This window comes from Vibrio sp. 10N.239.312.D08 (assembly GCF_041466145.1).
GTDB classification, from domain to species: Bacteria; Pseudomonadota; Gammaproteobacteria; order Enterobacterales; family Vibrionaceae; genus Vibrio; species Vibrio crassostreae_C.
In genome coordinates this window covers 202,557-317,199 of sequence record NZ_JBFSSD010000001.1, presented here as the reverse complement: position 1 = coordinate 317,199, position 114,643 = coordinate 202,557, and the positions used below count along the sequence as shown (strand labels likewise).

134 protein-coding genes and 1 pseudogene (2 of these 135 only partly in view) are annotated in these 114,643 nt (G+C 40.1%); 103 read left to right on the top strand and 32 right to left on the bottom strand.

Annotated features, from left to right (window positions below; all coding sequences use genetic code 11):
• The 6 genes from AB6D58_RS01700 to AB6D58_RS01675 all read left to right on the top strand — a co-directional run.
• On the top strand, positions 1–1,613 hold the 3' portion of the coding sequence (locus AB6D58_RS01700) for a hypothetical protein (RefSeq protein WP_372156362.1). 142 nt of this gene lie to the left of the window's left edge; only the last 1,613 of its 1,755 coding nucleotides appear in the window; its start codon lies off the left edge, out of view; it ends in the stop codon at positions 1,611–1,613.
• A gap of 11 nt (positions 1,614–1,624) precedes the next feature.
• Positions 1,625–2,080, top strand: coding sequence for a hypothetical protein (locus tag AB6D58_RS01695; protein ID WP_372156360.1), 456 nt, complete (start codon positions 1,625–1,627; stop codon positions 2,078–2,080).
• A gap of 373 nt (positions 2,081–2,453) precedes the next feature.
• Positions 2,454–3,023, top strand: a complete 570-nt coding sequence (locus tag AB6D58_RS01690) for a hypothetical protein (RefSeq protein WP_372156359.1) — start codon at positions 2,454–2,456, stop codon at positions 3,021–3,023.
• A 176-nt stretch (positions 3,024–3,199) separates the two neighbouring features.
• Entirely contained in the window at positions 3,200–4,465 is a 1,266-nt protein-coding gene (locus AB6D58_RS01685) for a hypothetical protein (protein ID WP_372156357.1), read from the top strand.
• On the top strand, positions 4,462–4,812 hold the full coding sequence (locus AB6D58_RS01680) for a hypothetical protein (RefSeq protein WP_372156355.1): 351 nt from the start codon (positions 4,462–4,464) through the stop codon (positions 4,810–4,812). The genes AB6D58_RS01685 and AB6D58_RS01680 overlap by 4 nt, the downstream gene beginning before the upstream one ends.
• A gap of 206 nt (positions 4,813–5,018) precedes the next feature.
• On the top strand, positions 5,019–5,495 hold the full coding sequence (locus AB6D58_RS01675) for a hypothetical protein (protein WP_372156354.1): 477 nt from the start codon (positions 5,019–5,021) through the stop codon (positions 5,493–5,495).
• Positions 5,496–5,634: 139 nt separating this feature from the next.
• Here AB6D58_RS01675 and AB6D58_RS01670 read toward each other — a convergent pair whose 3' ends face one another.
• Complete coding sequence (locus AB6D58_RS01670) at positions 5,635–5,895, bottom strand: hypothetical protein (protein WP_372156353.1); 261 nt, start codon at positions 5,893–5,895, stop codon at positions 5,635–5,637.
• A gap of 1,752 nt (positions 5,896–7,647) precedes the next feature.
• Here AB6D58_RS01670 and AB6D58_RS01665 point away from each other — a divergent pair.
• Genes AB6D58_RS01665 through AB6D58_RS01655 form a run of 3 tightly spaced genes read left to right on the top strand, consistent with a single transcriptional unit; the run spans position 7,648 to position 10,075 of the window.
• The gene (locus AB6D58_RS01665) at positions 7,648–9,045 is read left to right on the top strand and encodes a recombinase RecT (protein ID WP_372156352.1); all 1,398 of its coding nucleotides are present in this window, start codon (positions 7,648–7,650) and stop codon (positions 9,043–9,045) included.
• 1 nt (position 9,046) lies between these two features.
• The gene (locus AB6D58_RS01660) at positions 9,047–9,328 is read left to right on the top strand and encodes a hypothetical protein (protein WP_372156351.1); all 282 of its coding nucleotides are present in this window, start codon (positions 9,047–9,049) and stop codon (positions 9,326–9,328) included.
• 9 nt (positions 9,329–9,337) lie between these two features.
• Positions 9,338–10,075 carry a DNA/RNA non-specific endonuclease gene (locus tag AB6D58_RS01655; RefSeq protein WP_372156349.1) on the top strand — a complete coding sequence of 246 codons (738 nt, stop codon included), beginning with the start codon at positions 9,338–9,340 and terminating at the stop codon, positions 10,073–10,075.
• Positions 10,076–10,378: 303 nt separating this feature from the next.
• Here the strand turns inward: AB6D58_RS01655 and AB6D58_RS01650 are convergent, their stop codons facing one another.
• The 6 genes from AB6D58_RS01650 to AB6D58_RS01625 form a co-directional block, all read right to left on the bottom strand.
• Positions 10,379–11,479: a peptidoglycan DD-metalloendopeptidase family protein gene (locus AB6D58_RS01650; protein WP_372156347.1), complete on the bottom strand. Its 1,101-nt coding sequence runs from the start codon at positions 11,477–11,479 to the stop codon at positions 10,379–10,381.
• The gene (locus AB6D58_RS01645; protein WP_372156345.1) at positions 11,469–11,753 is read right to left on the bottom strand and encodes a hypothetical protein; all 285 of its coding nucleotides are present in this window, start codon (positions 11,751–11,753) and stop codon (positions 11,469–11,471) included. The genes AB6D58_RS01650 and AB6D58_RS01645 overlap by 11 nt, the downstream gene beginning before the upstream one ends.
• A 101-nt stretch (positions 11,754–11,854) precedes the next feature.
• Entirely contained in the window at positions 11,855–12,187 is a 333-nt protein-coding gene (locus tag AB6D58_RS01640) for a hypothetical protein (RefSeq protein WP_372156343.1), read from the bottom strand.
• Positions 12,188–12,390: 203 nt separating this feature from the next.
• On the bottom strand, positions 12,391–13,455 hold the full coding sequence (locus AB6D58_RS01635) for a hypothetical protein (RefSeq protein WP_372156341.1): 1,065 nt from the start codon (positions 13,453–13,455) through the stop codon (positions 12,391–12,393).
• Positions 13,452–14,246, bottom strand: coding sequence for a hypothetical protein (locus AB6D58_RS01630; protein ID WP_372156339.1), 795 nt, complete (start codon positions 14,244–14,246; stop codon positions 13,452–13,454). Before AB6D58_RS01630 ends, AB6D58_RS01635 begins: the two co-directional genes overlap by 4 nt.
• 1 nt (position 14,247) lies before the next feature.
• On the bottom strand, positions 14,248–15,327 hold the full coding sequence (locus AB6D58_RS01625) for a hypothetical protein (protein ID WP_372156337.1): 1,080 nt from the start codon (positions 15,325–15,327) through the stop codon (positions 14,248–14,250).
• 166 nt (positions 15,328–15,493) lie between these two features.
• Here AB6D58_RS01625 and AB6D58_RS01620 point away from each other — a divergent pair, with 166 nt between their 5' ends.
• Positions 15,494–16,672 (top strand): hypothetical protein, encoded by a 1,179-nt coding sequence (locus AB6D58_RS01620; RefSeq protein WP_372156335.1) that lies wholly within the window; start codon positions 15,494–15,496, stop codon positions 16,670–16,672.
• A 46-nt stretch (positions 16,673–16,718) separates the two neighbouring features.
• Here the strand turns inward: AB6D58_RS01620 and AB6D58_RS01615 are convergent, their stop codons facing one another.
• Positions 16,719–17,321 carry a hypothetical protein gene (locus tag AB6D58_RS01615; RefSeq protein ID WP_372156334.1) on the bottom strand — a complete coding sequence of 201 codons (603 nt, stop codon included), beginning with the start codon at positions 17,319–17,321 and terminating at the stop codon, positions 16,719–16,721.
• A gap of 1,974 nt (positions 17,322–19,295) precedes the next feature.
• Between AB6D58_RS01615 and AB6D58_RS01610 the strand changes: the two genes are divergently transcribed.
• The gene (locus tag AB6D58_RS01610; protein ID WP_372156332.1) at positions 19,296–20,213 is read left to right on the top strand and encodes a competence protein CoiA family protein; all 918 of its coding nucleotides are present in this window, start codon (positions 19,296–19,298) and stop codon (positions 20,211–20,213) included.
• A 1,330-nt stretch (positions 20,214–21,543) separates the two neighbouring features.
• Entirely contained in the window at positions 21,544–22,380 is an 837-nt protein-coding gene (locus AB6D58_RS01605) for a GGDEF domain-containing protein (protein WP_372156330.1), read from the top strand.
• Positions 22,381–22,419: 39 nt separating this feature from the next.
• On the opposite strand, the gene AB6D58_RS01600 is transcribed toward AB6D58_RS01605, so the two are convergent.
• The 3 genes from AB6D58_RS01600 to AB6D58_RS01590 all read right to left on the bottom strand — a co-directional run bounded on the left by AB6D58_RS01600 (position 22,420) and on the right by AB6D58_RS01590 (position 23,501).
• Positions 22,420–22,662, bottom strand: coding sequence for a hypothetical protein (locus tag AB6D58_RS01600; protein ID WP_372156329.1), 243 nt, complete (start codon positions 22,660–22,662; stop codon positions 22,420–22,422).
• 139 nt (positions 22,663–22,801) lie between these two features.
• Positions 22,802–23,104, bottom strand: coding sequence for a hypothetical protein (locus AB6D58_RS01595; RefSeq protein ID WP_372156327.1), 303 nt, complete (start codon positions 23,102–23,104; stop codon positions 22,802–22,804).
• 16 nt (positions 23,105–23,120) lie between these two features.
• The gene (locus tag AB6D58_RS01590; RefSeq protein WP_372156326.1) at positions 23,121–23,501 is read right to left on the bottom strand and encodes a hypothetical protein; all 381 of its coding nucleotides are present in this window, start codon (positions 23,499–23,501) and stop codon (positions 23,121–23,123) included.
• Positions 23,502–23,937: 436 nt separating this feature from the next.
• Between AB6D58_RS01590 and AB6D58_RS01585 the strand changes: the two genes are divergently transcribed.
• On the top strand, positions 23,938–24,411 hold the full coding sequence (locus AB6D58_RS01585) for a hypothetical protein (protein WP_372156325.1): 474 nt from the start codon (positions 23,938–23,940) through the stop codon (positions 24,409–24,411).
• Between the two features lie 85 nt (positions 24,412–24,496).
• Here AB6D58_RS01585 and AB6D58_RS01580 read toward each other — a convergent pair whose 3' ends face one another.
• Together AB6D58_RS01580 and AB6D58_RS01575 are read right to left on the bottom strand one after the other, a co-directional pair.
• Positions 24,497–24,817 (bottom strand): hypothetical protein, encoded by a 321-nt coding sequence (locus AB6D58_RS01580; RefSeq protein ID WP_372156323.1) that lies wholly within the window; start codon positions 24,815–24,817, stop codon positions 24,497–24,499.
• A 4-nt stretch (positions 24,818–24,821) separates the two neighbouring features.
• Positions 24,822–25,670 carry a hypothetical protein gene (locus tag AB6D58_RS01575; protein ID WP_372156321.1) on the bottom strand — a complete coding sequence of 283 codons (849 nt, stop codon included), beginning with the start codon at positions 25,668–25,670 and terminating at the stop codon, positions 24,822–24,824.
• Positions 25,671–25,843: 173 nt separating this feature from the next.
• Between AB6D58_RS01575 and AB6D58_RS01570 the strand changes: the two genes are divergently transcribed.
• From AB6D58_RS01570 to AB6D58_RS01525, 10 genes are all read left to right on the top strand, one after another.
• Positions 25,844–26,281, top strand: a complete 438-nt coding sequence (locus AB6D58_RS01570; RefSeq protein ID WP_372156319.1) for a hypothetical protein — start codon at positions 25,844–25,846, stop codon at positions 26,279–26,281.
• 105 nt (positions 26,282–26,386) lie between these two features.
• Complete coding sequence (locus AB6D58_RS01565; protein ID WP_372156317.1) at positions 26,387–27,328, top strand: hypothetical protein; 942 nt, start codon at positions 26,387–26,389, stop codon at positions 27,326–27,328.
• A gap of 645 nt (positions 27,329–27,973) precedes the next feature.
• Positions 27,974–28,579 carry a hypothetical protein gene (locus tag AB6D58_RS01560; protein ID WP_372156315.1) on the top strand — a complete coding sequence of 202 codons (606 nt, stop codon included), beginning with the start codon at positions 27,974–27,976 and terminating at the stop codon, positions 28,577–28,579.
• Positions 28,580–29,023: 444 nt separating this feature from the next.
• Complete coding sequence (locus AB6D58_RS01555) at positions 29,024–29,716, top strand: hypothetical protein (RefSeq protein ID WP_372156313.1); 693 nt, start codon at positions 29,024–29,026, stop codon at positions 29,714–29,716.
• 330 nt (positions 29,717–30,046) lie between these two features.
• Positions 30,047–30,691: a hypothetical protein gene (locus AB6D58_RS01550; protein ID WP_372156311.1), complete on the top strand. Its 645-nt coding sequence runs from the start codon at positions 30,047–30,049 to the stop codon at positions 30,689–30,691.
• An 84-nt stretch (positions 30,692–30,775) separates the two neighbouring features.
• Entirely contained in the window at positions 30,776–31,252 is a 477-nt protein-coding gene (locus tag AB6D58_RS01545; protein ID WP_372156309.1) for a hypothetical protein, read from the top strand.
• Positions 31,249–31,716 (top strand): hypothetical protein, encoded by a 468-nt coding sequence (locus AB6D58_RS01540; protein ID WP_372156308.1) that lies wholly within the window; start codon positions 31,249–31,251, stop codon positions 31,714–31,716. Before AB6D58_RS01545 ends, AB6D58_RS01540 begins: the two co-directional genes overlap by 4 nt.
• Positions 31,717–31,791: 75 nt before the next feature.
• The gene (locus tag AB6D58_RS01535) at positions 31,792–32,220 is read left to right on the top strand and encodes a hypothetical protein (protein ID WP_372156306.1); all 429 of its coding nucleotides are present in this window, start codon (positions 31,792–31,794) and stop codon (positions 32,218–32,220) included.
• 81 nt (positions 32,221–32,301) lie between these two features.
• On the top strand, positions 32,302–32,625 hold the full coding sequence (locus tag AB6D58_RS01530) for a hypothetical protein (protein ID WP_372156304.1): 324 nt from the start codon (positions 32,302–32,304) through the stop codon (positions 32,623–32,625).
• Between the two features lie 148 nt (positions 32,626–32,773).
• Positions 32,774–34,507 carry a hypothetical protein gene (locus tag AB6D58_RS01525; protein ID WP_372156302.1) on the top strand — a complete coding sequence of 578 codons (1,734 nt, stop codon included), beginning with the start codon at positions 32,774–32,776 and terminating at the stop codon, positions 34,505–34,507.
• A gap of 226 nt (positions 34,508–34,733) precedes the next feature.
• Here AB6D58_RS01525 and AB6D58_RS01520 read toward each other — a convergent pair whose 3' ends face one another.
• Complete coding sequence (locus AB6D58_RS01520; protein WP_372156300.1) at positions 34,734–35,216, bottom strand: hypothetical protein; 483 nt, start codon at positions 35,214–35,216, stop codon at positions 34,734–34,736.
• A gap of 195 nt (positions 35,217–35,411) precedes the next feature.
• Here AB6D58_RS01520 and AB6D58_RS01515 point away from each other — a divergent pair, with 195 nt between their 5' ends.
• From AB6D58_RS01515 to AB6D58_RS01505, 3 genes are all read left to right on the top strand, one after another.
• Positions 35,412–36,932, top strand: coding sequence for a UvrD-helicase domain-containing protein (locus AB6D58_RS01515; protein WP_372156298.1), 1,521 nt, complete (start codon positions 35,412–35,414; stop codon positions 36,930–36,932).
• 394 nt (positions 36,933–37,326) lie between these two features.
• Positions 37,327–37,743, top strand: a complete 417-nt coding sequence (locus AB6D58_RS01510) for a TraR/DksA family transcriptional regulator (RefSeq protein WP_372156296.1) — start codon at positions 37,327–37,329, stop codon at positions 37,741–37,743.
• A gap of 81 nt (positions 37,744–37,824) precedes the next feature.
• Entirely contained in the window at positions 37,825–38,304 is a 480-nt protein-coding gene (locus AB6D58_RS01505) for a DUF2726 domain-containing protein (protein ID WP_372156294.1), read from the top strand.
• A gap of 20 nt (positions 38,305–38,324) precedes the next feature.
• On the opposite strand, the gene AB6D58_RS01500 is transcribed toward AB6D58_RS01505, so the two are convergent.
• The 3 genes from AB6D58_RS01500 to AB6D58_RS01490 all read right to left on the bottom strand — a co-directional run bounded on the left by AB6D58_RS01500 (position 38,325) and on the right by AB6D58_RS01490 (position 40,000).
• Entirely contained in the window at positions 38,325–38,768 is a 444-nt protein-coding gene (locus AB6D58_RS01500; protein WP_372156293.1) for a hypothetical protein, read from the bottom strand.
• A gap of 84 nt (positions 38,769–38,852) precedes the next feature.
• The gene (locus AB6D58_RS01495; RefSeq protein ID WP_372156291.1) at positions 38,853–39,065 is read right to left on the bottom strand and encodes a hypothetical protein; all 213 of its coding nucleotides are present in this window, start codon (positions 39,063–39,065) and stop codon (positions 38,853–38,855) included.
• A complete protein-coding gene (locus tag AB6D58_RS01490) occupies positions 39,065–40,000 on the bottom strand; it encodes a S49 family peptidase (RefSeq protein WP_372156289.1) in 936 nt (311 codons plus the stop codon). The genes AB6D58_RS01495 and AB6D58_RS01490 overlap by 1 nt, the downstream gene beginning before the upstream one ends.
• A gap of 249 nt (positions 40,001–40,249) precedes the next feature.
• Here AB6D58_RS01490 and AB6D58_RS01485 point away from each other — a divergent pair, with 249 nt between their 5' ends.
• From AB6D58_RS01485 to AB6D58_RS01435, 11 genes are all read left to right on the top strand, one after another.
• Entirely contained in the window at positions 40,250–40,717 is a 468-nt protein-coding gene (locus tag AB6D58_RS01485; RefSeq protein WP_372156287.1) for a hypothetical protein, read from the top strand.
• A 186-nt stretch (positions 40,718–40,903) separates the two neighbouring features.
• Positions 40,904–41,191: an XRE family transcriptional regulator gene (locus AB6D58_RS01480; protein WP_372156285.1), complete on the top strand. Its 288-nt coding sequence runs from the start codon at positions 40,904–40,906 to the stop codon at positions 41,189–41,191.
• A 16-nt stretch (positions 41,192–41,207) separates the two neighbouring features.
• On the top strand, positions 41,208–42,734 hold the full coding sequence (locus AB6D58_RS01475; RefSeq protein WP_372156283.1) for an AAA family ATPase: 1,527 nt from the start codon (positions 41,208–41,210) through the stop codon (positions 42,732–42,734).
• An 18-nt stretch (positions 42,735–42,752) separates the two neighbouring features.
• Positions 42,753–43,154: a hypothetical protein gene (locus tag AB6D58_RS01470; RefSeq protein WP_372156281.1), complete on the top strand. Its 402-nt coding sequence runs from the start codon at positions 42,753–42,755 to the stop codon at positions 43,152–43,154.
• Entirely contained in the window at positions 43,154–43,357 is a 204-nt protein-coding gene (locus AB6D58_RS01465; RefSeq protein ID WP_372156280.1) for a hypothetical protein, read from the top strand. Before AB6D58_RS01470 ends, AB6D58_RS01465 begins: the two co-directional genes overlap by 1 nt.
• Before the next feature lie 34 nt (positions 43,358–43,391).
• The gene (locus tag AB6D58_RS01460; protein WP_372156279.1) at positions 43,392–44,324 is read left to right on the top strand and encodes a hypothetical protein; all 933 of its coding nucleotides are present in this window, start codon (positions 43,392–43,394) and stop codon (positions 44,322–44,324) included.
• A 4-nt stretch (positions 44,325–44,328) separates the two neighbouring features.
• A complete protein-coding gene (locus tag AB6D58_RS01455; protein ID WP_372156278.1) occupies positions 44,329–44,670 on the top strand; it encodes a hypothetical protein in 342 nt (113 codons plus the stop codon).
• A gap of 37 nt (positions 44,671–44,707) precedes the next feature.
• Positions 44,708–45,061 (top strand): hypothetical protein, encoded by a 354-nt coding sequence (locus AB6D58_RS01450; RefSeq protein ID WP_372156276.1) that lies wholly within the window; start codon positions 44,708–44,710, stop codon positions 45,059–45,061.
• A gap of 107 nt (positions 45,062–45,168) precedes the next feature.
• Complete coding sequence (locus AB6D58_RS01445) at positions 45,169–46,344, top strand: hypothetical protein (protein WP_372156274.1); 1,176 nt, start codon at positions 45,169–45,171, stop codon at positions 46,342–46,344.
• A gap of 2 nt (positions 46,345–46,346) precedes the next feature.
• Positions 46,347–46,799, top strand: coding sequence for a hypothetical protein (locus AB6D58_RS01440; RefSeq protein WP_372156273.1), 453 nt, complete (start codon positions 46,347–46,349; stop codon positions 46,797–46,799).
• Entirely contained in the window at positions 46,783–47,541 is a 759-nt protein-coding gene (locus AB6D58_RS01435; protein ID WP_372156272.1) for a TIGR00266 family protein, read from the top strand. The genes AB6D58_RS01440 and AB6D58_RS01435 overlap by 17 nt, the downstream gene beginning before the upstream one ends.
• 49 nt (positions 47,542–47,590) lie before the next feature.
• On the opposite strand, the gene AB6D58_RS01430 is transcribed toward AB6D58_RS01435, so the two are convergent.
• Entirely contained in the window at positions 47,591–48,163 is a 573-nt protein-coding gene (locus AB6D58_RS01430) for a hypothetical protein (RefSeq protein ID WP_372156271.1), read from the bottom strand.
• Between the two features lie 247 nt (positions 48,164–48,410).
• Between AB6D58_RS01430 and AB6D58_RS01425 the strand changes: the two genes are divergently transcribed.
• From AB6D58_RS01425 to AB6D58_RS01390, 8 genes are all read left to right on the top strand, one after another.
• Positions 48,411–48,758, top strand: a complete 348-nt coding sequence (locus AB6D58_RS01425) for a hypothetical protein (RefSeq protein WP_372156270.1) — start codon at positions 48,411–48,413, stop codon at positions 48,756–48,758.
• A gap of 552 nt (positions 48,759–49,310) precedes the next feature.
• Positions 49,311–49,622, top strand: a complete 312-nt coding sequence (locus tag AB6D58_RS01420) for a hypothetical protein (protein ID WP_372156269.1) — start codon at positions 49,311–49,313, stop codon at positions 49,620–49,622.
• A 380-nt stretch (positions 49,623–50,002) separates the two neighbouring features.
• Positions 50,003–50,314: a hypothetical protein gene (locus AB6D58_RS01415; RefSeq protein WP_372156269.1), complete on the top strand. Its 312-nt coding sequence runs from the start codon at positions 50,003–50,005 to the stop codon at positions 50,312–50,314.
• Positions 50,315–51,169: 855 nt separating this feature from the next.
• Positions 51,170–51,730, top strand: coding sequence for a hypothetical protein (locus tag AB6D58_RS01410; protein WP_372156267.1), 561 nt, complete (start codon positions 51,170–51,172; stop codon positions 51,728–51,730).
• Between the two features lie 64 nt (positions 51,731–51,794).
• A complete protein-coding gene (gene orn, locus AB6D58_RS01405; protein ID WP_372156265.1) occupies positions 51,795–52,541 on the top strand; it encodes an oligoribonuclease in 747 nt (248 codons plus the stop codon).
• 800 nt (positions 52,542–53,341) lie between these two features.
• On the top strand, positions 53,342–55,063 hold the full coding sequence (locus tag AB6D58_RS01400; RefSeq protein ID WP_372156264.1) for a hypothetical protein: 1,722 nt from the start codon (positions 53,342–53,344) through the stop codon (positions 55,061–55,063).
• Between the two features lie 75 nt (positions 55,064–55,138).
• Complete coding sequence (locus tag AB6D58_RS01395; RefSeq protein WP_372156262.1) at positions 55,139–55,780, top strand: hypothetical protein; 642 nt, start codon at positions 55,139–55,141, stop codon at positions 55,778–55,780.
• 56 nt (positions 55,781–55,836) lie between these two features.
• Positions 55,837–56,256, top strand: coding sequence for a hypothetical protein (locus AB6D58_RS01390; protein ID WP_372156261.1), 420 nt, complete (start codon positions 55,837–55,839; stop codon positions 56,254–56,256).
• Positions 56,257–56,328: 72 nt separating this feature from the next.
• On the opposite strand, the gene AB6D58_RS01385 is transcribed toward AB6D58_RS01390, so the two are convergent.
• From AB6D58_RS01385 to AB6D58_RS01370, 4 genes are all read right to left on the bottom strand, one after another.
• Positions 56,329–57,141, bottom strand: coding sequence for a hypothetical protein (locus AB6D58_RS01385; RefSeq protein ID WP_372156260.1), 813 nt, complete (start codon positions 57,139–57,141; stop codon positions 56,329–56,331).
• Between the two features lie 238 nt (positions 57,142–57,379).
• Positions 57,380–57,949 (bottom strand): hypothetical protein, encoded by a 570-nt coding sequence (locus AB6D58_RS01380; RefSeq protein ID WP_372156258.1) that lies wholly within the window; start codon positions 57,947–57,949, stop codon positions 57,380–57,382.
• A gap of 1,341 nt (positions 57,950–59,290) precedes the next feature.
• The gene (locus AB6D58_RS01375) at positions 59,291–59,917 is read right to left on the bottom strand and encodes a hypothetical protein (RefSeq protein ID WP_372156256.1); all 627 of its coding nucleotides are present in this window, start codon (positions 59,915–59,917) and stop codon (positions 59,291–59,293) included.
• A 279-nt stretch (positions 59,918–60,196) separates the two neighbouring features.
• Positions 60,197–60,469 (bottom strand): HU family DNA-binding protein, encoded by a 273-nt coding sequence (locus AB6D58_RS01370; RefSeq protein WP_372156254.1) that lies wholly within the window; start codon positions 60,467–60,469, stop codon positions 60,197–60,199.
• An 886-nt stretch (positions 60,470–61,355) separates the two neighbouring features.
• On the opposite strand from AB6D58_RS01370, the gene AB6D58_RS01365 reads away from it, so the two are divergent.
• The 8 genes from AB6D58_RS01365 (at position 61,356) to AB6D58_RS01330 (ending at position 69,083) form a co-directional block, all read left to right on the top strand.
• Entirely contained in the window at positions 61,356–62,792 is a 1,437-nt protein-coding gene (locus tag AB6D58_RS01365) for a hypothetical protein (protein ID WP_372156252.1), read from the top strand.
• An 18-nt stretch (positions 62,793–62,810) separates the two neighbouring features.
• Entirely contained in the window at positions 62,811–63,626 is an 816-nt protein-coding gene (locus AB6D58_RS01360) for a hypothetical protein (RefSeq protein WP_372156250.1), read from the top strand.
• Positions 63,627–63,769: 143 nt separating this feature from the next.
• On the top strand, positions 63,770–64,369 hold the full coding sequence (locus tag AB6D58_RS01355) for a hypothetical protein (RefSeq protein WP_372156248.1): 600 nt from the start codon (positions 63,770–63,772) through the stop codon (positions 64,367–64,369).
• Positions 64,370–64,816 (top strand): hypothetical protein, encoded by a 447-nt coding sequence (locus AB6D58_RS01350; RefSeq protein ID WP_372156247.1) that lies wholly within the window; start codon positions 64,370–64,372, stop codon positions 64,814–64,816.
• A 50-nt stretch (positions 64,817–64,866) separates the two neighbouring features.
• Positions 64,867–66,738: a hypothetical protein gene (locus AB6D58_RS01345; RefSeq protein ID WP_372156245.1), complete on the top strand. Its 1,872-nt coding sequence runs from the start codon at positions 64,867–64,869 to the stop codon at positions 66,736–66,738.
• A gap of 92 nt (positions 66,739–66,830) precedes the next feature.
• Positions 66,831–67,112, top strand: coding sequence for a hypothetical protein (locus tag AB6D58_RS01340; RefSeq protein ID WP_372156243.1), 282 nt, complete (start codon positions 66,831–66,833; stop codon positions 67,110–67,112).
• A complete protein-coding gene (locus tag AB6D58_RS01335) occupies positions 67,102–67,344 on the top strand; it encodes a hypothetical protein (protein ID WP_372156242.1) in 243 nt (80 codons plus the stop codon). Before AB6D58_RS01340 ends, AB6D58_RS01335 begins: the two co-directional genes overlap by 11 nt.
• Positions 67,345–67,406: 62 nt before the next feature.
• Positions 67,407–69,083, top strand: coding sequence for a hypothetical protein (locus AB6D58_RS01330; RefSeq protein WP_372156241.1), 1,677 nt, complete (start codon positions 67,407–67,409; stop codon positions 69,081–69,083).
• A gap of 395 nt (positions 69,084–69,478) precedes the next feature.
• Here AB6D58_RS01330 and AB6D58_RS01325 read toward each other — a convergent pair whose 3' ends face one another.
• Positions 69,479–69,838: a hypothetical protein gene (locus AB6D58_RS01325; RefSeq protein ID WP_372156240.1), complete on the bottom strand. Its 360-nt coding sequence runs from the start codon at positions 69,836–69,838 to the stop codon at positions 69,479–69,481.
• A gap of 791 nt (positions 69,839–70,629) precedes the next feature.
• Between AB6D58_RS01325 and AB6D58_RS01320 the strand changes: the two genes are divergently transcribed.
• From AB6D58_RS01320 to AB6D58_RS01075, 50 genes and pseudogenes are all read left to right on the top strand, one after another.
• On the top strand, positions 70,630–71,103 hold the full coding sequence (locus AB6D58_RS01320) for a hypothetical protein (protein ID WP_372156239.1): 474 nt from the start codon (positions 70,630–70,632) through the stop codon (positions 71,101–71,103).
• Positions 71,103–71,345, top strand: coding sequence for a hypothetical protein (locus AB6D58_RS01315; RefSeq protein WP_372156238.1), 243 nt, complete (start codon positions 71,103–71,105; stop codon positions 71,343–71,345). Before AB6D58_RS01320 ends, AB6D58_RS01315 begins: the two co-directional genes overlap by 1 nt.
• Positions 71,320–71,754 carry a hypothetical protein gene (locus AB6D58_RS01310; RefSeq protein ID WP_372156237.1) on the top strand — a complete coding sequence of 145 codons (435 nt, stop codon included), beginning with the start codon at positions 71,320–71,322 and terminating at the stop codon, positions 71,752–71,754. The genes AB6D58_RS01315 and AB6D58_RS01310 overlap by 26 nt, the downstream gene beginning before the upstream one ends.
• Positions 71,755–71,827: 73 nt before the next feature.
• Positions 71,828–72,430 (top strand): hypothetical protein, encoded by a 603-nt coding sequence (locus AB6D58_RS01305; protein WP_372156236.1) that lies wholly within the window; start codon positions 71,828–71,830, stop codon positions 72,428–72,430.
• 228 nt (positions 72,431–72,658) lie between these two features.
• Positions 72,659–73,096 (top strand): hypothetical protein, encoded by a 438-nt coding sequence (locus AB6D58_RS01300; protein ID WP_372156235.1) that lies wholly within the window; start codon positions 72,659–72,661, stop codon positions 73,094–73,096.
• 817 nt (positions 73,097–73,913) lie between these two features.
• Entirely contained in the window at positions 73,914–74,114 is a 201-nt protein-coding gene (locus tag AB6D58_RS01295; RefSeq protein ID WP_372156234.1) for a hypothetical protein, read from the top strand.
• Positions 74,115–74,186: 72 nt separating this feature from the next.
• Complete coding sequence (locus AB6D58_RS01290; protein WP_372156232.1) at positions 74,187–74,879, top strand: hypothetical protein; 693 nt, start codon at positions 74,187–74,189, stop codon at positions 74,877–74,879.
• Positions 74,880–75,163: 284 nt separating this feature from the next.
• The gene (locus AB6D58_RS01285) at positions 75,164–76,864 is read left to right on the top strand and encodes a hypothetical protein (protein WP_372156231.1); all 1,701 of its coding nucleotides are present in this window, start codon (positions 75,164–75,166) and stop codon (positions 76,862–76,864) included.
• Positions 76,865–76,927: 63 nt separating this feature from the next.
• Positions 76,928–78,244, top strand: coding sequence for a hypothetical protein (locus AB6D58_RS01280; protein WP_372156229.1), 1,317 nt, complete (start codon positions 76,928–76,930; stop codon positions 78,242–78,244).
• A gap of 88 nt (positions 78,245–78,332) precedes the next feature.
• On the top strand, positions 78,333–79,631 hold the full coding sequence (locus AB6D58_RS01275) for a hypothetical protein (RefSeq protein ID WP_372156228.1): 1,299 nt from the start codon (positions 78,333–78,335) through the stop codon (positions 79,629–79,631).
• Positions 79,632–79,743: 112 nt separating this feature from the next.
• A complete protein-coding gene (locus AB6D58_RS01270; RefSeq protein ID WP_372156227.1) occupies positions 79,744–80,256 on the top strand; it encodes a hypothetical protein in 513 nt (170 codons plus the stop codon).
• A gap of 13 nt (positions 80,257–80,269) precedes the next feature.
• A complete protein-coding gene (locus tag AB6D58_RS01265; RefSeq protein ID WP_372156226.1) occupies positions 80,270–80,713 on the top strand; it encodes a hypothetical protein in 444 nt (147 codons plus the stop codon).
• 91 nt (positions 80,714–80,804) lie between these two features.
• Entirely contained in the window at positions 80,805–81,875 is a 1,071-nt protein-coding gene (locus AB6D58_RS01260; protein WP_372156225.1) for a hypothetical protein, read from the top strand.
• A gap of 158 nt (positions 81,876–82,033) precedes the next feature.
• Positions 82,034–82,741, top strand: coding sequence for a phospholipase D family protein (locus tag AB6D58_RS01255; RefSeq protein WP_372156224.1), 708 nt, complete (start codon positions 82,034–82,036; stop codon positions 82,739–82,741).
• 151 nt (positions 82,742–82,892) lie between these two features.
• Complete coding sequence (locus AB6D58_RS01250; protein WP_372156223.1) at positions 82,893–83,396, top strand: hypothetical protein; 504 nt, start codon at positions 82,893–82,895, stop codon at positions 83,394–83,396.
• A gap of 370 nt (positions 83,397–83,766) precedes the next feature.
• The gene (locus AB6D58_RS01245) at positions 83,767–84,609 is read left to right on the top strand and encodes a hypothetical protein (RefSeq protein WP_372156222.1); all 843 of its coding nucleotides are present in this window, start codon (positions 83,767–83,769) and stop codon (positions 84,607–84,609) included.
• 79 nt (positions 84,610–84,688) lie between these two features.
• A complete protein-coding gene (locus tag AB6D58_RS01240; protein ID WP_372156221.1) occupies positions 84,689–85,549 on the top strand; it encodes a hypothetical protein in 861 nt (286 codons plus the stop codon).
• Positions 85,550–85,642: 93 nt separating this feature from the next.
• The gene (locus AB6D58_RS01235) at positions 85,643–87,619 is read left to right on the top strand and encodes a hypothetical protein (protein ID WP_372156220.1); all 1,977 of its coding nucleotides are present in this window, start codon (positions 85,643–85,645) and stop codon (positions 87,617–87,619) included.
• 384 nt (positions 87,620–88,003) lie between these two features.
• A complete protein-coding gene (locus tag AB6D58_RS01230; protein ID WP_372156219.1) occupies positions 88,004–88,246 on the top strand; it encodes a hypothetical protein in 243 nt (80 codons plus the stop codon).
• A 65-nt stretch (positions 88,247–88,311) separates the two neighbouring features.
• Entirely contained in the window at positions 88,312–89,025 is a 714-nt protein-coding gene (locus tag AB6D58_RS01225) for a hypothetical protein (RefSeq protein ID WP_372156218.1), read from the top strand.
• A 25-nt stretch (positions 89,026–89,050) separates the two neighbouring features.
• A complete protein-coding gene (locus AB6D58_RS01220; RefSeq protein WP_372156217.1) occupies positions 89,051–89,350 on the top strand; it encodes a hypothetical protein in 300 nt (99 codons plus the stop codon).
• 72 nt (positions 89,351–89,422) lie between these two features.
• Positions 89,423–89,701 (top strand): hypothetical protein, encoded by a 279-nt coding sequence (locus AB6D58_RS01215; RefSeq protein WP_372156216.1) that lies wholly within the window; start codon positions 89,423–89,425, stop codon positions 89,699–89,701.
• Between the two features lie 795 nt (positions 89,702–90,496).
• Positions 90,497–90,985 carry a hypothetical protein gene (locus AB6D58_RS01210; protein WP_372156214.1) on the top strand — a complete coding sequence of 163 codons (489 nt, stop codon included), beginning with the start codon at positions 90,497–90,499 and terminating at the stop codon, positions 90,983–90,985.
• Between the two features lie 125 nt (positions 90,986–91,110).
• Entirely contained in the window at positions 91,111–91,599 is a 489-nt protein-coding gene (locus tag AB6D58_RS01205) for a hypothetical protein (protein ID WP_372156213.1), read from the top strand.
• Between the two features lie 71 nt (positions 91,600–91,670).
• On the top strand, positions 91,671–92,561 hold the full coding sequence (locus tag AB6D58_RS01200; RefSeq protein ID WP_372156212.1) for a hypothetical protein: 891 nt from the start codon (positions 91,671–91,673) through the stop codon (positions 92,559–92,561).
• A gap of 15 nt (positions 92,562–92,576) precedes the next feature.
• Positions 92,577–93,029, top strand: coding sequence for a hypothetical protein (locus AB6D58_RS01195; RefSeq protein ID WP_372156211.1), 453 nt, complete (start codon positions 92,577–92,579; stop codon positions 93,027–93,029).
• A gap of 74 nt (positions 93,030–93,103) precedes the next feature.
• Complete coding sequence (locus AB6D58_RS01190) at positions 93,104–93,373, top strand: hypothetical protein (RefSeq protein WP_372156210.1); 270 nt, start codon at positions 93,104–93,106, stop codon at positions 93,371–93,373.
• Between the two features lie 95 nt (positions 93,374–93,468).
• Positions 93,469–93,765, top strand: coding sequence for a hypothetical protein (locus tag AB6D58_RS01185; RefSeq protein ID WP_372156209.1), 297 nt, complete (start codon positions 93,469–93,471; stop codon positions 93,763–93,765).
• Between the two features lie 386 nt (positions 93,766–94,151).
• Positions 94,152–94,805: a hypothetical protein gene (locus AB6D58_RS01180; RefSeq protein ID WP_372156208.1), complete on the top strand. Its 654-nt coding sequence runs from the start codon at positions 94,152–94,154 to the stop codon at positions 94,803–94,805.
• Positions 94,806–94,814: 9 nt separating this feature from the next.
• Positions 94,815–95,264 (top strand): hypothetical protein, encoded by a 450-nt coding sequence (locus tag AB6D58_RS01175; protein ID WP_372156207.1) that lies wholly within the window; start codon positions 94,815–94,817, stop codon positions 95,262–95,264.
• A complete protein-coding gene (locus AB6D58_RS01170; RefSeq protein ID WP_372156206.1) occupies positions 95,261–96,265 on the top strand; it encodes an Abi family protein in 1,005 nt (334 codons plus the stop codon). The genes AB6D58_RS01175 and AB6D58_RS01170 overlap by 4 nt, the downstream gene beginning before the upstream one ends.
• Positions 96,262–96,537 (top strand): annotated as a pseudogene (locus AB6D58_RS01165) (helix-turn-helix domain-containing protein); the annotation flags it as partial. The gene AB6D58_RS01170 and the pseudogene AB6D58_RS01165, both read left to right, overlap by 4 nt.
• 442 nt (positions 96,538–96,979) lie before the next feature.
• Positions 96,980–97,261 (top strand): hypothetical protein, encoded by a 282-nt coding sequence (locus AB6D58_RS01160; protein ID WP_372156205.1) that lies wholly within the window; start codon positions 96,980–96,982, stop codon positions 97,259–97,261.
• 15 nt (positions 97,262–97,276) lie between these two features.
• Positions 97,277–98,404, top strand: a complete 1,128-nt coding sequence (locus AB6D58_RS01155) for a hypothetical protein (protein WP_372156204.1) — start codon at positions 97,277–97,279, stop codon at positions 98,402–98,404.
• 20 nt (positions 98,405–98,424) lie between these two features.
• Positions 98,425–98,799, top strand: a complete 375-nt coding sequence (locus AB6D58_RS01150) for a hypothetical protein (protein ID WP_372156203.1) — start codon at positions 98,425–98,427, stop codon at positions 98,797–98,799.
• Between the two features lie 15 nt (positions 98,800–98,814).
• Entirely contained in the window at positions 98,815–99,327 is a 513-nt protein-coding gene (locus AB6D58_RS01145; RefSeq protein ID WP_372156202.1) for a hypothetical protein, read from the top strand.
• Between the two features lie 250 nt (positions 99,328–99,577).
• A complete protein-coding gene (locus AB6D58_RS01140; protein WP_372156201.1) occupies positions 99,578–100,000 on the top strand; it encodes a hypothetical protein in 423 nt (140 codons plus the stop codon).
• A 324-nt stretch (positions 100,001–100,324) separates the two neighbouring features.
• The gene (locus AB6D58_RS01135; protein ID WP_229636389.1) at positions 100,325–100,663 is read left to right on the top strand and encodes a hypothetical protein; all 339 of its coding nucleotides are present in this window, start codon (positions 100,325–100,327) and stop codon (positions 100,661–100,663) included.
• A gap of 65 nt (positions 100,664–100,728) precedes the next feature.
• Complete coding sequence (locus tag AB6D58_RS01130) at positions 100,729–101,472, top strand: hypothetical protein (RefSeq protein ID WP_372156200.1); 744 nt, start codon at positions 100,729–100,731, stop codon at positions 101,470–101,472.
• A gap of 117 nt (positions 101,473–101,589) precedes the next feature.
• Positions 101,590–101,943 (top strand): hypothetical protein, encoded by a 354-nt coding sequence (locus tag AB6D58_RS01125; protein WP_372156199.1) that lies wholly within the window; start codon positions 101,590–101,592, stop codon positions 101,941–101,943.
• A 47-nt stretch (positions 101,944–101,990) separates the two neighbouring features.
• Positions 101,991–102,824, top strand: a complete 834-nt coding sequence (locus AB6D58_RS01120) for a hypothetical protein (protein ID WP_372156198.1) — start codon at positions 101,991–101,993, stop codon at positions 102,822–102,824.
• Positions 102,825–103,227: 403 nt separating this feature from the next.
• Complete coding sequence (locus AB6D58_RS01115; protein ID WP_372156197.1) at positions 103,228–103,518, top strand: helix-turn-helix domain-containing protein; 291 nt, start codon at positions 103,228–103,230, stop codon at positions 103,516–103,518.
• 87 nt (positions 103,519–103,605) lie between these two features.
• Positions 103,606–104,448, top strand: coding sequence for a hypothetical protein (locus AB6D58_RS01110; RefSeq protein ID WP_372156196.1), 843 nt, complete (start codon positions 103,606–103,608; stop codon positions 104,446–104,448).
• Between the two features lie 3 nt (positions 104,449–104,451).
• Entirely contained in the window at positions 104,452–105,276 is an 825-nt protein-coding gene (locus AB6D58_RS01105; protein ID WP_372156195.1) for a hypothetical protein, read from the top strand.
• Positions 105,277–105,290: 14 nt separating this feature from the next.
• Entirely contained in the window at positions 105,291–105,647 is a 357-nt protein-coding gene (locus AB6D58_RS01100) for a hypothetical protein (protein WP_372156194.1), read from the top strand.
• A gap of 436 nt (positions 105,648–106,083) precedes the next feature.
• Complete coding sequence (locus AB6D58_RS01095; protein ID WP_372156193.1) at positions 106,084–107,757, top strand: hypothetical protein; 1,674 nt, start codon at positions 106,084–106,086, stop codon at positions 107,755–107,757.
• Positions 107,758–107,815: 58 nt separating this feature from the next.
• Entirely contained in the window at positions 107,816–108,145 is a 330-nt protein-coding gene (locus AB6D58_RS01090) for a hypothetical protein (RefSeq protein WP_372156192.1), read from the top strand.
• Positions 108,146–108,865: 720 nt separating this feature from the next.
• Positions 108,866–109,441: a hypothetical protein gene (locus tag AB6D58_RS01085; RefSeq protein ID WP_372156191.1), complete on the top strand. Its 576-nt coding sequence runs from the start codon at positions 108,866–108,868 to the stop codon at positions 109,439–109,441.
• Between the two features lie 81 nt (positions 109,442–109,522).
• Positions 109,523–109,933, top strand: a complete 411-nt coding sequence (locus AB6D58_RS01080; protein WP_269996435.1) for a S24 family peptidase — start codon at positions 109,523–109,525, stop codon at positions 109,931–109,933.
• Complete coding sequence (locus AB6D58_RS01075) at positions 109,933–111,210, top strand: Y-family DNA polymerase (RefSeq protein ID WP_372156190.1); 1,278 nt, start codon at positions 109,933–109,935, stop codon at positions 111,208–111,210. The genes AB6D58_RS01080 and AB6D58_RS01075 overlap by 1 nt, the downstream gene beginning before the upstream one ends.
• Before the next feature lie 688 nt (positions 111,211–111,898).
• Here the strand turns inward: AB6D58_RS01075 and AB6D58_RS01070 are convergent.
• The 9 genes from AB6D58_RS01070 to AB6D58_RS01030 all read right to left on the bottom strand — a co-directional run.
• The gene (locus tag AB6D58_RS01070) at positions 111,899–112,147 is read right to left on the bottom strand and encodes a hypothetical protein (RefSeq protein WP_372156189.1); all 249 of its coding nucleotides are present in this window, start codon (positions 112,145–112,147) and stop codon (positions 111,899–111,901) included.
• A gap of 35 nt (positions 112,148–112,182) precedes the next feature.
• The gene (locus AB6D58_RS01065; RefSeq protein ID WP_372156188.1) at positions 112,183–112,464 is read right to left on the bottom strand and encodes a hypothetical protein; all 282 of its coding nucleotides are present in this window, start codon (positions 112,462–112,464) and stop codon (positions 112,183–112,185) included.
• A 9-nt stretch (positions 112,465–112,473) separates the two neighbouring features.
• Positions 112,474–112,662, bottom strand: coding sequence for a hypothetical protein (locus AB6D58_RS01060; RefSeq protein ID WP_372156183.1), 189 nt, complete (start codon positions 112,660–112,662; stop codon positions 112,474–112,476).
• Between the two features lie 13 nt (positions 112,663–112,675).
• The gene (locus tag AB6D58_RS01055; protein WP_372156187.1) at positions 112,676–112,801 is read right to left on the bottom strand and encodes a hypothetical protein; all 126 of its coding nucleotides are present in this window, start codon (positions 112,799–112,801) and stop codon (positions 112,676–112,678) included.
• Positions 112,802–113,078: 277 nt separating this feature from the next.
• A complete protein-coding gene (locus AB6D58_RS01050) occupies positions 113,079–113,441 on the bottom strand; it encodes a hypothetical protein (protein WP_372156186.1) in 363 nt (120 codons plus the stop codon).
• An 11-nt stretch (positions 113,442–113,452) separates the two neighbouring features.
• Positions 113,453–113,707: a hypothetical protein gene (locus tag AB6D58_RS01045; protein WP_372156185.1), complete on the bottom strand. Its 255-nt coding sequence runs from the start codon at positions 113,705–113,707 to the stop codon at positions 113,453–113,455.
• 11 nt (positions 113,708–113,718) lie between these two features.
• Positions 113,719–113,907 carry a hypothetical protein gene (locus tag AB6D58_RS01040; RefSeq protein WP_372156183.1) on the bottom strand — a complete coding sequence of 63 codons (189 nt, stop codon included), beginning with the start codon at positions 113,905–113,907 and terminating at the stop codon, positions 113,719–113,721.
• Positions 113,908–113,922: 15 nt separating this feature from the next.
• Positions 113,923–114,165: a hypothetical protein gene (locus tag AB6D58_RS01035; protein ID WP_372156182.1), complete on the bottom strand. Its 243-nt coding sequence runs from the start codon at positions 114,163–114,165 to the stop codon at positions 113,923–113,925.
• Between the two features lie 317 nt (positions 114,166–114,482).
• Positions 114,483–114,643, bottom strand: partial view of a hypothetical protein gene (locus AB6D58_RS01030; protein ID WP_372156181.1) — the final stretch only. Its footprint extends 223 nt past the window's final position; the window shows 161 of its 384 coding nt (coding positions 224–384); the start codon falls outside the window, past its right edge — the gene reads right to left on this strand; the stop codon is at positions 114,483–114,485.

Here is a 114,643-nt window from a genome sequence, read left to right as displayed (position 1 = left end):
GTAACTATGAAACGTCATGCTTCTATAAGAGTGAAATGGAAAACCCGATATTGAGGGGTCTAACGCATTGGCAACAAGCAGAACCCTGTCATAAAAAGTCTGATGTAGTAAATCATTTAAATGACAGTGAGTTGTTCTCACAGAAGGTGACTTTTACTGGAGTGAGCTTTGAAAAATTTAATGAGCGTATTAACTTCAAACTTACTGACAGCATAGATGCTGAGATTGTTACTTTCGGGGTGACATTGAAACCTAAAACTCACCATGCAAGAAAGAAAAATAAAGTTCTTCGAAACCTATGTTGTTCGTACTATTTAGAGTTAGATGACATATATGATGTTGAAATAAATGTCACTATACACAATCATGATGAGGATATTCTCGCATCCAATCTGGAACTGTTAAGAGAGTCTGCTGCTTTAAATGAGCTGGTGGAACAAACTCCAGATAAATCAGGGCTTAAGTGTCATTTTAAGAAATTTACCTCGTATGTAAAAGGGCGTATTGATGACTTCAATAGCGAGGTGAGAGCATACAAACATTCATCTGAGACAAAGTATTCAGCCTTGGCTGAAAATTGGTTTGTACCATTGTATCCATACGTTGAAGATACATTGCCCAAAGCCTTTGAGGATATGAAGCCGATTTGTTTTAAAGCACGATACAATGAGAATGTAGAATGGTCACCATTCCATTCCGACAGCAATTTCAATGTTAGCGCGATGCCATCGAAGAACGCTGGTGGCAAATTACGCGGCATGCTCGAACAGTTCATACATCAAAATACTGTAGATTTCAGCATTAGAAGCCTTGTATTTGTCCCGGTGCAGAACTACGAACACCTTGAAGAGAAAGCACTACAGGTTACCGCCAATGGTAAATGCCTATTCAATATGGACCCCTTACCTTTGATCACTAAATGGAAGGGGAGCGACTTTAATGAGTATGGTTTTATAAATTCCTATGTGGACGCGTTAATTGAAATAGCCTTGCATGAGTGCAAAGGTGTTGCATTAGACGTACTCAAATCACATTTGCGTCAATTTAATCCGGTGGCCATTACAGAGAAGTACATTCGTAACCAAAAGATCCATACGACAAAGGAACTCATTAATGCAATGAGCGAAAGTACGGACGAACACCAAAATGTACTATCTAAGCATTTAAGAAGCTGCTTTCCAGAGATAGAATTGGTATTTGATGAATCTAAGCCATCAATTTACTCGTTGAAAAACACAACAATCTCAACGAACGACTTTATGGGGTCAAATACAGAGTTCTTAGTAACAATGGGTCTACAGATTCTTGCTTGTCAAAGTCAGATGAATGAAATGCACAATACTCTAAAACCTATTGTGCTACTGATAGAGACATCCGAGAAAAATAAATGCAACACAGCCTTTTCAAATATACTTAGATTGAATAGGAAGCTTGCTATATCGACTATTTATGTTCATAGTCAATTTGACGATGGAGGGAACTTAATCATCAATCGTTCTATGGAAGGAGCATCACACCATGTACTCAAAGAAGTAGCCCGAAAGGGAATCTTCTTAGAAATTGGAACTTTTATTGATAGCCGGGCTCCAAAGATGCCAGGTCTTGCTGCATAGATAACATAAAAATGAATAATACAATTAAACTTTCAAGAAACCTTGGCAATGGAAAGACAATTCAATATGAGAAGTCGTTTGCTGTGTATCCATCATCGTTCGTACAAGTACCAGAAAGTAATTACGAAAATGCGTTGAGCTATATATCTGGGATGCATAATAAATCGATATACACCGATGGTGAAGAATACACTTTCATCATACCAGAAGAAAATTCAGAACTGATTTCCCTAGTTTGTAATGAATTCCAAGGCAATGTGATTTCTACAGGTCAGTGCAAAGACCAAGAATTTGTTACAAAAGCAATAGCCGATGGCGGTATAGAAGCAAAGTTGATCAATCTAGGGAATTCTGTAATTGGTCTTGCTGGTACGGCGGACGAAATGATACAGAAAGCCAAGAACTACCCAATCGAAACACTAAAGACATGGGCAATCCTATACCGGAATGCAAGATCTGTTCATTAAAAAGCTCGCCTTTGTCTGGACTGCTATAAGAGGTACAGATACACAGAATAACGTCAGTATGTTGATAATCTGCCTTCCTGATCGTTAATGGTTGAAATGAAGTCTATAAGGTTCTTGGTTAATATGAAGAGACTCAATATCGAAATTAAGTAGTATCCTTTTATGCATCGGCTTACAATTAGCTTAAGCCGATGTTTTGGGAACCGATAAGATAATGAGAACGACATTTAGGCCTTGGTCAAGGGATGTTGCCTTATATTGCGAGGTACGACTCTAACCCATTGATAACCATTCATCAGCAAAAAAGGAGCAGGCAATCTAACTAGTTGCTTAAACCTACATTCAGTTCAATTCAGAAAGAAAGGCCGTTTACATGGATAAAGCCGTTTTTACATCACCTGCACCGACGCAATTTGCCTTGTATCTATCAGTGGTACAAATGACTTCAGAAGTGGCTAAGAGCACCAATGCAACATCGGAAGAAAGTAACTTTGACTTACTAAAGAACGCGACAGATATTCTAATGACCTCAGTTAAGCACTTAGCTGACACACATGGTCTTTACCATGAGATGAATTATGAATCAGGCACAGTCATCTATCGCTACGAGTACGAGACGGATGAAGCCGATGAATACAAAGATGACTACAATCGCTTTGTTGAGTTTCTTTCAGTAGGTTTGAAGATTGGTCTTCATGCGAAATGCTACATTGCACCAGACTGGGGCGATGACAATGTTTTACCACAAGATGCTGAATTCCTAAGCATGAAAGCAGAGTTAAATGACTATCAACTCGAAACGTTTAACCGCCACATCTCAGAACGATGGGACTTTGCGACACTAGATGAACTTCCTACATTCGATGTTGACGAAAACACTTATGAAGAACTTAAGGCTCTTTACAAGCCGATTCTTCCGATAAAAGGAACCTGGGCTAAATAAACTCAGCACCGTTAACTAGGCTAGCAATTTTGCTGGCCTTTTTTTTATCCCTATTTTCGACAAGAGTCTGAACAAAATGAATGAACATGAGCAAGATAGAAGTCTTTGACTTGAATTTGATGTAAAATTGTTCACCTACCCCTTCTTTGACATATACATCTTAAAAAGGACTTGTGATGACTCCGAGCTGGACTCTGCACGCCAAAGGAGCAGACTTAAGTACAAAACCATTACGTGAAATGCCTAATGTTTGGTGGGCAGTTCCTGAGAAACGTAACCACACCGCTACTCAAAAGAAGCTACAAGCCATCTATGAGGCAAATCATGATATAAGATGCGGCTGTAGTGGGGCCCGTATGTTTGTGCGTTATTTACAGTCGGGACGCTACACAATCGTAAATCATCCAGTGGAAGGTCGTCACAACAAGCAGTGCAAGTTCTACACGGACATAAGTGGTGAGATATCTGATAGAGAGTTTGGTGGAGACGCAGAGTTCAAGGAAATACTGACTTTTTGCTATCACGCTGATATCAGATCGACCGATTCTTCTGAACAGAACGTAATACGCAACACCTCCGATTTATCCAAACAGAAGCCGCAGCCTAAGCTCCTCAGATTGATGAACCAATTGTGCTCAGAAGCTTTCATGCACACCTATACAAAACCATTCCAGAAGCTTCCATTCAACAAGAAGAAAGGTGAGCTTAGAACTTTTGCACGCCTGAGAGAATCAGCGGCCAATATTAAGTTCGGTGCTAGCACCCTCGATCATTTCATTTATTACGGAAAGCAAGGTGAGCAATACGCTCAAAATTCCCTGCATTCTAAACAGTGGAAAGGCGCTGGTCGGAGGCATGTTTTCCTAATTGAGATGGTAGACACAATAGAAGAAAACTTCAGCGAACTCCTATTTGATGGTGAGCCAGCTTTCTATGAAAGGATCATCCGACCGGGTAGAAAAGGAACTTCTGGCCCCTATTTAGTTTTATCGTCAGTTGTTGAGGATGACGGTGATCTGTTTAGGCACACCGCTTGTGTAAAGCCTATCGTTTCAAGAGAAGTGCCTATGCTGATAGATTCAAACCATGAGCGAAACATGGCATTGGCGCTTATTTACAATATCAACGAATACTCTGACCGAAGTAAGAATGACTACTGGAGCCTCCAAAAACCCCTGATACCAAAACCAAGCAAAGACGGGGAGCAAGTTCTACCTGACTTCATCTTGACTCATAAGGTAAACGGAAAACAAGCATACCGAGAAATCATAGAGGTTATGGGTACCGACAATGAAGACTACGTAGAACGCAAGAATCGATTAATTCCTGAAATGAAAGAGAAGTTCTATTCAAAACAGCTCGTCGAAGTAAAAGCCTACATACCTGGACGATTAGAGTTATACGCCGATAAATTACGTGATTACATGATGGGGCTCCAATGACAGAACATATTGAAATAAACCTAGATAAGCCTGTAGAGGCACCAGTAGTGGATTCAAGCCTAACCGAGCTCTTAGTCGATTATTATGGCAAGTGGCCTGAGAGCGCTTTGAGTGCTACACAATCGTATGATGGTGAAGTTGTCTGGTGGCAAGTTAGCAAAGAAGAAATAGCTGCAGTAATAAGTGAACATAAACCAATCAATAACGACTTATTACCGTACATAGGGGTCGGTCATGTTGTTGATTCAGATTACCCTGAACTCGATAATTATGCTGTATGTGCGTCAGATTGGAGAGGATCTATCGTTAGTGCTGAAGAGTTCATAACGATGAAGGGAACCAGATGATTACTTATAGTATAGCTGCAGTTTGGTATGCGGCATTATTCTTATCATTGATGTTTGTTTCTCTACCTTTATTTGTCGCTGGTGGAGTAGCTGTAAGGTTAAACGCTCTTACAAAGATACTAAAATCCAATACTCATTGAGGTGATTAAGATGGTTCATAAACAAATGAATTGCCAGTGTTATGCCTTTACTAGTGGCGGTGCATTATGTTTTCAGTACGTTTACAACAAGGTGATGCAAGCATGACTTTAAAAAAATTCCTACCGCCGTACTTAATGTACATGACGACATTCCATTTACTATATTGGGCTTCAATCATTGGGTTGCACAACTTAACGATTGACTTAGAACTTGCGCGAGCTGTTTTAGGCGATGGCCTAGTTTACATGTTGATAATTTTTCTACCGATAGCAAACAGTGGCATACGTTCACTTAAGATTCTGTTGTTTTCTATGCCAGTAATACTGGTATGTGTAGGTTTAAAATATGCCATTGGTGCATCTGTCCTGGGTTATGAGCATTACAACTATAACTTTGAAAATATGAAAATGCTCAGCGAAGCAGTAGTTTCTATACTCATCCATGTAGTTTTGGCAGCTTTTGCATTTTGGGTTACAAATAGGAATGAGCCTAGATTAAGGTTCTTTAGGCAATACAAAGGAGAAGAGGTTGTAAGAACCTAATCATAAGGCGCCATTAATAAAACTATATCAATAAGAGAGAACGACTTAGGTCGCTACCTCGCGCTACCTCAAATTGGAGTCCTGAGACGCTTGGGACTTGATAGTGCAGTAGTTCACCAATCCACCTCTTTATTGTCTATTACCGGTGCTTCCGCGAAACATGTTTTCTTGATTTTGCATCGAACAACAAACTATCTACTTCTGCCATTCCAGATGTGATGAATGCAATTTCGATAAACTCTGATCCAAACATTACTCGAGTTGTTTCGACCGTTACAGGTGTAACCCGGTTAACTTTACGAAGTAAACTTGCTGGCAGTTGACGTTTTTCACTCATAAAGTTAAAGGCAAGGGGATTGCGCAAGCCATCCTCCAAAACCTCACTTAGTAACATACTCAAAACAACCTCTTTGAATCAACATTTGTAGACACAATAAATATAGAAATCAATGATACAGGTTTTCTAGTCTAAAGACTCTATATGTGATGTCGCACATAATAATTTGTGACTTGGAAGGAAAATTTAAACACATTGCTCGATCAAATAAACGGTAAAATTACGAAAAACGTAAATTTCGAACTTTATAATAAATTCTCAATAAGTAATTGTATTCTAAAAAACTTCAAGATTAGATGTTTGATGTTGCTAATGTGTTAAGTGATATTGACTATTGCTGTTCATTAAACAAGCACATGTTTGGCGGTGTAATCGTAAAAGTTTAGATACAACTAACGTTTAAGTGATAAAATCATTGAACAAGTAGAAATAAGAGAGTCATATAAGGAAGATCAGTGATAAAAAAACATTCCTATCAATTTGCCAAAACACGAGTTATGTTTGCTCTGTTTAGCACACTATACCTAATTTCGCTGCCTTTCAGTCAGGGGGGAACTTTAGTTGCAAGTTTATGTACAATAGTGTTTTCAACAGTTGCGCTATGCATTTGGTATAGATGCACGATAAACGATTTAGTAAAAGGTATCGTTGAATATTATTACACTGGTTGGCAGATCATGTTGGGATCAATAGTGAATGTCTTCAGAGATTAAACGATTCGCAAAAGTAAATAGCTAGTTGTAAATTACTCAATTAGCTATAGACCACCTCAGCATTCCCAATACTGTGTTCGTACACATTATCACTCTTCGAAAAGCAAGCATCTTCTAAGATGCCCTCAGCTAGTGACTTCAATACAGAACAGTTAAATGATGGGACGACAGAGCAAAAAGCATCTCTCAAAACTTTCTCTATGTGCAGCTTAATGAGCTTGCTCTGAATAGGAGAATTTAAATCTAACCTATTCACAACAATCGTCTGAGTGAAAGAAAGCTCACCGACGATATGCCATTTATAGCGTTCCAAAACGAACGACTCTGATTTACCAGCAGAGACCTTGATATGCTCCATTTGAGCGTCAAAACAACACATAACAAAAACATTGCCAGAATCGGTGATTAGAGAAGTGAATCGTTGGTTCAATATTATGCCCTTAAATCATGAATTAATGATAATAGATGTTCAATTGATAGCTTGTAAGGCCCTCTGAAACCTCCAAATTAGTAGAGAACGATTTCGCTATGGTGAACAGTCCTTGTCGTCGTATCAAGCTGTTTTCGACTAAACAATGAAATACACTTTAGGAGTATTTCCGAGCAAGAGGAATGAAAGTAAATTCTGCTATAAGTTAGGAACTGCTTAGATTCTTACATCAGGTATACGAGAACACTTAAAATGTGAATGTTTCACTCAAAGTGAAAAACCTTAATAGTTTTATACATGAGTAAGTAGCTTTAGCATTGAGTGGTAAAAGTACCACATCTTACCGAGATTTATAAGTTTAACGAAGGGAAAGTCTTCAATAGATCTATCTAAGTAAAAAACAATTCTCAAATACAATTATAACAAAAGTCACCCTTTTCTAAAGGGCGATATCATGGTGCTCAAAAGAAGAACAAACTCAATAGGTCACATTGAAAAGTAAACACATCATGAGAAATATTTTATAACAACAAAACAGAGACTTAAGGTGTACTTATAACTGTGAATACTGATCGTCAGTGAGAACGATAGGTCTTGGCTTTGAGATGTGTATTATTAAATCGAATTAAAAGGTAATGCATAGCACAAGCAGATTCAAAGCACGAGGTTCTTATGAGTGTTCAGGCTACACATGATAAAATAACAAACGAGCTAGAAATCTGGAAAGCTTTCTTCCCAGCTAGTGATGTTTATATCAAAACGGTACTCGATTGTGCTCGCTATTGGGATGACCATAACGAAGGGCTACGTGAACTTTTCTTCTTTATGTGTGGTGCTACTGCAGACAGCTATCGTGCCGATGGGGGGCTCAATGATCCATATGCTCCCCTAAATGCAGATTTGAACTCAGTGCGCCAGGGATTGTATTCATTAGCAAATATCCAAGGCAGCTTCGACCCATTCCTAACTACTGCTTATTTTAAAGTACGTTTTGACCGTCGAACAGGTAAGTACAACTTGAACATAGACCTAAACTACAAAGGTAAGGTTTATTTGGCAAAGCTAAATGGTTTAGTTAAAACTGTCCAGCCAGCTCTAGTCTGTGAGAAAGATGATTTTACTTACAATGGCAAAAACATGGCACCTGACCACCGGTATCCACAATTAGCGGCTTTAAATGACCGAGGTGCAGTACAAGGTGCTTACTGTGTGACCACTCGGCCATGTGGTGAGGTGATCGTTAATTTCGTGAATAAGACCGAATTAGATCAGCTAAAGAATATGGCTGAAACAACGGAAATTCACCAAATGTGGCCTGCAAAGATGCTAATGAAGTCGGCCATCAATCAGGCGGAAAAAGACTGGTATTCACAAGAGATGTCGCCGGTTAGTATGGAGAAAGAACCTTTAACAAGAATCGACAACACAAAGCAAATGCTACAACCATTTCTAAATTTGTGTAGTGACCAAGGAGACTCTTTAACCAAACTATCTAAAGTCGTAGCTTATGCCATGACTTTCTTTACTAGCGAAGAGAAGGCTCGTGAAGAGGGCGAAAATATGTTGATGCTTTTAGCAAGCACACCAGACCTTCAAAAATGTAAGCCATTCAGTATCGCAAAAGCGTTAATGGCGTCCTCTAAGTATGACGTGTCACTTTCAAAGTCAAAAGAGTACACATACATAACGATTCTCAAGGACAAGGTGCACACGGCTGAAATTGACTTGATGTACCAAGGAATGAGAGAAATAGCATTCTCTGGGATCACGAATACCTCTCAAGAGAGAGTAACAAAACTAGAAGCGGATTTAATCTACTCAAATGACCGTATCGTTTTCGAAGAAGACACAAAGATCCCACACGTAATGGTACAAGATTTCGATAATCGTGGTGCATTATTAGGTGGATTCGTTGTAGTCACACGTGGCGCCGAGTACGAAATTTTATTTGTCAATATCGAAACTATGGAGAAGGTAGCGAACTGTTCAAGAGGTAATGTAAAATCAACTTGGCCTAAACAGTACGCTCGAAAAACACTTCTCCGTCAAACATTTTCATCATGGTTGTAAAATGATTAAAAACAAAGAACAAGATAATAAGAAACTGGTTAAGTTAGTAGAGTGCATTGCAAACAATAATGACCTTGAAGAATTTTTAAAGGCTGAAGGTCTTAACCACTTCAAAAGGCACGTAATTGAAGTAGAAAAACTATTCCGTAGCGGTTTGTTTCTTAAGGTAGAGATTCCGCAAATGTTAGGGCTAGACTATGATGAGTTGATTTCTTTAAATAGCAAACTACAACAGACCAACGTTATGAGTGGGGATCTGTTACAGATAGACATCATACATTAAGGATTTGGTATGAAAAAAATTTCAACTGCTTGCATTCTTGCAGCAGCATTGTGTGCTGGTGGCTCAGTGAATGCAGAACAGGTCCCAGAGCGATACATTACAGTTAAACATGATGGTTATACGTTGGTTATGGACTGCGTTGCTCGTGCGCCACTAATGTTTCAGTTTAGGCTAGGTAAAGATGTCTGGAGTGAACCACGTTCGGACAACTTTGATTTTGACCCAAAAGTGCCGCGATATTGCCAACAAACAAGAACCAAAGGATACGGTAGTAAGAAAGGAACGATTTATCATCGCGGCCATTTAGTTGGGGCCAATGCGATGGATAATTCACGACACACAATGGAAGAGTCATTTTACATGACCAATATCGTACCCCAGGCTTCAGAATTTAATCGAGGTGCTTGGTTAGTTACAGAAGAGTATCAAGAATGTTTGAGAGAACAGTCAGACATCTTAGTTGCTGGTGGCGTTGCATTTAACGATGACACTAATGATTACTTCCTTCGTGGCCATAGCGTGAAGACCCCGGATCTTTTTTGGAAAATTATCGTAACAGGGCAGGGTGGATATTATGCTTGGATGTTCCCAAATACAGATGAAATGGTAGAATCAGAGGCAATTAAATACATGACTTCGATTGGGCAAATAGAGAGCACCATAGGTTTTAACTTAAATCTTGGGTCTTTGCGACAACTACCAACATCAAGTCTTCCGGAAAACCGTAAGAAATGTCATCTGGGGTAAACATATGAAGACTACATTAGCTAGTCTTAGAGCTGAAGTTAAAGAAAACTATCTAAAACAAGTATTCAATGATTTCATGATTTGGACTGTGTTTAGCTTCCTCGTTTATCGATCATAGCTTTTTGTTACTGGAAGGCCGGCTTATTGGATTTTGCCGCAATCAGCTTGCTTGGATCAGTATTTTGCGCAACAACGAAAAGATGGCGGCTTTATGCGGTATATAAAGCCTACAAAAAATCGTTGCGAGAAATCACATGTGGAAGCGAATAAAGGAAAAGCCTCGCACAATAGTGCGAGGTTTTTTTATGGTCTTAAAATGACTGCTGACATCAAAGCGTTGTCACTGTAGATGGATAGTAAACCATCCCAATCCACAGATGAAGTATCACGTAAAATGGAAATATCAGTGCCAGGTTCGTAACTAAACAAAGGGGCAGGATCTATGTGTCGGCCGCGATACTTAATCTCATAATGAAGGTGTGGGCCAGTGGTATAGCCTGTGTTACCCGAATAACCTATCAGATCGCCTTTTTGAACGAACTCACCTGACTTAACGGTGAATTTTGACAAGTGAGAATACGAACTCTCGAAACCAAAACCGTGTTCTAGTCGAATGAAATTACCACTACCTTTTTTGCTCTTCGAGGGCCGAACAACCTCTGCATAACCATCAGCAGGGGCGTAAAGGGCGGTCCCCGTCATGACAGGAAAATCAATGCCTTTATGGTTTTTTGAAGCACCTGGATGGTTTTTAATATTACGAGCCCCGAACCGTGAAGAAATCCTATATGGTCTATCAAATACGGTACCAAACGGGATGTGCTGTGACATAGAATGAAGAGCTGCTAGTTGTAATTTGCCTCCATTAATTCCGCGTAATAACGGTACAACCTCAGCACCTTCGAGATTAAACGCATAAGCAAAATCCCCATATTTGTCATTTAGGTATACCGCGCCAGATTTAAACTCAGCCACCCTCTGAATAAGCTCATCATTCAAATGACGTTGTGTTTCGTTGAGTTGTTGTAATTCTTCATTTTTGCCCTGAGATGCCTCTAAAGCAGCTTTAAGGCGTTGTATTTCAGCATTTTTGCTGATTAAGTCATTCTTCATCTTAGAGACAAGTTGTTGTGATTTCTCCAGTGTTGAATCTGGTACAACAAGGTCAGTAAACTGAATGGTATCAGTAGTAACCTTAACACCTTGGCTTTTATCTGCAGAACTCGTAGAAGAATCTACATTTGGCTCAACATAGTCAGAACGATGGAAGTTGTTAAAGCCATAAATCGCAATGTACGAAATCCCTAATATGCCGAAACAGTTTCGGATTTGACGTCTGAGTTTTCTTGAAGGACAGGTTAAGTAGTGAAAATCCAACGAAGCAACGGATATGTTAGGCTGCATGTGAAACTCCATCTAAACGGCTCTGCTTGTATGCTCGATTTACCAAACCAAGCAAATAGTCACGGTCAGATTTCAACTCATGCTTGTGGAAGTAAAGCCCTTTCGTTCTATACACATCAGAACAACCACTGTGGCAAACAGTCATAAGAACTTTATCGTTCAGAATAATCGCAAGTTTGCCATTAATTTCAAGCTCATAATCGCCGTTATGCGCTTGTACGAAGCTGACTCGGCCGTAAATAGCTGCTAGCTCGGTTAGAGTATCGTAAATCATATTGTCTCTTAATCTGGAAGGTCGTTCATGGGGTGAACAAACGTTATGATATCCGATCTAATGATGGGAATAAATGACGCTAACGCCATTCCCAACAAAAGTTAATTAATCGGATGCCCGATAGAACGAAGAACGTATTTAGCATTTTGCATTCGTTTTGAATTGATTGGAGAACGCGTTGCCAGTAACTTGAGCTGACCTAGAGTAAAGGTTTCGTAATCTAGGTTGTATGAATTGCTGTTTAAGGCAATACGGCTACTCTCTAAGCATTTATGATAAGTATTTCCTTCTTCTATGAGCGGAAGGCAACCAAGATCTTCTTTTGCATTGAACATTGATTTGAGTTGTTTTGGGCTCGGTAAACTAGGTGGTTCAGTATTCGCTGCTTGGGCAGGTATGATGATTAAAGTAGATAGAAGTAAAAACTTATACATTGGTACATACCTTGTATAGTTATATTGCTAGAGGTATAGTTGCTAAATCACGCAAAAGTGACTTATAGAAATACCTACCTTTACAACAATTTGAAAAGAACAATGCCATAGGAATATTTCGTTCCCACATGATTATTTATGTGCGGCATTCTAGAAACGGCTTGCTAATCTAGTCAGGATGGTAAGCCGCTTTTACATCCACTCTATAAAGATGCTAGAGCGCGAATGCCCATGTGTTTAGAGCTTTCAACTTTGATAGATTGAGAAAAATCCAGATGTACCGTCACCGACTCATCAAAATTCAACCCTTTAGCATCTACCAGCTGATAAAACTGAGCGCCATCTTTGTCTTTGTAAGCAATAAAGAATAATGAAGTTGTAGGCGATAATACGTTAGCTACATCGTCGCTGAGGTCTGTACGAGGTGCATTCGATAGTAACTTCATAAACGATTCATTGAAGGCGTCAAAAGATACAGATGAAATAGCTTTAAATTGCTCAAGCACATTCATAAAGGCTAGGGAGTCAATCATACCTTCTGAGTCATTCTCCCAGTTCTTTAAATCAGATGACATAACTTGGAGTTCTGATTCAATGAACAGTAGCTTGTTGTTGATTTCTTCAATATCACCAACCTCTAAATCAGCCTTTGCAGTAGCGCTTGCTAACTCACTGCGCAACGCATTAATTTCAGCGTCAGTGGCTTGGTCATCCATCACTCTAGAGTCTATCTGGTCTTTGATAACACCGGTGTAATTCAAATGCTCATACTGATTTTCAATTAACTCTCCACGTTCAACCTGCATAGTATCCACTTTCTTCTGGGAGTCTGCCATCTGGACAGTTAGGACCTCTTTTGCCTTGGTGTACTCTTTGTTGTATGCGCTAACAAACGATTTGTGTTCTTCTCGTAGCTCCGAACCTACAATTGAGTCGGAGGGGATTTTGAATTCAGTTGCTAGTTTCAGGTTGTTAAGATGTTTGTAATCATTATAAAGGGCGTTAGCAACCTCAATATCCTGCTCTGATAGACCATAGATAACAAATTCAGAAAAAGTGCTGAATGCAGCCTTATCGTAAACAAACTGGTGCTTAAGGTTAGAAAAGGCGGCAACCGTTGATGATTCTGAATCTGATTTAACGTAGACGGAATCTACGGGACCTGGGTCAGTAATCGCCTCATCACTAGTGTTGATTACTGAAAATACAACTGCAGCACAGGCCGCAATGCCGAACCCGGCTATCAAGTTACTCTTTTTAATCTTCATGCTACCTCGCTTGCTCGTTTTCTGTTGCCTGTATTGCTAACTCCACCATTTCGTGTGCGGCGATCACTCGAAGATTTGCTCTTTTTCGATTTCTTTTGTTGTCTTTGTTTTGGGTGAGTAAACAACCGTGAATAGATGTAGTCGTGATATTCTCCTGATGCAAGATTTATCAGCTGAACAGGCACGCCTTGGCTCATAAGCTTATCTTGAATTACTCGAATCTTTTTCTTTGAGTATTGACTAGACTGTGTACCAAGTTTGCGAGCACTCTCAACGTCGGTATCTTTAAAAGAAGAGAGATCACAAGATACTAGATATGAATCCACTTTCTTCCCTAGCTTTGAAAGAATGAAAACATGAGAAAAACCGAGCTGACAAAGCTCTCGAGTATGAGACTTTAGCTTTTGTTTTTTATCAAGAGCCTTACCCTGTTCTTTACGACAGTACGCTTTAGCTGCAGGTGAAATATTAGTATCTAGGTAGACTTTTCGAACGAACGCTAAAGCATACAGGTCACGTTCTGAAACTTTTGAATCTGAAACTGAACCATCAAGATTGAAACGACGTCTTTCTGGGTCATCTATTGCGTTAATGATAGATACGCGATACTCAGTCCTAAAAAAATAGTCATTTGTGAATTGATCGACCAATTTACGGTCGTGGCCTAGTTTGACCAAAGCATTTCGTATGTTATCGCCACAACCATGTGCTAAAGGGACTACCTTTGACGCTAGAAACGGAAACTTTATGTGTAAATCACTTAAAAGCTTCTGGGCCTGCTCATGTTCCATTTCAGAGATCTCCGAGAGTACGTTTGGAATAAGTAATGTACTCATAAAAATTTACGTGATTACTTAAGTTCTTGATGAAAGCAAACATATGTAAGGCAATCTCAAGAGGTATTAAAATCGATACATTACACACTTTCATCGTCAACGTATCAGCTTGCGCTGACAATGATAAGTCGCGACCCCGCATCGTATTTAAACCTGACTTGGCATTGTCATTTGCTATAGCGAAGTCGATTAGTTCAATCGTCGATATAGTTGTGAAAGTCATTTCAAAACGAGAGTCGCTACTCCTCAAAACCGCTTGAATCATACCGGTGTGACCTATGGTAAATTTTAACTCACGACCATCAGGTAAAACGTAAAGCGAATTATCAGGGTTGTTAATGTATTCGTGCATGTCGAGCGTAACTCGGGCATTCGGAGCAAAAAGTTTAGAGCCTACAGCAGATAAGCGATCAGAAATATTTGCATCAGAAATAATGCCGAGAACGGCGACTGGGATAACTGATTTTAGACGATCAGTAAGCTCTTTGGAAACATTATTGGTAGAAGAAATTAAATGAATATGATCTGTAACATGACATAAGAACTGCATTTCCCCTAGTTCAGTGCTGTAATAAGGTAACATTTGTAGAGCGTCAAATTGCTCATCTATACCCTTACCTTGCTCAAAACCTAGGTCGATATAGATCTGGTTGACATCGATATTGCCATTAACTTTGAACATAGGAATTAACTCACGCACGATAGATACAATCGACTTGATATAGGTAGACTTAATAAGAGTCACACCCTTTGCTCTTAAATAGGCCCTGTGACAGCAAATAAGGACAAAAGCAACGTCGTTAAGATCGATGCTGCCGAGCTCTTTTCTCGAAAGAATCTCCAATCTATTTAGTTTTGCTTGAGTAGACTCCTGTAAGGCATTACTTAGGTCAGTACGCAGCGCTAGCTCATTACTAGAGATTGATTCAACTAAGTTGCGAATTAGAGTTGTACTGGACTTCTTCGCAGAAAAACTTTTGATAAATTCTAGGAAGGGCAGGCTGAAACGAACGGATGTAGTTTTAGAGGTGTTCATAAAAATTAGTCCAATTAACGTGCGGTTTTGGTGTGTGACACACACACTTTTAAGTATAATAACATGAATGCACCCAGACAAAGCTGATCACCGCTGCACTCTACCAAACGATTGAGTTTTTTGGGGTAGAATAACTTTCGAAGTACAAACCAATTAGCGATAATACATGACTACATCAAATCAGATAACGAAACGATTCCAAGAAATTGAAGCTAACTTTAGCGTCTATCATCAATTCATTGCTGCTGGCAATAGTGATGCTGCTAAATTTACTCAGACTAAGGTTGAGAGTTTGTGTAAGGAACTACACGCTTTATTCCAGGAACAAGCAAATGAGCACGATACAGCTCTATCAAAGCTAGAAATTAGAAATATTGAGTTCTCAACAAAAGTAAATGACTTGAAAGTTGCTTTAACTAAGAAAGTGCAAGACAACAATCGTACTGCTATTGAGCTAAGCGAGGCAAATGAACAAGTTCAAAAGCTTAAAACTGACCTTGCCAATTCTGAACAAAAGTTACTTGAAACAGAGAACCAATCAACGCGTGATGCTAAAGAACTAAAGGCACTTCGCGATAAAAATCCCGGTCTAATGCAAGCAACAATTGTGGATCTAAATAAAAAGCTTGATTTGGCAAACACCAAAAAGTCAGCCCTAGAAACTGAACGCAAAGCGAACAGAGACATACTTAATGAAAAGACCACTCAGTTAGCAAAACTCAAGAACGAAACTGTTGGTTATATTCCTTTAAGTAAGTGGGTAAAAGGCAAACTCGGATTGCAGAAGTATCGCATTATCGAAACTGACGACGTATCGCGTATTGCTTCTATTGACGACGGTTCTATGTACTCGGGCTTCATCGACACAGATTTTCAATTGCAGGTTGAGATTTCAAGTGGCGTTCTCTACAAAGTGCACGTATCGGATTGGTTGTGCCCTGTGAACCCTGAAGGTGTTGATCATGCGGGTGATTACCCAGTAGAACTTGATAAACAACTAAAAGCCGAGTTCGAAAAACGAATATCTCAAACCAACCCAAACATGATCAAAGCAGTACAAAATGCACGCAAGATTAAAGTTGCTGATTTAGCTTCACTAAGTGATGAAGAAAAAGCGCTATTAAATGCGGCAAACATCAAGACGCTTTATGAATGTGTTATTTTCCCGCCATCTCTATTTCTGAACTTTGTTCGAAATCATAACACAGCGGTAGAAATCGATGAAGAAATGGGTAAATCACTTTACGATAAGCTCCATTACGAAGGGTGTTCAGTCAAGGCAGACTTCCTACTGAACGAAGCCGAAGATGTAGAAAAGGCAATAAGTACAAGCGTATTGTACTAAACAAAAAAACGGTCATAGACCGTTTTTTTTATACACAAACAAAATGCTAACAATTCTGCAGGATGTGGAGGGTAGGTACCTTCTCAGGGATGCTACCAAACCACCAACGGGTTTCTTCATCTGCAGCAATGATTTTGTTCGTTTCCATATCCTTATACACGTAATAATGATTAACAGGTTGTGGAAGATCGCTAAGTGGATTCTGTTTACGTTCGACAATAACCGCACCACAAATACTGAGTTGGTCTAACAAGCAGTCGCAATCTAACGTTTGAGAGATGCGGAACTCGCCCTCAGAAGGGAAGCAAATGAGAATGTCGTTTCTTACAGGCGGTACCAACAAGAATGGAAGAGCGTTGGAATTCGATAGAGTAGAGATAATGGTCTCAGTAACGCTTACGCGAGTAGATTCGTCAAACGCCTTACAAAAATAGCGCAGACCTTTTAGAGAATTTGAAAGTGATTCAGAATAATCAATATGATCAACAGAGTCGATAAACAACAGGGCTTGCGCGTAATTATACTCATGGTTATCGGAAAACTGGTGGTTTGGACGTAAGTATTGAGTAGCCTGTACAAGTAACTGCTCAGGGGAATTTAGGCAAGCGTAGAAATTATGGGCGTAAAGATCCATCCCAATTTCATCCATGAGGCGGAGTATCACCTTCGCGATTTTGCTCGACACGATGCCAGGAAAGTTCCTTTTCTTTGCGGAAGCATTTCTTAAGTCTCGAAGCTGTGTGAAATTAACGTCCTCTATGGTCGCCAATGACACGTCATTCAACTCTTTTTTGAGTTGCCTCCATAATCCGGCAAGGCCGGCCTGTATCACACTACTCATCCTAATAACAACTCTATTTTTTAAGCCAACTTTTTTTGATCAAGATCACTCTGTCGCGCAAATGTATAAGGAACGCCATATCTATTTCACTCTGAGTGCGTAGTGAAATCTAGTCTGTTAAATACATCACATTTAATTGTTCGGTATGCCTCGATACGTAACAAAAAAGTAACAACAGAGTATCAAGCTCTCTAATTCTATAAATCACCAAGTATGGTAACAAGGTGATTAATGTATGACATAATATACAAAATTAAGCTGATTTCCATCTAGAATATGAATCTTTTAAAAAAAAAATCAAAAAACCTAACTGAGTCCAAATTTAGACATATTTATGAACACAGGTGTGCGCTCAGTTTTAGAGGGAATTTATCAATAATAATAATGTTTATAAGGAAATTATATTTCCCTAACGCACGCAAAAGAAGCTTTTACGGTATTCCCAATAATCACTGTATAAAAAAATGCTAAGTTGCACTTATATACCCAAAAGGTGACCTAATATAAAAACGCTCCACTCAACCCCTTGCATGACCCGCGAAAGCGGTTGATTTTCTTGCTTTTTTATCTTCTTTTTCTTTTTTTTTCTGATTTATGGCTAGTTAATGCCCAAGTGTTAGATCGGTAATGTTTGATTCATCGTTAGGAAGCGTTGAATTTATTAGTGGCACTGGGGTTAAGAGGGAAAGAATGAAAGGGTGAAAACGAAATGGGGTCACTATGGCCAGGTGCAGGTTCGGTTATTGTAAGTCGAACCCCTTTAGGTATATAAGTGCTTTAAGATATATATAATAGTTGGATTAATGACGGTGCTAATTAATTGACACTTATCGACGTTAGTGAATTTCGTTCGTTAAATATAAGGTTTGGCTAACCGATTGAGATTGCATTCAAACATAGAATGTTGGTTAAAAGCAATGGCAAGGACTTCGTTAAGCAAACATTGGCTTAACTTATAATTTACTAACAATTTACAGATATATATTATCAATTCTTCCAATGCAGAAATCCCCAATAGAATTCACAAGGTAAACGATTGCTTACTCAGTCAGATATGAACCAATATTATTGGCATTTTAAGGCGTGTTTTAGGGTTTACTCGAACTTCATAACGAATCTACAAGCCTACCAATATATTGTGATATGATTATTTTTCACCCAACCAACACTGAAAAAGTCCCATGATAAAGCCATTCAAGGCTCTAAGCCTCGCATTTTTGGTATTTGGCCTTACCGGTTGCCTTGAGCAAGTCAAAGCGCCCTTAAAGGCGGTTTTGACCGTTACATACCATGCACCTGAATCTGGTCATCAATTCGAACTTTTTTCCGATTACGCAAAACTTTCTTTTCGAGAGCATGAATCTGTTGAACGGTTTTATGAGGAAGACCAACAAACAATTCGTATCAAAATGGCTATGGACCCTAATTATGAAGGCAAGTGGTTAGTGTTAACTAAACTTGGTAATGGTGAATTACTATGCCCTCAATGTGCTAAGTATAATTGGCCCTCAAAGTGGGTTAAGAAAGGCAAGTTCGCTAATGCTAACTGAGGCACAAAGTAATAAGCCAATACCACTATGCCCAAAATGTAGCTCTGATTCGATGTTCCATAAACTGTATAAGGAACTAAGTGATAATCGGAATGGTTGGTATTGTGGAATGTGCAGATGCGGCCCTTATCAGTTAGGATCACAATCAGAAGCTTCAAGTAATACGAACGTAGAAGCGTTGGCTGCACAGTATGCGCTGAAAATATTGAACATATAACAAGGGAATACAGTGATGGCCTTAATACCTTTTGGACTGAAAGATGGTCGTTTAGTCGATATAACAGGTGTTGAGCGTGGATTGAAGTGTGGTTGTATCTGCCCATCTTGTGGTCAACGATTGGTTGCACGCTTCGGAAGCGTTACCACCCCTCATTTCGCTCACGATAAAGATGCAAATGAGCAAGGGGTGAACAAAGACCCTTGTCAGCTATCATTCTGGGTCGCTCTAAGACTGATGATCAAACAAGTTTCCAATGAGCAGGGCTTTCTCAACATAAAAATTCCGTCATTGGTTATTGATCATGTTAGCCGAGATGATTCTTACAGCCCTGTCGTTAAAAGTATGCAAGTCGCAAAAGAACAAGAAATTACCCTTACTCAAATTGAGTACCAAGTTGTAGTCTCGGATACTACTCTAGATTTGGTTGGTAGTATCGGTAAGGCTCAACTGGGTATCCATTTTATCTATCCTGGGCGACAGGGATGCCAAGGTGAATTTAGTACCCGCATAGGAGTTATAGAGATAAATCTAACCGAACTTGAGTGGATCTACGAAAATTATGATTTTGTTGAATCTGAGCCCTTTGACCGTCGTGTACTAGCATATCTAAATGGGAGCATGGAAGCTAAAGCGTGGTATTTTCATCCTAGCTATGATCAGGCCAAGTCCATGCTTGAAGATCGGGTTAAAGACCAAGTAGCACGACAGAACATTCAAAATGAAGAAGAACATCGTGAAAAAACAAGAATCCAACACATTCAGCATCAGCAAATCAATCAACAACAAGACCAAAGACGCTCAAAGCTAGAGCAATTGAGTGAAAATGGTGATTGGCACTGTGTCAGATGTAATTGCGCTTGGACATTGGCGGAAAAAGGTGCGGACTGCCCTAATTGCTACATGCCTGGAGCAAAGATCATTATCAGGTAATGAACAATGACTACCTATTAAATGGCTTTATTCTTGCTACAATATTTCAAATCGTGAGAACTTCTGTACCAATCGTTGATCGGTTGCTATGGCAATATGTTGTAGCGGTATTCGTTCCTAAATCAAATCGTTCCCAAGATGTTTGGGGATAAACAAAAGTAGAGCCAGTGCAGCTGTGGTTGAAAATCATTCTCCTTCCATAAAACACACAAAGCTTCATCTGTTGTAACATTGAATGATCATATTTCTGACTTACAGCATAATCTAGAACGCGCCAAAATTGGAAAGCTAGTCGGGTTTTGACAGCCAAACTATCGCTCGACAAACAAAAAGGCGTAACCATGCTAAAATTTCACTACCAATTAACCCATACGATGTTGGATTCCTGCTTAGTTCGATTGATGGCTACATCGACATGCAATTTGCGGAAGAGATGGGGTATTCAAGCGTTGCTGGGACCCAATACGAACTTCATGCAGAGCGGTAAAAATTAGGGTTGCCTCTCAACTCATATGAGTAATCTCTAGGTATCCATACCGACAATTACAAACCTCATGTTTTCTCTATTTCATTACATCGGCATAGAACGAAATATATAGGAGCTCTTGTAAACGCTCATAATGAACAAGCAAGTTCAAAAGACATACATATCAAATACTCTGTCGTAGTGTCCAAGTTAAGTCGATACAAAGACCTAACAATCACTAGGTTCGCGTTGCCGGGCATAATCTACTTAATGAGGACCACCAGCCTTTGAAAGTAAGCAACGTTGAAGAACGAGGGGCTTCTAGAGGAAGATACAAGCTGTGGTTGATATCATGCCTATATGTATTTTCATTAGATGGAATTATTGCTTGGTGCTTGTACCAAATGCCAGTGCGCTCGTGATTTTTCCATGATAACAAGCTAGTAATTCAGGATTTAGATGATAAAAAGGCATAGGTTCGTGTGAAAAACCTATGCCTTTTTTTATCCGTCTTTGCTGTTGGCAAGCATAGATGGATATATGTTTGTCTAAAACTTTGATGCAATATTGAGGTAAAGTAGCCTATCCTGAAGTACGGATAGGATAGGCTAATCTATGCTGACTTAGAGAAAAGTCAGAACTATCGTTCCCAGTAAAGAACAAATAGTCAGTTCAATTCTTAAAAGATGATAAACGCAACGCCCAAAAAGTCAATGTAAGACAAGGGCATAAATAATGAAAATGGTCAATTTAGAAGATTCGGTCGAAGAAGATCACACAATGCCTATTTCAAATTAATTTCAATAGCTGTATATTTAATGTGCATCCCTTTTTTAGTACAACCATCGACTGAATGATACTCACATGAACACATCTGATATGGCGGTTTTCATGAATCATTGGCCAGGCTTCTTGAGCATCCGTGATTCCGATCATAGGTTTACATACCTTAATCAAAATTTTTTGGACTGGCTTTACGATTATGGCGTCACAGAACCATTGGGTAAGACCGGTACTGAACTAGCTTTGCAAGCACCTCCGAACGTAGCCAACATGCTACACACCTGTCATGATGCCAGTTTAGAGTATCTAGATACTGGGGTTTGCTTACCCAAAATAATTGAATTCAAAGCTAAAGATGGCATTAAGCATTTTAACGTCATCAAATTTAAGGCTGATGTAAATGGGGAAACAAGAATTTTCACTACTGGATTTGATGTAACCAAACTCCATCAGACAGCTGAGTTTTATCAATTGATGAGTCAAACAGACCCATTAACTGGACTCAACAATAAAGAAGCTTTAAAGAGATATGAGGCTAAAAAAGGTATAGCTATCGTTATTGATCTTAACAACTTCAAGTTGGTGAATGACGAACTAGGGCACCTCCAAGGGGATAAAGTTCTTGAGTCGTTCGCCAAAATGCTAAAGTCTCACTTCAGAGAAAAAGACTTTATAGCGCGCATTGGAGGAGATGAGTTCCTTGTCATCTCACCTGATTTGTCAGAGCAGGGCGCCTTGCACCGACTAGATACACTTGCCGGGAACTTTCACATTAATTTTGCAGAATATGACAATCTTGGCTGGGCATATGGGGTGGCAAGTTTTGAAGACGATTGGGAGAATACTTTCATAAAAGCTGATAAAGCGATGTATGACAACAAGAAACATATCAAGAACCGAATTCTGCACAACTTCTAACATTGTGGCACCCTCGCGGGTGCCGTCTCTATTAAACTCTCAAAGGTTTTTGTTAATTCGCTGAACCACCTCTAGTATTTGATTCGTCACTTCTTCTGAGTCAACTCTCGATAAGAAATCTCTAAAGTAATCAGGTATAGAAGACTCAACTTCTTTCACATCAAACGGCAAGAAATCTAGGGCCTCTTTATTAACTGTAATAAAACCCATAGTGCTTAAAGTGGAGATAAGGCAAAACATGCTAAAGGTACGGCGTGGGGAACGAGCTAATCGTTTGATCATGGTATGAACACCTCTTCGGAAACATACTCATATTATATCTAAAACAATTACTGGCTTGCTGATCACCCTAATGTTTAACATTCTTGGGGTGCGAAAAAGCCCGGCCTTAAACCGAGCTTTTGATGAAATGTACTGTTTCTTAGTGTAGTGCGTTATCTTCATTGGGATGGGCCTCTTCTAAAAGGTTACCATCTATCCAAGTTATAGCTGTCGAGCCTTCCACCTCTTTATCAAACACATGAGTGTTGAAATAAGGTTGGCCTTGTATGCCATTAACTCGAGCCGCATAAACTTGGGCCACGTAATCCTCAGATACTTCAAGGTAACCAGCTTCAACAATCTGACTATTTAATTGTTGAATAACCAACTCCGGATCGAAGTGACCAATAACGAACACACCCCAAGGTTTGCCATTTGATTGTGTGAAATACTTAACGTCCAATCTAATTTCTCCTTATTCATTTAAAAAATACTGAATGACTTGAAATGTTGGCGAACCCCTCTAAAGGTATACCTACAACGCCAACGAGCTTAGGTGGGAGTATGTGTTGAGATATGTTCTTCAATTCCTCTGGTGATATCTTGAAAGCTTCTACATAGGTACGATTGTTCAAGTTAATCTCATGACCAATAATAACTGGCTGAGATTGGATGCTCGGGTCAATATGGGTACCATCTTTAAGCTGAAGCCAGCAGTGACCTGCGATTATCTCTGAATTGTTAGAGCGACCTTGAAGGCGTAACTTCTTACCTTCAGTACGAATGGCGCCGTAAACAATGAAATCAACAGTGTCCAGAACAGACATAGCAGATACTACATTGTCAGTATGTAATGGCATAGGCATAACATCCCGACAACGTGTAAAAGAATCACCATCAATATCAGCAATGGTTGTTTTAACAAGATAATGCCTCTTTAGGTTCGTTCTTGCTTCGACTGCCTGTAACAGTGAATCATTGATTGCGTCTTTCATCCTAACCTTGCTGTTCATCTTTAGTAAAATAGACCTATTATAACGCATTTTTTGACGCGACAACTGATCACTCGTTGTAATTATACCTGAGCGTAATTGTTAAACGTTATGTGTTTAAGTTATGTGTTTAAAAAGCCCAAGCAATAGTGCATAATCGAATACCTAATCCAATTCCATAGTGAATTAGTTAGGTAAACCTGCCATGTGTTCCCGTTAGGGCTGATTCCTTGTGGAGATTTGCGAATCAGATTCTTGAATAATATATGGCCATCATTCCATTTCTAATGAAAGCGATAACCTTATGAGTTCTGGCGATTACTTACATGGACAATACACGTCTGTAGGACCCTCAAGACGTCGAGGAGGGTGTGTCGAGGCTGAGTTCATCACTATTGATGATTTAACTCTGCAAAATGTATTAATTAGCAAAGAGGCCTTCGATTTATTAGAACTAGGTGAGGTTGTTGAGTTAGTTTACTACCAACAGAGCAATATTACTTACATCACTTACTTAAGATACAATGAAGACAAAATTAGTTCGATGCCAAACTTTGCCAATCGCGCGCTGAGCAAGTTAGGCTTCAGAGCGATGGGTTGCTCCTTAGTAGGATTATTCATCATTTCTTTTGTGTATCCTGAAATAGCAGTGACTGGTGGTAACTCAACATTGATTGTCCCAGTCATTTTTGGTGCGAGCTTAATACTTGCTGTTGGCGGATACATCACTACCTTGAAAAAAGTTATTGCCACAAAATCACTGTTCCCTGGCTCATAACCTTCCAAATCGTGAAATTGCACTTGCGCAGAAATGCCAAGTGCTTTTTTTATCGCAATAAAATAGCGCCCGAAAGCGCTAAATATTATATGGCTCGAACCTGCCTTACTACCAAACTTTCAAGCTCTTCCGCCTCTTTGAACTCTTTACTCGAAAGGTTCAGGCTATCAACGATCTTGGTAATACAATCAGATATGCAGGCTAACTCATCTTTGACTAACTCGTGATTGGTTTTCTCATCAAGAATCTCGATTGCCCATGATGCTACTGGTGAGTCTATCTTTGAAAACCACAACTTTAGCTTCTTTCTCAATAAATCAGCGAAGTGACTGTCATCATGCATAAACGCCTCTTTTAAACTGTCACTAAAGTAATCCGACGTTTCAGAAAAGTTGTCCGTATTCATATTCTTATTTCATCTTAATAATCGCAGAACCCGCTGGTGCTAGCTCTACTGGTAGTCCTTTTTCACCTTTATGAAAGGTAATGTAACCATTTTTAAAACGGAAACCGGCTGAGACTGCATCGAGAAATGAAACTACACAAGCCATAGCTTGGCCAGCTGTATAATGGAGACGCCCAAGATGATTGTGCAAGCGTGGTTCGATGTCCACTTGAATGTTGTTATTTGAGAAGTCGATAACTACTCGCGAATTGGAATCTTGGAGACTAACTTTTTTATCCGAAAGGTTGTAACGCCACAGCAAGCGGTCATGCGCAAATTCAAAGAAATAAGGAACCTTTCTACCAAAAGAATGAAACACGATCCCTTCGATTGCGTGCTTGAATATCTTCGCGTCATCTACAGCGTTGTTAACAATGAACTGATCAATTAAAGCGTAATTCATCGTGTTAACTAGAGCGTTTGTTTTCTTGCTGTGGTTGTCGATTTTCTTTTGAAATACTTTTTCTTCCATCGGACGATACCCACAAGGCATCATCCCAAACTCGACCGGTGCTTCACGCTTACAAATGACTGTATCATCGACAGAAACTACAACATCAAAAGACTCATTGTTTTGTAAAACGACATCAATCACGAAGTCTTTGTAGGTATGCTTTGTTCCCATAGTGTCGCAATCAATAGGTGTTTGCTTTGCGGTTTTGTGGTCCCGGTTTAGCAAATATTGCTTAGCAACTTTCTCGCCTTTAGTAAGGCTTTTCTCGAACTTCATAAAGTCTGTGAAGTTATGGACGACGATATACGCAACAAGGTCAAAGTCTTCCTGCTGCATTTCTTCTTGGATGTAATCTGACATTCTCTATTACCTGAAAGTGTAGGTACGATATGGGGTTATTTGGCTATTGATAAGCTAAATATTGATTTTATGGTAGCATAATGTGGGAATGAGAGCAATGCAGGCTATGGCTCTCTGTAAGCATTTTGTTTAAAATACCAACTCTTCAAAAAAATTAACAAACCTAAGCGCAAATGAATAAAGTTTACTTAGACTTCATCATCGAAGATGAAGGGCACCCACTTGCTATTGACGATTCAATCTCATTCACGCACAACGTAGTAGGGGAGTCGTTGAGAATGCTCTTACTGCAACAGAACAGACCGACAACATACAATGAGGTACGAAAGGTATTAAATAGTCACGACTTGTTGAAAACATTGAGAACATCAGATCTAAGCACGCTCCCGCCGGTTTATAGGAACGTAATGAACGTTGTCTTAACTTACGACAATGAATACATACTTTTACTCTTTTCGGGCCCATATTTGTATGAACATATCGAAGTGAATAAGACTGATCATTGCGCCATCTCTCTTAAAGGCCTTGGAGTTGAATCATTCGAACCAGGAGACGACAAAATCTACATGACTTTGAGTAGTTACGACTCAGCAAAAAATTACCAACATTAAGCATGACCAACACATTGATATGATGGGAGTGGTGATTAATTAACCTGTACTTTATTTGTGCGACTGTTAATATGTACATATGTACAAACATACAGAGGGCGGGTAATGGCAGATTCATTTTCACCAGAAAAGGTCAGATATATACAATCAGCAATCCTAGAGATAGAAGCTATTCGTGCCGAGCTCAAACAAGCTCTCGAATCTGATAATGATCTAGTCGTTGAAGCATATAAGGTTGACCCAATCCATTATGCGCCCAAATTACCTAAGCACATTCCTATCGATAAAGCCTCGAAGGTAGAAGCTCTAAATAGCTATAACATACAACAGACAGACGTAGATGGTGAGCGGTCTCCACGCCGTACTTTCGGTTTAATAAAAGTTGGATTTCACACTTACGAACTAGTAAGCAAGATCGCTGAACGCCATAACGACAAAATTAAAGATCTGAAGGGATGGCTAAGTGAAAACTTCACAACCTCACATGCAAGAAGTGTTCATATACACGCGGCCTATCCTAACATCATCATCGCCACGCTTTACCGCTTTATCAAAATAGGTTACGAAACGTGTTATAGCATAGGTTATGACTGGAATAACAACCAGAGAAACCCGAAGGTAGTTGATGAAGAGGAAATGCGCCGGATTATAGAGAATTACGGCGATACATATGACACGAATGGTCATGTAGCTCTTACAGCTCAGGAATACGGAGAACAAGTGGTATCGACGATCGGCAAAGCACCTGCTGGTTACGAGTTCGTACTCATGAAAAACTCTAAGGTGCACCCTCAACAAATTTATTACCACCGCTCAACCGTAGAAGGTAAAAAGCCATACCGTGGCCGAGAGGGTACTTACAGAGAGACTCTAAAAGCAAACAACTGCCTCATTCTCCCACACAACCCGGCTATAACGCTAAAGCATGTAAAGCCGACTGATTACAACCATATCGACAAAACTGATGTGTCGTCGCATTATAAGCCTATCCGTGAGGCTGCTGGTATTTACATGCGGAAGAAAGTTCACAGCCCAAAGGAGACCTAGATGCAATCGCTTCACGGTACCCAAATTAAACACCACGGCAAACAGATTATTCAGTTTAGCGATATTCTAAATAAGGCAAAGCAACCTACGCTATCGGTTGAAATGACTACCGCTGAGAACCCTTGGCAATCGAATAATACGGTAAAAATGAGTCTAGTACCGGAAACGGAGTTATTAGATCTATGCTTGTTCCTCCACCCAAATGCAAAGTTGAACGTAAAGAGTCAATATCAAACGCAGAGGAAGCAGGTTAACCCAAAAGTTCTTACGATCCGGGTCAACAACTCGGAGTGCACTCAATTCTTTATCGGCCTAACCGATAATCGGGGTGAAAAAATAATGCTTCATAGGGTGTTTGGAGTAAAACAGATTTTAACGCTAAGGTTACACGCTTTTTCTCGTTTAGCTGCTCTATACAATTGCTCAGTCACTGACATCAAAAACATGCTTGAATCGTACTTATAGATTATATATTTGCATGACCTTGGCCGAGATGTACCAGAACTTAAACAGCTATGAAATCTGAAACATCGAGATGTATTGCCATAAATGCTGATCACCCTTAAACACATTTGGAGAGACTTAAAATTTTGATACAATGACTCTACTTTTGTATCAACACTCCCAAATCTAACGGTGATCATCTTGAGTTCAGCTAAAAACACTTCAACGTCTGGTAACTCTTTAAAAATGGAAGCGTCTATTGGCAAGTGGGGGAACAACCTTGCCCTTCGAATTAACAAGAGCCTAAAGGACGCATATCAACTTAATAAAGATGATCCATGCGAGATTCAAATGATGGATGACGGCATCTTCGTTCGTTTTCTTTCTGCAAAGAAGACTCAAACTCTCGATTTCTACGATGTTCGATACGGTGAAACAGTTGCTATAGAGCCAAATAAAATCACTCGTATATCCCTCAGCAACACAACAGACTTAGGAAGTGTACTTGTAATTCAATCGCGAGTAGCAAAGGTTAAGGTATCTCTTGATTGGTTCTTAAAGAAAGAAACAAATGAACTATTAACGAAACGCTATAGTATTCCTGCAGACGCGGCTATCAGCATTTGCCTTGAACAGTTATCGACTTTAAAAAAGCAAGCAGGGCGTAATGCTAGCTTGTTCAATGATTCAATAGATATGTGGGCCAAAGCAGAGATTAGTTGGTCTGAAGCTAAAGACCCTCTTAAAGATCCTGCTTTCCTTGAGAAGCTGACAATGATTCGAAGCCAGTTATCATTGAACGTCTAAATCGATCTTGAGGTTGTCATAACATAAGGTGTTTGATAACCTTAATTTCTAACATTTGAAGTTCTTACCGGATAGAACGCTCTACCTGATAGAGTACGACCTTAACAATTCCGCGTGGGCTTTACACATGTATCCAAATCTCATCACCTTGAGGGTACTTAGCTAAGCTTATTGCTTACCTAAATACCCTCGATCCGTTATCGCTTATCTTATTAAGCTTTAATGCTTTCGCATTAACATCTAATACTCTAAGTAGTGATTTTAGATTACATGCGATGTAGTTAGTGGTATTTAGTCTCTGGACTGTATCGCTAAAGTTCGCTACACGAAAGAAATGAACCAAAAGAAAAAAAATACTTAACACACCATTTGGGGTGAACTGCCCCATACGGTAGTTTTCCTTTTAGTGTGAATATCGCATTTATAAATAAAAGGAAAAATAATATGCAAAATTTAAATCAAAATACAAACGAAAACTTCATAACAACTTCAATAATCTTTCTTCTATCCTCATACTCTGGCGTCTACTTGCTTGCTCAGAGTGTTGGACTTAAACCGGAGATGTTTTTTGCACAAGTGGCTCTTGCGATTGCATTTGCAATTATTGTTTTGAAGAAAACTATCCAACATGGGAAAGCACATCAGTTTAGATATGCCTTAGTCTTTGTTGCGATAATCGTACCTTTTATCGGGTATGCTACTGCCATCCAAGATGGACGAAACTTTAACGATGCCGAAAACTGGTACATCGCTACAATTGGTTTCGTTTTACTAACTCTAAATATTGCTATTGCCGCAAAAGATCCAAAAGCTGATTGCAAAGGGCTAACAGGTTTACAATTCTATTTCGTGATTACTACGTTGATTTGTTCACTTGTAACTATTGTCACCTTCTTGTACATCAGCTTACCGCAGTTCAAGGTAATGTTAGATTTCTCAGGTTACGCATCATGGTTTAACTATGGTGGTGTCGTAATTGGTGTTCTAATTGGCTTTTTTGACCTATGCATGGCAATTTCAACTTGGAAGGAACAGAACAATAAAACAAACACCTTAATGGTCGTTTTTGCATTGATTTGTGTTCTTTATGCTTGGTTTACTTCACCGTTCGCTGGCTTATTCCAAGTCTTTATGTAATTAATAAATTGAGAGTAACATTGGTTACTCTCTTTTATTTTTATCAAGGATCTTTAGTTAAAGGACCGCTTTTAACTAAACACCCTCGAACCATTATATTCAAGCTCTAAAAGCTGATAATGCTTTTGCATTCAACCCCATTACGATGAAGTGATGTTCTCGTTGATGCGATATAGTTTCACTATGCCCACCAGCATATTGACCAGTTCTCTATACGAGTAAAATGAACTGACCAATTAACCAATCTAAAAAACCAACCTCATGCCCTAGAGGAATTACTGCCTTTGGGGAAGTAGCCTCTTGGGTTTTGATTTATAGGAGACTACACACATGAACTATCACTTAACCTGGTACAGCAGAGAAATCACTACTGGTACCAAGTATAACTATCTCTACTTTGCAGGCTTGGCCGGCACCATTTTACTTCCACTTGAACCATTATCGACTCTCATTGTGTTGTCTGTATTGTGCGTGATGTATACCGTTCGTTCGTACAAGACATACAAAGCTTGTGATGAATTAACTGCTCGTGAATCTAACGCTCTTATTGCACATAACGTAAGTAACCTAATGACATTCGTACTTTGTATGAGCGTCTTTTGCGTTAATTACGAGATTCAACAAGGGCATTTCGAGCTTAACTTAACTTCAATTACATTCTGTCTGACAGCTGTAGTTGCTTGTTTATTCGCTAATGCATCGATGAAAGCTGGTGGAGCACAATGGTCCCTCAATTCCTACAAAGCGCATGTGATCTTAGTTTGTGCTGCTAATGTGGTTTACGCATTAGACGCGTTTTTATATCTGACAAAGGCTTATTCGCCGATTGTTTTGGTTGCTGCTTTGGCATCTGGAGTTCTACTACTTCTAAAGGCTACTGGTAGAACTGATAAGATTTCAGATAAAAACGTTGATCTACTGTTTGCTTACTTAAACACTATGTTTATTACTGCGGCAGTGATCAGTTCTCACTAACCCCACATAATTTCTAACCCACAAGGGCAAACCAACCACTTGCCCTCTCGGGGTGAGTGGTTCTTTTTATAAGGAACTACGACTATGAACAACACTACTTTAAATACTATTCAACACTTATCAGCTGATGATCTAACTAACAAAACTCAACTTGTGGGTTTTAGAGGCGATTACAGCAGCTACCAAGACGCAGTAGAGTCAGCTGGTTTGCATGGAAGTGAGCGTTCTATCGAGGCTTTTACAAACTTCGATACAGACAAATCAGGTTTCTATGATGTTCTGCAGTCAATTCGTCTTGTTGAGAATATCACTGGCGTTGACGATTACATGGTCGGCCATGTGATAAAAACAACGACGCATGTTCTATATGTTTCATTAGACTTCATTGATGCCATGCTGGAACATTTTGGTGAAAGTTTGAAATTACTCGACATCTACAATTTAGCCATCGAGCATAACAAGTCTTCTAACTTCGCAGAGAAGTTCCTAGAAGGTGAAGTTCTTGATTTGAAGGGCTTTCACATTGGCTACACTTGTCGAGAATCTGGAGCTCAACTATGAACACTGAACGTAACCTAAGTTACGAAGTAACTCATACAAACTGCTATACAGATCTTCACCTTTACGGATTCGACAAGTCTCAATTTAAAACCTTTGCGGATGCTTATACATCTGGGGTTGATAAAGCATATTGGACGACTAACGAATCATTAGAGATGATGGACTTTACAGAGCGTCGTGACGGCCTTTGGGAAGTGCAAGATCTTGTATACACCTTAATCAATGCATGTGGTGGGAAAGAACCATCTACCGGACTTGTCTTCACTCGAACAAATAGTGATGAAGCTTATTTCGTTAGCTTGGATGTTGTTGTTGAGCTCGCTAACACATTTACTGACCTATTAACTTTTGACGCTGTGTATTCATTCTGTTGTCTCGCAGTAGATAACGCAGATATTGCGAAGAAGGTTCTCGATAATGAACACATCGAAGTATCTCGGTATATGAAAGCAAAGAACAACTAATCACATTTATTAAACCCAATCGGGATACTCACACCCGGTTGCGGTGGTGGTGTATCCCAAACTAGGAGCTGCACCTTGAAATTCCAAACTAAAAACTACAACCAACTATTAATCCAACAAAACGAAGGCTACCAACGTATCGTCGCTATCTGTCGATCAGGTACCAACGATGATGACGATCTATATGTTGCCGGAAAAATGCCTGGCTTCCCTACAATTGACCTTTTGGCCGAGAAGAAAGGTAAGCTAGTTGCGAAGCGACTATTAACTTCGTCAGAAGACATTAAGGACATGCCTACAACACGTTTATTTTTAAAGTTTGACCGACTTTACTTTCAAGTGTCGTTTGTAGGAGATGATCTTGAAGCAGGGGATAAGATGGCTTCTTCTCTACCTCGAGATAATGTTGGTTTTATGGATGAAACGGATTATGACCTGCAAGGTGCCGGTCTTATTTTCCAATTTTGGGCTTTTCGTGTCGATGCCATAGAAAAGTCATTTTAATAACCAAACACCTGTTAAGGGTTACTTCCTTAACGGAGTAGCCCTGTTTTTTTAACACCAAACCAAAACTAGGGGCTACCTATGAACGAACTAATGAAACTTATCCAATCTGCAGGCACACAAACGCCTGACGCTTTCTTGGCTTCACTAACCGGTGATTTTGAAACTACCGAATCAGCACCTCGCAAAACCACAATAGGTATGCTTGAGTTCATTGACTACACAATCAAAAAGATTGCTGCAGAATATGATAATAGTGACTATCCAGACTGGCGTGATAGAGAACAGTTCTTAGCTCGAATGCGTAATCGAACCCGCCGTTTGTTTAATCAAACTTATGGCCGAAACGAAGAACGCGACCTTGAAGTGCGAACTTACATACGTAAAGTTGTTGCTTCAATCTAATACCTTCAACCACTCTGATCGCTTATGCGATCGAGTGGTTTTTGTGTATCTGGGGGTTAGAAAATGCTGATCGTTTTCTTGTGAAGAGTAGGTTGGTAGGGAAACTAGATACAATGGGTACATCCCCAAGAGATAGGTCAGTAAAATCATGGATTTCAATAAACCTACAGTCGTTATCTGTTGTTCAGAGCACAAACTTAGTTTTGCAAGATCATTAGACATCTACAAGGAAGGATTGGCACAGCAGGTGCGTTCACACGCTTTACGTTGTGGTTATGGTGATGCGCTTGATATGTTGAACGTTGTAATCCTATCTGCTTACTACGGCTTCTGTGAGGGCTTTGAAATGCTATCCGAGTACAACGTTAAAATGACAGACCATGATAGCGTTGACAGTTTCATTAACTCAAACTCTGGGGAGTCTGGAGTTTCTATTACTGAAACAGCCGAAATATTCAATAACTTAAATCCTGATCTACCTCTATATGTTTGTCTGCCGAACGAGTACCTTTCTGCTTGGGACCGAATGGTTGATTTGAACATCATCAAGAGCAACAAGCTACCTCACCAGACATACATCTCACGTGGGCATGTTGGCATTCTACAATTGAAGTCGCGATTGAAAATGGCTCTTAATACCATTTTTGAAGAAACTACCTCTCCATTATTTTTTCGCTCTGGTGTGGCAAGCATGCCTGAACTTGGATATTTAGACGCAGGGGAAGCTATTGGTACTTCACTAGCACACTGTAACGTTTATAAATCCGTAAAGTTAAAGAATGAAATCCTTGAGGGGGCAAAAACAACAAAGGTCTTTTGGGATAATGGACTAATTACGATGCATAACCAAGGGAAAGAAATCGATACTGATTGGGTCTTCGAGCAATATTCCCAACTAATGCAAGAAGCCGGTCTTCAAGCGGCGAAAAACATCAGTGTAGTGATCCCAGATGCCCCATTTAGCGAGTCGAATGCGCTTAACATTATTGCGCGACACAAAGAAGAAATCATTAAACTGACAAATCAGTGCGATGTTATTTTGCCGGTGCACAAGTATGACGATCCTGCAGCTTTCGCATATAAAGCACTACAGACATTAGACTTTCCTGAAAATATTCGTCTTGGTGTGCCATGCCTTGAAAAGACTGGTCTTGATCTGATGCTACCTCATGAGACAATTGAATCTCTGTTTAATGCAAAGCGCAGCGTTCCATCACCGACCGCAAAGAACCCAGACAAAATAAAGAAAGTGCCTCTATTCAGCTCGGTTCATTACTTTGGATTAAGTGATGCAACGGCGCCATCGAAGATAAAGCCTCGTTTACAGCTTGCAGAGATGTATTTTGGTTTAAATACTAACTCCGTTACTTTAGATGCTTGTCGTACTACAGCTCTGTTTGGTCGCGGGAGAAAAGGGTCATTGCTTCAAAATGAGTTGATAAAAGAATCAGATAAAAACGTAATTAAGGTTGTCGATTATCACCATGAGGTTCAGTACGATACTGGCGCTGAAATATGGATGGAGGACTTCTGGGCCTTACTGGACGATGAAGATAATACTGAGAGCATCAATGCTTGGTATGAGATCGTAAATCACCTTTATGACGACAGCACATATTTCACATCTTCTATTGCGTTTGATGAACATGATTTAGAAGGTTCTATTGAGAGAGCTTGGGCTATTTTCGCTGAACCTCTTGCTGATCGCGACTTATTCGAAAGGTGGCGAGCGATGAACCTTGCTAGTTTTAAATACGCAAAAGAGATTAACTTAAAGCTCACGCCAGTTCAGGCAAGGCGTTTAGCCATTTGTAAGATTTTCACAGATCTGAAGAACGGCCAATCAAACGAAAGTTCATTTGGTATGGATATCGCCGCTTAACACAAAGATATAGTTACAAGTGGGCGAAAAGTATGAGTGCGACAACGCCCTTACTAGCTCAAATTATATCGAGCTGAGAAGAAAAATTTAAAGAACTTCGATTTCAGATCTAGTACAGTCAACTATGGGTTAATGAACGATTAACATAGTCACAAACCACAATAGAAACTTTGTCAGTGGCCACATCTCGTTGAGTGGCCATGAACTTTGTGCACTGGGTACGGACTTACTTAATCATCCTAGAGTAAAGACCAACGTGGTTACTCACGCCATCCTGATTCAGAGTAGGGAATGGTTGTTTCTGGTCTATCTTCAGCGGCAAAGAGTGAATACGGTAATTTGAGGTAATAGGTAAAGCCTGATCGTCATACCCATCAACAAATGTAAGGTCGAAAGTAGCTTCAATTCTATCGCCTCCTAACTCTTCTCTAAGTATGACAACACTATTACAGCGACTTTCAACTTCCTTACCACAGTTATCAAACTGAGCTTTGAATGGCAGCTTGTCGTACTCCACAACCAAATCAAAATCACCTTGATAGAAATTTGAGTTCGAGTGAAGGAATACAAATGCGCCAATAGGGTTTTTTACTTGGATTGAATGAGAACCTGCGTTTGGTAGTGGTGGTATTTCTACGGGTTTTTCCGCACAACCAATTAGAAATAACGCAGACAACGCACCACCAAGCATACTAAGCTTGTAATTCATTGATATACCTTTAATAAATTGTAGATCTCAGCTATATAGCAAAAAGATTTCTGATAGGATAGAAATCAAATTATTGCATACCTTTAGCCCCAAAACCATTATCAAAATTAAATCCTGATCACTCTGGCACCCAGAAAAGAAGGATATAGATAATTGGTACAATGGGCTTAATCTTTCTACAGTAATAAACACTCAATGAAACCTACACCTGAACAACATGGCGTAAAGGAAGCAGCGTGCGCAAAGAAAAATCTAATCGTACGAAGCTTTGCCGGAACTGGCAAAACTACGACGACTCAATATGTAATTGAGAACATTTGCTCATCTAACACCCCTGTTCTATACCTAACCTTTGCTGTATCGAACGTGGAAGAAGCCAAACAAAAGATGGGACATATTGAAGGGTTGAAGATCACCAATATTCACAAACTCGCTTTTGAAACAGTTGGCTGCTTGTATGCCAACAAACTAGGTGACATGAGCGTTCGTGATTACAAGAATCTGCTGAAGTCCACAACTTATGACGTACCTATGACAGTTAAAAAAGCAATAACAGCTTTTATTAACTCCACTGATAAAACTTTGCAAAAGAAGCATGTTCCAACAGTAAAGACATACAACTACAAGCAAATAGGTCTTAATCCAAAAGTAGTTGAACTTTCATTTAAGTTCGCCAAACAGATTTGGGATAGAATGGTCGATCCCTCAGATAACCTAGTAAAAATGCCTCACGATGGGTATTTGAAACTTTACTGCCTACGTAAAGAAACTATCGACGAGTGGAAAGAGTACAGCACAGTCATTGTAGATGAAGCCCAAGACCAAAACGTAATCGTTTTAGATGTGGAAGAACGTTTTATTGCAGCTCAAGGCCATCTACTTAAAGTAGGAGATGACCACCAAAATTTATATCGCTTTAGAGGCTGCAGCAATGGAATGGAAACCTTTGTTAATGATGATCGTTTTGAAGTGCACCAGTTAACTCAATCTTTCCGGTTCGGCCCAAGAATAGCGGAACTATCAAAAGCGGTACTTAAGGTTAAGGGATCTTATGCTGAACTAAAAGGTACAGATACCCTAGATACACATATCAGACCACCAGGGTATAAAATTGAGGGTCAACGAGTTGTATTACATAGAACAGCCGCAGGGGTACTTAGAACTTCATTAAACCTGTATCAACGACAAATCCCTTTCATTGTTGTTGGTGGCCTAGCAAAATACTTCACTAAAGAATTGGCTTGGTTTGAGAAGATAAAGAAAGGTGATACCAAAGGCATTCCGAAGAATTTCTTGGCCACTTACCCTACTTGGAAAGCCGTAGTCAATGTTGAAGAGAAAACTAAAGACCCAGAACTTACTCGTGTTATAAAGATCATCAAACTGGCTGAAACGTTAAAATTGGGTAACCTGTACAATACGATAAACCATATTGATGAAATATCTATAGGTGTCACTAATCCAACTGCTATTTTGAGTACCATTCATAAGTTCAAAGGGTTAGAGCACGATAATACTGTATTAAGTGACGATTTTCTCGAGTTCTCTAAGCTACAAAAGTTAACCGGGGATAAACTAGAAGATGAAATCAACGCGCTGTATGTTGCGGTTACACGTGCAATGAAGAACCTTGTGGCTAACAGCCTGCTTACTGAAATTCTAAAGAGGGCAGGAAAAATCAACTTGATGACTGGCTCATCTAGTCCATACGCATAAGGAGTTAACTGTTGAAACAAACAAGCAGCCTAACAATAAGCGAGGTAACTGGAATCATTAGCGCCTGTCAAACACATGCAAAACAGTTTGGTGTATTGCCGCTTACCGTTACATGTGATTTTCAGGTGTATAACCGTTATGACATTGATGAAGCTATTAATGCAAATGTTTCGTTTCTTAGACCGAGCACTCATTATAATTTGATCAAAGTTATAGCTTCCTCATAGTGTGACTGTCCAAGCAAAGCAATCAAGCATGACTAGACAAATGGAAAGTTTTGAGTATGCTATTTTAGTCAAAATTGCTGCTACCCTGAGCGGCCACTCTATCAATTCAAATTAAACAGCACTTCCTCTACAGGAAAGAACCAGGACGCTACAGTACGGAATACGTTATGATTTGCACAACATTTTTAGAACCGAGCAAGAAAGCAACAAAGAAACAACTCCCAAAGGCTGAACTTGAAAAATCTTTACATTCTATGCTTCAGGCGACAAATGACCAACTCGAAGAAAAACGAATTGAGCTCATTAACGTAAAAGAGAACATTGCTGGCACAGCCGACGCTGTAGATGTCTCAGATATGCATGGACTTCAGACCAGCATACAAAACGACATTGAGCGATTAAGTACAGATAGCAAATCTATAAAAGCAAGCATCGAGTTGAGCAAAACTGGTGATTATGGTTACTGTGAAGGTTGCGGTATTGAGATTGAGATTGAACGACTAAACGCTTACCCAACGGCTGACAAGTGTGTGGATTGTAAAAGCTTAGAAGAAATGAAGCTAAAGCAGCACCGTTGTCACTAAGTGCACGATTTTAATGCATCAATATATAGGCTTCATGACTAAGTTCATGGAGCCTTTTTATGAAAAAGTCATAGGAAAACAATGTTAGATAACATTCCATTCATCATTTGCGTTGCGGCCATCATCTACTTCCTTATAAGCCAATCTAAAGGTCAGAAGAAGAGGGGGAAGATCAGTGGGGACTTCAAAAGCTGCCAACAATTGAACTCAAAAACTGAACAGATTTTTAAGCATACACTTAAGAAGAATTTACCAAACAAGTGGGAACTGCACTGCAAAGTTAGATTGGCCGACCTATGCAAACCAAAAGATCCGAAGAACTTTACGTCTTTGAACAAGGTTACGTCGAAACATGTTGATTACGTGGTGGTGGAGGCGTATTCCTCGAACATCCTGTTTGCTATCGAATTAGATGATTCAAGCCACAATACAAAGAAAGCTAAGGCACAGGACAAAGAAAAGGACTACGCTCTTGATAGCGCCGGGATAGAGCTCTATCGAGTCAAGCCTGGTGATAATTATCATGATGCCGTAGAAAAGATCATAGCGAAACACAGCTAAGCCTTAGCTCTAATTGATGCTTACTCTTCGGTATTTATGGTTTCAAGATACACAGCTTTGTTGAAACCTACCATAATCACAGAGTCGCAAACTGGTAAAGCGAGTGCTCTTTGGTAATGAACACCTCGATTTAGTTTGATTGAGTTTGCCCATTTTCGGTTCAGCTTTCTATCAGCCGACGCACACTTGAGCTTGTCCATGTTGGCAAATTTCATGCCTTCAGGACAAGCAAACAAAGAACCGCGCTCGCCCAATGCAAATGCTTTGTCCTTACCGGTATAAACCTCAACAACATTTTCACCTAACTCAAGTTTAAAATTATATGCATTAAATCTCAATTCAGCACACGCATATGGATTATACCCTCTGTAGTTTGAGGAAGGTACATAGGCGGATAAAGCATTGGTAGACACAAATGCAGATACAAGGGCAAGACTAGTTAAAATCGGGGTAAATAATTTCACGGAATACTCACATACGAAATGAATGGAAAATCATTGATTTGCACCTCTTTAGATACAGAGCCTTGTCAAAGTTGGTACCAAGCTTTAGAGGCGTTGGCTTTGACCATCTTCACCAAGGCCAATCCTATGATCCAAACCAACCTCAATCTCTGTTAAAACCGAACCGCGGAATTCAGAAAAGTGAGCATTTATGGCATTAAATCTCTCTTGAGTGCAGCTATAATTGTTGTGGGCAGAAACGCCAGATGAAAAAAAAGCCGTAATCAATACGGCTTTCAAAGTAGTGTATGATTTCATTACTTTAACTCGTACTTAATGATATTTGAATGCGTTGAGATAACATCCATTATAGTAGCATTAAGTGAGACTGAAAGCATCTCGGTCAAGGAGCGTTTTTGACTATTGTAATACACAAAGCTGCTAGTATCGTAGTCTGACTCTAATGTTTTACGGATCTCATAGTTCGTCTTAATGTCATCTACCATACCTAGTTCCTTGGCGTGATCACCTGTCCACATTAAACCTGTAAAAACTCGTGGGTCATCCACTAACTTTCCTTTTCGCCCAACCTCAAGTACACCTTTGAATTGCTCGTAAATCGGTGTGAGTAGTTCTTGGCGAATATGTTCCTCTACTTTTTCATCAGGCGCTGTAAAAGGGTCTAAGAACACTTTATGATCACCAAGAGAATATGTTCGCTTTTGGATCTCAAACTTTTCTAGAACCTTACTGACATCCCAAGTTTCAAGCTTCACCCCGACACTGCCAATTAGTGAAGAACGGTGAGCATAAAGTGGTACGTTAGGGTTAGAAGCCAAAGCAAAAAGACAGGCTGAAGCACATAAGTCACCAACACTTACAATTACAGGCTTCTCACTAACAAGCTCGCTCAAAGCAGATACCATTATCTCTGCTTGTGTCGGACTGCCACCGGGCGAATTTGCTTCAATCAAAACTGCCTTTACATTAGGGTTTGCTATGACAGAATCTATGGTTTCACCAAATTTAATTCCATCACCAAAGCGGGAACCCGACGTAATTTCACCTTTAATTTCGATAACCGCAATATGGCTTTTGTCTTTACCAGAATTATCGGCAAAAGCAAATAGGTAGGTCTGCCAGCTTACTAATCCCAGAAACAGGCCCTGAACTATTGTTTTCAAGTAGCCCATTCTCGTATTCCTCTTCAATTCCTTTGTATTACTGGCTACCAGTAAATCCTTGTCGGCCATATAGAACTCCTTGATGTCATTAACATTATCTTACAGTTATAACACATCAAAAATTAATATGAGTGAAATTACTTCAAACGTAGCGATAATTTAGGTTTATCGCTATAGCAGCCATCATAGGACAAACAAAAGGATTGAACCTAATGATAAATTTAACTGAAGCAATACTTAACAGGTTGACATCCTGAACCTTGTTCACCCCGTGAACAGGGAAACAGATAGCGTAGAGAAAACAGAAGATGTAAAATAATGAAATTAATCAAAGTAGACATTCACATGAATAAAAGTAGCTTCTTCAAATATATTGCATTAGGACCTGTCACAGCGGTAGCGTACTTCTATGAAATGATCTACATGCCTAAGATCGCTGCCTTTCTTTACCGGTTCGCTTGCAAATACGATTATCCACCAGCTCTATTTCGTTACATGCAACTGGAAATGTATGGAGAACATCCAAAGCCAATTCCGGCACGCGAAGTAGTTATGCTGCACCAAAGGGCTCTTTCTAGCGGTTATAATGAATCTATTAAGTTTCAGGCGTTTATCGATGAGTCGTTAGAGCCGTTAAACTGCACGTTTGAGAGTTTCATCGAGTCGCAACGAGCTCTTGGTCAAGTTACAACAAAGCTATTATCTCCATATGGTCTTGTTATCAAGGTGACGGTTCATTTAGCTATTGTTTTCTTAATCTACCGTTTGTTTGTCGTAATTTCTTAAACCTCAAGTACCAATTTATACAGCCATAAAAGCAGCTCCCGACGGGAGCTTTTTCATTTATAAGTCTGATCACCATCACTTTTTCGAATTGACTTATATCGATTTCGATATAACATGCTTATATCAAAACCGATATAAGTCATTTTGATACCCCTCTAACTGCAACGAACCGCAGACTAAAATTTTATGAAAGATATAGATGGCGAAAGCTGTCCAAGTCATTTCACGATCCGTAAGATCTTGGCATGTCGTATTCGTCAAGATATAGAAGAACGTGGATGGGGACAGAAGGAAGCCGCAAAGCACTTGAAAACGACTCAAGCTAGGATTAGCCATATTATTAATATGCGCGTCGAAGAATTAGCAGAAAAGTCGTTGTTACAGATGCTTGAGTTACTTGGCCATTCAATTGACCCAAAATTGGTCGTAGAGAATGGTACTGAGTTTATTCAAGTGAACATTTACAAAAAATAAGTACGGACGTCTACCTATGGTAAACAACAACGACCAAGACTTTAACAGTCGAATCGTTACACCTTTGCGACTATCGTTCCCAGTTATCGCATTGAATACATTTGAATATTCTAGAGCTGCAGAAGTGATGCTCAAAGCCTCGCACCAAGCCAGTAAGCATTTCTGTAAAATGGACTTTAAAGAAAAACCCTCACCTGGCTTCTTCAAGAGCTTGGTTAGCAGCTCTGAATCCGACGCTAAAGACCAAGCAGCAAAAGCTAAAAGTAAGGAAGAAAAGAAAGCCATTCAAAACAGGAAAGGGGTAGTTATATTCGATCAATACTATCACGAACGATTGAAAGCCATGCCTGACTCTGCAGCAGCTCTAAGAGCTTCGCTGGATCAACTAGAAGTCCTCGGTATCAACTATGTCATCGCTTCTAAAGATCCTATTAATGAAGAGTTTGCCTACAACGTAACCCTTCCAACAATGAACACCGAAGAAATATCTAAGGTTCTGGATGATGCTGAATTGTCTCTGGCTCAAGGAAGTTTGTTTTCCAAGCAAGAACGCTCGCTTTTGATTAGTACCGCTCGCGGAATTAGTCACACACAACTAAAAAACGTATTCACATTAAGCGCTTACTGTAAATACAAAAAACAAGATTACATGAAAGAAGTAATGGCTGCTAAAGCGCACATATTGCGAGATGTTGGTCTTGATATCATGGAACCATTGCCTATCGAAGATGTTGGCGGATTAGAAAACCTGAAAGAGTTCCTACAAGTTCGCAAAGCCGGTTGGGATGATGGTTTACCAGTAAAAGGTATTTTACTTGCTGGTGTACCTGGTGGTGGTAAAAGTTTGTGCGCTAAAGCCGCAGCAAACATCTTTGGGACATCATTAATACGTCTCGATATGTCGAAGTTCTATACCAAGATGCTTGGTGATACTGAACTCCTATTCAGGCGAGCATTAAATACCATTGACGAAATTGCTCCCGCTGTTGTGTTAATTGATGAAATCGAAAAAATGGTGTCATCTGGCAGCAATGGAGACCACGAGGTTAGTAAACGACTATTGGGTTCATTCCTGTTTTGGTTGCAAGAGCGAAAATCACAAGTATTTGTAGTGGCAACCGCGAACCGTATTAAGTCGTTACCTGTTGAACTTATGCGTGCTGGGCGATGGGATAGAACATTCTTTATCGATATCCCTAATATTCAAGAGCGATCTCGCATCTTCGAAATCCACTTGATGAAAATGAGCATCAGTCCTTCGTGCTTAAATATCGAAGACTTAGTACACCTGACCGAAGGGTATACAGGCGCGGAGATCGAGCAAGTAATTGTCGATTCAAAATACTTGGCACATGCTCGAGATTCAGAAGTCACTCAGGAGTTCTTATTGCAAGCAATTCAAGATGTAACTCCAACATCCAAAGTACGGGCAGATGACATTGCAGATATTCTAGCTCTCAAAGATGATGGATTTTACCCGGCAAGTAAATCAGACCAAGATACACCAAGTGAAACGCAAGTCGGACGTATAATATCAATCTAACAACAAGGTATCAGTTTTATGAGTCATATAGTTCAAGGTAAGTTAAATGTGCAATACACCAGTAGAGAGTTGCTTATCGAAGCCTTAGCTCATCATGGGAACGTCTTAAGCAATGACACTCTATTCATCGACAATGGTACGCGATTGGTAAAAGACGGAAAAACCTACGATATCGTCCTTGCTAGTGACACTAACAGCATGCACCGAATTGGCTACAAAGAAAGTGCCGGTATGTTCAAACAATACCAAGAGAACTACGGAGAAATTGGTCGCTGGACTTCCAAGGTTAGCCAAAGCATTCAGGATCTATATGTAGCGCTAGAGTATCGGAACAACCTTCAAAATGAAGGTTATGAGGTATCTGTCGCCCCAATTACATCTGGTGGTTTTGAAATTGTTGCTCAAGAGGAAAGCTATTAATGAAAAAGGTCGTAATTAAAATCAACAAAGGCAAAGTAAACGCAGATTACACAGGTTTTTATGGCGAAGAGTGCAAACAACTAGAAACCCGCGTAAAGCCTGAATCAGTAGAAGTTTCACATGTAGAAAACAAACCTGAAATTCAGATGGAAGTCCTAGCTGATCAGCAAGGTATGAACAACACAGAAACTGAACATTTCTAAATATGGAAGGGCTCGGTTCGGGTCCAATTAAACAATGGTAAAAGAATTTTTCTGTGGCCTCCTGTTTGTTTGTGGAGTGGTTGCGGTCCTGGTTCCCGAAGCTCGAGAATCAGATTCGGGAATTGTCGTTGCGGAAAATCTTGATGATTTTCTGACAAAAAACAACACACTAACACCTAAAACAATAGGTCAAACGGCCACTCAAATTGAGATGGCTGCTGTTGGGCAGGCCATTACTGATCAACTTGATACTCCAAATGCCAGTGACATGACCATTTGGTATGAAGGTGAACCTTACAAAGATGGAGATGCGATTCCAGACATAATCGAAATAAACACGAAACGAGAAATTGTCGAGCCAGAAGTAGACACACCGCATAATGATTTTGACCGTAATGAAACAGAAGCTTTAACAGACGAAAAGACTTATACAAGCTTTGAAATCTACATCGCAAGAATCATTTTGATGGTGATTGCTGGGGCCGGCGTTTGGATGGTTACTCGATTCCTCCTAAGTGCTGCTCATGGTTTGATATCAGACGCAACACAAATAACAATAACGCAGATTGTTATTACGGTTACAGTAGTCGGGCCTCTATGTTTTTACTTTGACACTTTATGGATATTTACTGGCTGGTCGCTATTGTTAATCGGTCGCATTACCAATACTCATATCTTAGGTCCGAGGCCGGGGTCAATCACAACAAGACCTTTAGATATGCTGAGAGATGAAACCGTAATAAGAAATAGTTATAGGGCTAGCGGGCAATCGTCATCTCAAGTTATCGACACAATGCGTCGATCATCACTAGAACCTGAAGGGCCTAGAGAAACAACTTTTGCAGCAAGTAGTTCTAATACACCTAGAAGAAATATAACTGCCTCTCAGCAATCAGATGCCGGTCCAAAAACAAGTAGAATGGTAACGGCCGCTGAGAAGCAACATCGAAAGATAAATTTGGATTAAAATTATGAATAAATGGAACGCTGCTATCTTAATTACAGCTATTATACCAACTGTTGCATTGGCTGGTTCGGCTGATGTTTCAAGCTTTAGTGTTCTCTCAGAATCCCTAATTGACGATATGTTGCCAACTCTCAAAACATTGGGGTTTGCGATGTTCATTATATCTTTTCCTGTAGCAATTGTTTCAAATAGATTAAGTACAATTTTTATGGCTTTTCCGTTCATTTTCGTACCTAACATTCTGGAACTATTATTGGGCCGAGACAGCGTTTTTCATGAGAAACCAGTAAGTTCTATTGATGGTGACCACGACCTTTCAGACAAACTTAGTTCGAAGACTCAATGAATGCCAATTTAAAGAACTTAAACTGAAGACGCACGATATGACCAAAAGATTTGTAATTAAATCAGGAACCATAACTGGTTTTGCTGATGACATGGAAAAACTCAACCCCAATGTCGAATCATTTAAGCAAAAGCGTGTTTCCGTTATATTGCCCGTCAATCCACTTCTAAGAGTGGTGTTTAAAAAGGTTAGGGCACATGTGTCAGATTCATCGTGGGTAGCTTCAGCGAGCCGCCTGATGCCCTGTAAGTGGGTGGCGGTTATCGATGGACTTGAGCATGGCCCCTTTAGTTCGCGGTTAAAAGCTATTGAGTTTGAAAAAGATCATATATATAGCCAAGGCAAATTGAACATGGATATCGACGATATAGGTGAGGTATCACATGTTTGATTCTAATTTGCACATCAAGAAACACACTTCGAACAGTGAATACTGACTAATATGCACGATCCAGTTATCAATAACTCAACTTTTAATACACGAATTGTTAATGCCGAATGATGTACGAATCAAACATAGATTTAATCAACCAACTGCTTGCAGGCGCAAGCTTACTTAAGTGGCTAACATTTGCTGCATTTCTATTGCATGTGAAAGTTAGATTGAAAGACGGTATTTCTGGTAACCAAAGAGAACTAAAGGTAACTACCTTCGGCACGTGCGTTGGCTGGCTAGGAGTCATTGCTATATTGAGCATGTACCCAAGATATCTACTACATAAAGAAATGACACTGCTAGACATTCTCAATCCGTTTGTAGATTTAAACTCGGTGTACTCCGCAAGCATTGAATTACCGACAAGGGAAGAACTCATTGGCAACGCAGCCGATAGTTTTACTCTGCTTTCAGATTTTACTGAACCTACAATGATTATGTTCACGACTTTCATCCTGTTTTATGCTTTGGGCTTTTGTTTATCCATTCTGGGAGACTGGCGCAAAGTTCGAAACAGCTCTCGTGGTGGCAATAAATTTGACCAACCTAATTATCAAATCAACAACGCTAGAATGGTAATTATGGGATTTAGCGGTCCATTGATCTGCTTAATAGTATCCATGTTAATGAACCAACCTATTCTGTTAGTGATCTCAGGTATTTTGTATGTAAAATCCTCTAGTACGTATTCGAACACGTGCCTGCGCTTGCTAGATGAACATTTACATCAAACCCCATTCAAAACAGGACACTTAGAATTTAATGGTGTCCCAATGTCTTTCATTCTAGACCTTAGTTCATACGGTTCAACTCACGATGAAATCACCATAACGACGCCTAGAAAATATAGAGTTTTAGTTCAAAGGTGTTTGAGTTGTAGAACGAATAGAGGAATCTACGGTTGGCCAAGGTTCAGATATGTTGATGGCGAATACCTTAGTATAGGGGAGCCTGTCACCGAAGAGATCTACCAGAGATTGAGCAATCAAAGTCCAGATAGCCGGGTAAGTACCACAATCTCAACCGATGTAAGCGATGAACAACGAATTTCTCACAGACTCATCGAGAGGCCGCCACACCTGACGGTACCGGAACCGCGCGATAATTCAACGATTACATTGCTCAATGATTTAGAAGGTCCAGAAGATCGCACAACGGATATCGATATCCAATCAAAACCAAGCGTTTTAGAAATGGACGCTCAGCCTAAAAGAAGAATGATTAACATAGAGGACTAACATTGAAAAAGTACATACAACTCGCGCTTCCTACGCTTGCAATACTGAGTGGTTGTACGAGTTTGCAAGAAAAAGAGCAAAAGGAATTTGAAGAGACAATGGCACGAATGAATCAAGTGTGCACGTCTTGTTCGACAGTATATACCGACATCGTTAAGTTGAAAGTTGACCAATGTGAAATTACTCCAATGGTCGCATTCAACGAAAGCAAAGAATCACCAGTAGTTCTCTCAATGTTAGGTCTCTACAGCATGAACCCGATAGGTTACAAAGCCTATCTTTTGGCCTCAGAAAGAACCATTAATTGCTCTAATGAACAAAAATGGGCTGATGATATAAGTGATTTTCTCTCAACGAAGGTTTTCAAAGATTACTATCTGGAACTAATGAAAGAAGAACACCTCACGAATTACGATACTGAAGATAAGGAACAGTTACATGAACAAACGTTGTGATGAACTAGACGCACACATTCTTGGCTCAGACATGCAACTCGTAGAGATAGAGCTTGATCACGGAGAGGTAGTCATAGCCGAGGCGGGTACCATGATCTACATGGAGAATGGCGTTATTATGGAAGCCAAAATGGGTGACGGCTCAGACGATGATTCAGGTATCTTTGGGAAAATGTTCAGTGCGGGTAAAAGAGCTCTAACGGGAGAATCCATTTTTCTCACTCACTTCACTAACACTGGTCATGGTAAACGAAAGGTAGCGTTCTCATCCTCGAACCCAGGCAAAGCCATCAAGTTAGAATTGGATAAGATAGGCGGGAAGGTCATTTGTCAAAAAGATGCTTTTTTATGCGCGTCTAAAGGAACTAAGATTGGAATTGAGTTCAACACTAAACTGGGCTCAGGCTTCTTCGGTGGCGAAGGCTTTATAATGCAATCCATCGAGGGAGATGATTTAGCTATCCTGCAGGCGGGTGGATTCATACAAGAAAAATCAATTAATCGAGGGGATAAACTTAGCGTCGATACCGGTTGTGTCGTAGCTTTTACTTCAGGCATCGACATGAACATTGAAAAAGCAGGAAGCGGCCTTAAGAGTATGCTATTTGGGGGGGAAGGTATTTTCCTTTCAACATTGGAGGGTGAGGGGACTGTTTGGATTCAAAGTCTGCCTTTCTCTCGAATGGCAGATAAGATAATTAGTCGCGTACCAACAACGAAAGGCGTTGAAATCGAGAACTAATCCAAGTAGCCCTATCAAATTGAATAGGGCTTTTTAGGTTTATAAGGGCCTAAAGTCCAATTTGTATGTAGTTCATGCCCGGAACAGTTTGTTCCTGAGGCGTGGTCCATAAGAAGTTTTCATGGAGTTTGTCAATTTGCTCGATAGAAAGTTGTTCCTGTATTTTTACCACTGCGTTTAGGTTGGTTGAAAATGATGGCGGTAATATAGAACCACGCAATGTTTTGACCACACCTGTGCGCGCCTCTATACCAACGATAGCAAGTCTGAATGGGCTATCTGCATGAGTAACAATTTTATTCACCTCTTTTTTACTGTTAATACAAGTTGTAAGCGACAATCCGGTACCTAGAAAGCGGGCATCAAAAACGGACGCTTGAGTAGGGTTAACACCACAGATATATGGTGAACTGTCTAAGGTGGACTGCTCCGCAGTATTCATACCATCAAACATCACATAAAGAATCCCAACGTTTGGCATCGTATAAAGGTCGTAAGTTGTTGCGAAACCAGATACAAAACAACGGTCTCTCATTTGTTCCCAACTCGGAACCTTTTCTCCAATAGTGATTGTTACAAGCCCGAAACCTTCATTTTTTGACGCCAGATTATTGTTAGTCATCGATCGTATGTCCTTAGTAATGAATCTAAACAAATTGTGCCAAATCCAAACGTATCTCAGCTGATCACCAGCAGCATTTTGAATCGTACAAGCCAATAGACAAGGGCGTTGCTTAATTTTCACTTCCCATTTATGTTCAAGCCTTAATGCACGAGATTATGGATTTGCTATAATCGAGCCTCATTTCAATATCTACAAAATACTATTTCAAACCTGATCATACATGTGATGCAGAAAGGTGATTAACATGACCGTAGTCGTAAGATGCTCGTACCGTGGTGAGCAAACCCTAATCGGTGAAGATGGAATAATTACAGGTAAGGGCGTACAAGGGGCAAAACTTGCCAGAGCTTTGCCTTTTGGAAATATTTCCCTGCACGATTTTGGTGGCGTGATGGATCATAGTGCCCCATGCAAAGGGGCACTAAAGGTGAAAATCTGCTTCGTTACCGGCTTCCAATGGAGTCTTAATGAATCTATGCACGAAATACCACGCGATTCATTCACATTAGGGTACCTGCTTAATGAAAACCTGTACGTAGCCATAAAAGAGAATGAACCTATGCATTGGCCAATACCTATGACGGTCGCATAACAATCTAGGGTAGACTGCCAGAATTTAAGGTTTGTGTTTCTACATTTGACTCAACACTTTTTGAACTACTGCAAAAACTCGATTATTTGCTACGACTTAGTTGGTAAACTTATTGACTTAAATAGCAAAATTCATTAAATTTTATTACTAGACTCGGCCGAGTGAGTCAATCAACCAGAATCTTCAACATTTCTGTCTGACATGATTTTTAATCATCAATCTCGCGTGGGCTTCAGACCTATACTCAAATTTTGAAATAACAAAACGCTCTTCTGTAAGAGTTTTTTCTTATTTCCTCCATCTCACATCCTAATCTTTGCTTGCACTAAGTTGCTCGCCTTTAGGTCGCTTCTTTATCCTTTATCAGCACTATGTTGTTTAGGATATTGAAGATCGGTTGTACTCATTTTTTATGATTACGCGTGTCCCCGATAGATGAAAATTAACACACCCAAACTAACCAAAAAAAACCAACTCCTAGAGGTGCACATATTTCACCTCTGGGTGAGCGTATGTAGCCCTTTTTAAGACAATCCTAGAAGGACTACTACTATGAAAACTGAACTATTACGCTTAAACCAAAACTCAGATGAATACACTGCAATCCAAGTGATTCGTCACAACGAAATCAAGAACATTAACATCAACAATGTCCGTGTTTTTGATCAGACTTCAGAACAAGACTTTATTCTAGATGGATTTACAGAAACTACATCTCAAACCGCTGTTAAAGGTGCATCGATTGTTTTAATTAACAACGAATTCGTTATGACGCTACCAGCACTATTTGTAGTCTTAGGCATTACAGAACGTGAGGTTAATACTGAACATCTAATTTCAGCAATTCTCAACCTTAATGCTTAATAATTAACCCAAATCAGTTTGTTTACGCTTATAGCGTATCTTTCTGATTGGGTTCTTTTAACCGCACCATCTCAATTCGCAAGGCTATCAAATTTTAAATTGGACAGTCGAAGACGGAAATTTTTCAGGTATCGGATTTCAGAAACAAGAAAGTACAGTAACATCAACTATCTTGTTCTCCCGTGAACTGGAAGCATCCACCCTTACTCGCGAATTAGCCGTTTAAAGCAATTTACAACCAACCAGCTACAACCTTGAGGTTACACTTAACCTCACGGTTTTGTGGCCTCAAAAAAAACCAACTCCTAGAGGTGCACATATTTCACCTCTGGGTGAGCGTATGTAGCCCTTTTTAAGACAATCCTAGAAGGACTACTACTATGAAAACTGAACTATTACGCTTAAACCAAAACTCAGATGAATACACTGCAATCCAAGTGATTCGTCACAACGAAATCAAGAACATTAACATCAACAATGTCCGTGTTTTTGATCAGACTTCAGAACAAGACTTTATTCTAGATGGATTTACAGAAACTACATCTCAAACCGCTGTTAAAGGTGCATCGATTGTTTTAATTAACAACGAATTCGTTATGACGCTACCAGCACTATTTGTAGTCTTAGGCATTACAGAACGTGAGGTTAATACTGAACATCTAATTTCAGCAATTCTCAACCTTAATGCTTAATAATTAACCCAAATCAGTTTGTTTACGCTTATAGCGTATCTTTCTGATTGGGTTCTTTTAACCGCACCATCTCAATTCGCAAGGCTATCAAATTTTAAATTGGACAGTCGAAGACGGAAATTTTTCAGGTATCGGATTTCAGAAACAAGAAAGTACAGTAACATCAACTATCTTGTTCTCCCGTGAACTGGAAGCATCCACCCTTACTCGCGAATTAGCCGTTTAAAGCAATTTACAACCAACCAGCATACAACCTTGAGGTTACACTTATGGAGATTTCGACGCAATTTGCGTTGTACACGTCTCTATGGGTATGCGTTTACAAAATGAATACAAGATTGCATGTTACGAAAACTCAAATCGTTCGCCAATCGGTGAACCACCAGCGTTTTTAGCAACAGCTCTACATTTTCTAAACTAAAATATTAAACCTAACCAGTTTGTTCGCACCTAGCGTTCACTTGGTTGGGTTCATCTGAGAATTCTTTATAGAGTTCTCAGATGAGCCCAATTAACAAATCACAATAGAGAACCAATTACATTACGATTAGAAAATAGCTAAATACCCAAGTTCATTTCAATTGCCACCTAATCTCTTTAAACGTGATTCTCTAAAGCACTTATACTCATTGCGAAAGTGCTTTAGAGAGTCAACCGATTCAAAGATAACCCTTTCCTTTTTCATTATTGAAATACATTTGCTTGTATCATCACTCAACCGTGATGCCCAGACAGCATTTGCATGTTTTTCAGCATGGGAATAAACCGAAATAACCTAAAAAAAAACCAAACCCCTTGAGGCCCTACAAACACCTCTCGGTGCGCGTAGTGTTTTCAACCTAAGGAGCTACGCTAATGACTACAGCAATACACAAAACCTTTCAATTCACATCATCAGGTAAGAACTATCTGGTTTATTCCAATCAACTTTTGATTATCGAACTTCGAATTTGCGGTGAAGTAACAATTATCAAGCCCGAATCGAAGCTTCCTGGTTCTTACTGTTTGGCTGCTAGTTTTCATAACCATATTGTGAACTCAGACCAAACTCTTATTATCGATCTTGATACAGAAAAGGAAGTATCCCTAGAGGATTTTCTTGAATTGTACCCAGATACCAAAAGAAGGAAGCTGATGGCTGTAATGACAAGTAAAGTGATACCTTTAGATCAGATCGCAATTGCTTTAGAGCAAGATTACGAAATGATCCCAATTGGTGAACTCAATGCTTTTTCCATTACACCTAGTGACATTGAAGAAATAGGCGAGTTTGATGCTGTGTGCGTTGAACATGCTGCTATGGCGCTGAACCTCATTAAGCGATACGAAGTATGCGTTTTCGAACAAGAAAACATAGCTCCTGAAGGAGAGCCACTTACGCTTAAAGCAAAAGAACTACATACATTCAATTACTAACTAACCCTTGAGGGGATTCAACCTCAAGGCGTTGAATCCTCGTTTATTTATAAGCGAGAATATTATGACAAACAAACTACAAAACAAATCTTACGAGACCGACAACCTTTGGTGCGATACGGAAACAACTGGTCTGGATCAATACATCACTCTTGATAGCGGTGAACGCGTTCATGGTGCTGCATATTTTGACCTATTAGAGATCGCACTTTTACTTCCTGAAGTTGACGAAGAAGGCATTATCAAGCTGGATAATGTTCCTGCGTTTAATGTTGGTATTAAGCTATCAGAACAAGGTATGGAGCGGATGGACCCTTGGGCCAAAGAGCAACATACAAAATCTGGTTTACTCGATCGCCTAGAAACAGGTGAGGGTTTTGATTATTTGGCATCAAACGATGCTGAGGCCGAAGCCAAAATTATTGAGTGGCTTGAAACTAATGGGGTTAAAGAGTTCAATCGTAAGACAGGTACAGGTGGCATGCTTTATGGAAATAACATTGGTTTCGATATGACATTCCTAAATGCCAAAATGCCTGACCTATATAAGTATTTTCATTATCGTAAAGGTGATGTTAGTGCGGTAAACGTATTTAGCCGAACTAAAATGTGGCGACATTTGGGGCTTAAAGGCATTGATAAGCAGCTAGAACATACTGCTCATAACGACATTATTGAGTCGGCTCTAGAGCTGAACCATTACACTCAACAATTGAACAATGCTTTTGGCTACAAAGCTAAATATGAACAGCTACTTGAGAAGTACCCGGAACTTACTAAAGAACTTGGTCTTGCTGGCGGTAATATTTAAAAGCCAATCAACCTCGAAGTGTACTCTGTACGCTCGTGTAGTGACCTCTCTACAACTTTAACCTAACAGTTAGGGTCTACTGAGGAATACAACTTAAACTTCACCTAACACTTTCTCTGGTGCAATTGTACACATCATTGAAGTTACCAATCATGGAAATTGCTTCCCATCGTTGGTTACCTATACAGTGATCTTAAAGAGCATGGTCATAATAGATTCGCTGATGATGGCGGCCTAGTGATTCTTACAGAGCAAGAAACCTTACTGTCATTAAATGGATACCTATTGATCAAGAATACGCTGTTAATCTTGAACGTCATCCTCATGAATAAAACGCTTATTCAAAGTGATAGAAGACTTCGATTCATTTCTGGCTTTAAGTAAGCAATAGCTTAAGAGAGCTAAGAAAACTGGAAGGCCCTAATCGTGTATTAAGAGGCTTATTCACTTTCGAAGTAGATATACACCTCTAATTGAAAAACCCGGCACCAATTGATGTCGGTTTTTCCGTCTCAAACAGTAGCGGGAATACTAAACACTTTCGAGAAAGTCTTTGCATATTTCCACTACCCAACAAAATCAGATCGCTAATGCGAATCATACATTTTGATGCTTTGCTAAAGCACTATCCTAACCAGATAGAACGCTTGGCTTAGGTCGGCCATTTATCAAATGATAAATAGTGTCACCGAAGGTATATAACGACACAATCAAACAAAAAAAACTCAACCCAACAGGGGCTTTACCCCTGTGGTCTAGCTCTAGTTGTTTATTTAAAAAACCAATCAAGGAGCTACATCATGGGAGAACTAAAACCCCTAGCTAAATACTTTCAACCAGAAACCGTTGAAAACCAAACTAATCTAAATTTAATTCCAGTTGAAGACATCACTAATATCGTATGGGCTAATGAAGTCGTAGATAAGTACGTTCCAAACTGGTCATACGAACTACCAGACTATGATGACGAAGATGTACATTATCTTGTCGGTATCAGTGGAGGAGTTGATTCATCGGCGTTAGCTGCATGTCTTGCTGCAAAGCATCAACAAGCCATTAAAGAAGGTCGCATAACTTTCTTATTCACAGATACAGGAAATGAGCCTGATAGTTGTCATAACATACTTGATCGCCTTGAAGAGTTGTTTGGAATTGAGGTCATTCGACTCAATGAAGAAACTCTATCTGGAGTAATTGATGAGAATGGCGGCTTCCTTCCATCAGCACGCAGTCGTTGGTGTACCGGGCGTCTCAAGATAAAACCCTGGGAAAACTTTCTTAAAGAAAATTTTCTTTCAAAAGGAAAGCGAATTGTAGGTTTTTCTGGTGTTCGATGGGATGAGCGTCAACGTGCCGGTGTATTCGGGGTAGATGGTGTAGATTCTGCATTTCCTTTTGTAGATGAACGCGTCGAACGTGCTGCTGTTTGTTCAGTTGCCAGCGAACTACAACTAATGAATAACGCGTATGTACATGGTCGATCTCGTTCGGGATGCGAATGGTGTTTTTTTATGTCAAAACAAGAGCTTATATCACTTTCAGTGTGGAATCCTAAGTCTTTCCGAGAGGGCATGGCAAAGGAAAAAATCGCTGAACATGTTCTTGAACGACTAACAGCTGACAAGCTAAAAACACCAGCGAACGGCTTCTATGCTAATTACCCTCAAAGTGCACTTATCACTAACGGTAAGCACACTTTTGAAGTGACTGACATCCTCGGGAATACTGATCGCTCTGATAAAGTGGGTAGTGTTTCTTGGGACTTCCGCCGAACTAAATCAAACGCGACTAAGCGCAAATCTAAAAAGTCACATGAAGACCAATTAGATATGTTCTCTGCGTTTGTTGTCGAGGAAGAAGAAGCGCAATCGAACTTTGATTCAGAAAAAGAGTCAACTTCTGATGTAAAATCCACGAAGAAAGAGAAGCCCGAGGTAAGTAAGATTACTGAAGAAGAAGTTACTCTCTATGTCGGAGTGGAATGCTACAAGCATGATCTTATGACAATGTTTGGTGGCGGCAACAATGGTGTTTGGCAACAACGACTCATAACGTTTAGCCGAACTCTTGGTGGCCTATCTCGAAGTTTGAGTGGATACCACTATCACCGTCAGATGGCATCTCGTGCATACTTTACTGATGAAAATGATTACAACAACCAAAGCCATATCACTGTTATTGCTATACAGTTCCCGGCTGGTGTTATTCCAAAGATCGAGTACGGCGCTGATAGCTATAGTTGGGCTTCTGATCGTTCATGGGCTGAGATTTCACATACCGTTCGTGCTATCGAACGTGCTTGTGAGTACAACGTTCAATTTGACGTTATTCAATCGGGCAAGAAAGGGCGTGATCGTGAATATGCTAACTACTTTATGGAGAAGTACGCAGAAGACGGTTGTCCTGATCTTGGAGAGCTCGTAGGTCTTGGACATTTTAGACCCAAGCCTGTAAGCGAAAGTGTGTTCGACAGTTATGACGAAGACATGGAAACAGTTCGATGCGCTATCTGTAGCATTTAGTCATAAACAAACCCTGCAAGGGCTCCCAGCTCTTGCTTGGTAGCCCTTTTCTTTAGAACAAGGAGCTACTACAAAATGAGAGAAATTATAGAGGAAACGACGTTTCAGATATTTAAAGAAGAAACCACATTTACACCTCAGTGTGACTACTTCGAGCTGGAGAAGTTCTATGGAGCGTGCGAACATGGTTTTGTTAAATGGCTAAAGACTTATCACCAGTTCGTTAGACGATTTTCTACGGAGCAAGGCGATAAGTCACTTTATGAAATGGTCCTACCAATCAATAAATGGTTTCGTTATGCCGAGCTATACGAAGCCTTTTGTAAAGAGCAATATATCCTGACTTCTTATCCACATAGTGGGTACTTTGAATGCAGCAACGACCAAAATGGTGTCGCCGCGTTTCTTCCTGAACCTACTGATGAAGCCAAATATCGAATAGCTTACTACTTAGATAATGGGCCACTAACTCATCATTGTTTCAATTCAAGACAAGAAGCACTCAAAGAGTTAGCGTCGTCTTGTTTTAAACTGGATGAGGGAGCCGTAGACAGGATTACTGATACACCTCAGTGGAATAGAGGCTTGACAGTTCTTGCATGGCATCAAGAAGGCTTAATGCCCTCAGAAGGCTATATGCGAGATAAGCACCTCGCACATATAAAGCGTGAGTTTGCCTCCGAAGAAAATTTGATTCATGGCACCACAAACACATAACCTTGCGGTCACTACCGTAAGGGTGGGGCCTCTTCAAATTAAACTAGGAACTACACATGACTTTACTTTGTGGATCACTAACCGTATCTAAAACAATCTATCCTAATCACCCTGACTTCCTGCCATCTAATGATTGGTTTGGTAGTCTAATTGAAAACCAAAGTATTTCTCTGAACGGGGGCAAGGTAAAATCTTACTTTGTTACGCACAAACCTGATTCATTATCAAAAGAAGTAATTGATCGTCGAATAAGTCAAATGGGTAACCTTTGCTATTGGAAAGATCAAGACCATGATGGTGTAAACGAATATGCGGTCTACCTTTCTATGAGTACACATGAGTGTGCAAATAGAGCTTATGAAGGTGGACAGTATGAACTTGCACCGGGTGTCCTGCTTAGTATAAGTACGAAGTTTATTCGTGACATAACTAGCTTCAAAGAAGTAAAACCTTGGACTCCAACTGTAAAAGATTAACTAACAATCTAAAGCCGTTCTCAATTGAGAGCGGCTTTTTTTTGTCTCCAAAATGACTATCTACTAGCCAAATTACTCGCTACCACTCCAATAAACAGAGTCTTGCCAAATAGGGGCAAACTGAACAAACTGATTTCTCTCCTCGCCTAGCCACATTAGGTAGGTATCTAATACCTCTGGACAGTCGAATTCATCGTCTCGATTTATCAGACGTTTGGCCGCGTTTCGTACAGCTTTATCCATTTCAATAGACAACTCAAGCGCCTGTCTTTGTGCGTTATTAGCTAGTTTGACAGCCTCGACCTTATAACATTCACCATGACCAGTATTTGATATCATAAATGAACGTCCATCGGAGTGCTCAACAACAGCTTCAAAAGCTATAGTTTCTCGAGAGCGAGAGGGAAAGTGCTTGAACTTATGAAGGGAAAACTGGGCTAGTTCTTCTGGAATTTCTGGTAGTTTTAATGGCTTGTCAGTGGGGATGAACATACTAGCAGTAAACTCTACCGAGCTACCGTCTTCACAAATCATTACGGCTTTTCGTGTGCCTGTTGCACCCTTGGTAATCATTCCAAAATCTTTGTCACCCTCATGCTCAATATAGCCATAATCACCTTTAGAGCATTTTGCATTTAGTCGTCGGTGTTTATCTTGGATTATCTGGTGAAGCGTTGACACATCTACAGATGAAAGTTTTGCATTCGATACTTCAAGTTCAACTATCAACATTTGAATAAATCTTGGGTTAGCATCTGTACCCAAATCTTTAGCGAACTGGAATACAGCGCCTAATTGACCATTGTTTTTGCAAATTAACCCAGTAACCAAGTCACCTTTATGAAAGAAATCTACCAAGTTACCAATTTTGAATTTTGAAGTCATATACCTGTACCTAGTTTGAAATTAACTCCAACATCATAAATTTCTCAAAAACACCTCAATTGATCACCATGAACAATTACAATAAATCAAAAAAAGCGCAACTAGATCGCACTTTAATTTGGATTTACTAGAGATAAATGGGGCTGAATCAAAATACTTCAAAACTAGCCACTCGAAGATAACTAACTGAATGGATAGGTTTTATATTGGCTAGTTGATCAAATGTGGGTACAGGTTACTACCTACAACGAAAATTTAGGTCGTGATCACTAGGTAAAACCACGGATTCTTCAAATGCAAACTTACGTTTAGAGTTGTTGATCATAACGTCATAAAGACTACGTAAGCTTACCCGAGACTTAACGTAGTAGGGAAGTTTATTGTAAGCACAGTTAATCTCGTCAAAATAAATTGACCTCTCCACAGCTGGCTCATACGGAGTGAACATAGAAGCTACATCTAAGAAGGCTTCATAATCACCTACAACCAATTGTTTTGATGGTAGAAGCATTTCGTAAAATATGATCTCAGCACTATCTCGCACACCATTATAATTCACATCAATTCCGGCAACAGTTCTTGCATCTATCCCGGCATTTGGTTTAGGTGGTTTAACATAACCTAATTCAATTAGGGGCAATTCATATGGCTTTACCTCTTCTTTTTCTTGGGGTACAGACATTCTATGAACGTTAGTTGAAGCCATTACTTCAACTGGAAGTAATAGGAATAGCGATATAGCTCTAATTGACATAGTTTCAATTACAAAAGTTGAAGGAGTAGGGTATGGAGACATCATACCACGCATAACGAAACATGCTCTTGATTTCATACTCAAACAGACAAATATGCATCATATTCCACAATGCCATGTCACACTGTAACGTCAGTGTGTGACATACGTTCTACGTGAAAATTATAAAATTTAACCAAACCCTATAGAACTACTCAAAACTCCAGAAATGAAATAGTTACAATGTCACGCAACTTACAGCTAATTCGATAAAAAATGGTGATATTTCGATAAAGGCACCATGCTATCCAGTTCATCTCGAGCATCAAAGCACCCTTAATGATAGTAAATCTCAATAACAACAAATCGTAATTTGCTGTCATTGAGATTTGTTCTCAATTGCGGGAGGTTGAAAAGTTTAATGGAAGAAAGTCTTGCCCCTGCTAGAACCTGCTTATTTCTGGCAATTAGCATCTACATTAAAGGGGAGGCTGGTGGGTCTTTGTGGTGAGTTCGCATGCGAGTTTACCTAATTTGCTTAAGTGCGGTTCCTAGATAGAAGTGTTACACCGTCACAAATAGCACTCGAATTGAGGGCATGCAACCCATGTTCAAATGACGCCACTTGTGTGTAACACACTAACGTTACATGGTAACTATAGTGACATCGTAACACTTCTCTAAATATTCATTTTTCATGGTGTATTTGCCATAATTCAATTTATGAATCTTGCAATTTGATTGAATTCTTTTGTTGGAATCCGCAACCTGATCATCTGTGCTCAGCATCAAATCGTGTTTTCATTTATATATTATGGGTTCTCTGTAAAAAAACCTTTGGGAGAAAAGCTATGAACATCAAACAAAACATGCACAACGCAATGCTAAAACTTGGAGAGCATTTACTTCTCTGATCAGGTAAAAGCTGGCACCTGTACCAATACACTACAGATCTACATCATGATCCGTTGTAGGTTGAGTGGGGCGAAAAGATAACCACAGTAGAAGAACTTAGTGCGTACTTAAAAGGTCGATCGGACAATTACAATAAAAACTTTGAGTTTAAGCTCTTCATTTCCGTTAGTCAGATTGGAAAGCATGAAGCTTATGGGCTAGAAACCTTTATCGTCGATTTCGTTGAGGAAAAAGCTCAATATCGAATTACATCACACGAAGATATGTGCAACTTTAATTTAAGTTTTGAAAAGTTCGAAGATATTGGAGGAATTTAGGACCTAAATTTGGCGCAAGTTGAGAGTGACCGATTCCCAACCTTTAGTTCATAAAGATAGAAAGACGTGACAGTTATCCATAAAAAGAGTCTCAATTCTATGGATAACTGGATAACTGGATATCTCTGAACGAATTAGTATCGAACAACTAATAGGGTTATAACACATCAAATAACGGCTTCATTTACTCTGAAGCCTTGTACTCATAGCTGATGTAAAACTGAGGCGATTCATACCCGTCTTCACCTGTAATAATCACAAAGCCTTTCTTGAAGTCCTTACCTAACAAAAAGGCCGCTTCTTCCCTCCCTAAGCCGGTGTTATCAACATTTAAAATCTGACCGCTATCCGTGTAAACCGTAAATGGTTGATCAAGATATTGCCCTTTAACATGAACTGAATTGCCGTTATTTGTTACATGCGAAACTCCGAACTTACTGGTACCAACAAACAACAATGGTAAATCAGTCGTTGTTTCTTGATCACTTACTAAATGAACCCTGGCATTGTCGTTGGCATAACCCGGTTGGCAAATAAACGTAAACCGCTGATTCTGTTTGTCTGCGGAAACATCAAGTATTGCTACTTCATCGTGATTCTCAGAAGTTACAACGGCCTGAGTAAATCCAGTAAGGGGCTTTCGCGTGGTAAGTGTCACTTCTTCATCATTGAAGCATTGAAATTTCATTATGCCAGAAACCTCTCCTTCCATACCAGATAGTTCTACCTTAGGTACAAGTCGTGATTCCGCGGCACTAAAACAACTAATTACTACGGCCAATAAAGGCGCAGCTCTTCGTATAAGCATCATAAATTATCCATAATATGTGAGGTTTTCGTTTCAATACTAACACGAAGTAAAATTGTTGATCACTCCTCAAACAAACACCAAATAGCCCCGATGCTTTTACTGATCATCCCATGATCACCCTTTCAGTTGAGATTCAATATTAGGTGCTTGGCCTATAGGTCTCTGGGTGGTGAACAGAATTTACGATATTCAATTCAGAAGCGAGATAAACACTAGAACAATATAAAAAAGGCCAGTCAAAACAAATCGACTGGCCTAATTACATTTCTCACCATCGAATCAGTTGCATGCATCTTTCAAAGCTTTACCGGCAGTGAAAGCTGGGACTTTGGCTGCTTTGATTTGAATCGCTTCACCAGTCTTTGGATTTCGACCTGTTCGCGCAGCACGTTGGTTAACTTTAAATGTACCGAAACCAATCAGTTGAACGTCGTCACCGTTAACCAGAGACTCCTGTATGCCGCCTAGTGTAGCTTCTAGAGTAGCTTTAGCTTGGACTTTAGAAATGTCAGCTTTTTCAGCGATAAAATCGATCAGTTGAGTTTTGTTCATCTTGTTATTCCATTAGATATAGATTGATATAGGCGTGGACACGAATCCACTGAAGTGACTTTTAGTGTATCCACAGTTTGTGGTAATTGCACATCATTTAACGTGAAATACCCTTGTTAGAGCCTTTAAATTCGGGGGGTTCGTCCCAGAAACACAACTATTAGAACGGAAAACGAACAAATTAAAAGTTCTAGGCTTCGTGATATCAGTTAATGGATTGATTGATTTACAAAAGAAACTTATAATCGAAAAGCATTTCGGCCGAGTGGAATGCGGTTTACATATCCAATCTCGCGTGGGCTTCACCTCTATATCAAAATTTCAATATCTTCCTTGAGATGGTTTATAAAAGCCACAACCAAGACTTTCATAAACCCTCCTTTTTTCTTATTCCATAAGATTACTTTCACCAGAATCATCAGCTTACTGCTGCATGACTAACGTGTTAGCACGCTATCTCAACGTGAAGGAAAACCGAGAACCAAACAAATAAAAACCTAACCCCAGATGGGCTATTTCGGCCTGTCGGATATAGCTCCATTCTGGAAACAACCAAACTAGGAGCTAACCATGTCAGATAAACTTGACTCTATTATTCAAATTGAACCGAGGATTTTCAATAACCTAACGAGATTTGAAAGCTTTGTACCAGACCAAGAAATGTCACAACTGATACAACAGTCAAACATCACCTTGTCTAAACAAATATCCGAGACCATTAAGTACGTTTGCCGTGAACTATTCAACAGGCGTCCACTGGACAAATTACTTGGTTCATCCTCAAATACTCAACCATTAACTTTTTAACCACCTGAAAGGGGAACATCGATCCTCTTTCACGAGGTTCGATAGTTCTCTTTGAATAAAACCAACTGGAGCTATCACTATGAACAACCAAACTAACGTCCAACCAAAACCTCTTACTCTTTCACAACTACGCCAAGCTAGTCCTCTTTTTAACGAAAAAATTGAAAAGATCGGCAATGGTTTTACTGAGTACGTGCAAGGTACGGATATCGCAAAAATCCTTGAAATTAAGGACGTAAATAAAGCATCTTTACACCCTGATACATGGTATCAACTTGCTGAAGATCGCTGTACTCAAATTGATACTGCAATCGCTGCATCACAATATGGTGACCTTCCATTTTTTGCAATCTCATCGGTTCAAAACAAGATCCGTTATGCTGATTACAAACCTGGAACCAATGAAATCTATGAAGTGACATATCACCTTCAAAGCCGTTGTTTCACTGATGTGACTAAATGCGTTGTTCGACCTTTGCATCTGCGAACTTTCAAGTCAAAAGAATCACTAGCCTATCGTCTATATCGTCATTCGTATGAACCGATGTGCAGACCTAGCGTTGCTTCTTCAGCAAATGATTTCTTTGCTCAAAATGAGCAATCACAGTTCCGCGAGGACATTGCTAAAAAGTTTGCACAGCACATCAAGTCAGATTCACTAATTGAATCAATGACTGATGGCGAACAGCTTTGTAAGCAGGAGAATCATACATTCGATCACTTGATTCAATTGGTACCTCTGTACAGAGAGTTTTCAGACCATCGAGTAAAACACTTTGTTGCTAATGCAGAGCACCGCCTAAACCAACAGATCACTAAGCTTGGTCTAAATAATGGTGTAGGGGCTGAACCATTTACGATGGATGATGCATATTGGCTTGAATTCTTCGATTCGATTTATACGCGTTATGAAAATAACCAAGTAATGACCGTAGAAGAAATTGCTGACTTTGTTCGCCCATACGTACCTTCAAATCCAGAACTTAAAGCTTATCAAGTAAAAGTGCTGGAACTGTTTGAAGACGACAACGATGATAACCTACTGGCTACCGTAGACTTTACTGAAATGTCGGTTGATGAATGGGAAGAATTGAACTCTAGTGAGTACGTTTCTCTGTGTGGCGTTTCATTCACTGAAGCTATTAGCCACGCAATCAATGGCGTTGATTTTGGGGAAGAATACCGCATAAAACAAATCGGTCCATTTAGCGCTGAAGCATTAATTCAAATGCAGAAGGGCGAATATGATTTGGAGAACAAGGGTGAACTAGCTCGACAAAGTGGCTTCGACTTAAAAATTGAAATCATTGAGAGTATTAGCTCTTTCTTCATTGGCACACGAATAAATGGTGAGTTAATTTCTCGTGAGTCTTTGGAGAAATATCAAACTGAAGCGCAAGCAAAAATGGCATATGTTTTCGGGTCGTGGACTCAGCGTAAAAGTGGTCAAAAACCGCGATTCGCCCAGCCTGATACACATGAGTTAAGCGAGATACTCGCGGCTGGTTTTGCTTAAAGCTAAGGGGTAACTGAAATGACTACTCAAAAGACTCAACATCTCAAAATATTTGGCGAATCCGATGACAATATTTTTGTTGTTGATGCTTCAACTGGAGAAACTGTCGCTACAGATAGTTACTTTGCTGAAGTTGGTACTGTCCAAATACGTAATCAAAGTGGGTACCACATAGCATCTTTCAAAGCCTCATGCGGCAGTGGGGGAGACTGGGTGATTGAACCTCATCGCGATGTACCAGAGTCTGTATTAGCTGATCTCTCTTATGTTTACAAAACGAAGAAAGTTGGTGAATACAGCCCGGTAATTGAGATTAAAATCCCTCTTGGCTATACCGTCGAAGTGCTTTTCATAGATTATGATGACTACTTCCACAACCAAGCGGATACCAACCAAACAGACAACACTGCAGAACTGCAGAAGTATGTCATTTACGGTGACGATGAAGAAGCGTGCGCTTGTCCAGTAGGGAATCTGCATTCACTTCAGATGTCGCCTGAATATGGTCAAAGAGTAAATTATGATCTCTATGTTGGTTACCGCCACGTCTGCACTTTTATTGTCTCGCAAGATGATAATAAACAGTGGTTTGTATCGGTAAAACCTAGAACATTAAGTGAGGATGATAAGAAGGCATTCAACATTCGACATGTCGAAGTTGATGACTCTCTACCTGTCCGTTTCTACTCAGAACCAAGAACACAGGCTATTTGCTTCGAAGTACCACCAAATTCTAACGTGTATGGACACACACACAGAAAAGGTTGTAACTTCGACAATATGCTTAAAATGTGCAACGGCAAGGTTATTACAACCAACGCCTCTAACGCTTAAATGATAAGCACTAAAACCCCGGCCATTGGCTGGGGTTTTTCTTTTTATATCCAACCAAAAAACTGATCACCATAGCGGTAAACGTAGATTGTTGACCGTTCGCCGTATAATGCTAATACAACCTGACAACTAACCATGAGTAAATGATGAATCTTGCCTTGAACCTAGAACTAGATATCACTAAGCCCGAGCAGTTCAGTACAATTGAGGAAGCTTTTAGAACAAGTGCTAAGACTTCTATCGCTCGCAAGGTGCCATCAGCGCCCCTAAAACACCTCTTAAAGCTTAATTTAATCCCAAGTGAGGGTTCTTGCCTTAATTTTGGTAAAGGTCGTGATGATATCGATTCTGACGCCATTGCTTCAATCGCTGGCAACTGTACAAATTACGATTATACCTATTGCCGAACGGACATCTTCGGCTCCAACTTTAATTTCGTATACTGTGGCTACGTGCAAAATACTCTACCTCAAGAGGCGCGTGAAGTGACATGGAAGCAACTGGCAAGTGTCACAAATCGCGAAAACGGCATCTGCTACGTCGCCGTTAGAACAGATAAAGACGTAGCCAAAATCGCAGGTGAAGCTTACCAAGACGGCCTTATTACGAACCGACAGACGTTTCAGGTCGGTTACTCCGAGGAAAAACTGTTGTCTGAGGCCAGTAAACATTTTCCTTTCTGCACGATCATCAAAGTGTCAGGCTTTCGATTGATTCGCTGCTCACATGCAAAGGTTTATTAAATGAAGCCTTATAATGGAATTGTCGGAAAAAAAATTGGTTCTAATGTTTGGCTGCATAAAAGTAGCCAACATACTCTATTGTCGGCGGACGAAATTGACAGGGTAGTGGGTAGTGGGTTCGAATATGATGTTGTTCGCATTGATCTCAAAAGCCGTAAACTAACACTTATCAAGTGTGTAGATTTCGATCTCACACACGAACCTGTACTAGTCGAAAGCCTAAACCTCGATACAGGTAAAATCACCAAGCAAGGGGCCAACCCTCTCATATATCATCATAAGTACCTCTTCGTTACTCCTGAATATGCCGGATTCTGTTATCATCAATCAAAGCAAAGAGGTGAACTATGGCAATCTCTATCACCTCGCACACGCGACTTTTCATCAAGAATTGGTCGTAGAGAATTTTGGTACAAGTGGCTTCGAATACAAAAACTTGCTTTGTAATAAATCCAGATGCTTAAATTCAGTTAACAGACATAGCCAAGGGTACTACTATGCAAACCAATACAATCTCAATTACTGAGATAGCACCTCACTACTCTGGAAGCAATATTGACTCAATTAAAGATAGAGTAAAAGCGCTTCACCCACGACTAAATGATGATGCCGTAGAGTCTTATATTTGTGATCTATTGGATGTTAACTGCATTGAAGATATAACAGTTGATTTTCTTACCTATGAAGAGGTAGAACCGGCAGTTTCGACAGAAGAATTGCACTTTCTTGCACACCGTATCCTGCCATACAACGATAACGACCTCTCAAAGAGTATCTACGCTGTTCGTAACATACTAAATACTATTCCGCGATCAACAAATGATTTAGTGGATTATATTACGCCGGAAGCTCTAAAAGAATGGACAGATGCTTTGTCACTATGTCTGGTTATGAACAATCCAGAATCGATAAAGAATTATGGCGAGGAAAAAACACTAAAAAGCACTCTCTCGAGCCTTCAGAAAGTAGATCAAACCATTATAGACCTTGTTTGCTCCACAGAAATGGACCGTGTACAAGCAGTTGCTATGGAAGAACACCCAGGCTTAACTTACCGACAGAAAATGTTATTTGTTACTGCTCATTATTGGTTAAACCACAAAGCCGGATTCAAACTGAACACAATGTGGCTTGCAAGTTTCATCCATTCTGATCGCTATGGCTGCTCATCAGGGTGGTTTCATTTAGATGGCGAGTTGTGTGGGCATAGGAATTTTGGCTTTAAGAACGAGTCAGAAGTGGTTGACTTAGTTATTGAATCATACCCAGCTATTGAAGCGCAGCTAGCGGCTGATCCAAGCAACCCGCAAAGCTCTTTATTTATTGACACTATCCTATCAGCTTGGAACTATCTTCTAATTGATGACTTTAAAAACAGCACCAACAATACTGATAAGCTCAACCAAATAGCGGGATTCATAGGTGAGAACATATCAAACCTAAGCGCACAACAAAACCTACGCTATATTTCGTTGAACTGCATTAGAAATGGGTACGATGGGTTAACCAAGGTGCAATTCAACGCTCTTAATCTGTATTTACAAGATGAATCATCACGCGTTGACACACCAAACGAATATTTGATGTATCACGATTTATATAATTTCTGCCATTTTGCCTATGAAGTCTGCTCATCACTTACGCTACCGGTTCAGTTCCAACGTTGCCATTTCGACCCTAGCGCCCTTAGAGAAGTCACTCAAACATTGCTTAGCAATTACGACAAGTTTGAGAAAAAAGACTTACCAATCGTGAATGGCTTCTTCAAGAACTACCTCTGGTATGTGATCCAATTCGGTTCGAACGACCAATTTACCTATGATGCTGTAATGGAAGCCTGTATAAAGTCTCAAAACTACGTTGATAACATACATTTGATATTCGCGATGGCTGAATTAGGACACTTAGGTTCTATGAAATGGACTCTTGATAATAACGTTGGGTCCAAATCTACAGCGTATAAATATTGGATGACCAGAATTGAGTACCTTCAACAAGAAGGTTCTGCCGAACAAATTGAGGTGTATAAACAAAAGACTCTACCATTCTATCCGCTAGTCGATAAGATACAGCGACTTCTTGGGAATACTGCTGACATTATGCATCTTCTCAACCTTTTACCTGAGAGCGACTTTTTAATATTGAGAATGCAAGTCATTGAAGCCTTCGAAGTGGGTACAATGCCAAGCTTCAACGGTGAGTATGATGATGAAGTCGAATTAGGTGATGTAAGTGACGCAATTATAGGTGTAACACTAAACACTTACCCTCAAGGAACTCCGCGAGACAAACCAATTGACTACAACGCTCGTAAGCAATGGTGTTCAAGCATCCTCAAATCAATGGATCACATTGTACAGGCCTACTAAGACAATGGGTATTAAGCTAAATTAAGCCTAATACCTTACATGCTCTCACTTACCCTTTTTACTCCATCACAACACAAAAGGTTAATCCAACAATGACCAAGTTTGTTACCGTCGTTTACGTCATCAATGACAATAAAGAATTTGAAAACACACAACAAAACATCGAAAAACAGATGGCTGAGTTTGATAAAAACCCCAAACTCCCTCTTGGTGTAAGCGCGATGTCAAACGCAGATGAGATACAGCGACTCGAACTCATTGAGCAAGCTCTTACCACAGAAGAAAACGCTGCCAGTGCTCTTGATAAAATCAGAGACATTCTTGCACTAACGAAAGTTCCGGGACCAAAGGAGGCAATATCAGATGAACTTTGAAAAACTCGATAAGAGCATTGAACAATTGAAAGAAATGACGACATTGGTTAATAAAGTCCACAAAGTTAAAGGGCACAACTTGGCCAACCGAGCAATCGGTGATCTTGAAAGAATCGTTAATTCAAACTGGCTGAATCTTTACGAATATTTGGCAGAACATGGGATCGACCCTGATAAGCATTTTTCGTCAGAAAAACTTAAACAGAAAAACTCTGATCTCCAGAAGACATAACGTAACTGCTTTGTAACTTTTGATACAATTAGCATATCTATAACTAACAAAAGAGGATTGCAATGAAGTTTATTTCAAAAACTATAATGTGTATCTGTTTAGGTACAAGTGTATTAATTGCGAGCAATTCTCACGCCTCAACTGAACTGGTTAGTGAACATATATCTGAAGTACGAACTACCGAGTACCAATCCAACGCTAGTATTCCACTTCGACAAATTAAAGTTGAGGCTAGGGAGCAGTTAATTAGAGAAACTTTGGATATTCTGCCTACTTACATGTTGAGCAATCAAACCGTCACGGACAATAACTACAGTGAAAGTTTGCGATTCGTCGGTGCTGCTTATATCAAGGTGACGAATGAAGATTACGATGTTTCCTTTGTTGATGATTTAGTAACAATAAAGCTACAGGCTACTGTGCAGTTTGATACCAACGAAATACAACGTAAAGTCAGAGAAATAGAAGCTAATGAGCACAGGAACAAACTCGTAACCGCCGTTTCCAGTGAAACAAGCGCATTGTCGGATCAAGTAGAGAACATCACGCGACTATATAAGTTTAAAGTTCCCTCATCAAAGCTTCTTAAATCAGACATTGATGTACTTACTCATAAATTTGTAAACCTGCCTTTAGGTGACATGGTTGAAGAGTTTGAACTAGAAAAAGAGTTAGAAGAGATCCAAGCCCAACTTGAATCAGAAAAGGAGCGTAACGCTGAATGGCTTTCTCTAGATGCCAATGAGAGAAATGAGTACGCTGCGAATTTAGAAGTTGGAGCGTTGATTAACCGTGCTTACATGGACCAAATCAAGCGCCCATTACATTTAGTGGTAACCAATGTAACCAAGAATGATGTGTATTTGAGAGTTCAACCTATTGAGGGTATGCCTAACTTCATGCCTTGGTATATTTCTCATCATAAAGATGCCGCTAAGTTGGCAGAGAAATTCTCAGACAACGTGTTTTCTATGCAGTTTTTAAATGGGTCATGTTCTAGTTCAAAATACGAACAAATGCCCAACAAAACATGGTACGAACTTCTTAATAGAGGTTTCAATGTAGAGCGTGATCGATATAAACGATTGACCCTTTCAAAAGATGGGGCAATGATTGAAGGTCGATTCAGTCCTGATGACAACGTTCCATTAAAGAATGCGAGCCTTAAAACGTCACAGTTGTTTGATTATGGTTACTCGGTGGAATTTCCATCCCTAAATGAATACATTCCCGGATACCAGTCCCCAGTATTTATCAATACTGTGCCAAACGTAAACATGAATAAAAGAGTTTTTGCGTCTATGCCAATCGGTGTTGATTGGATGCTTACTACTGATGAACTTGAAAAAGGTTATCAAATGGGCAACCAACCAGTACCTGTATGGGGTGTTGAGTTCATCTTAAATGGCAAAAAAATCACGAAACCTCTCATTACTAGACAAGATGGTGACCGAAATGCAATGGCTTTCCGCTCCAAAACAGCAAAGTTTAAAATAGAGCAGAATAACAATGAGATGCGTAAATTTAAGCCATACATAGACAGCGCATTTAACTCGGCGTGGATAATGAAAGAAATTAAGAATGGTGCTAAATACCGCCAATTCGAACACATTTGGCCGTATCGAACGACAGGTGTTAAGTGTGGTGTACAAATGAAAACAGCGTACCCACAAATTAAAATTTCACGGGAAGAAGCACACAACCTTTCAGATGTGGAAATAAACGTATTCAGATACTAAATTGGGACACCGCAACCAAGCGATGATACCCAAAGGGAACCAAGATAATGAACAGTACAGCCACTAAATTAAGTCGTCGGTTAAAGATTTGCTTTGCCACAACTTTGGTTATTATGGCTATGAATTACCCTCTATATCATTTCAACCTAATTGAATTGTAAACCTACATTTTTACTGGATGGGCCGCAGCTGGTGGAGCAATTCTTGGGGTTTTTGGGGCCAAGCCTGAGAGGAGCATCAATGAGTTGGCCATTGTGATAGGCATTACGGTGCTGCCGCCCGCAATCTATATCTTAAGCACTCTAGTAAATTAATAGGAGAATATACCTTCCAGTGAAAGCGGCACTAATGTTGGAGGGTTTGTAGAGCAGCTCGGGTCCTTTAAGGGCCCTTTTTTATTCACTAGATAAGCTAATAATTCTCAGATCAGAATGAATTCTACGGGAACAAAAGTTTATAGTAGATCCTAATTCATTAACAATTTCACCGATCCTATACATACGGTTAAGACCAGATGGCGGGTAAGAAATCTCTTTACCAACATTCTGAATGTATTGAAAAGTATCGTTTTTAATCTTTAAGGCTTCGTCCGCTACTTGAGTGGCAGATTTGTTGGTTAAAGATAGTTCTTCTACACATTCAGCAACCCCAAGTTCGAATGCCTCTATTAACATGGTCACTGTTTCCCAACTTATTTCGCCCCGCTCTGCAGCTTCTATCCAACTTGCGTGATACTTCCTACTTGCATTCATCATTCTATCCTGTCCAAGATTTACTTATGGTATGAAAGCGTGACCAATGATACACGCTAAGTCATGCCTGACTTTGGCACAACGAAACTTGAATATTATCATATGAAATTAGTTTATTCTGCGTTGAACAACCTTGGAAAACCATATAAGATATAATTCTGTCTCTTATCCGGCCGAGTGGGTAAGAGTATAACCTTCCTTAAGAAGCTATCTCGCGTGGGCTTTCTAGCTATATAAAAATCAATCACCTTTAAAGTAAGTTTATCAAAGTATCAATACTTTCATAAACCTACCTTTTTCTATACTTATAGATTATTGCCACCAGCAACAACAGCACCCGCTGCTTGTCTACCGTGTCAACACGCATCTCTACGTGAGGCCACTTGAGAATCAACTTACAAAAAAACTAACCCGTAGGGCGCTTATCCCTACCGGTATAGCTCTACCTTCACGCGAGAGCTACACCTATGAACTCACATTTAAACAACCACATACCGACTTTTGCCATCAAGAGCCTTAAGTTTGTTCCTGCGATACTTTTATTAATGAGCCAAATGATCTCTCATTTGTATACATTGTCAGAGTTAACAAACACACTTTGGGTCTTTATCATTACATCAGCAGGTTACATTTCCCTTGCCACTGTAGCTTTGACAATCGCTCTGTATGCAGCACTGACTTTATTTTTGCTTAAATGCAAACTAAACCATGCGCTAACCAACTAACTTCCTACTTTGGAGCATATCTCCAAGTGGGGTGCTCCTTTATTTATTCAAATCCATAAGGAGCTAACAGTGAATAAACTACTTCCAAACAATTACATGCCAGTAACCCTTAGTGACTTTCTAACTTCAAAGCTCGAGAAAAAAGCTGACGGCTTCTATCGCTTTGTCTTTGAAGTTCCTGAAACAGAAAACGACTTCGATCTAACCGTTCTTATCGTTAAAAAATCAGGAATGGATATCACTGGTAACTATGTGGGCCATTTTGAACAGTACCTCACAGAAGAACGCTACCTTCGCAACACTTATTACGATCTTGTTAGTGAATGGGGCTCTGTATTAGGACTTGGTGGTACTTTCAGAGATGACATATTGACTATAGGTGAAATAGAATATGCATTAGTTGAAATCGTGACGCAGATTAAGCTTAACTTAGCGACGTGTATTTCAAGCAACTTAATCAGTGAGCAAGAACTGAATGAGTTTAAGCAAAACAACATTTTTGACTTGGTAAAAAAGGTCGATAACGGAATGGAGTTAGCATAATGTTCAAAATCACAGATAAATCCCTCAAGCTTTATTGCTGCACAATTATTGTTACCTTTTGGGGATCAATAGCTGTAGCGTTGTTTGCAGAGAGTCTTTATGTCAAGGCAACCTCAGTCCTTATTACAACTTGGACTGCATTTGGAATCATAACTGTCGTAATGTTGCTTCTAGCTGGAGCTATTAATTTACAAGATCCCCAAACCGAGGAATTACATGAACGCTTTGATCAACAGCTCTGAAATGCCAGAAAACTTCCAAAAGTTACTTGAGTCAGTTCTTTCGGAAAAGCCTGATGGCATCTTCAATGTAGAGCTAATCAACTCTGAATACTGCGCAGAATCGTTAGGCATAAAGCCTACTCGTATTCATGTCAGAAAACAGGATGAGTTATTTCAACTCCAATGCCTTTCAAGTCTGAGTTATGTTTATCAGCAGGGCACACCTGTACTTAAAGAGTCAGAACGATTGAGTGTTATTGCTGATGATTCTTTCGTTAGCGGGACCGTAAAATACCATATCGACGCTGATCCAATGGCCTCTCGAATTATCAAAAACAAACTAGCTGTTATCGCAGGCTTCTTCTCTGAAGGGCTATACGATAGCTACAACGTTTCTGAGCAAGACATGCTAGCTGTAGAAGTAGCATAGTCAATAATTCACCCACAACGGGACTATATGCCCGTTAGGGTAATAGTTCCCACAAACCACTAGGAACTACACCATGTCAAACCTTCAAAAAAACCTATCGTCAAAACCACAAATCGCGTGCAAGCGCCTTATTGATACTCTATGGGCCGTTTCTTATGAAGAAATTGAGCCGGGTAAAGCGATCATCATCGGCCTAACTAATAGCCCGAAACTTGCTTACTCAAAAGAGTACCAATTACCTACTTATCGTTTCATTGAGAAAGATGATCACACAAGAACGGTCATCGCCATTCAAGTAACACACCCGAACGGTGATGTGCAACACTTCACTGTTATCAATCAAATGCATGTTTTCAGTTACATGACTGACTTCGGACCCCTTCATTTTGTACAAGATGGTTCGAATGAAATAAAGTCAGCACTAGCTATTGAAAACAAAGGCAAGAACGAAAGTGACTTTGTTAACGCAGCAAACCAGTCAGGTAAAACTTACGTTGATGGTATGTTGGTTGACGATATCGAAGTAAATAGCGCAACGGTAGAGTTTTCCGTAGGTAACGGAGTAGTAACTGTAACTCGAGATCACATACAATGGTCTGAACAATTTATGCTAGGGTACTTTCGTAACGTTGAAAGCCCAAGCCTAGATAAGAAAGTTACCGTTAAATTTGCGTAACTAAAATCTTAACTAACCCAATCGGGACAATCACCGATTGGTGGTAGTCTCATTTGCTTAGGGCTACCAAATGGATACCTTAATCCACAACGAAAACCTTTACCGCGACAACATATTTGTAATTCGCGTTAAACCTGCAAAGCACAACAACATTAACTCTTAATATCCGAACAGGAACTACTTACCTGATCGGTAGTAGTTCCTCTGAAACCAACTGGAGCTACCAAAATGAATGTAACAATCAAAAACATCCCAAACTACCCAATGCCACAGTCAGTAATTGAAATGCTAACTGAGATTACTAAAGAACAACCAAATGGTTTCCTTAAAGTAAATCTCGAGAACCCTGGCTATTCAGCAGAAGCTGGTGGTGTTCGCCCTCATTATCTGTTTATTAACAAAACAGATTCTGAAATCGAAATCGAAGAGTTCGGCAACCTAACTTACATCCCAAATCAGGCTGGTGAATATGAACTTGCCATTTGTGATAAATGGGATTTTGTTAATGACATCGGCTGCGTTGAGATGATTTACCGCTTCAATATCAAGACTGAAGACGGAATCGAATCTTTAGAACTAAACTTAAACAATATCGGTGCTTACTACGAGCTTGAATACTTGCCAGAAACAGCGGTCACAGTTCTTTCTTGTACAGAAGCAGCTTAACATCTAATAAAGCATTGTGGAGGTTACTCCACTTTGCTTTTTAGCTTTCACCTGAGAGGTTTAGGTAAGCCACAGGTTTACCTAAACCCCTCTTTTTCTACTTTTAGAAACCAACACAATCCCTCATTCTCTAAGCAGAATGAACTTTGTATTGGCGTGCTCTCAACATGAAGACAAAACGAGATAAACGATAAAAAAGCTAACCCGATAGGGCTACAACCCTAACGGCGTAGCATCTTGAGGATTTACATTAAGGATTTTCAAATGCTAGAACTACTCGTAAACGGAGAAATCCGCTTTTCAACAATCTTAAAGCTTATTGCTCAAAACTGGGAATTTTTAGGCCTTATGATTATTTTGATTAGTAGCTTACCTTTCATCCTGAAAGACAAGTTCACGAACAAAAAATAAACCACGGCAATTCTGCCAACAACTAACCCTACAGGGAAATGTAAACACCCTGTGGGTGATGCATGTGTCTGTAGGTTCTAAACCAAACTAGGAGCTACCATGCTTAAATTAATTAAATCTATCACTAAATCTGCTCTCTACAACGCAACTCGTATCATTGTACTTCTTATGTTCGCAATGGCTTTCCTATACTTATATAACCAAGATTGGAACGCGATCAATACACCGATCGATCACATAAGAACAGTCCTAGAAAACATCATCATAGTTTGTTTTTCTTTATCTGCAGGCTCTCTTTTGATTGAGTATGATAACCATGTAAAAAGCGGTTCGAAAAATCAATTTTAGAACTAGCTATTTTTGCTGATATCATATTTGAACAACTGGTACCTACGGAAACTTTACAATGATAAACAAGAAACTTGTTCTGTACGCTGTGGCAGCTTTTATACCTATGCTTGCTATCGCAATTATCTACTTCAACATGAACTTTTCAATCGATGACGGTAACTACATTCGATTATTTGGCGACACAACCAAATCAGCTTTAATTCTAATCGGAGCTGTGTTCATTTCATTTAATTGCATTCGTGCAGCACATTCATAACTAACCCATATGGGCACTTCAATAGCCCATAGCTAGCGTAGTGCCCTTACAACCATTTGGAGCTACTACGCCATGATCAGCTACACTTTTAAACCACAACTACCTCAATCTCTAGAACAACTCATCCTTGACCGTAAGGGCAACATGGTGAAAGGTCACTTAGATATTCGCATTGCTGAAACACTAACTGACAAAGAGCCGGTCAGAGACTTCAGAACGATTGATATGCTTATAAACATCGACTTCAATACGATTGAAATCTTGTGGATTAAGCAACATAAACAATTTGGTTTACCTCTAGGTGAATCTCCACTTGACTCGGAAACTAATCAGTCTTTCAACTGGAGATCAAACACTTACTCCATTAATGGAGAAAGTAAGTCATCATTGGAGTCCGTTGAAGCTCGAAAGGCCCTAGATAAGTTTGCTACTGAACTTGATAATGCGCCCTTCAGAAACTTAACCATATACAGACAACCAGCAAGTAAAGATTACATTCTTGGCAAAAGCCACGGTATCCCAGTCGATACAAAGTTTGTCATCTTTGATACAGAAGAAGTCCATCGTGGATTCCTTCGTGATTTTCGAAGTGAAGGTAAAACTCTATACTTTTCGTCAGTATCTTGCTTAAAGCAATTGATTGGCACTAATGGAATTAAATGGCGTTGTTTTGACTCTTATTCGGACATGTTCGATAAGTTCAATACCTCTAGAACTGCCATTCCTTCAAACTTCCTTTTAGCTGAAGTTGAAATAAAGAAATAAGTCACATCGACTAATTTTTAAATTCAGAAATTTACTGCTACCTCTCGGTAGCAGTAGGTTTATTTAAGTTGCGTCACCGACTGAACTTACATAAACCCCACTTTTTATCTCTTAGATAACCACTCTACAGCCATCCCTAAACCGGATGTTCCTAACGTTTGGCATGCCTTACTCGACATGAAAGTAAAACTGAGTAACAAACCTTTAAAAAACCATAACCCGCAGGGCAACTACATCGCCCTAGCGTTAGTAGTTCCTTGTTTAACAACCAATTGGAGCTACTAATGAACCAACTAAACATTAATCTAAACCTTACTGAAACCAATCTTGCTACCATGACTAAAATCAACGCAGCAAACCAGATTGATTTCTTCGAACACCTAACGATCATCCCTGAAGCTGACCCATGCGAATTTCGCAACGCGGATTGTGTACGACGTTATACCAAATCATCTACTCGACAATTAGCCGGTAACCTGTTTTCTCAAATCAGCCTTCAACCTTTTGTTTGGGGCGCTGAATGGAATTCGTTTCCTGTTAAAGTTGGAGATGCTACATATCACTTTGTTATCACCGAACTTCGTGAGCACGATATTCTTGGAAAAGAAGGAGTGCAAATTGAAATAGTTCAACATAACGGTTGTGGCATCCTTCGATTAAAAAGTCAGGGTAAGAAAGACTGGTACGGTATGCATTACCTCGATCTCCATTCATTGGTAAAAGCCATTGATAGAGTAAAGGTAGAGCACACAATTACGTCAGCGCATGGTTACCGTTCTGCTTGTTTTGACCCATTCGATATGTTCTCTTTTAGTGATCTTATATCCACTGAAAAAGTTACTCCAATCGCGGTTGATACAATATACGTCAACGGTCAATCAGATAACGGGAACAAGCCTAAGCTATGGCTTACAGAACTCGCTGCAGATGCGGTCAAAGGCAGAGCACTGTCTGAACTTCACTACAGCATTCTCTTAAAAAAAAATGATAATCGAGGCACTTACTCTTTAGATTTCAAGTACCAAACTATTCTCGGAGGTTTCCCTATCGCATACATCGATAAGGATTCAATACCTCACGGTATCTTCCCAGAAGAAGTTTCTTTGAATGATCTATCTAAATCACTTGATACAGGTATCGCGGCATTAAATGAAATGCTAGACACGCCAACAGGTGAAATAGTTAAACAATTTGCTCAACACAATGTTGATACAAATGAAGAGTCTGCGCCAAGAGCTTCAGAATCAGTCCCACTTACTGAATACCACGCTGAACTGAAACTGCTTACTGTAACGAGTCACCGCATTGAATTGCCAAAACAGAAACTTGCCTCTTATGACAAGATTCGCGCGCAATTGATAAAAGCTGGTGGCAAGTATAAGAAGCTCGGGTTCGACTTCAGCGAAGGTAACGCAATAGAGATTTTTGAGACTGTACTAGCAGGACGGAGAATCAAAAGTAAGAAGCAAGAATTTGCGTTCTTTGCTACTGGGCTAGAAGCATCACAAAACGTTGTAAATCGTTGTGATATTCAACCATACAAACGTATTTTTGAGCCACATGCCGGTCACGGTGCTATTTCAGATATTGTTCGTTCTTATGGGGCAGAGCCAATCGTAAATGAACTATGGGAAACAAACGCCCAAGTTCTTCGCGATAAGGGTTACACTCCGTATACAGCAGACTTTTTGACATTAACACCTGAAGATATCGGCGGCAAAGTTGACACGATCGTGGGTAACCCACCTTGGGGTAACTTAGTCGATATCGATCACTTCAATCACGCACTCACATTCTTGAAAGAGGGTGGCGAGATTTCAATGATCGTATCCGGTTCAGCCTTGATGCAAAAAACTCAGAAGGCATTGGACTTCCAAGCTTTGCTTCATAAACACCAAGCAGAGACTGAAGAGGTACCGTCAGGCTCTTTTGATGGTACGTCTGTTGTTGGCCAACTGATTCACATAAAACAATACTATTCATAAACCCTTTGGGACTCTAACTTCCCACGGGGGTGTAGTCCCTCTATAACCAAAGAGAACTACCATATGCAAAATATTAAAGAACTAAACCTAGAAACTATCAACCTAGTAATTCAAAAGCTGACACTACACAAAAACCAGGAGGAGAATGTAAAAAGTCACCTCCAAAATGTTCGCTTCTTTCAAGCGTTCTTCGATTCAATCCCTGATCTCATCAAACGAGAGGATCTTAAACCTGTGTTTGATGCTCTTAAACCAGGGGTGGATTTAGAAGTGAGCGGCGCTGATTACAACTGGTATATTGATAGCATCCACGCTGATAAGACACCTATGACTATCACATGCGTTTTTGACAAGTTTACAATTGAGTTAGAGTACGAACTCATTGGTAAAGACGCTGCTATGATTGTTTCAAATCCTAGAGCAGACATCACTTCCTATGGTGATTTAACTCCAGAGCAGGTTACTGCGATTGATCAGCTATTTTCAGACTATGCCCATGTTCTTGCTCACGAGCATTCCATCGGAAACAAACATTCACTTAAAGACACATTGCCATTCGCGAAAGCTCTAGATACAGAGTCGGCCGAGGATGCAGCCATGTTCTTTAATACGTTTGGAGAAGATAGCGGATTCTACCGCGTCATCGCGACACAACGACACGGAGAGCGTCTATTCAAGGAAACCTACATCGTTGAGGCAGATAGCGCAGAAGAAGCAAAAATGAATACCATCATGTACCTTTCACCGGGCACAAATGGCGTTTATAAGGACGGAGACCATTACTACGACCGAAGTGGTGATACAGCTTATGCTGACTTCAACATCCAACACCTTTCGCGTTACGCGTACATCTCTGAAGGACAAGTGCAAACCACGATCTTTAAAGAGGACATTGAAGGTTTGGAGCTGCAGGACATTTCTGCATTAGGTCTTGCAGTAAAGCCTGAAGACATCCTAACCCTGTCAGACAAAATCGACATTGGTAAGCTGTCCGGCTCCACTGACATGTACTTAAACCTCTTGAAAGAACCAGGTAAGGATGAAGTAAGTATTGATGATTTAGCGCCATTTCTTGGAGTTGAACCATACGACATTGAAAGCAAATTGGTGCTACTGGACCAAGCAACCGATGTTGAATACTACCGATTCCGAGCAGATCATATCTGCGTACCGGCGCCATTATTCGATTATTTACGAGAGATCAAATTCATTACTGGCACTGAGCTAGATGAAGTTGATCGCACATACAAGTTCGATAATGGTACAGCAATTGTGTTCGACCGCGGGCAGTTCCCAGGTATAACGCAACGACTAGAAGCCAAGCTTGGACAATTAAATAATCAAACGCTCCTGATCACCAATGGTGGTTTTCGAGCTTAACTCTTAACCTTTTATAACCCCAATCGGGCACTATTCTGCCCAAAGGGGAGGGTAGTGCCTACAAAACCATAATTTGAGGACTACCCAAATGACAAACCTAACACACGCTAAAATCGACGAAGTAACTAGCAAAATCAAATCGGCTCTAATCTACAAACAAAAGGACTCGATTGAGAAAGTCAACATTACTTACTTGCAAAAACTGCTATCAGACCAACTAAAAGACATGGTTTCAAAAAAAGAACCTGTTGGCCCGTTGGTTGATGCTTTAGAGCAAGGTTCAATCAAGGTGACTGGTGCTGATACTTCAAAGGGGTCAACTTGTGCAGGATACCCATCATGGGAACTATGTCTTGAATTCCCTGAATTTGAGATGTTGCTAACATGGTTAGAAGATCCGGCTCCCGGTGAAGGCAATATGGACGAAACTGTAGTGATGGTTTCATGCAATGATGTAACTGATGTTGAACGAGAAAATATCGAGTTCATTTTCGGCAACTTCTGCGACCAAATCTGCAATGATGTCGTATATTCTTGTAATAGTTTAATCGACACTCCAGAAAAGCCAACAGACATCAGCGATGAAGATTTTTTTGCAGCTGAACAATTCTTTAGTACATTTGGCCAACAAAGCCAATTCTGGTCTGTGACTACTTCTGTTCGAGTTAGTGACTCAACATTTGAGTCTACATATCTAGTAGAAGCTAAAGATGCACCAGAGGCGACTATCAACCTTCTTCGTTATCTTGAGCCATGTGCCAATGAGATTGTCGAACATGACGGCGAGTATTACACACGCTCTTGCAGTAAGTGTTACGAATGGGTAGAGGCATCAAGCCTTTCTCAGTTTGATTTTGAGAATCAAAAATCAAGCGGTATCCCTATCGTTACCCGCGATAACCTAGTTGAACTTGATGCTAAAGATGTCGAAGTTACATACATTAAGGCTAATGAGCTCCAAATCGAAACGCTTAAAAATGAAATGCCACTCGGTAAGCAAACTGACGCTCACAAATACTTTGTCCAATTCACTGAATTGTTAGGTGAAGATATTCGCGAGCCAAATTTGCATATCCCGCCGCGTGTTCAAGATGTTGTAGATACAGCGCAAACTCTACAACGTGAACATGAAGCGTTCATTGGCAAGTGTGTGATTTTTGGTGATGTTGATAAAGAAGAAACCGTAAAGGCTCATCGCTTTACAGTGCACCTTCCTATGTTTGACCACTTGGTGGAACTTGCTAGCGACACATCAAAATTTGTATTTGAAGATGAAAACACAGTGGTTTTTGACCTAAATGATAGCGGTGTAAATTCAGAAGAACTTACGCATTATCTTGGTCAGCTGAACCACCAGCTTGTGATCATCAACAACTACTCAAAGTAACTTAAACAATACTAGAGCTCTTCGGAGCTCTAATTTTTTAACCCAATCGGGCACCACTAAAACCCGATACTGGGAATAGTGGTGCTTCGTTTTTTACAAGGAACTACCACTAATGAATACAACACTTGGAAACCTAAAATCTACCTCAGAAACTGCTACCTACATTGGTTCGACAATTGGGAATATGCTAAACATCCAAAATGTTGAAGGCTTTACCTCTTCTCACTTCGTTAAGAGGACCGAAAAGCTAAACCCTCAATTTCCTACGCCTGCGCGTGTTGGCATGATTGTCGATACAAACAACGCAGATGAGCAGCAACTCAATGCTATTCAGCGTAAAATTGGACTACCAATGGATATGGTTAAAGACACAGTTCTTTTCCTATCGACTGATTGTGAAGCTGCATTTGCAGAAACCAATCTCACTGTTTTTGAAGTAAGTCGTTCTATGTTCGACAACGTTACAGAGTTTAACGGTGCTTATCTAAATGGTAATAATGACAACACCATATACTTTGATTTAACAGTTGCCGACTCGAGCGAATTGGCCGGTGAACTATCTATCGTTCTCAATGAAGATGTTCGCACTTATTGCGGCCAATTCATTTGCTTCGTTGCATCTTAAGAGGGTAACCATCGTGGATATTGATGAAATCGTTTTAAACGCACCTGGAAAGGCAAAATATTGGTCCCAAGCAGTAGAGCAATACTTTGATGGCCAGTTCTTGAACTTGTCTCCAGGCTTTAAGGAACAGCTTGTGAGTGTTAGCAAAGAGGAACGCGATGTTCTTTTGCCGCTTTCACTTCTTGAGAAGCTTTCTTCTAGCAACAATGGGGATGGTTTAGAAATTGTCTCTGTTACAACTCTTGCTGAGCTAGTTAACGCAAAATCTTTATCTCCTTGTGAGGTTGACGGTATTGAAACTGTACTCTCTCGTACTTGGGACAAATTGTATCAGTCTTCAAACGACTTTAAGGATCTTGCATCAGCTTCAGACAATGCTCTAACCGCAATGAAATCAAGTGGTAATGCTCAAGCAGCATTCTTACTAGCTTTTCGTGCGTTTTACGGACTCAACTAATATTTAAAACCAAATAACTTTATATCTTAAACCCCAAAGGGACTACTTTTCCCTGTTGGGTGAGTAGTTCCTATTAACGAGGACTACTCCTATGAAATACCAACCATACACTCACAATTTCGCTACTCTGGCTTCATACCTACGCACTCACATTGTAGATGGGGAAGGCAACTTTAGTATGTTGGCCCATGAAGCTAACGGTTCTATCGCAGACGGTCTAGACACAATCTTGTGTAACGAGAACCCAAGCACTGAAGAACCAAATTCAGACGCGGCTACATACGGCATTTCTGGCTACACCTTAGAACAAGCTCTCGATGATTGTGTGAATCAAAACCCAGTAATGGACCTAATGATCACTCAAATTGGAGGCTTTTCTGATCTAGATATCAAACAAATCATGAATGGTGAGTTTGATTGGGATGCTACTTACGCAAATGCCAAGAAAGTACGCCTCATCGTGGAGTACATGTCAGTCATGGATAGCGATGGCTTAACAAGTTCTCTTCGTTATAGTCGATTAGCTTTGTTAAATGTTGTGGAAGATCGTGACGAACTAAGCCTAGTTCGAATCGAGGACTGTGAAGAAGGAGAAGATCACGCAAAATTCGTTAAGTCTTACCAGATGAAAATGACTACAACCCAAATTGAAAACATTCAAAGCGGGACCGAAGTTAACATCGAGGCGCTAAACGTATTTCGTGATTATAACAAACGCCGCCTGACCGATGATATGAGCCCATACCAGCACTACCTGGCTTCTTATATCAATAGCAATGCTGCGGTGACAACTTCGCATCTATACGCCCTCTCAGCATATTACGAGGGAGGTAAACTACCAAACTATGATCAGATCACGTTTGGAGATATTTCAATACAGCATAAAGATGGTAACTTCGTCGTTGCAGAGGCCTTACAGACCGAAATCAATGAAGAAGAATACAGAGTCGAAGTGACAATTGACTCTGATGAACCTAAAGGTGGTTACCTAAACCCACCAAAGCCGCACGAACTACTAACAGTTAAGCAATTGCTTTCTGGGGATGTTACTGCGAGCTATTACTGTGGAAACGATAGTGACATGCTTACGCCCCAAAAAGCGTACTTGCACCTGATTTTCTCAGAAAATTTATTTGTCACAATACCTGCTATTGCAGAGTAAAAAATCAAGAGACTCACTTCGGTGAGTCTTTTTTTTTACCTTGAGGTAATAGATAGATCACGAATAGAGGTAGGTATGATAGATATTGGTTTACTGATAGATGGTGTAAATGCATAATTTATGCATCATTAGAAAATTAAACATCATACAGAAACGTCATGGCTAAGTTTTTAAACACAAGTGCAACAAACTATTACCTCGAAGAACTGATTAAGAACGCATCTGAAAGGCTTATTTTAATCAGCCCCTTTCTCAAACTGAATGACCGCATACGTGAATTATTAGAAGACAAAGATCGATTAAAAATTGACATTAGAATTGTCTATGGAAAAAGTGAACTTCAACCCGATGAGATAAGCTGGCTTAACGGACTTTCCTTTGTGCGGACAAGCTTTTGCAAAAACTTACATGCAAAATGCTACATGAACGAAAATTCCTGCATTATTACGAGCTTAAACCTGTATGAGTTCAGTCAAGTTAACAACAATGAAATGGGTATCTTTATTGATAGGGCTGAAGATTCAATCATATACAAAGAGTCCTACGAAGAAGCACAACGAATCATCCGTATTAGCGATGAAGTTAGAATTTCCTTGGAGAAAATTCAAGCTGAATCTACGTCTTCAGAAAGGAAGGAAGATGAGACCGAAAAAGAAATAGAGAAAATAACTTCATCAAAATTGGCGAAAAAGCATCGCCTAAAAACTGACGAATTTCTTAGAATCTGCGTTTCTAAAGGGTACCTATCCTTGGATAAAGGGAAGCATAAATTAACAAAATCAGGGACGGCTCGGGGGGGCGAGTTCAAATACAGCGCACGTTTCGGGTCTTACTTTATATGGCCGGAATCATTAGAAATTGCTTAAACGAAAGTTCTATTTAGCATTCTGGTATTTTATTTACATTAACTTAGCAAAGCACAACAACCTGCTAAGTTAACTCGCGAATACCAAAATTTCTGCAGCCGGATTGCTACCAATAGATTTTAGTTAGTGAATTTTTAAAGGAAAAATGACAATGAGACGTCCACATGACCTATCGAACCCCGTCTACTTTGATGCGCCTTGGCCTTACTTCGAAGTTGAATGGGATAATTTGGCTATTATCGTCGTTAGCAGATCTAAAGAATCTGCGAAGCAAGCAAAAGGAATGGGGGATTTAGTCGGAAAAAATCAGATCACAGAATATGTCGAAAATTATATCACCACCATCAACAGTTCCAATTACATATACAACGGTCATATAATTGACTTCGATGTAGAGTTCTGTGATTTTGTCATCACGTTCAAGCAGAAACACTATAAGTGTCAAACTGGCATTACTTCTATCGTCAAAGGTATGTATGAACCCCAAATACTAGTGATGAATAATCCGAAGTACATTGAGGACTATTTCGATTTGCTTTCCAAAAAAGAACAAAAAATACATTCTGTGGAAATCCTAAAAGAAGAGAGCGAAATGAATGCTCAGATTAAAAAGCTTCTAACTGAGTGCTTAAAAGAGCGAAATCGAGCCGAGTAAACTTATTGCCAGCATAAGGAAATAGCGTTACTATTTCAAAGCACTATCCGGCCGAGTGGGTATGTGTTTTCAAATTTCTAATCTTGCGTGGGCTTCACCACTTTATCCAAATTTTAATATCTTCCTTAAGATGGTTTATCAAAGCCACAACAACGACTTTCGTAAACCCTCCTTTTTTCTTATTCCATAAGACTACTTTCACCAGAATCATCAGCTTACTGCTGCATGACGACCGTGTTAGCGCGCTATCTCAACGTGAAGGAAAGCCGAGAACCAACCAATGCTTAAGCATTAAAAAAACCAACCCCAGACGGGCTATAACAGCTTGTCTGTGTAGCTTTGTCTGAAACTAAACCATTCGGAGCTACCAATGAACAAAGTAAATCTATACAACCAAGCAAAACTACCAACTGAAGTACAACCTCTTCCTGGAGATGTAGTCATACCTTTATCTGGCCAACAAGTCGGTAAACAAGGATTGATAGAGCGCATCTACGGAGATAAATCGTCACAAGTTGGATTCAACGTTTCCGCTTACAAAGTAAAAGGTGCACGATCAGGAGTACAATGCTCTGGCGGCCCATTTATAAGTCCTAACATCCACGAACTCGAACTGATTGGTACAACTAACCGTAAGTTCTGGTATAACCCTAACGGGAGTGGTTACGGACAAGGAGAGGAATACCTTGAAGAAGTAAATGTTTGGGCTTTCATGCCTAAATATAACGAACTATCAAATTCCCTTAACCATGAATTTGTTAGCTACAGTGACTACCTAGTGCATTACGAAGCCATTAAAAAAGCTCGCAACACACTAGCTGAACAAGCCAAGATCATCACTGACCAAATCAGGAGCAAAGACTTCTATGAGGTAAGCCGTGGTGATCGCCAAATCAAATCTAAAACATTTGAATTCGGCAACGGTTTTTCATCTGATTACTTAGGTGAGAAGTTGATTACATGCTATCAAAAAAATGAGTGCTTCCAAGTCTTTCAACATGATGAACCAGTCGGTTGTGGTTATCTATACACCACTAGCCATGGCATTGCGTTTAAAAACAAAGAAGAGCTCAATGCAACAATTAAAGCTTATGGCTTAAAGGTTAGCGAAAAAGAGGGTTCATGGAATTCTCTTCTCCTAGTACCTAACATTGATTGCGAAAACTGGCTACCACTCAACATCAAGTTCATCCAAGCTGCTGCAGCTATTTAATTAACCCTCAACAGGGCACTTACTCGCCCTGTCTTACAGGGAGGATAGTGCCCATTTTAAACCAATTGGAGCTACTACCATGAATAACCCTGTAAATCTGATCGAAAAAACTGTTTCTCTTGTTTCTAACCCTGACTACCACATTCAACCAAAGCTTGGTGATGTGGTTATTCCGCTAGCCGGTGAACATCTAGGTGCCCACGCGCTTGTATGCCACCATCCGGACGTCGAAGAAGGGTACATATACGTTGGCTTTAAAGTCTCAGGCACTAAGGCGCCTGGTGATTTCGAATCGCTATCTTGCAGTGGCGGTCCATTTAAAGATATCGCTAAAGTAGAGTTAACTCATATCGGCACTAAGCAACAAAGCTTCTACGATTCTCGTAAAATCCTTGCACACAACCGAGATGAACGTTACGAGAAATATGAGGAAACAGTTAATGTTTGGACGTACTGGCCAATCGTTACTGCCGAAGCTTCATTACGCCGTCGATACGCGACTTACACCGATTACTTAGCAGACGAAGAACGTTTTGAAGAAATACGCTCTGCTTATGTGCGAGAGTGTAAAGACTTCGAATACGATGCTAATAAAGGCGATAATCGTAGTATTAAACGAATGAAGCACGAAGTGGTAAATCATCGTCAACGTTATTGCTATAGCGCTGACAAAATTGCGATCGCGATGTTCACTGCTTACGCATCTAACACCAAGATCACGCTGCTTAAGTACCGTTTCCCGAATCAGGGTTACTACTGCAAGAACGAGAGGCTAGGTATTTTTCTAGATACCGAACAAGACTTCTACAACCTAGTCGAAGCTTACGGCATCCATGATGCGATCTTCGATGAAGAAATCGGAGCCTACCGTTTCTCTCCAAACATCAAGACAGATACTTGGGCCAAGCCAAAGATAGTGGATACAACTCATTTGGTCTAAACCCAACCCAACATAATCAACCAACCCTACAGGGCATCAAACGCCCTATAGGGGTAGTAGTGCCTTTAAACCAATGCTTGAAGGAGCTACTACATGGACAACATCAAATTAAACTTAGACAACCTACAAATCCCAGTAACAAACATTTCAACTTCACAAGAGGTAGAGATCGTTGCTGTCGATTCATTAGAAAACAAACCAGTGTGGGAAGAATCAGTCGAAAGACTCATCAACCTGCTGAAAAGTGGCTACTCCTTGTCCGTAGGATTTTCTGGCGGAAAAGACAGTACCTGCGTTTTAATCATCTTCTTGGAGGCCATGAGACGTGTAATTGCAGAAGGAAGCACTAGCGTACCAAAATGTTACGTCCTAAACAGTAACACGAAACGCGAAATGCCCCTGATTGACAGCTACGCAGAATGGTCTTTAACGCAAATCACAATATTTGCCGCAAAGAATAACCTGCCCGTTGAAGTGCATCAGGTTAAACCTTCGTTAACAGGATCGTTTAACTACTACTGTATAGGGCGCGGGAAATTACCTCGCTTTCCTGGTCAGAGCAGAGATTGCGCAATCAGTGAAAAGATTCAACCTCAGCAAAAGCTGGTTAAGAAGATTGAAGCTGAAAACAATTGTGAAATCATTACCTTACTAGGAACGCGCCTTGACGAAAGTGCCGCTCGCAAGAGAAGCATGGAAAGGTTCGATATGGATGAAGTATCTATTGTTGAAGTCGAAGGTAAGAAAACATTCGCGCCGATCGCTAACTTTGAGTTAGACGACGTGTGGGAACTTATTGCTGGATGTGTGCAGTACGACGGAAAACCCGCCCGTATCTACAACACATACACTCCTAACTTCGATGAAATGATGCAACTGTACCGTGATGCGAACTCTGGTACCTGTGGCGTTATCGTAGGCGACAAAGGAAACAAAAGTTCGTGCGGATCTAGATTTGGATGCGCATGGTGCACGGTATCTGGTGAGCGTGATAACTCATTGGAGAGTATGCTTGAGCAAGATGAAGCCTACAGCTTTATGAAACCCTTCGTAAAGTTCCGCCAATTCCTATTGAACATCAGGTTTGATATGAATTCACGCGACTTCCGCGGTAAGCGTATCGATCACGGTTGGATGAAAGTGCTTCCTGACTATTTCAAGCCAGAAGTAAAACGCCAACTGCTCCGATTCCTCATTACGATGGATCGCATGGAGGTGGAGAGAGCTAAGAAACATGAAGAGATGTACTACTCAGGTAAAATTGAGAAGACAGAACTGAATTTACTTCTATGCTACCCAATGTTCGAAAACGTAACTAAGGATGACATTCTTGCTATAGATTTCGTGTGGAGCCTCAACCGCGACTTCGAGGAAGCAAGTCCCGCGGCTCGTGATTACTTAGCTATCCATGAGCTTGGAGAACGCTACTTCATACCGGAAGTACCTCGCGCTGAAAGAATTACTATTCCGAAAGCTCGTTGGTTTGATGTCAGTAATGACTTGCCAAATCAACAAGAAGTACAAGGCATCCTGCCTTCCGGTTGGAACATTGAGTCACTGGATTGCGACTTTGCAGATGAAATGCAAGTTAATATGGCTGGTGGTTTTATGTATGTAGACGCTGTACGAGAGCATTACTATGATCTCAAAAAGGTAGATATTGCTGAAACTTGTCGAGCTGCACTTAGAAATCGTTGGATTTCAATTCGTCGTGCAGACCTTCTAAGATATGACGCAATTGCCCGCCGACATGACTATATCCTTAGACTTTTTCAATCAGAACGACCGATGAAAGAGAATGAAGATGGGGACATGGTAATGATGAATGTCCATGAGTATCTAATTGATAACAGTATCGACCAAGAGACTTTTGACAGCATCAAATCTGATCTCCAAAAACAAGAACTCGCTGATGATTACGCGTTCGATCTATTTGGTGTTGAGAGTGTCGTTGACGCGATCAATGAGCTAAAAGACAATAAACCGAAGAAAGGACATGGAAAGCCGGATACAACGGTGACCAACGTTGGAGAATTCGAAATGTCAGCTAACCAAATGCAAATGTTTTAACTTTACAACAACCCATGAGGGACTTTCCCTCTATGGGTTAAGTCCCTTGATAAACCAATTAAGGGGCTTACCTTGAATATTTTATTTAAACCCATTTCAGACGAAACAGAACACCTTCACGCCTATGAATCTCTGATCACCGGCATCCTTGCTAAATCAACTAGCTTTATGAGTGTGTAGGAGTTAACCATGCTAAATCCAGTACAAAAGCAGATAGTTCAAGACTTCATTAACAGCTGCATAGCTAACAACATGAGTATGGATGAATCAGCACAATTAGCAGCCCATATCCTTGCTTAACTGCATCGCTTACAGATCAAACTAACTTACACTTTGAAATCGAAGGTGTAGGTAAAGTTGATGTTGAATGCTGAGGAGTGCGAAATGTTAACTAACGAAACAATCCAGAGAGGTGATGAGGTAGAAGTAATCTCTCACCTAACTGGGTGTTCACATGTTCTACGCGGTATTGTTCGTTCTTCAACTTCCCGTGGCATTTATGTTACCGGCAAAGGTTGGGGCCACTTATACAATCACAATTCAGCATGTACTGAAATAAACTTATTGAATCGACACGGATTGATGAACTTTCGTTCACTTCTAAAACTTGCCGATTCAGTTCTTTAACAACCCTACCGGGCACTATTCCCGGCAGGGAATAGTCCATAACAACCAACTAAGTGGACTACAACATGAAAATTAAACAACTACCTAAACTAGCTAACCTCTCTGTTCAAATCGTAGCAGTACCAGAACCAACTGAATCTACATTTGTAGATACACTTACCGACAACATTAAAATTGGTGACTTTACAATCACAAATCGTGTTGACGGTCGCTGTATGAAAGTCAATGCTGGTGGAATTGAACTATTTCCTGAACACGGCAAAATCCTGCTTTCTCTAGAGGATGAACCTACGTTCAATTCACTAACTCCAGATGACTTTGATTTTCTTGAGGGACTAAGCTTTGATCTCATTGCTGAGTTCACTAATGCGGTACCTAATGACTACCATTTCGGTGACGCAAAGGTGCAACTATTCAATCAAGAAAACGCTTGTTTGGGCGAAGTGGAAGTTGAGGTTGATAATGAAAAGGTAATTACTCAAAACGTCATCACGCTTGTTACAAATTCGTTACGCGAAGAAAATGCCATTAATAAAGATGGATTCTTCAATGTGACGATGGCTGGGCCCAACCATGAACAGATGACAACTTCACTATTCTGTGAGAAATCTGAAGATCATGTGACGGTACCAGAAGGTGTTGATAAGCTTAGTACAACGTTCAGTTTCAATTTAGAAACCGTTGTTGGAGACTGTTTATATGGCAGAGGGCAAGTTCTAAAAGTCACATCAGTCTGCAACAAGTCACGTTCTGAGTTACTTAAATACGCATTTTCTTAAAGTTGTTATTACGGAGTAAATAACGATGAAATATCGTGATGATTTAATAGAGAGTCAAATTAAACAAATTGGCAAAGAACTTCGAAAGAAAGGTATTGTAAACAGCAATTCTTGCTTTGAGATTAGTGCCTATAACAGTGAATATAATCAGTCTTTTACAGAAACTTATTGTGAGCATGATGCTGCGGTGAGTGATAACGAAGTCGAGATCGATCACTTCGGAATGAGCCTTGAAAATGCTATTTCTGTTTGCATTGAAGGTTCATCAGACATTACTTCTGTCGGTGGCAAAGGTCCCGAAGACTTACTAAAAACCATAAACTAACACCCCTCTCTAGGGCATTACTTGCTCTAAGAGTACAGTTATGCCTTATAGAGTTCTTTCAAGGGGATAACTATGAAAATCAAACAACTACTTCATGAAGAATCTGTTTTGAACATGCTTCTAAACGATGCTCAAATCGGCCTATCAACAAATAAGATTATCGACCAATACGATAATTTACTTACGTTAGGCGTCAAGTACATCACCATAACTGGTGACTCACTGAACGAAACAATTACAGTGGGTGACCCATTATTCGCAATTTACCCATTAACTGAAAATGGCCTAGATACAGCGATTAATGCACTTCAAGATTGGATTGATGATCTTGCTTCTTCAATTGAAAGCTAACAACATCCAAACCACTACCTTTTCCTGCTTTAGCAGAAAAGGGTAGGGTTTATTCAAGGGTTCATAAGCCGTGCCTTTCAATAAACCCTACCTATCAAAAATTTGATTATCTTCACTCAAATCATCAGCTTAACCGCTGCATGACTACCGTGATGACGCGCTCTCAACGTGGGTAAAAACCGAGATATAAGCCTAACGGCACTTAAAAAACCAACCTGACAAGGGAGAACTATCCCTTGGGGTAGCTCCTTCTGTCCCATTTAGGAGCTATACATGAAATACATCAGCCAATCAAACCTCTCATTTCGCATCCACATCCCTTTACCAAACGGTTAGACGATGCATAAACGAGTAAGTTATAAAAAATCAGTAAAGAACAAGCCAAACAGGAAGCACTTCAATTTCGTGACCAACTAGGTTATGAGCATTGGGGTCAATTCTGGGAGGAAATTCTTGACGACTCTACTCTTCTACAACGCCTGCCAAAACGTTTGAACCTCTCCTGCTACAAGAGAGCGACAAATACGGCAACCAGAGGCTCATCTATCGCTCCATGTGGAACGAAAGAGACTCTCAAGGAGAGAGGGTTCTCAAATGCTTTAAACGCTCTACCGTGGCTCATGGCTTCGATGGTGCGTACCTGCTTTGCAAGAATGCACTCTTAAAGGCTTACGAAGATTACATACCACTAATATTGTTTATGAAAGCTAATGGGTGCCAGCGGTACTCTGACGTCTCCATTTAGTAAACAAACTTAATCTATAACAACCAAATTCGTTAATCGAAGGAACTATCATGCTTGATACTAATAACTACCTAACTATCACAACACCTATGCCTGATCACATTGCAAAGTTTTTCCAAGAGCAACTAAATGGTCAGCCACACGGCCTGTACCAAATTGTTCTAGCAGGTGACGAAGCAAGTGAGAAACCGCATATGATGATTGTTGAGAAAATGGAAGAAGAGTTTCCTGATCTCATTCCTCACCTTGAGCTCTACTCGCTGTACAGCACATCGGTGTTCGAATATGTAAGTAAAGATAAAGTCATTGAGTCTATTGCATACAACAGCCTCGACATGAAAGCTTACTACGTTGGGGAAGAGACTCTACCGCTTGGAGAAATTGGTCCAAGTGTCGATCACGAACACACTATCAATATGGCGATAAAGTCAATTAATGATGGTGCACTTCAAATCGTCACTAAGCGATTGATCTCATCTGACGATTGGCAAATTTTCCGTTCGCACGGCAAAACGTACCCAATCAACCAAATTTTTTAAGAGGTTAGAGCATGAAACTAGATATCAACTCATTGCAAGTTCTGATTTAACAAAACACGGACTACCCGGCATGGTCAGGAAAACGATGCAAAGTCGAATTGAGCTCGAAACTTAAAGAGCTCATTTTGGAGAACGTATTGCATTTCGATTTCGTGAATCGCCAATACCACTCGAATGCATCTTTCAATACTTACGGAGATGATGAAGCTTTTGAAATTCGTATTGATAACCAAATATACCCGGTTACTCTCGACGAATTTTACTACGGACTATCCAATTTGGATGACCTAGTTGGTTACCACACACCAATTAAGCTGATCGGCAACACAGAAGATGATCACCTCATCTTTTCCTTTGTAAGACCAGCCGACAAATCGGACGAACCTACTTATGGGATTAACGTTGATGGAATGCCTGCAGACCATGATGACATCCCTGAACAAGTTTCTAACTCTATGCAAAATAGAGGTATTACAAATCGCGACGGTGAACTATATCGTGGCTTCGACACTTCTGCTAAAGCTCTTTACGCAGCTTTAGAACTGCAAACGGAATTAGACGAAGAGTATGGCGCCGGTTCTTACACCGTTACAACAGACTACCTAACCATTTAATCACCTAACTAACCCTTGAGGGCTACAGAATGCCCTCGGGCCCCTGTAGTCCCTTGAAAGAGGAACTATCTATGAATCTAATTACATTTAAGAATTTTCTTAACGCTATCAATCAAGACCGTCTACTGGAGTTATTTACAGATGATTGGAAACGCGCTGAAAATCAGGCGGTACCCAAGCACTCTGACTACAATGACTTTCTAAAGTGGTTAAAAGAGGACCCAATTTATTCAGCTCTGTTTGAGTATAACAATTTCGATAAGGTAACCCATTTTGATGTTTGGCAATTCCTAGCAATTACCCAACGCGCAAAATCGGCTCAAGAATCAGGTTTTGAATACAAGTCACCAGATTTTCTCTGGGGGTTTTGTCAATTCTTGTCGTTTGAGCAATTTACTGAGAAAGATGGAAGAGGGCACTTTCAACTAACTGCTTATGGTATTGATACTGATCGCTTCAAAGCTTGGGCCCAAACACACAAGCTCTGTTCAGCTAAATACCCAGGTCAAATTTGGGATTTTCTAATCACTCATTACCACAACTGCGTGCGCAACGTTCTTGTCTTGGAATCAGAACAAATTCAACGAGAACTAAGTCAAATGCCTGGTATTGGAAACCATGTAACAGATGGAGGTTTTGACCTCGTACTGGATGGTCCCGACAAAGCATTTCTAAATATTGATAGTTTGCGCTTCGATGGTTTTGCAGCGTGGGTTACACCGATTACCGACAAGGAAATCATTAAGAGTACAAACTTTGGTAACCTTGTATGGTGCCGTGTCGAACGCTGTCTTGAAGAACCCGAGAAGTATGCTGTACTTGCTGTCTTTGATGAGGCCATCAAATTGCACCGCAACAAAGACGGACAGTTTATGATGGAGACCTATGATGAACAATCATGCATGGTGATCCCATCAGAAAGGTATCCAAGCGAACTTTCAGAAGATGAACTTTGTTTCTAAATTAGGAGCTTTATTTTGATTTCTAGAGTCGAGCTGAAAGGCAGTAGTAGTGGTACCCAATACCTTTCGTGTGCAATTAACAAGACCGATTTAAAACCATTCCTTGAACAACTTAAGGAGTACGTCGGCTTGGCAGCATATGACAGCATTGTGGAAAATAAACTGAAAAGAGATGGCGATGAATACCACATCACCGTCCTATACGGAGAAGAGCTTAAGTTGTTACGCGAAGATCAGCTAATAAGCTCTCTAGGAAGTGCAGTTGAGTTTAAGACTATCGGATTAGGCCTTGCTTCAAAAGAAGCGAATACGGCTTATTTTGTTACAGTTGAAAGCGAGGATTTGAACAAAATTCGCGATATGGGGAACCTTCCTCTAAAAGACTTACACATTACCCTTGGTTTTATTGGATCAGATGTACATGGTGTCCCAAAGGGGGCATCAACTCTGATCACTATTGGAAATTAAACTGATTACTTAACCCCACTCGGGCACTTCTACCCGAATGGGTGGTAGTGCCTAACAACCAGTAAGGAACTACCATGCTACACCTAGGCTTTTACAACCTACAATCGTATTTATCTAAAACACCCGCTTCAATTCTTCTCCCTGAGTTTACCAACCCTTGGGAAGATACTGAACCTACGATCAACATCGATGAATTACAGCAATACGTAACGAGTTTGCCTTACTATAAGATCTTCAATAGTTTGGGTGAATTTGCAGTTTCATCGCGGTCATGGGAAGACATCATTACTTCACATCGCAACAAGCTAAACACCGAATACGGAAACAAACTGCTCAAGAGTTAAAGAGCGAAGTTAGTTCAATCTTTCTTGCTGAACTGGAAAGAACCATTTCCTTTTTTCAGCATGAATACAAGGTCCACCTTAGAAGTAACCACAATTTGGATAAAGCGCTAATCTTAGCGACCGAGCAAAGAATTCAACTGAGCAATCAAGAGTTAGATTCAAAAAATTTACTCGATAGCAAATTTGAAGGATTAGTTCACCAAATTGCTGATGTTGTGGATGAAATTCGCTCATTCAACAACACAGCCATTCTTCGAACAGTAGAATTGAATAGTGACGAAGTACCATCCCACTTTCGAGAACTGATCGAGTACCCTCAACTAAAGCAAAGTCAGCAACAAAAACCACTTGATCGCATTTCAATGGTCAAAGCTATTTCTGCCTTAGTCTAATACCCTAAACCACTGCAGTCCGTCACCGGCTCAGTGGTTTTTTTTTATCCGTAGTATGGGAACTAAAGAGTTCGCACTAATTTATAAACATATACCAAGTAAAATAACGAGCATAGGTATTGTTTTATAGTCCAATGTAAAATGAATCAAGCCTTATCGTTAACTAAAGAGATCAACACCGAGTTTCCCACCTTACTCATAACTAACTGACTTAGCTCTATTTGTGACGTTGAGCTCTAGTCTTTTTGTGCAAACACTGCCATAATTACGCATTAATAGTAATAACATTGCGTTGGTAAGCAGCTTTGGACGGAAGACCTCTATCGAACAAAGAGCTAAAAAAATTGGTTACGAGCAACTTGAGCCGAGCGAACCCATGGACATTGGTGAACAAGCTTATTGTTCAATTGATGACGACTGCGGCTATGCGCGAAATAGAAATAGCCACGTTGGTTGTAAGCGACTTTATATCAGCAAACGGTGAATTGAATGAACTGTTCATTATCGATGCCGAACGAGCCTATAACGGGCGAGAAAGACCAATTCTATTTTCGCACGATGGATTAAAGCAGTCAGTTGAACAGTACATAACGTTACTCAAGAAAGAACAAGTTTTAACCTCTCCGCTTAACAGCTATTTGGGGTTGTGTCCTACAGCTCTATTTCTTGTAAACCCCGAAACGTTCAAGCCCTTCGGTGTCCAAAAGCGAGGGACAAAGGCTGGTGGAGCAGTCAATTACGCACCTTATACGCTCAACCGCTATGTTGATGAGCTCATAGCTAATGCTGGCCTGTCAGATATTGGTATCAAGAGGAAAAGTTTAACTCGACTCTATATTATTGAGGCTTACAAGTCTGATATCAGCATTAAGGATATTTGCCTCATGAGTGGGCTATCAGTGGATACAATTATGAAGGTGCTAGCAATGGATCTTGAACAATACTCCCCGCTAGTACAATGGTGGAACAAAAGAGAACGGGCAAAAGAAGCTCGAATAGACCGAATGAAGAAAGTTCGTCAATGGACATTTCGAGACTAGGGATAGGTTATGAGATATTTACTGACAACCGGGCATCGCATACCCAAATTCTATAAATCTGATGGTACAACTGTAGAAGTCGAATTGAACTACGTTGAAACCAAATTAATTTCATCCATTGATGAGAGTGGCAAGCTAACTCACAAGCAAGTCGGTGGAACACCACCTTGTACTGGAAACGTTTGGCTGGTGGACTCTGTAGATGAGTCGCTACACCGCTTAGCTGCGCATGATGTTTACCCGTTCATTAATAAAGCGGCAGCGAGGGAGAATGCTAAACGTTTGGGCTTGCAGTCGTTTAAGTACATTGCAGTACCCTTGAAGCGACAAAGGCCACCCGAAGGCAGCCTTTGTAAAACAATTACATCGTGTTTATCACCAGTTATCTGGGAGGGAACGCACAACGTGTATCCATCAACAATTATGAACTTAACAAACTATAAGTCAATAAAAATATGAAAGAGTTTATATCCTCACCACGCTTATCAACTTACAAGGGTCTTCTGAAACTAAAAACAGACGATCAGGCATTAAGGGCCTATTACTGGAATAAAGCACTGTCAGGAGCTCTTTATCCTGCCTTGCAAGCTTTAGAGATTACACTTCGAAACGCACTGAATGAAGCTGTTAAAAATAGCCTCTTAGGTAAATATGCCAATGATGACTGGTGGTTCGAACATGTTGCGATAGACGTGCAGAATATCAAGATCAACAAAATGAATCCATCAAAATCAAAACACTGGGTGAAGCCAGATGGTAATGGCGGCCTTATACGTAAACGACACAGCTATTTCGAACAACAAGTGTTGAAGGTTCAAAAAGACCTTAGAAACGAAGGACGATTACCTATACGTCATGATGATGTTATTAGCCGCCTAATGTTCGGTTTCTGGTGTGGATTACTTAGTAGTGATTTTGAGGATGTAACCAACAAATCATTATTGTGGCCAAACCTACTTAGTGACGTGTTCCCAAACACACCTCATAAACCCAAACGCACCAGGGTAGAAAAGTCATTAAATAAAATAAAAGACCTAAGAAATAGGCTGTCACATCACGAACCGATCTGGAAATTCTATCATTTATTAGCAGATGGCTCACCCGACTACACAAAGCCAATTGGTGGCCTCACTGCTAGCTTATCTTTGCTTAATAAAAGCTATGATGACATTTTGGAATTTATTCGTTGGATTTCTCAGGAACGATACGATGCATTTATAGATGCTAAGTTGGATGTAGAGTTTCGTAAGCTATGCACTCAGGATGGTTTCTATTCCTATGTCGATAAGTCAAAGGTAGAGAACACCATTGGTCGTAGTCGATTCAAGAGAGAAACACATAAGCATGTAAAGTCTATCCAAGAAAGTGGGGCTCAAGTTATTGCGGTCACTCGATCGAACAAAGCTCAATTCGTATTAGGGGTTAATGAACCCAAAGTGGAACTGGAAAAAATTGAATGACGGATAAACCGAGTAAAACACAAACTTCATTCTTACGAAGACTGCTTGTTGCGCACTTAATAGATTCAGGCAAGAACACTGTTACGCAAGTCATGGATGCGACAGGTATGCCTCGTAGAACTGCGCAAGATACTATCAAAGCTTTGAATGAGTTAGAGATAGATGTAGAGCAATACAATCGTGGTGAATATCGTATCAATAGTTGGGGTGCAGTAAATCGCAATTGGATAAAAAATAACTTTACGCACGTCTGTAGCGTGCTAAGCTATCCTCATTATGAAACTAGTGAGATAAATGAGATGTCCTACGAACAAGTTGTACATGATCAAACCCTATACTGTGCCTCTCAATCGCTTGATCTGGCAGTGAAGCTTTCCGTTTTATCGAGAGAACCCTACACCGATGAAAGAACGCGCAAAGCCAAGCAATTAGTGAAAATGATGAATAGCAACGAAAGTCGAATTGCCGCGTTACGTTATATGTATCGAACTGTCGAGAGATATGATCTTGAAGAGTTGATGTTCGAGCTTACCAACTTGAACATTGAAGATACATCAACGGCACTAAGTGAGCCTGAAGAATGGAAATCTGCTGTTGAAATAGCTGGTGGAAAGTATGAAGAAAAACCTTATGAGCCTTCTCGTACAGAACTTAATCAGTGGCGATTAAAGTTTCTAAGTGCAATCCAATCCAAGTAGAAAACAGCGAGTGGATATGATTATTCAAAGAGTTACGGGTAGCAAATCATGTCGAAGTTATAGGGCTATGGCCATCGATCCAAAATCCATAGCAGCTATAACATTACTGGACCCAATGGAGTTCGATGGTGAATACGGATGTACAATTACATTTCACAATCCTGTTTGTGTTGGTATTGATGAAAATCAGAATCCAATCATGGAACGCGTCATTATTGCTGATGGAAAAATAACCTATCTGGCAAAAGACGCTGGACTAGACCCAGACGATGAGCTCATGGATAGAGACGCAACTTAACGTAGGAAAAAGAAAATGCAGTTACCCTCAGCAAAGAAAGCGAGATTGAGCGCAGAAGCGATAAGCAAGTCGTTCAATTTTGAAGCTAATGAGTCTAGAGCGATAATAGCTCAAATATTCAACTTTAATAGTTGGGAGCAGCTAATTAAAAAACTCCAAAATGTAGAAGATAAGGCTTTAAGTAACACTGAAGAACACCACTTGAACGAAATATTTGTTCATCGTTTAAGCGACATAGTTGGCATTCCACTGAACAGAAACCTGCAAGAGTTGCTTTCAAAAATGTCTCCTTACAGAAAAAAGCCATCACCCTACAGATTCGACCTGAATTTTATAAACGATAGTAGCTCCGATACTTTGATTGATTTTGCTGAGATTCTAGAGCAAATAGGTATGGCTCATGAATCCGGAAATGCTGATGAAGCGATGATGGATTCACTCAAAGAAATGGTTAAGCATTTTGGAGGTAAAGAAAGTGATGAAATACTCTCCCTGCTCGATAATACCAACTTTGACCAGTTGCAGAACATGATGCGAGAAACGCACCCAATTAATGATGAACTTGTGTGCAACGCAATCGCTAATTTTCTTTCTGTAGATTTTGATTATATTGAAGAACCAAACAGTTTACGAGTCGCAGAGTATTATGATCAACACGGTGAACCTAACCCTCTCTATCTAACTTCGATGGTTGCTTCACCTGGCGACTCTGACGACTCGGCATACCTTGATCTTGTCAAAAAGATTGAAAACGATTGTGATATGAATTTTGAAAAACCTATGCTGATCAATGGAACTGTAACATTCAAAGAGATCGATAATAAAACCTATGCAGTCGTTGGACTCTGGAATGACGGTCTTGAATGGCATTGGATATTCCTCGGGAGTGGTATTACACCGTGGCAGCAAAAACAACTATTCTCAGCCTCGACCTTGGACAATCTAGAAAACAGTTTAGATAAGGTTCCACTACCAGATGAACTGTCAGTCCCAATCCAGAATGGTCACCCTATCCATTTAATCTGGCATTGCATGGTGAAACCTTCAGAAAGCCCGATTCATACCCAAGATGGTGAGCTCGGAATCAAGATAGACAATAGGTATGTCATTTCTGGAGTAACTGGGTGGCAGTCCTTTGTTTAGCAATAATAGGAAACATCGTAATGAAGATATCAACCTTGTTTCTACCCTTAGTGTTGCTTTCAACAGGGGTGCAGGCAACGAGTTTAGACCTCGATTCGGTAACGGAACTAGCCGACTCAATATGCGGAATGTTCGTTACGAGCGGTTCCTCCATGAAAGAGTCTGTGACGTTGGAGCGTGATCAGATTCCAGATGAGTTGCTTGAAGAACTTAAGGCAGAACTAAGCGAGCAATTTGACGATGTGATAATTACCAACGAGTCAGTAACGTTTAAATCAGAGTCTTATACGGGTATTCCACAAGAAGATCTGGCAGAGCATAATTCGAACGTGCAAGAGTGTCGTAAGAAAGTGGGTTTGGCGGCTATAAATCAGCAAATCCAACAATCGAAGTAACGTGGGAAAATCGTAATGAGCAAGAAATCTGATCACAGTTTGCTAACTGAGAAACTGGAAGTGTCTATAGTCGCGGGGTCATACTTCCTGTGGGACAGAGTGCCTGTTGACGAAATCAAGGAAACACTGAAGGAAATTGAAAAATTACCAACGCAGCTATTAAAACAGTGGCAAATAGAGCTTCATTTGTTCACTGAGAGTTGCAAGAAAGGCGAGATTAATTTTTTAGTTTTCACAGACTCTTTCATTCCTGTTTACATCTCCTCTTACGCAGCTGACGGATTCAGTTCGGATTCGTATGATGCGAAACTAGCGATTAAAATGTACGGGAATCATGAGAGTAAGATTGATGAGCAAGACATACAAGAAGAACTGAACCAAATAACGGCATTGTTTAATGAAATTGACAGGCAAAAGGAAACATTTTCAAGCCTGGTAAAAGTGGGCGGTTGGAATGAAAATGAGCAAGGCTTACTTGCTTTATCCTACGTATATTCAGACGAACATACCGCAAAACTTGACTCATGATCTCATATTTAAAGCAAGTAGGGGCTGTCCTATAGCCTCAGTCAAGAAGGAAACATCAATGCTAGATAGAGATAGTTACGAGCCATTGCGGATCTGGTCATATAGCCGAGCTGCTGAAGGCAAAAAAACAGTCCCCAAATTGGTTAGAAAGCTATTTGCTCGTACTCAGATACATCGATCTTGGTTACAAGGCGATACTGGCTCATTTTTGTTACCAGTTTTAGAACGAACTTAAAGTGGGAAACATCAAATGATAGAGGAAACTGTAGAGTCATATCGTCAATATTTGTCGGAAAAGGGAGAGTTGGATAGTTACCTTAAAGGAGCAATTAATGCGACAAAGGAAACTTGGTGTGATCATATCAAATGTGCTCTGCGTGAGACTGGCAACAAATCAGATAGTAGTGATGTTCGTGCAATCATATTAAATGGTGAGTACCAAGAGTTAGTTGCTAAATATCGTTCGCTGAGTAATTTTGATCTGGATGTTCTGTCGTCTCTAGAGAATATGGCAGGGTACGGCCATGAATATCTTTTGAGCATTTTTTCTGGTGTATTTTTGGATGAGGCCGTAGTTGTTAAAAACGATGGAAAAATAGAAACCATTAACGTTGTAGGCATGGAGGAAACTGGTCTAGCAAGCGGCATCGAAGATTTCGAAAAAGCCAATTAGGAAGCATATCAATGTTTATATATTCAAAAACAAAGCCCTTGGAACGAATAGCAGAATACGGTTCATGGGCATGGGTAAAGTCCAATTGGAAGCCATTAATATTGCTATCTATTTTCTATGTGGCAACAGGGATAGTTCATAATTATTGGTTCGATAACAGAGGCACTATTTTATCCTTTGGGGTTTATTACCGATCTTGAGTTTTATTTCTATAATTTGGAACTCATTCGCTAAATTTACCTTTGGTGTTGTAGCATTACCTGAGTTGTTAAGGCTCTTTTATGTGGCACGAAACGAAAAAATTTAGAATAGGAAATTAAAACAATGATACCTAACTACGATCCACGCGAAGCTTGGTTAACCAAGACATGGAATCTGGACTCAGACGATTTGTTTGAGCGTTTTGGTTTCAATGATGGTGCGTTATTCGAAGATTTGGCAATGGCTGAACATATGACGATGCCTAAGCAGCAAGAGATTTTAAAGCTAGTTGTTGAGCATTTACTGCTACCTAAAATTGAATATGTAATTGAGCTTTATGATTGGAATACTTCTCATAACAGAGTGCGTTTGGATGATCGACACAAAGGCACATTTGAGCGTGTTGAGATCACGGTGACAGGCGAGCAGATTTTCCAACTATTGGACAATCATTGGAACTAGAAAACAGGGTTTTACTGTAAAACTCTATAATGGGAAAAATGACTCGTAATTTCAAGGATTGGTGAATGACTGAAAATAGGTGTTTTTTTAGTGGTTTAGAGCTTAAAAAGTTCGCCCAAAAACTAGAGTGTGATTGGAGGGGGATTAAGTATCTGGCTGGAAGATGTGGGCTTTCTGCGGGGGCGTTACGGGCATTGCTTAAAAACCCTGACGTTAATAGCGATACATTTGAACATGCTGTTTTTGTCGCGGGGTACACCGTAGAAGTGAGCGACTATCCCACACCTGATGTTCCGAATGAATACGAGCTGTATTTTGATGTTGAGGGTAGCTCAATTTGTGGTGGGTGGGCCTATGTAATCGATAAACGCACCTCTACAAAAACCGCCCAAGACCTTATTGACGTTATGAATCCTGACACAATAGAGGGCATGACCGTTCTCGTTTGTCCAGAACGAACACTGGCGCTATTCACCACCAACAACAAAACGTTCATACACAGCTATGAATGCTCTTGGGTTCACTACGCTAAGTTAAAACGGTTGTTATCTAACTGGCTGCAAACTGTACCAACTAATCGCGCCATTTACCCTATTGATATAACAGGTTCAGTTAAGTCACTCGTTGAAGATCTCCTTGAACTGCAACGAGTCGTACCAAGTGGGCATAGTCGAGAATATTACTTACTGCTAGATGATCTTGATAACGCTATGCGAAACTCAATGTGTGATGCTTTAGAGGATGTTTATCATGAGGGCGTTGCTATTCAAGGTGTCGAAAATTACCTTAATACCATACTCAGTCAATGAGCATTATCAAGTAGGAAACTTAAAATGACTGAAACTGAGCAAAAAGAAGTCTTTGAAAGTGGTGCGAGTGCTGCCAAAACCGCTCTAGATTAAGTATTCGAGGTAAGGAAAGTTAGAATGAATCAGATCCCGATAGAATATTGGAACTCAGAAGACAAAAAGTGGGACTCTCACCGAGCGTTTAAGACGACTAAACACTGGCATGTTTCTTACAACGGTACAGGGGCAGAATCAGAATCAGAATCAGAATCTTGCGATCTTATGATTGTTGAATGTGATAACGGCAAACGATACTTCATCGAGGACAATTGGGGTGGTGATGCCAAAGGGCATCAAGAAGTGTTTAATCCAACTCAATTTGACTCATACCCAACGTTCTTTAACACATTCGATGACGTTAATCAGCGAACCGCAGAGATCGTAGCAAGTAACACTGGGGCAGACGTAGCTAGTCTATTGATTAGGGTTTAACTGCCTCTTAACCGATATTGGAAACAATAATCATAGGAATATAACCCATGAATTTGAAAACTTATGAAGATGAATACGGACCCGATTATGAGAGAGCATACGAAGCAATAGAGGATGCGACACTAAGCGATGGTTTAAGCGATTACATTGATGTACTGATCCCTATATTCAATAAGCGACTACCTAGCTTCTCGTTTTTGGCCTATTCAGAAAGAGTTAATTATGAGACGTGCAAGCACTTTGTCAAATGCATGACACCAAAATCTTTAAAAGTAGACTTTTACGCAGAAATATCGAGTTCTCATTCCAAGTATATTTCATTTGAATTTCGCTTATGCAAGCATGATCGGTGCGCGATGATCGGGAGCAACATTTTTAGTAATAAAGGTATAATTGTTAGTGGGGAGACATCAGAACTGCCTATGATGCTAGAAGCCTTGCTACAAGCCTTAAATGACAGTTTTGTTGAAATTAAGGGCTATTGTTTTCCCGTAGCATCACCGCCAACCGACACTAAACGAGTTCTTATATTTAGTCCTTATTATTTTGTTTATTATGACTCAAAAGGAACCGTAAGGCATGACTATAGCAATCTACCGTTTAAATTGACTACTACTCAAGATTCCGATCTAGGGATTTACAGTTTGATAGCTTTATCTCAAGAGGTATCGGACAAGATAGAAAGAGTCGATAAGCACGCTGAGGATGTAGCCCGATACATTGAGGTGAACAGAGCACCGGACAGTATTACCATGTCCTGTATTACTAAATTCCTGCGAAAAGAATACGCAAAGCCATTCCAAGGAGATAAAGGTTCGGTGGCTCATCTTAAATGGATAGAAGAACAATTCAAAAAGGCGTTTAACGTGAGAGTTTGTTAGGGGCGGGGGTTTTGTTAGCCTCTGTACAATATTTGTGGCGATCAAAACGTAAAAAATGCGACTGAGGGGGATTGTTCTCACCGCTATATCGATAATTTAAGCATTCAATAAAACACAGATAAAAGTTCAAGAAATGACATTGCTGCACTCACCAATAGCACGACTAAGGCTAACTTATTAGCGAGTTGAGTTAGGGCTACCGAATAATTCATACCCATAACACAAAACAAACAGATTGCACAAAGTACAGTTAACATAATCACTCTCCCTTAATATCGAATCAAATTCAAGATACACGAAGCTATGTGGTTGAAATTCAATTAGGGAGACGATTTTGCGTGATTGGGATCAATTGCTCTAACCTAGAAATGAAAATCACCTAAAACCAGTAATTGAGATTGAAATGATTGAGAAACCAAGCAAAACCCAAACTTCTTTTCTAAGGCGGCTACTAGTGGCTTACTTAATTGATACGGGCAAAAATACAGTACCGCTAGTGATGGATGCGACTGGTATGCCGCGAAGAACAGCGCAGGATACGATCAAAGCGCTTCATGAAATTGAGATTAAAGTCGAACAATTTAATCGCGGTGAATACCGAATTGAAGATTGGGGTGCAGTAAATAGAGATTGGATAAAAAATAACTTTAAGCACGTGTGTGGCGTGTTATCATATCCATATGAAATGGAATGAATGATTAATAGAAAATGCCGTTAGGTCGGCTTAGAAAAAAGCTAATTTGGAAACCGGTGACTTCTCATATCATAAGGAGATTTGTTTATGACTTTCGATTATGACGCATTTATGCGTAAGCAGGAAGAGTTGCGGATTGAGGCGGAACATCAACAGCGCAAAAAAGAACAAGACCGACTTAAACGCATTGAATCCATTGAAACACCGGAAGGCACTGTCGTAACTATCGATGGTTATCCCATGACGCTTCGTAGAGGTTCACGTATCGGTGTTGAGGACATAGATCGTTTAGAGTCCGTTCTTACCAAGGCTACAGGCATTAAAGGGATTCTGTTTAGCTTAATATCATCTAAGTACGAGTACAACTATTATCACCCTGACTCAGTGTTATTGTTCAACGAGGAAGTGCACAGCTCTGAGAGAAATTTACCTTTTCAATACGAGCCTGAGCAGATTATCGGTTTATGGAATGGTCAGTGTGTTAATGATTTATTATTGATCCTGGTTAATCACCTGAGAACCATAAAAACAGAGCAAGTTGTTAATTTTGAGTCTTTGTTGTACACCTCGATCATCCCGCTTCAATCTCGAAGATTCGATGAGAAAACCCACAAAAACATTAGAGTCGGCTTGGTAGAATCAAGAAGGTTTCAGTTTTTTATTGACCGTCAAGGCCGAGGTTTATTTATTACCCCAGAGGACGTTTATCACCGTGACATTAAGCATGCAGCTCTTGATAAGGGTGCAGCTCTGATCACCAACAATCGTGAAGAAGCCGAAACCCTTCTTGTGATATTTCATGCCTGCAACTACGGGACAAGGTACAGCCTGAATAATGAAAATGGTTGGGTTAACGAATTTTTGAATAAAATTAGAGTTATTAACTCACTGGATATGGCCGTATCCATGATGGAAAATGAGGATATATAAACAGTGAATCATCCAGACACAATTTGCGGGTATCCATTCATCACAATCCGGACGTTTTTGAGGCTGTATGCTCATGGCGAGTATCATTTGCAATGTTCTGAGTTTTTTGAAAATTCAGGTCTATCGATAACTGAATGCCGTGAATTGGCGATGGATCTCTATCGCAATGGTTACTTGGACGTTCGCCACAATCGGCACAAAAACATAGACACGAATGATTGGTTGTACGGCCTAGAAGCGACGCCATCTGGCAGAGCCCTAGCGATGAAAAGTATGACTAAAAGAATGGGTCGAAAGGCCATAACCAAGCTTGCGAAAACAGTTATGGCGAGAGCTTCAGAGGTTAATGAGTGGCCGTGTTTTATCTATACCATAGAGCGCATATACGTTTTTGGGTCCTATCTTGATAATAACGCAGTTGATTTTGGGGATATTGATTTAATCATTCAGTGGGGAGACAAGACGGAGTTCCTCGGTAGTGAGTGTGTTATGGCTAAATCAGGTGGCATTGCTACGAATGATGTTATTAATGTATTTGGGCAAGATTATGATTCATTGCATAAAAACATTAGTTTGAGGTCAGATAAGTTATATGAACTGAAGGAAAGAGGTAAAATAAGCTACCGAATACCCAAGGGTGGCATGTATGACTGGTTGGCTTGGGATATCAAAGCAGTACAGCACCATGTGAAACGTAACAATCACAGAATTAGTATTCACTCCATGCCCGAATTTAAGGAATTGACTACCGATAAAGCGCTTCTGATCTTCGATAAGGCTCACGGTGGGGTGCTGGAAAAGCCTGTCCCTTACACAAATGAAACTTGATATAGGAAACATCGATGACAGGATATGAACTAATCGCCAGTGAAAGGCAAAGGCAAATTGATGTGGAGAATTGGTCTGAAGTACATGATGACCAACACGGTTCCAAAGTATTAGAGTTGGCTGCATATTGTTATCGTGATGCCGCCAATACTGATAGTGATCTACAAGATTGCTGGCCATGGTCTCCAATGTTGTGGAAGCCTAAAGATCGCAAACGCAACTTGGAACGAGCTGTAGCACTTTATCAAGCCGCAGCTGATGCGGCGGAAAGAGCTGGGTCTTATGACGAAAAGAGAAGGCTGCTCGGTCAGGTCAATAGCTGTGCAATTTTACTCGACAGCATCATCCAGCATGATGGTAGCCAGAAATAACCCTCGCTCACTAACCTGCTGCTCACAGCACCAGAAATTATTGATATGGCCGGTTATGGAATGTTGACAGCTTCCGCACTTGTTAACCTTATTGGCTATTACATGCTTAAGACAAAGAGAGTATATCGGCGCATTAAACTTTTTTACTGTGACGTTTATGTGCATAACGACGGGATTAATTTGGTCTACTGATGTCATTGACGATTTAATCTTGACCTTTATAAAGTGGAATTGAAAATTGTTATCCAGTTTTTGCACATGGTATCCAATTAAGTTTAACCAATTAGAACCCATTATCTTCCCATGACAGAAGATACTCTCCAATCACGATACTTCCCATTATGATGATCTTTAGAAGCAAGAATGAAAGATAGAACCCACAGAGATAACCATTGAGTTAAAATGCAATCAAACGAAATTTAAGAGTTGAATTAACATGTTGAGCCAAAAGTTGACACAACCCTCCTCGAAAGGAGTTGAACGTAACCCTAAAAAGAGACTTATTGCAAAGCATACAGATGACCCTGTTGGTATTACTCTTTCGTACTCTACCTTTGTAGATGGCGCCTACGTGTTTACTGACACTCCTGCTTTCACCAAACGCGGTAATCCCACAGGGCGTTATGGTACCTGGCTTGGGAAGAAATTTATTGCAGTTCATTTTGGAAACAATAGGACGCAAAAGGAAGCTTTACAGACCATTCTCGCATATAAAGAGAATGAGATTTATCCACCTAAAGCTTACTACAACCCAAAGACAGCTGAACTTTTGAAATTTGACTCAGAGATTGAATATCAAGATTATTTAAATTCAATTCATCCTAATTTCGTCGCAATCCACCTTTACTTAAGTAAGGGTGCAAGAGCGTATTCAAAATCAGGTCTTAGACTTGGGCACTTTACTGCACTCAATGGGAGTAGCCAGAATAAATACTATTTCGGCACTCAAAGAAACCCAAGAGAAGCTCTTATCAACTTGGTTAGTAAAGAGATGGAAGAATTTACAGACCATTCGATTCGCTATATTTTCGATTCCAAAGAATACGTTATCCATGAACCTGATCATCACAATATTGCTTTAATGGTAGCGCGTTTAACAAGCCTTGCAGTCGATAACCCGATGGTTGGTGTTTTTGTAAGAACGGGACAAGTCATTCAACCGTGGCCACCTGTAACACCATTTGAAAGAAACCAAGAAGGGTCTATTTATGGAGCAATCCGAGTAGAGGGTCGATCGAAGAGTGTTAGTGTCGATTTCGGGAAAAACTTATCTAAAGAGAGCGCACTTACAGAGTTCCTTGCTTACAAAAATGCAGGAGTTAGCCCTCCGATGGCCTACTACTGTCATAAAGAAAGTAAACTCATTTATTCCAATGGTTCTGTTAGGGCGAACCAAAAGGTTAAAGCTCCATCGTCTGAAGTGATGTCAATTCGTTTAGTTTCAGGAGTAAAATCGATTGAAACTAAAATGCATCTCACCTCTGACAACAAACCTATGGGCTACTTATATCTGAATAATAAACGATTCGGTTTCGGTAGGCGTCGCAACCTCAGTGGTGCATTTCAGAATTTAATGACTTTTGCGTTAGGTAAGAAAGTAAAGTACCTGGAATCAAAGAACGATGACCAGAGCTGTCGCTATTCCACATCAGATAAGCAGCAGGTCCAGATATTACTCCAAAGCCTAGTAGAACATCTAAAATCAGAATTAAAGCAACACAGACCTGATTTTATCTTTGAAGAAAGTGCCGCTTTGAACGCTATAAAAGTGGTCAATCAATCTAAAGAACGCCAGATCAAAAAGATCCCTCATCTCGAATTAAGAGTTGGAGCTTTACGTAACGGAAAGACACAATATCACACCTTAAAAAACGACCCACTTGGCTCTGTTTTGATAATGAAAAAGCGTATAACTTTCGGTGCAAACCGAAGTTTGACCGCCGCATTAAACATAGCGATCAATACCGCAAGGAAAAAAGGTGAACTAACAATTGAGTACATGCAGAATGATAAAACTAAAAAGTTGTACATAAATAACTCAAGTCATTGCATTATGATGGTAAATGAATTGAAATCACAGTTGAAAAGTGAATTAGAATTGGTTTGCTAGATAAGCAATCCTAACTTGAAAGCATTGAGATAAAGCATTGAGATAAAGAATTTATTAAATGAAAAAACATATTACACTATTAGCTTTTATAGCTACTATTCTTGTTGGAATGTTACTTGATTTTCCAACCTACATTGTCGGTGGCATTGGCGCAGGTTTTTCATTGCGTTGGTTTACATTTATCACAAAAGAACTTATACCATCTTACCCACTACACAAAGGGATTGAAATAACAGGTTACAGCCTAATGCTAGTCGTTGCTGGTGGTGTTTTCGAAATAAAACCAGATGACTCATACCTCACAATCCTTTTAATGATGGGATCTGCGAGCATAGGTATTATATTTGCTGAACTACTCGAGAAAAGTATGCAAACAAGCAAATCTTAACGATTTAAAAAGACTGAATTCAATAACCTGGGATTTGAACAAGATCTCCGAAAACCTACATCAACTTAAAAGGTCTTATGAATTTTCTCTGTAGGCCTTTTCTTTAAGTTTCGGTTTGGGTCAATATTTCCCCAAAAAATCCTTCAAAATCTGACAATGATGTATTTACGAATTTCGCAAAGCGATTCAGAAAAACATCGATATTAACGCAGAATGCCGAACAATTACTGAATGACTCTAACAAGCCGAATGAGGACAAGGAAAGCAATGAGATTAAACGTTACTAGGTACAAGCTTTATCACTCAGTAGGTAAGCAAATTTTGGCCCAGTCATGGATCTCACTTTGTACTACCACTTCCATGCCGCTAGCTCTTATTCTCGTTACGCCCGTTTCGCTTATCATTCACGGCGAAAACCACTGGGCACTTGCGTTAGAACTGGTAGCAACGTCCTTTGCGCTGGGCTACGTTGTCGGTCTTCCTTTTTGGGGTCAAATCAAATATAAGCAGATGCTGAATCAATTTGGCCATAAGGAGTCACATAGATTTCTAAGATGGTTAATACGTGACACATCGAACTCTTTTACATTCTCATCAAACCGGTTAAACGCCAATTAAGGTAATAAAAACATGCCCCACAAGAGACTCGCTTACGACAACTTTTCTGAATCGCAGATAATCACGAAACTTGCGTGCATAAGTGCTAACCACAGAATAGAAGTGAGTCTGTTTGGGGGCTTGCCATTAAGAGACGATACGCCTCACAGTGCCTTATATTGGTCAAACTGGGATGAAGCTTTTCCTCTCTTAGACGCCTTAGTAATACTCCGAAGAAGAGTTGGTAAGCAGGATATAGAAAACAGCCTATGGTCGTTAGTTTGCAAGCCTCTCAAGGACTACTTCAATGCAGAATACCAATACAAACTAGGAGTGGTCATTCAGGAAAGCGACTTTGATGGTTTATGTGGCGCAATACTAAATGAAAACACCATTACAATTGGCAAATATATTCTAGAACCACTTGGCTCGGGTGAATTAACTAACGCTTACGGTGAAGAGAGATATGGAACCGTTTGGGGAATCTTCAATCTTGATTTCACTCTGGTAGAGAAGAAGCAAGATTGTGATGAATGGGAAATGGCAAATCAACTTTACTCAATGGTTAATGGTTCAGCTCCAAATTCAGATTGTTTTGGTGAAAATGCAGAGCAACTAGATTTGTGTACCTGGAGCATATATGACCCTCAATATGTCCCACTTCTAAAGCGCGCTGAAGCAGAGTTAGAACATTTTTAGATATCGTACTCTTAGAACTTGATCCATTAGACTAGTTCAACCTAAAATACTGTATGAACAAACAGTATATCGAGTAAGAGTGTGAACGTTATTCCTATCAAAGCAAGTGCCGGGCTAAATGGCTTTGAGTCACCAGCTGCAGAGTATCAGCAATTAAAGTTGAGCTTAGACGAAATTCTTGTAAGCAAACCATCATGTACATGGTTAGGAGTGGCAAGCGGAGATAGTATGGTCGGGTCAGGCATCTACGACGGCGACCTACTTATAATCGATAGATCAGAAGCCGTTGAAGAAGGTGATGTAATTGTATGCAACCTAAATGGTGAATTTGCAGTCAAACAAATTTCCATTAAAAACCGTCAGCTGATCTCAACAAACCCAAACGTGAAGCCAGTAAGCATCAGTGAGACAGATACTTTTTCTAATGAAGGTGTTGTCACGTATTCAATAAGAGTTCACAAAAAGAACAAACTACAAGGTAGCATAGGGTAATGACTTACGCTCTCATTGATGCCAACGCGATGTATGCAAGCTGCGAACAAATCTTTCGTCCTGACTGGCGCAATAAACCTATTGCCGTTTTGAGCAACAACGATGGCACCGTAGTGGCGTGCAACCGCCTAGCGAAAGAGGCCGGCACGAAGAAGTTTAAGCCATTGTTCGAACAGCCGGTACTACAAAGTGACGGTACCAAAGGCAGTAAAGGTGTTATTTTCCTGAGTTCAAATTACGAATTGTACGCTGACATTTCTGGTCGCTTCCATGAAACCGTAGGTCGCTTTGCACCTGAGCAATACGTATATAGCATTGATGAAAGCTTCTTAAATTTTAAGTCATGCCGAAAGGCGATACCTGATCTACGTGACCATTGCTTAACGATGAGAAGGACTGTTTGGCGAGAGTGTCGATTGCCTGTTTCTGTTGGGGTGGGAGATACTCTAACTTTAGCAAAAGTTGGGTCCCACTTTGCCAAGCAGACTGCAGATTGGAGCGGAGTGTGCGTTATTGAAACTGATAAGCAGCGTCGCGAATTATTATCTAAACTACCTGTTAATGAAGTTTGGAACATAGGTCGCAAGCTAACAATGCACTTGAAGCATATGGGTATTACTACCGCCTTACAGCTTGCAGACACAGATCCAGATAAGATGCGAAAAAACTTTAGCGTTGAGATCGAACGAACGATACGCGAACTTAACGGCCAAGTTGCAAGGTCGTGGGATCACAATGAAGTCAGCAAACAACAAATCTTCTCCACACGCTCTCTGGGCGAGAGAATTACAGATATTGACTCATTGCAGCAAGCAATAGCTAAGCACGCCTGTATTGCCTCACAGAAGGCGAGAGCGCAGCGTTCTATTGCGGGTGTAATGATAGTCTTTGCTTCAACATCTGCTTATGACAAAGGTGAACAGTATTACCAAAAGTCTCTTATCAAATTCGAACATCCAACAGCCGATGCCGACAAAGTAACAGCAGCCGCTACGCAAGCAGCAAGACAAATATACAAACGCGGCATTCGCTTCTACAAGGTTGGGGTAGGTCTTATTGACTTGGTTTCATCAAAGTACGAGCAGCAGGATCTTTTCAATGTCAAACCTAACAACCCCGCATTGATGACGGTCTTAGATGGAATAAACAGCCGCTATGGGCGAGACACACTGTTTCTCGGCGCACAGGGTATAGAACAGAAATGGGCGATGAAACGGAACAGGTTGACACCTCAATATACGACGCGGTGGGCAGACTTGCCTCGCTTGTCTTGCTAGCATTTATTAAAACTTGTGCATTGGAAGTTTGTAGATGAAGCTAAACAATTCGCAAAACAGGTTGTGCCTTTGTATTTGAAGGAGGCTAAACAACAGCGGATTGTGTTATCGTTTCTGCACTACATCTGCGAGATTAGACATACTTATGAACTAAAGGGCCAAGCATGACCAATAACAAACATTTTGCTCAATCTTTACCTCGGACGGTTAAGGGGCTAGAATCTACAATACCCGACGAAATAATTAAGTAGTAATTCATCCTTTTCCCCGTTTGATTCGCTTAACTTACCATGACCAATTAACAAATTTTTTGTATGTTGTTGCCATCTGATTACCCAAATGTTCTGCCCTTGTGTGAGTTTCATCGGGTTGATAGAAACATACTAAGTAACACCATATCGGAAGAAGGAATACAATCATCAGTGGCAATGAGAGTATTGAAAGTAATATACGAATTGCTTTCATTATTTCCATACTTTTTCCCTCTTTAAAACTTTCTGCCCCAAATGCTTAATATCAAAGAACTACTGACCAATGCGATTGGGAGTCATACTGTAAAATTAAGACCATTGTTTTGATAAGTGAACCATCCACTAATCAAAACCCCAATCAATGCTATGAAATTGAACGGAAGAGCTACTTTACTCGCAGCTTTCTGCATAGATTTAAGCATCGTAATTTCCCCTCATTATTTACTTTTTGAGTCAATAGGCTTACCGTTCTTATCGAGCACCGTATAGCCAAAAGATCTCACTCGCTCCATTTCAGTTTGAGTATCAATATCAAAACCGTTTAAGCGATCCAGTGTGACTATGTACCCTTTTTCTCTCAATGAGCGTACAGCTTCACCAACTTCATTGTGTTGCTTCATATCAAAATAACGCTGCCACATTTGAGAGCAAAAGAAGCCGAACAAACCAACGAATAGTGCAAACATTAGTGAGTTTTCATCTAGTATCGAATATTCCCTCGTCATTCAAAAAATTGCACTTGATGCTCGCTAACTTCATCACCAAGCATCCATTGCCAACCATCTTCAAAATCGTCCATATTTGCTTCGGGTGTGTCTGCATAGATGGCTTTAAAAACCCTCACGGTGACGTATGAACCATCTTCGACTTCAGCAAGTTCGCAATGGAGTTGAAAGTCACCATTAAAAAAATCAGAAAGTGCTTTTTCTGGCGTATCACCCTCGCCAAGATGTTTGATTGTTTCTTCAAAATGAGCACACGCGATATAACCTTTTATTCGCATCTATTTTCCCTACTTATCTGAATTAATAATGTCGTCAGCGAATTTCTGATCGAATTCTTCTGCCGAGTTATAGCCACAACCTTTTTTGTAAGACTTCGACTCACTATCAAAAGTGGCTAAGCACTTGCCTTTTTGGTTGTGGTCAATTAAGGCAGTGTTGGTACGTTTTTTACAGTGTTCGCAGACAGTCATACCCATGGCTATTTTCCCTCTAGTATTTGATTTCAGTGTTCGAGTAGTCACGAACAAACTCTACACCGTGTCGTTTTCCAATTGCCTTAATTGCTTTCTTTGCTTGCTTTGCTTGCTTTGCTTCATCATCGAGATCGCCCGCCATTGTCTATCTTTTCCCCTAAGTTACAAAAGACTGTTTGAGTTTTCTGGTCTACCTGATCTAACCCAACGAACGTAGAACCATCGTGAAGATAAGTTGGCTATAATCGCCATACCAAAGCCAAGCATTGCAAACCAGTTCTCCTTAAATAAGGCGGCGAGAAAACAGGCGATACAAACCCAGATTGATAAGCTGTACACGTTAACTTCTTTCATACAAATTACCCACTTAGTTAGCGCTCATCGATTCTTTTAGATAAGTCCGAACGATTATCACTCCCTCAACTAGTTGAACTATCTTCACGCTTACCTGCAAAGCAAAGCATGGCAAATGTGATTGTTAAACCTAATATGATTAGCTCATTACCATATTCAAATTGATTGAATTCAGCTCTGGTATGAGTGGCAATGATTGCAAGCGGATAACCAACTATTGCAGCAAATACAGACGACACGAATGTAAACGGTCGGACTATTTTGTAGCCCTTTTTGTATCTAACAACTTGAATTACCAGTAGACTTAATAAACCCAAACCTACTGTTAACCAGTAATAATGCAACTCTAGACTCTCGACTAAAGTACGAATGCTATCAGCGAACATTATTAAACCTAAAACTAGTAAAGCACCATATATAGTTGCCATAATTTTCCCTACTATTTCGTTGGTTCATCTAAATTGATAAATGTAATCTTGTTTTTATCTTCTTCCGGCAACATCTTTCTCAGCGTTTTTACAAGCTCAGGACTAGTCGTTTCGGGTTCAATTACGATTAGAGGTTTACCAGACTCCACTCGTTCATGAAGAAGTTTATTCAAGTCAACCTCTGGCCTGTCATCTGTTGTCTCGGATTTGGCATATACAGACAGTTTTTTGCCTAAAGCCTCATCACTATCTCTGTTGTATCCCATTCACATTTTCCCTACTTATCTGAATTAATAATGTCGTCAGCGAATTTCTGATCGAATTCTTCTGCCGAGTTATAGCCACAACCTTTTTTGTAAGACTTCGACTCACTATCAAAAGTGGCTAAGCACTTGCCTTTTTGGTTGTGGTCAATTAAGGCAGTGTTGGTACGTTTTTTACAGTGTTCGCAGACAGTCATACCCATGGCTATTTTCCCTCGTTACTTCCAAACGTTGCGAATTTTATCAATAGCGGATAGCCCTAACTCAAGGGATGCTACTGGTGTTCCATTCATAAACATGCGCAACTCAATTTCACCTTCATCAATTACGAAATGATCAAATCTAACTACCAAGCAACCCGAAACCAGTAAAAAATTGGTTTTTTCATCGCGGTTTTGGTCAGACTTTATCAGATGTTTTCGACCACCTCTGTCTTCTATAAGGAGTGATTTTTCGCTCATATTTTCCCTTAATTTGAGTTTTCGAAGGCTTTACCTTCATTTAACCAAACTGATAAGGATGGAAAGACTCACCCATAATCAACACTGGTTATTTGGAAAGGTCATGCGTTAAATAGGCTGCAAGTTGGAAACCATGAGTTGTCTTCCATTGTCTTGCTCACTTCCGTTTCCATATTCAATTTGATATTGCAAAGAAACCGATTTCTTCATTTTCAGCACCACCACTAAAGTAATCTTCAATCATGCTTGCAGCACTGGTGAGGCTCATAATACGCATGCGCCTTCTTGTGTCGCCTAGAGCCATAAATTCCCTTATTTTACTCTAGTAACTCTGAGATATCGTAGTAGTGTTCTTTCTGGAACTTGGTATCGCAATGTATCATGTACCCGATTAGCAATGTCTCGTAATGCTCTACTACCACTGAAATGATATGAGATGGAACATTAGCTTCATTGATGGCTTCATTGAGCAGTTCAA

Coding starts and splice junctions, on each gene's coding strand:
- AB6D58_RS01695 (WP_372156360.1), top strand. CDS start 1,625: ATGAATAATACAATTAAACTTTCAAGAAACCTTGGCAATGGAAAGACA.
- AB6D58_RS01690 (WP_372156359.1), top strand. CDS start 2,454: ATGGATAAAGCCGTTTTTACATCACCTGCACCGACGCAATTTGCCTTG.
- AB6D58_RS01685 (WP_372156357.1), top strand. CDS start 3,200: ATGACTCCGAGCTGGACTCTGCACGCCAAAGGAGCAGACTTAAGTACA.
- AB6D58_RS01680 (WP_372156355.1), top strand. CDS start 4,462: ATGACAGAACATATTGAAATAAACCTAGATAAGCCTGTAGAGGCACCA.
- AB6D58_RS01675 (WP_372156354.1), top strand. CDS start 5,019: ATGTTTTCAGTACGTTTACAACAAGGTGATGCAAGCATGACTTTAAAA.
- AB6D58_RS01665 (WP_372156352.1), top strand. CDS start 7,648: ATGAGTGTTCAGGCTACACATGATAAAATAACAAACGAGCTAGAAATC.
- AB6D58_RS01660 (WP_372156351.1), top strand. CDS start 9,047: ATGATTAAAAACAAAGAACAAGATAATAAGAAACTGGTTAAGTTAGTA.
- AB6D58_RS01655 (WP_372156349.1), top strand. CDS start 9,338: ATGAAAAAAATTTCAACTGCTTGCATTCTTGCAGCAGCATTGTGTGCT.
- AB6D58_RS01650 (WP_372156347.1), bottom strand. CDS start 11,479: ATGCAGCCTAACATATCCGTTGCTTCGTTGGATTTTCACTACTTAACC.
- AB6D58_RS01645 (WP_372156345.1), bottom strand. CDS start 11,753: ATGATTTACGATACTCTAACCGAGCTAGCAGCTATTTACGGCCGAGTC.
- AB6D58_RS01640 (WP_372156343.1), bottom strand. CDS start 12,187: ATGTATAAGTTTTTACTTCTATCTACTTTAATCATCATACCTGCCCAA.
- AB6D58_RS01635 (WP_372156341.1), bottom strand. CDS start 13,455: ATGAAGATTAAAAAGAGTAACTTGATAGCCGGGTTCGGCATTGCGGCC.
- AB6D58_RS01630 (WP_372156339.1), bottom strand. CDS start 14,246: ATGGAACATGAGCAGGCCCAGAAGCTTTTAAGTGATTTACACATAAAG.
- AB6D58_RS01625 (WP_372156337.1), bottom strand. CDS start 15,327: ATGAACACCTCTAAAACTACATCCGTTCGTTTCAGCCTGCCCTTCCTA.
- AB6D58_RS01620 (WP_372156335.1), top strand. CDS start 15,494: ATGACTACATCAAATCAGATAACGAAACGATTCCAAGAAATTGAAGCT.
- AB6D58_RS01615 (WP_372156334.1), bottom strand. CDS start 17,321: ATGGATGAAATTGGGATGGATCTTTACGCCCATAATTTCTACGCTTGC.
- AB6D58_RS01610 (WP_372156332.1), top strand. CDS start 19,296: ATGGCCTTAATACCTTTTGGACTGAAAGATGGTCGTTTAGTCGATATA.
- AB6D58_RS01605 (WP_372156330.1), top strand. CDS start 21,544: ATGAACACATCTGATATGGCGGTTTTCATGAATCATTGGCCAGGCTTC.
- AB6D58_RS01600 (WP_372156329.1), bottom strand. CDS start 22,662: ATGATCAAACGATTAGCTCGTTCCCCACGCCGTACCTTTAGCATGTTT.
- AB6D58_RS01590 (WP_372156326.1), bottom strand. CDS start 23,501: ATGCCATTACATACTGACAATGTAGTATCTGCTATGTCTGTTCTGGAC.
- AB6D58_RS01585 (WP_372156325.1), top strand. CDS start 23,938: ATGAGTTCTGGCGATTACTTACATGGACAATACACGTCTGTAGGACCC.
- AB6D58_RS01580 (WP_372156323.1), bottom strand. CDS start 24,817: ATGAATACGGACAACTTTTCTGAAACGTCGGATTACTTTAGTGACAGT.
- AB6D58_RS01575 (WP_372156321.1), bottom strand. CDS start 25,670: ATGTCAGATTACATCCAAGAAGAAATGCAGCAGGAAGACTTTGACCTT.
- AB6D58_RS01570 (WP_372156319.1), top strand. CDS start 25,844: ATGAATAAAGTTTACTTAGACTTCATCATCGAAGATGAAGGGCACCCA.
- AB6D58_RS01565 (WP_372156317.1), top strand. CDS start 26,387: ATGGCAGATTCATTTTCACCAGAAAAGGTCAGATATATACAATCAGCA.
- AB6D58_RS01555 (WP_372156313.1), top strand. CDS start 29,024: ATGCAAAATTTAAATCAAAATACAAACGAAAACTTCATAACAACTTCA.
- AB6D58_RS01550 (WP_372156311.1), top strand. CDS start 30,047: ATGAACTATCACTTAACCTGGTACAGCAGAGAAATCACTACTGGTACC.
- AB6D58_RS01545 (WP_372156309.1), top strand. CDS start 30,776: ATGAACAACACTACTTTAAATACTATTCAACACTTATCAGCTGATGAT.
- AB6D58_RS01540 (WP_372156308.1), top strand. CDS start 31,249: ATGAACACTGAACGTAACCTAAGTTACGAAGTAACTCATACAAACTGC.
- AB6D58_RS01530 (WP_372156304.1), top strand. CDS start 32,302: ATGAACGAACTAATGAAACTTATCCAATCTGCAGGCACACAAACGCCT.
- AB6D58_RS01525 (WP_372156302.1), top strand. CDS start 32,774: ATGGATTTCAATAAACCTACAGTCGTTATCTGTTGTTCAGAGCACAAA.
- AB6D58_RS01520 (WP_372156300.1), bottom strand. CDS start 35,216: ATGAATTACAAGCTTAGTATGCTTGGTGGTGCGTTGTCTGCGTTATTT.
- AB6D58_RS01515 (WP_372156298.1), top strand. CDS start 35,412: ATGAAACCTACACCTGAACAACATGGCGTAAAGGAAGCAGCGTGCGCA.
- AB6D58_RS01510 (WP_372156296.1), top strand. CDS start 37,327: ATGATTTGCACAACATTTTTAGAACCGAGCAAGAAAGCAACAAAGAAA.
- AB6D58_RS01505 (WP_372156294.1), top strand. CDS start 37,825: ATGTTAGATAACATTCCATTCATCATTTGCGTTGCGGCCATCATCTAC.
- AB6D58_RS01495 (WP_372156291.1), bottom strand. CDS start 39,065: ATGAAATCATACACTACTTTGAAAGCCGTATTGATTACGGCTTTTTTT.
- AB6D58_RS01490 (WP_372156289.1), bottom strand. CDS start 40,000: ATGGCCGACAAGGATTTACTGGTAGCCAGTAATACAAAGGAATTGAAG.
- AB6D58_RS01485 (WP_372156287.1), top strand. CDS start 40,250: ATGAAATTAATCAAAGTAGACATTCACATGAATAAAAGTAGCTTCTTC.
- AB6D58_RS01480 (WP_372156285.1), top strand. CDS start 40,904: ATGAAAGATATAGATGGCGAAAGCTGTCCAAGTCATTTCACGATCCGT.
- AB6D58_RS01475 (WP_372156283.1), top strand. CDS start 41,208: ATGGTAAACAACAACGACCAAGACTTTAACAGTCGAATCGTTACACCT.
- AB6D58_RS01470 (WP_372156281.1), top strand. CDS start 42,753: ATGAGTCATATAGTTCAAGGTAAGTTAAATGTGCAATACACCAGTAGA.
- AB6D58_RS01465 (WP_372156280.1), top strand. CDS start 43,154: ATGAAAAAGGTCGTAATTAAAATCAACAAAGGCAAAGTAAACGCAGAT.
- AB6D58_RS01460 (WP_372156279.1), top strand. CDS start 43,392: ATGGTAAAAGAATTTTTCTGTGGCCTCCTGTTTGTTTGTGGAGTGGTT.
- AB6D58_RS01455 (WP_372156278.1), top strand. CDS start 44,329: ATGAATAAATGGAACGCTGCTATCTTAATTACAGCTATTATACCAACT.
- AB6D58_RS01450 (WP_372156276.1), top strand. CDS start 44,708: ATGACCAAAAGATTTGTAATTAAATCAGGAACCATAACTGGTTTTGCT.
- AB6D58_RS01445 (WP_372156274.1), top strand. CDS start 45,169: ATGATGTACGAATCAAACATAGATTTAATCAACCAACTGCTTGCAGGC.
- AB6D58_RS01435 (WP_372156272.1), top strand. CDS start 46,783: ATGAACAAACGTTGTGATGAACTAGACGCACACATTCTTGGCTCAGAC.
- AB6D58_RS01430 (WP_372156271.1), bottom strand. CDS start 48,163: ATGACTAACAATAATCTGGCGTCAAAAAATGAAGGTTTCGGGCTTGTA.
- AB6D58_RS01425 (WP_372156270.1), top strand. CDS start 48,411: ATGACCGTAGTCGTAAGATGCTCGTACCGTGGTGAGCAAACCCTAATC.
- AB6D58_RS01420 (WP_372156269.1), top strand. CDS start 49,311: ATGAAAACTGAACTATTACGCTTAAACCAAAACTCAGATGAATACACT.
- AB6D58_RS01415 (WP_372156269.1), top strand. CDS start 50,003: ATGAAAACTGAACTATTACGCTTAAACCAAAACTCAGATGAATACACT.
- AB6D58_RS01410 (WP_372156267.1), top strand. CDS start 51,170: ATGACTACAGCAATACACAAAACCTTTCAATTCACATCATCAGGTAAG.
- orn (WP_372156265.1), top strand. CDS start 51,795: ATGACAAACAAACTACAAAACAAATCTTACGAGACCGACAACCTTTGG.
- AB6D58_RS01400 (WP_372156264.1), top strand. CDS start 53,342: ATGGGAGAACTAAAACCCCTAGCTAAATACTTTCAACCAGAAACCGTT.
- AB6D58_RS01395 (WP_372156262.1), top strand. CDS start 55,139: ATGAGAGAAATTATAGAGGAAACGACGTTTCAGATATTTAAAGAAGAA.
- AB6D58_RS01390 (WP_372156261.1), top strand. CDS start 55,837: ATGACTTTACTTTGTGGATCACTAACCGTATCTAAAACAATCTATCCT.
- AB6D58_RS01385 (WP_372156260.1), bottom strand. CDS start 57,141: ATGACTTCAAAATTCAAAATTGGTAACTTGGTAGATTTCTTTCATAAA.
- AB6D58_RS01380 (WP_372156258.1), bottom strand. CDS start 57,949: ATGCGTGGTATGATGTCTCCATACCCTACTCCTTCAACTTTTGTAATT.
- AB6D58_RS01375 (WP_372156256.1), bottom strand. CDS start 59,917: ATGATGCTTATACGAAGAGCTGCGCCTTTATTGGCCGTAGTAATTAGT.
- AB6D58_RS01370 (WP_372156254.1), bottom strand. CDS start 60,469: ATGAACAAAACTCAACTGATCGATTTTATCGCTGAAAAAGCTGACATT.
- AB6D58_RS01365 (WP_372156252.1), top strand. CDS start 61,356: ATGAACAACCAAACTAACGTCCAACCAAAACCTCTTACTCTTTCACAA.
- AB6D58_RS01360 (WP_372156250.1), top strand. CDS start 62,811: ATGACTACTCAAAAGACTCAACATCTCAAAATATTTGGCGAATCCGAT.
- AB6D58_RS01355 (WP_372156248.1), top strand. CDS start 63,770: ATGATGAATCTTGCCTTGAACCTAGAACTAGATATCACTAAGCCCGAG.
- AB6D58_RS01350 (WP_372156247.1), top strand. CDS start 64,370: ATGAAGCCTTATAATGGAATTGTCGGAAAAAAAATTGGTTCTAATGTT.
- AB6D58_RS01345 (WP_372156245.1), top strand. CDS start 64,867: ATGCAAACCAATACAATCTCAATTACTGAGATAGCACCTCACTACTCT.
- AB6D58_RS01340 (WP_372156243.1), top strand. CDS start 66,831: ATGACCAAGTTTGTTACCGTCGTTTACGTCATCAATGACAATAAAGAA.
- AB6D58_RS01335 (WP_372156242.1), top strand. CDS start 67,102: ATGAACTTTGAAAAACTCGATAAGAGCATTGAACAATTGAAAGAAATG.
- AB6D58_RS01330 (WP_372156241.1), top strand. CDS start 67,407: ATGAAGTTTATTTCAAAAACTATAATGTGTATCTGTTTAGGTACAAGT.
- AB6D58_RS01325 (WP_372156240.1), bottom strand. CDS start 69,838: ATGATGAATGCAAGTAGGAAGTATCACGCAAGTTGGATAGAAGCTGCA.
- AB6D58_RS01315 (WP_372156238.1), top strand. CDS start 71,103: ATGTTCAAAATCACAGATAAATCCCTCAAGCTTTATTGCTGCACAATT.
- AB6D58_RS01310 (WP_372156237.1), top strand. CDS start 71,320: ATGAACGCTTTGATCAACAGCTCTGAAATGCCAGAAAACTTCCAAAAG.
- AB6D58_RS01305 (WP_372156236.1), top strand. CDS start 71,828: ATGTCAAACCTTCAAAAAAACCTATCGTCAAAACCACAAATCGCGTGC.
- AB6D58_RS01300 (WP_372156235.1), top strand. CDS start 72,659: ATGAATGTAACAATCAAAAACATCCCAAACTACCCAATGCCACAGTCA.
- AB6D58_RS01295 (WP_372156234.1), top strand. CDS start 73,914: ATGATAAACAAGAAACTTGTTCTGTACGCTGTGGCAGCTTTTATACCT.
- AB6D58_RS01290 (WP_372156232.1), top strand. CDS start 74,187: ATGATCAGCTACACTTTTAAACCACAACTACCTCAATCTCTAGAACAA.
- AB6D58_RS01285 (WP_372156231.1), top strand. CDS start 75,164: ATGAACCAACTAAACATTAATCTAAACCTTACTGAAACCAATCTTGCT.
- AB6D58_RS01280 (WP_372156229.1), top strand. CDS start 76,928: ATGCAAAATATTAAAGAACTAAACCTAGAAACTATCAACCTAGTAATT.
- AB6D58_RS01275 (WP_372156228.1), top strand. CDS start 78,333: ATGACAAACCTAACACACGCTAAAATCGACGAAGTAACTAGCAAAATC.
- AB6D58_RS01270 (WP_372156227.1), top strand. CDS start 79,744: ATGAATACAACACTTGGAAACCTAAAATCTACCTCAGAAACTGCTACC.
- AB6D58_RS01260 (WP_372156225.1), top strand. CDS start 80,805: ATGAAATACCAACCATACACTCACAATTTCGCTACTCTGGCTTCATAC.
- AB6D58_RS01255 (WP_372156224.1), top strand. CDS start 82,034: ATGGCTAAGTTTTTAAACACAAGTGCAACAAACTATTACCTCGAAGAA.
- AB6D58_RS01250 (WP_372156223.1), top strand. CDS start 82,893: ATGAGACGTCCACATGACCTATCGAACCCCGTCTACTTTGATGCGCCT.
- AB6D58_RS01245 (WP_372156222.1), top strand. CDS start 83,767: ATGAACAAAGTAAATCTATACAACCAAGCAAAACTACCAACTGAAGTA.
- AB6D58_RS01240 (WP_372156221.1), top strand. CDS start 84,689: ATGAATAACCCTGTAAATCTGATCGAAAAAACTGTTTCTCTTGTTTCT.
- AB6D58_RS01235 (WP_372156220.1), top strand. CDS start 85,643: ATGGACAACATCAAATTAAACTTAGACAACCTACAAATCCCAGTAACA.
- AB6D58_RS01230 (WP_372156219.1), top strand. CDS start 88,004: ATGTTAACTAACGAAACAATCCAGAGAGGTGATGAGGTAGAAGTAATC.
- AB6D58_RS01225 (WP_372156218.1), top strand. CDS start 88,312: ATGAAAATTAAACAACTACCTAAACTAGCTAACCTCTCTGTTCAAATC.
- AB6D58_RS01220 (WP_372156217.1), top strand. CDS start 89,051: ATGAAATATCGTGATGATTTAATAGAGAGTCAAATTAAACAAATTGGC.
- AB6D58_RS01215 (WP_372156216.1), top strand. CDS start 89,423: ATGAAAATCAAACAACTACTTCATGAAGAATCTGTTTTGAACATGCTT.
- AB6D58_RS01210 (WP_372156214.1), top strand. CDS start 90,497: ATGCTTGATACTAATAACTACCTAACTATCACAACACCTATGCCTGAT.
- AB6D58_RS01200 (WP_372156212.1), top strand. CDS start 91,671: ATGAATCTAATTACATTTAAGAATTTTCTTAACGCTATCAATCAAGAC.
- AB6D58_RS01190 (WP_372156210.1), top strand. CDS start 93,104: ATGCTACACCTAGGCTTTTACAACCTACAATCGTATTTATCTAAAACA.
- AB6D58_RS01175 (WP_372156207.1), top strand. CDS start 94,815: ATGAGATATTTACTGACAACCGGGCATCGCATACCCAAATTCTATAAA.
- AB6D58_RS01170 (WP_372156206.1), top strand. CDS start 95,261: ATGAAAGAGTTTATATCCTCACCACGCTTATCAACTTACAAGGGTCTT.
- AB6D58_RS01160 (WP_372156205.1), top strand. CDS start 96,980: ATGATTATTCAAAGAGTTACGGGTAGCAAATCATGTCGAAGTTATAGG.
- AB6D58_RS01155 (WP_372156204.1), top strand. CDS start 97,277: ATGCAGTTACCCTCAGCAAAGAAAGCGAGATTGAGCGCAGAAGCGATA.
- AB6D58_RS01150 (WP_372156203.1), top strand. CDS start 98,425: ATGAAGATATCAACCTTGTTTCTACCCTTAGTGTTGCTTTCAACAGGG.
- AB6D58_RS01145 (WP_372156202.1), top strand. CDS start 98,815: ATGAGCAAGAAATCTGATCACAGTTTGCTAACTGAGAAACTGGAAGTG.
- AB6D58_RS01140 (WP_372156201.1), top strand. CDS start 99,578: ATGATAGAGGAAACTGTAGAGTCATATCGTCAATATTTGTCGGAAAAG.
- AB6D58_RS01135 (WP_229636389.1), top strand. CDS start 100,325: ATGATACCTAACTACGATCCACGCGAAGCTTGGTTAACCAAGACATGG.
- AB6D58_RS01130 (WP_372156200.1), top strand. CDS start 100,729: ATGACTGAAAATAGGTGTTTTTTTAGTGGTTTAGAGCTTAAAAAGTTC.
- AB6D58_RS01125 (WP_372156199.1), top strand. CDS start 101,590: ATGAATCAGATCCCGATAGAATATTGGAACTCAGAAGACAAAAAGTGG.
- AB6D58_RS01120 (WP_372156198.1), top strand. CDS start 101,991: ATGAATTTGAAAACTTATGAAGATGAATACGGACCCGATTATGAGAGA.
- AB6D58_RS01115 (WP_372156197.1), top strand. CDS start 103,228: ATGATTGAGAAACCAAGCAAAACCCAAACTTCTTTTCTAAGGCGGCTA.
- AB6D58_RS01110 (WP_372156196.1), top strand. CDS start 103,606: ATGACTTTCGATTATGACGCATTTATGCGTAAGCAGGAAGAGTTGCGG.
- AB6D58_RS01100 (WP_372156194.1), top strand. CDS start 105,291: ATGACAGGATATGAACTAATCGCCAGTGAAAGGCAAAGGCAAATTGAT.
- AB6D58_RS01095 (WP_372156193.1), top strand. CDS start 106,084: ATGTTGAGCCAAAAGTTGACACAACCCTCCTCGAAAGGAGTTGAACGT.
- AB6D58_RS01090 (WP_372156192.1), top strand. CDS start 107,816: ATGAAAAAACATATTACACTATTAGCTTTTATAGCTACTATTCTTGTT.
- AB6D58_RS01075 (WP_372156190.1), top strand. CDS start 109,933: ATGACTTACGCTCTCATTGATGCCAACGCGATGTATGCAAGCTGCGAA.
- AB6D58_RS01070 (WP_372156189.1), bottom strand. CDS start 112,147: ATGTTTGCACTATTCGTTGGTTTGTTCGGCTTCTTTTGCTCTCAAATG.
- AB6D58_RS01065 (WP_372156188.1), bottom strand. CDS start 112,464: ATGCGAATAAAAGGTTATATCGCGTGTGCTCATTTTGAAGAAACAATC.
- AB6D58_RS01060 (WP_372156183.1), bottom strand. CDS start 112,662: ATGGGTATGACTGTCTGCGAACACTGTAAAAAACGTACCAACACTGCC.
- AB6D58_RS01055 (WP_372156187.1), bottom strand. CDS start 112,801: ATGGCGGGCGATCTCGATGATGAAGCAAAGCAAGCAAAGCAAGCAAAG.
- AB6D58_RS01050 (WP_372156186.1), bottom strand. CDS start 113,441: ATGGCAACTATATATGGTGCTTTACTAGTTTTAGGTTTAATAATGTTC.
- AB6D58_RS01045 (WP_372156185.1), bottom strand. CDS start 113,707: ATGGGATACAACAGAGATAGTGATGAGGCTTTAGGCAAAAAACTGTCT.
- AB6D58_RS01040 (WP_372156183.1), bottom strand. CDS start 113,907: ATGGGTATGACTGTCTGCGAACACTGTAAAAAACGTACCAACACTGCC.
- AB6D58_RS01035 (WP_372156182.1), bottom strand. CDS start 114,165: ATGAGCGAAAAATCACTCCTTATAGAAGACAGAGGTGGTCGAAAACAT.